This is a genomic window from Gordonia sp. DT30 (assembly GCF_049844915.1).
Taxonomy (GTDB): domain Bacteria; phylum Actinomycetota; class Actinomycetes; order Mycobacteriales; family Mycobacteriaceae; genus Gordonia.
Map to the genome: position 1 here is coordinate 1 of NZ_JBNCLY010000001.1, position 115,343 is coordinate 115,343.

Annotated in this window: 101 protein-coding genes, 1 tRNA gene, 1 rRNA gene, 1 pseudogene and 1 riboswitch; of the genes and pseudogenes, 61 read left to right on the forward strand and 43 right to left on the reverse strand. The window is 67.0% G+C overall.

Going from position 1 to position 115,343, the window contains the following annotated elements:
* Nucleotides 1-157: 157 nt before the first annotated feature.
* From rrf to ACLQ3C_RS00100, 20 genes are all read left to right on the forward strand, one after another.
* Nucleotides 158-274, forward strand: a 5S ribosomal RNA gene (rrf, locus tag ACLQ3C_RS00005).
* Nucleotides 275-408: 134 nt separating this feature from the next.
* Entirely contained in the window at nt 409-2,427 is a 2,019-nt protein-coding gene (locus tag ACLQ3C_RS00010) for an HAD-IIA family hydrolase (RefSeq protein ID WP_425702331.1), read from the forward strand.
* Nucleotides 2,428-2,440: 13 nt separating this feature from the next.
* Complete coding sequence (locus ACLQ3C_RS00015) at nt 2,441-2,734, forward strand: hypothetical protein (protein WP_425702332.1); 294 nt, start codon at nt 2,441-2,443, stop codon at nt 2,732-2,734.
* 69 nt (nt 2,735-2,803) lie between these two features.
* Entirely contained in the window at nt 2,804-3,736 is a 933-nt protein-coding gene (locus tag ACLQ3C_RS00020) for a TlyA family RNA methyltransferase (RefSeq protein ID WP_425702334.1), read from the forward strand.
* Between the two features lie 34 nt (nt 3,737-3,770).
* Complete coding sequence (locus tag ACLQ3C_RS00025; RefSeq protein WP_425702336.1) at nt 3,771-4,856, forward strand: NAD kinase; 1,086 nt, start codon at nt 3,771-3,773, stop codon at nt 4,854-4,856.
* A 2-nt stretch (nt 4,857-4,858) separates the two neighbouring features.
* Complete coding sequence (gene recN / locus ACLQ3C_RS00030; protein ID WP_425702337.1) at nt 4,859-6,607, forward strand: DNA repair protein RecN; 1,749 nt, start codon at nt 4,859-4,861, stop codon at nt 6,605-6,607.
* A 95-nt stretch (nt 6,608-6,702) separates the two neighbouring features.
* Complete coding sequence (gene steA / locus ACLQ3C_RS00035; protein WP_425702338.1) at nt 6,703-7,890, forward strand: putative cytokinetic ring protein SteA; 1,188 nt, start codon at nt 6,703-6,705, stop codon at nt 7,888-7,890.
* A 3-nt stretch (nt 7,891-7,893) separates the two neighbouring features.
* On the forward strand, nt 7,894-8,838 hold the full coding sequence (locus ACLQ3C_RS00040) for a copper transporter (protein WP_425702340.1): 945 nt from the start codon (nt 7,894-7,896) through the stop codon (nt 8,836-8,838).
* Nucleotides 8,839-8,982: 144 nt separating this feature from the next.
* Complete coding sequence (locus tag ACLQ3C_RS00045) at nt 8,983-10,785, forward strand: CTP synthase (RefSeq protein ID WP_425702342.1); 1,803 nt, start codon at nt 8,983-8,985, stop codon at nt 10,783-10,785.
* Nucleotides 10,782-11,435: an NUDIX domain-containing protein gene (locus tag ACLQ3C_RS00050; protein ID WP_425702344.1), complete on the forward strand. Its 654-nt coding sequence runs from the start codon at nt 10,782-10,784 to the stop codon at nt 11,433-11,435. The genes ACLQ3C_RS00045 and ACLQ3C_RS00050 overlap by 4 nt, the downstream gene beginning before the upstream one ends.
* A gap of 74 nt (nt 11,436-11,509) precedes the next feature.
* Nucleotides 11,510-12,469, forward strand: a complete 960-nt coding sequence (gene xerD, locus ACLQ3C_RS00055) for a site-specific tyrosine recombinase XerD (protein WP_425702345.1) — start codon at nt 11,510-11,512, stop codon at nt 12,467-12,469.
* A gap of 121 nt (nt 12,470-12,590) precedes the next feature.
* Entirely contained in the window at nt 12,591-13,565 is a 975-nt protein-coding gene (locus ACLQ3C_RS00060; protein WP_425702347.1) for a ParA family protein, read from the forward strand.
* Entirely contained in the window at nt 13,484-14,467 is a 984-nt protein-coding gene (locus ACLQ3C_RS00065; protein WP_425702349.1) for a segregation and condensation protein A, read from the forward strand. The genes ACLQ3C_RS00060 and ACLQ3C_RS00065 overlap by 82 nt, the downstream gene beginning before the upstream one ends.
* A complete protein-coding gene (scpB, locus tag ACLQ3C_RS00070) occupies nt 14,464-15,207 on the forward strand; it encodes an SMC-Scp complex subunit ScpB (RefSeq protein WP_425702350.1) in 744 nt (247 codons plus the stop codon). The genes ACLQ3C_RS00065 and scpB overlap by 4 nt, the downstream gene beginning before the upstream one ends.
* 3 nt (nt 15,208-15,210) lie before the next feature.
* Complete coding sequence (locus ACLQ3C_RS00075; protein ID WP_425702351.1) at nt 15,211-16,290, forward strand: pseudouridine synthase; 1,080 nt, start codon at nt 15,211-15,213, stop codon at nt 16,288-16,290.
* A complete protein-coding gene (gene cmk / locus ACLQ3C_RS00080) occupies nt 16,287-16,970 on the forward strand; it encodes a (d)CMP kinase (RefSeq protein WP_425702353.1) in 684 nt (227 codons plus the stop codon). Before ACLQ3C_RS00075 ends, cmk begins: the two co-directional genes overlap by 4 nt.
* A gap of 5 nt (nt 16,971-16,975) precedes the next feature.
* Complete coding sequence (gene der, locus ACLQ3C_RS00085; RefSeq protein ID WP_425702899.1) at nt 16,976-18,421, forward strand: ribosome biogenesis GTPase Der; 1,446 nt, start codon at nt 16,976-16,978, stop codon at nt 18,419-18,421.
* A gap of 46 nt (nt 18,422-18,467) precedes the next feature.
* The gene (locus ACLQ3C_RS00090; protein ID WP_425702354.1) at nt 18,468-18,734 is read left to right on the forward strand and encodes a GlsB/YeaQ/YmgE family stress response membrane protein; all 267 of its coding nucleotides are present in this window, start codon (nt 18,468-18,470) and stop codon (nt 18,732-18,734) included.
* Nucleotides 18,735-18,828: 94 nt separating this feature from the next.
* Nucleotides 18,829-18,902: transfer RNA gene (locus ACLQ3C_RS00095), tRNA-Pro, on the forward strand.
* A 791-nt stretch (nt 18,903-19,693) separates the two neighbouring features.
* On the forward strand, nt 19,694-19,897 hold the full coding sequence (locus tag ACLQ3C_RS00100; protein WP_425702356.1) for a hypothetical protein: 204 nt from the start codon (nt 19,694-19,696) through the stop codon (nt 19,895-19,897).
* 175 nt (nt 19,898-20,072) lie between these two features.
* On the opposite strand, the gene ACLQ3C_RS00105 is transcribed toward ACLQ3C_RS00100, so the two are convergent.
* Nucleotides 20,073-20,840 (reverse strand): DUF6319 family protein, encoded by a 768-nt coding sequence (locus tag ACLQ3C_RS00105; protein WP_425702358.1) that lies wholly within the window; start codon nt 20,838-20,840, stop codon nt 20,073-20,075.
* A 285-nt stretch (nt 20,841-21,125) separates the two neighbouring features.
* Between ACLQ3C_RS00105 and ACLQ3C_RS00110 the strand changes: the two genes are divergently transcribed.
* The 5 genes from ACLQ3C_RS00110 (at nt 21,126) to ACLQ3C_RS00130 (ending at nt 25,162) form a co-directional block, all read left to right on the forward strand.
* A complete protein-coding gene (locus tag ACLQ3C_RS00110) occupies nt 21,126-21,437 on the forward strand; it encodes an antibiotic biosynthesis monooxygenase family protein (RefSeq protein ID WP_425702360.1) in 312 nt (103 codons plus the stop codon).
* 41 nt (nt 21,438-21,478) lie between these two features.
* On the forward strand, nt 21,479-22,471 hold the full coding sequence (locus ACLQ3C_RS00115; protein WP_425702361.1) for an MsnO8 family LLM class oxidoreductase: 993 nt from the start codon (nt 21,479-21,481) through the stop codon (nt 22,469-22,471).
* Between the two features lie 440 nt (nt 22,472-22,911).
* Nucleotides 22,912-24,099: an MFS transporter gene (locus ACLQ3C_RS00120; RefSeq protein WP_425702362.1), complete on the forward strand. Its 1,188-nt coding sequence runs from the start codon at nt 22,912-22,914 to the stop codon at nt 24,097-24,099.
* On the forward strand, nt 24,096-24,707 hold the full coding sequence (locus ACLQ3C_RS00125; RefSeq protein WP_425702363.1) for a TetR/AcrR family transcriptional regulator: 612 nt from the start codon (nt 24,096-24,098) through the stop codon (nt 24,705-24,707). Before ACLQ3C_RS00120 ends, ACLQ3C_RS00125 begins: the two co-directional genes overlap by 4 nt.
* 5 nt (nt 24,708-24,712) lie before the next feature.
* On the forward strand, nt 24,713-25,162 hold the full coding sequence (locus ACLQ3C_RS00130; protein WP_425702365.1) for a hypothetical protein: 450 nt from the start codon (nt 24,713-24,715) through the stop codon (nt 25,160-25,162).
* A 217-nt stretch (nt 25,163-25,379) separates the two neighbouring features.
* Here ACLQ3C_RS00130 and ACLQ3C_RS00135 read toward each other — a convergent pair whose 3' ends face one another.
* The 7 genes from ACLQ3C_RS00135 to pdhA all read right to left on the reverse strand — a co-directional run bounded on the left by ACLQ3C_RS00135 (nt 25,380) and on the right by pdhA (nt 33,305).
* Nucleotides 25,380-26,180, reverse strand: a complete 801-nt coding sequence (locus tag ACLQ3C_RS00135; protein WP_425702367.1) for a DUF1684 domain-containing protein — start codon at nt 26,178-26,180, stop codon at nt 25,380-25,382.
* Between the two features lie 124 nt (nt 26,181-26,304).
* The gene (locus ACLQ3C_RS00140) at nt 26,305-27,192 is read right to left on the reverse strand and encodes an MBL fold metallo-hydrolase (protein ID WP_425702368.1); all 888 of its coding nucleotides are present in this window, start codon (nt 27,190-27,192) and stop codon (nt 26,305-26,307) included.
* Between the two features lie 84 nt (nt 27,193-27,276).
* Nucleotides 27,277-28,371: a Glu/Leu/Phe/Val family dehydrogenase gene (locus tag ACLQ3C_RS00145; RefSeq protein ID WP_425702369.1), complete on the reverse strand. Its 1,095-nt coding sequence runs from the start codon at nt 28,369-28,371 to the stop codon at nt 27,277-27,279.
* Between the two features lie 28 nt (nt 28,372-28,399).
* On the reverse strand, nt 28,400-29,782 hold the full coding sequence (lpdA, locus tag ACLQ3C_RS00150) for a dihydrolipoyl dehydrogenase (protein ID WP_425702370.1): 1,383 nt from the start codon (nt 29,780-29,782) through the stop codon (nt 28,400-28,402).
* Between the two features lie 90 nt (nt 29,783-29,872).
* Nucleotides 29,873-31,243, reverse strand: coding sequence for a dihydrolipoamide acetyltransferase family protein (locus ACLQ3C_RS00155; protein WP_425702372.1), 1,371 nt, complete (start codon nt 31,241-31,243; stop codon nt 29,873-29,875).
* Between the two features lie 17 nt (nt 31,244-31,260).
* A complete protein-coding gene (locus tag ACLQ3C_RS00160; protein WP_425702373.1) occupies nt 31,261-32,244 on the reverse strand; it encodes an alpha-ketoacid dehydrogenase subunit beta in 984 nt (327 codons plus the stop codon).
* Nucleotides 32,241-33,305 (reverse strand): pyruvate dehydrogenase (acetyl-transferring) E1 component subunit alpha, encoded by a 1,065-nt coding sequence (gene pdhA / locus ACLQ3C_RS00165; protein WP_425702901.1) that lies wholly within the window; start codon nt 33,303-33,305, stop codon nt 32,241-32,243. The genes ACLQ3C_RS00160 and pdhA overlap by 4 nt, the downstream gene beginning before the upstream one ends.
* Nucleotides 33,306-33,475: 170 nt before the next feature.
* Here pdhA and ACLQ3C_RS00170 point away from each other — a divergent pair, with 170 nt between their 5' ends.
* Nucleotides 33,476-33,940, forward strand: a complete 465-nt coding sequence (locus ACLQ3C_RS00170; RefSeq protein WP_425702374.1) for an Lrp/AsnC family transcriptional regulator — start codon at nt 33,476-33,478, stop codon at nt 33,938-33,940.
* A gap of 21 nt (nt 33,941-33,961) precedes the next feature.
* Here ACLQ3C_RS00170 and ACLQ3C_RS00175 read toward each other — a convergent pair whose 3' ends face one another.
* Nucleotides 33,962-34,726 (reverse strand): DeoR/GlpR family DNA-binding transcription regulator, encoded by a 765-nt coding sequence (locus ACLQ3C_RS00175; RefSeq protein WP_425702375.1) that lies wholly within the window; start codon nt 34,724-34,726, stop codon nt 33,962-33,964.
* A 210-nt stretch (nt 34,727-34,936) separates the two neighbouring features.
* Here ACLQ3C_RS00175 and gnd point away from each other — a divergent pair, with 210 nt between their 5' ends.
* The 4 genes from gnd to ACLQ3C_RS00195 are packed head-to-tail and all read left to right on the forward strand — an operon-like array spanning nt 34,937 to nt 41,986.
* Nucleotides 34,937-35,830 carry a phosphogluconate dehydrogenase (NAD(+)-dependent, decarboxylating) gene (gene gnd / locus ACLQ3C_RS00180; RefSeq protein ID WP_425702376.1) on the forward strand — a complete coding sequence of 298 codons (894 nt, stop codon included), beginning with the start codon at nt 34,937-34,939 and terminating at the stop codon, nt 35,828-35,830.
* The gene (fgd, locus tag ACLQ3C_RS00185) at nt 35,827-36,834 is read left to right on the forward strand and encodes a glucose-6-phosphate dehydrogenase (coenzyme-F420) (protein ID WP_425702378.1); all 1,008 of its coding nucleotides are present in this window, start codon (nt 35,827-35,829) and stop codon (nt 36,832-36,834) included. The genes gnd and fgd overlap by 4 nt, the downstream gene beginning before the upstream one ends.
* Nucleotides 36,831-38,528 (forward strand): glucose-6-phosphate isomerase, encoded by a 1,698-nt coding sequence (gene pgi / locus ACLQ3C_RS00190; RefSeq protein ID WP_425702379.1) that lies wholly within the window; start codon nt 36,831-36,833, stop codon nt 38,526-38,528. The genes fgd and pgi overlap by 4 nt, the downstream gene beginning before the upstream one ends.
* 59 nt (nt 38,529-38,587) lie before the next feature.
* Nucleotides 38,588-41,986, forward strand: a complete 3,399-nt coding sequence (locus ACLQ3C_RS00195) for a pyruvate carboxylase (RefSeq protein ID WP_425702903.1) — start codon at nt 38,588-38,590, stop codon at nt 41,984-41,986.
* 67 nt (nt 41,987-42,053) lie between these two features.
* Here the strand turns inward: ACLQ3C_RS00195 and ACLQ3C_RS00200 are convergent, their stop codons facing one another.
* From ACLQ3C_RS00200 to ACLQ3C_RS00230, 7 genes are all read right to left on the reverse strand, one after another.
* Nucleotides 42,054-42,470 (reverse strand): Rid family detoxifying hydrolase, encoded by a 417-nt coding sequence (locus ACLQ3C_RS00200; RefSeq protein WP_425702380.1) that lies wholly within the window; start codon nt 42,468-42,470, stop codon nt 42,054-42,056.
* 90 nt (nt 42,471-42,560) lie between these two features.
* On the reverse strand, nt 42,561-42,917 hold the full coding sequence (locus ACLQ3C_RS00205; protein WP_425702382.1) for a nuclear transport factor 2 family protein: 357 nt from the start codon (nt 42,915-42,917) through the stop codon (nt 42,561-42,563).
* Nucleotides 42,918-43,053: 136 nt separating this feature from the next.
* Complete coding sequence (locus ACLQ3C_RS00210; RefSeq protein WP_425702384.1) at nt 43,054-44,016, reverse strand: LLM class flavin-dependent oxidoreductase; 963 nt, start codon at nt 44,014-44,016, stop codon at nt 43,054-43,056.
* Nucleotides 44,016-45,263 (reverse strand): threonine synthase, encoded by a 1,248-nt coding sequence (locus ACLQ3C_RS00215; RefSeq protein ID WP_425702386.1) that lies wholly within the window; start codon nt 45,261-45,263, stop codon nt 44,016-44,018. The genes ACLQ3C_RS00210 and ACLQ3C_RS00215 overlap by 1 nt, the downstream gene beginning before the upstream one ends.
* Nucleotides 45,260-46,450 (reverse strand): M24 family metallopeptidase, encoded by a 1,191-nt coding sequence (locus ACLQ3C_RS00220; protein WP_425702388.1) that lies wholly within the window; start codon nt 46,448-46,450, stop codon nt 45,260-45,262. The genes ACLQ3C_RS00215 and ACLQ3C_RS00220 overlap by 4 nt, the downstream gene beginning before the upstream one ends.
* Nucleotides 46,447-47,481 (reverse strand): LLM class flavin-dependent oxidoreductase, encoded by a 1,035-nt coding sequence (locus ACLQ3C_RS00225; protein ID WP_425702390.1) that lies wholly within the window; start codon nt 47,479-47,481, stop codon nt 46,447-46,449. The genes ACLQ3C_RS00220 and ACLQ3C_RS00225 overlap by 4 nt, the downstream gene beginning before the upstream one ends.
* 31 nt (nt 47,482-47,512) lie before the next feature.
* Complete coding sequence (locus tag ACLQ3C_RS00230) at nt 47,513-48,850, reverse strand: purine-cytosine permease family protein (RefSeq protein WP_425702392.1); 1,338 nt, start codon at nt 48,848-48,850, stop codon at nt 47,513-47,515.
* 162 nt (nt 48,851-49,012) lie between these two features.
* Here ACLQ3C_RS00230 and ACLQ3C_RS00235 point away from each other — a divergent pair, with 162 nt between their 5' ends.
* Nucleotides 49,013-50,236 (forward strand): PucR family transcriptional regulator, encoded by a 1,224-nt coding sequence (locus ACLQ3C_RS00235; protein ID WP_425702394.1) that lies wholly within the window; start codon nt 49,013-49,015, stop codon nt 50,234-50,236.
* Nucleotides 50,237-50,244: 8 nt separating this feature from the next.
* Here ACLQ3C_RS00235 and ACLQ3C_RS00240 read toward each other — a convergent pair whose 3' ends face one another.
* A complete protein-coding gene (locus tag ACLQ3C_RS00240) occupies nt 50,245-51,123 on the reverse strand; it encodes an SDR family oxidoreductase (protein ID WP_425702396.1) in 879 nt (292 codons plus the stop codon).
* 79 nt (nt 51,124-51,202) lie between these two features.
* On the opposite strand from ACLQ3C_RS00240, the gene ACLQ3C_RS00245 reads away from it, so the two are divergent.
* Complete coding sequence (locus tag ACLQ3C_RS00245) at nt 51,203-51,775, forward strand: TetR/AcrR family transcriptional regulator (protein ID WP_425702398.1); 573 nt, start codon at nt 51,203-51,205, stop codon at nt 51,773-51,775.
* Between the two features lie 82 nt (nt 51,776-51,857).
* On the opposite strand, the gene ACLQ3C_RS00250 is transcribed toward ACLQ3C_RS00245, so the two are convergent.
* Nucleotides 51,858-52,823 (reverse strand): LLM class flavin-dependent oxidoreductase, encoded by a 966-nt coding sequence (locus tag ACLQ3C_RS00250; protein WP_425702400.1) that lies wholly within the window; start codon nt 52,821-52,823, stop codon nt 51,858-51,860.
* A gap of 34 nt (nt 52,824-52,857) precedes the next feature.
* Between ACLQ3C_RS00250 and ACLQ3C_RS00255 the strand changes: the two genes are divergently transcribed.
* On the forward strand, nt 52,858-53,508 hold the full coding sequence (locus tag ACLQ3C_RS00255; RefSeq protein ID WP_425702401.1) for a TetR/AcrR family transcriptional regulator: 651 nt from the start codon (nt 52,858-52,860) through the stop codon (nt 53,506-53,508).
* On the opposite strand, the gene ACLQ3C_RS00260 is transcribed toward ACLQ3C_RS00255, so the two are convergent.
* Nucleotides 53,459-53,746: a putative quinol monooxygenase gene (locus ACLQ3C_RS00260; RefSeq protein WP_425702403.1), complete on the reverse strand. Its 288-nt coding sequence runs from the start codon at nt 53,744-53,746 to the stop codon at nt 53,459-53,461. The two genes, ACLQ3C_RS00255 and ACLQ3C_RS00260, sit on opposite strands and share 50 nt — an antisense overlap.
* Before the next feature lie 104 nt (nt 53,747-53,850).
* Between ACLQ3C_RS00260 and ACLQ3C_RS00265 the strand changes: the two genes are divergently transcribed.
* Nucleotides 53,851-55,032, forward strand: a complete 1,182-nt coding sequence (locus ACLQ3C_RS00265; RefSeq protein WP_425702405.1) for a CobW family GTP-binding protein — start codon at nt 53,851-53,853, stop codon at nt 55,030-55,032.
* A gap of 18 nt (nt 55,033-55,050) precedes the next feature.
* Here ACLQ3C_RS00265 and ACLQ3C_RS00270 read toward each other — a convergent pair whose 3' ends face one another.
* The 4 genes and pseudogenes from ACLQ3C_RS00270 to ACLQ3C_RS00285 form a co-directional block, all read right to left on the reverse strand.
* Entirely contained in the window at nt 55,051-56,424 is a 1,374-nt protein-coding gene (locus tag ACLQ3C_RS00270; RefSeq protein WP_425702406.1) for an NADP-dependent succinic semialdehyde dehydrogenase, read from the reverse strand.
* A gap of 77 nt (nt 56,425-56,501) precedes the next feature.
* On the reverse strand, nt 56,502-57,311 hold the full coding sequence (locus tag ACLQ3C_RS00275; RefSeq protein ID WP_425702956.1) for a hypothetical protein: 810 nt from the start codon (nt 57,309-57,311) through the stop codon (nt 56,502-56,504).
* A gap of 88 nt (nt 57,312-57,399) precedes the next feature.
* Nucleotides 57,400-57,813 (reverse strand): annotated as a pseudogene (locus ACLQ3C_RS00280) (MFS transporter); the annotation flags it as partial.
* Nucleotides 57,814-57,951: 138 nt separating this feature from the next.
* Nucleotides 57,952-59,040 (reverse strand): threonine aldolase family protein, encoded by a 1,089-nt coding sequence (locus ACLQ3C_RS00285; RefSeq protein ID WP_425702905.1) that lies wholly within the window; start codon nt 59,038-59,040, stop codon nt 57,952-57,954.
* A gap of 74 nt (nt 59,041-59,114) precedes the next feature.
* Here ACLQ3C_RS00285 and ACLQ3C_RS00290 point away from each other — a divergent pair, with 74 nt between their 5' ends.
* The 5 genes from ACLQ3C_RS00290 to ACLQ3C_RS00310 all read left to right on the forward strand — a co-directional run bounded on the left by ACLQ3C_RS00290 (nt 59,115) and on the right by ACLQ3C_RS00310 (nt 66,111).
* Nucleotides 59,115-60,149, forward strand: coding sequence for an LLM class flavin-dependent oxidoreductase (locus ACLQ3C_RS00290; RefSeq protein ID WP_425702408.1), 1,035 nt, complete (start codon nt 59,115-59,117; stop codon nt 60,147-60,149).
* 75 nt (nt 60,150-60,224) lie between these two features.
* The gene (locus tag ACLQ3C_RS00295; protein WP_425702409.1) at nt 60,225-61,220 is read left to right on the forward strand and encodes a hypothetical protein; all 996 of its coding nucleotides are present in this window, start codon (nt 60,225-60,227) and stop codon (nt 61,218-61,220) included.
* 120 nt (nt 61,221-61,340) lie between these two features.
* The gene (locus ACLQ3C_RS00300; protein WP_425702906.1) at nt 61,341-63,734 is read left to right on the forward strand and encodes a Tex family protein; all 2,394 of its coding nucleotides are present in this window, start codon (nt 61,341-61,343) and stop codon (nt 63,732-63,734) included.
* Nucleotides 63,735-63,783: 49 nt separating this feature from the next.
* A complete protein-coding gene (locus ACLQ3C_RS00305) occupies nt 63,784-64,596 on the forward strand; it encodes a shikimate 5-dehydrogenase (protein ID WP_425702411.1) in 813 nt (270 codons plus the stop codon).
* A 153-nt stretch (nt 64,597-64,749) separates the two neighbouring features.
* Nucleotides 64,750-66,111, forward strand: coding sequence for a DUF4185 domain-containing protein (locus tag ACLQ3C_RS00310; protein ID WP_425702413.1), 1,362 nt, complete (start codon nt 64,750-64,752; stop codon nt 66,109-66,111).
* A gap of 49 nt (nt 66,112-66,160) precedes the next feature.
* Here the strand turns inward: ACLQ3C_RS00310 and poxB are convergent, their stop codons facing one another.
* From poxB to ACLQ3C_RS00325, 3 genes are read right to left on the reverse strand one after another with little or no spacing between them, the layout of a single operon-like run.
* Nucleotides 66,161-67,912 carry a ubiquinone-dependent pyruvate dehydrogenase gene (gene poxB, locus ACLQ3C_RS00315; RefSeq protein ID WP_425702415.1) on the reverse strand — a complete coding sequence of 584 codons (1,752 nt, stop codon included), beginning with the start codon at nt 67,910-67,912 and terminating at the stop codon, nt 66,161-66,163.
* A 44-nt stretch (nt 67,913-67,956) separates the two neighbouring features.
* On the reverse strand, nt 67,957-69,093 hold the full coding sequence (locus tag ACLQ3C_RS00320) for a hypothetical protein (RefSeq protein ID WP_425702417.1): 1,137 nt from the start codon (nt 69,091-69,093) through the stop codon (nt 67,957-67,959).
* A gap of 59 nt (nt 69,094-69,152) precedes the next feature.
* Complete coding sequence (locus ACLQ3C_RS00325) at nt 69,153-69,599, reverse strand: hypothetical protein (RefSeq protein ID WP_425702418.1); 447 nt, start codon at nt 69,597-69,599, stop codon at nt 69,153-69,155.
* Between the two features lie 71 nt (nt 69,600-69,670).
* Here ACLQ3C_RS00325 and ACLQ3C_RS00330 point away from each other — a divergent pair, with 71 nt between their 5' ends.
* Entirely contained in the window at nt 69,671-70,021 is a 351-nt protein-coding gene (locus tag ACLQ3C_RS00330) for a VOC family protein (protein WP_425702419.1), read from the forward strand.
* Between the two features lie 21 nt (nt 70,022-70,042).
* Nucleotides 70,043-70,618 (forward strand): mismatch-specific DNA-glycosylase, encoded by a 576-nt coding sequence (locus ACLQ3C_RS00335; protein ID WP_425702420.1) that lies wholly within the window; start codon nt 70,043-70,045, stop codon nt 70,616-70,618.
* Nucleotides 70,619-70,649: 31 nt separating this feature from the next.
* On the opposite strand, the gene ACLQ3C_RS00340 is transcribed toward ACLQ3C_RS00335, so the two are convergent.
* The 5 genes from ACLQ3C_RS00340 to ACLQ3C_RS00360 form a co-directional block, all read right to left on the reverse strand.
* On the reverse strand, nt 70,650-70,949 hold the full coding sequence (locus tag ACLQ3C_RS00340) for a DUF503 domain-containing protein (RefSeq protein WP_425702422.1): 300 nt from the start codon (nt 70,947-70,949) through the stop codon (nt 70,650-70,652).
* Between the two features lie 47 nt (nt 70,950-70,996).
* Nucleotides 70,997-71,827, reverse strand: coding sequence for a polyphosphate kinase 2 (ppk2, locus tag ACLQ3C_RS00345; RefSeq protein ID WP_425702423.1), 831 nt, complete (start codon nt 71,825-71,827; stop codon nt 70,997-70,999).
* 37 nt (nt 71,828-71,864) lie between these two features.
* The gene (locus tag ACLQ3C_RS00350) at nt 71,865-72,857 is read right to left on the reverse strand and encodes a malate dehydrogenase (RefSeq protein ID WP_425702424.1); all 993 of its coding nucleotides are present in this window, start codon (nt 72,855-72,857) and stop codon (nt 71,865-71,867) included.
* A 105-nt stretch (nt 72,858-72,962) separates the two neighbouring features.
* On the reverse strand, nt 72,963-73,382 hold the full coding sequence (locus ACLQ3C_RS00355; RefSeq protein WP_425702425.1) for an META domain-containing protein: 420 nt from the start codon (nt 73,380-73,382) through the stop codon (nt 72,963-72,965).
* Nucleotides 73,383-73,474: 92 nt separating this feature from the next.
* Nucleotides 73,475-74,245, reverse strand: a complete 771-nt coding sequence (locus ACLQ3C_RS00360) for a LamB/YcsF family protein (RefSeq protein ID WP_425702427.1) — start codon at nt 74,243-74,245, stop codon at nt 73,475-73,477.
* Nucleotides 74,246-74,384: 139 nt separating this feature from the next.
* On the opposite strand from ACLQ3C_RS00360, the gene secA2 reads away from it, so the two are divergent.
* The 8 genes from secA2 to gcvP all read left to right on the forward strand — a co-directional run bounded on the left by secA2 (nt 74,385) and on the right by gcvP (nt 84,397).
* Nucleotides 74,385-76,970 (forward strand): accessory Sec system translocase SecA2, encoded by a 2,586-nt coding sequence (gene secA2 / locus ACLQ3C_RS00365; RefSeq protein WP_425702429.1) that lies wholly within the window; start codon nt 74,385-74,387, stop codon nt 76,968-76,970.
* Nucleotides 76,967-77,605: a CDP-alcohol phosphatidyltransferase family protein gene (locus ACLQ3C_RS00370; RefSeq protein WP_425702431.1), complete on the forward strand. Its 639-nt coding sequence runs from the start codon at nt 76,967-76,969 to the stop codon at nt 77,603-77,605. Before secA2 ends, ACLQ3C_RS00370 begins: the two co-directional genes overlap by 4 nt.
* Before the next feature lie 27 nt (nt 77,606-77,632).
* Nucleotides 77,633-78,037 carry a glycine cleavage system protein GcvH gene (gene gcvH, locus ACLQ3C_RS00375; RefSeq protein ID WP_425702432.1) on the forward strand — a complete coding sequence of 135 codons (405 nt, stop codon included), beginning with the start codon at nt 77,633-77,635 and terminating at the stop codon, nt 78,035-78,037.
* A 307-nt stretch (nt 78,038-78,344) separates the two neighbouring features.
* Complete coding sequence (garA, locus tag ACLQ3C_RS00380) at nt 78,345-78,794, forward strand: glycogen accumulation regulator GarA (protein WP_425702908.1); 450 nt, start codon at nt 78,345-78,347, stop codon at nt 78,792-78,794.
* A gap of 43 nt (nt 78,795-78,837) precedes the next feature.
* Nucleotides 78,838-79,521, forward strand: coding sequence for a MerR family transcriptional regulator (locus ACLQ3C_RS00385; protein WP_425702433.1), 684 nt, complete (start codon nt 78,838-78,840; stop codon nt 79,519-79,521).
* A 153-nt stretch (nt 79,522-79,674) separates the two neighbouring features.
* The gene (locus ACLQ3C_RS00390) at nt 79,675-80,175 is read left to right on the forward strand and encodes a bifunctional nuclease family protein (protein WP_425702435.1); all 501 of its coding nucleotides are present in this window, start codon (nt 79,675-79,677) and stop codon (nt 80,173-80,175) included.
* Nucleotides 80,176-80,449: 274 nt separating this feature from the next.
* On the forward strand, nt 80,450-81,076 hold the full coding sequence (locus ACLQ3C_RS00395; protein ID WP_425702436.1) for a MerR family transcriptional regulator: 627 nt from the start codon (nt 80,450-80,452) through the stop codon (nt 81,074-81,076).
* A gap of 57 nt (nt 81,077-81,133) precedes the next feature.
* A riboswitch (glycine riboswitch) is annotated at nt 81,134-81,256 on the forward strand.
* Between the two features lie 267 nt (nt 81,257-81,523).
* Entirely contained in the window at nt 81,524-84,397 is a 2,874-nt protein-coding gene (gene gcvP, locus ACLQ3C_RS00400) for an aminomethyl-transferring glycine dehydrogenase (protein ID WP_425702909.1), read from the forward strand.
* Nucleotides 84,398-84,458: 61 nt separating this feature from the next.
* Here gcvP and ACLQ3C_RS00405 read toward each other — a convergent pair whose 3' ends face one another.
* From ACLQ3C_RS00405 to ACLQ3C_RS00445, 9 genes are all read right to left on the reverse strand, one after another.
* A complete protein-coding gene (locus ACLQ3C_RS00405) occupies nt 84,459-85,649 on the reverse strand; it encodes a hypothetical protein (protein ID WP_425702437.1) in 1,191 nt (396 codons plus the stop codon).
* A gap of 66 nt (nt 85,650-85,715) precedes the next feature.
* A complete protein-coding gene (locus ACLQ3C_RS00410; protein ID WP_425702438.1) occupies nt 85,716-87,902 on the reverse strand; it encodes a malate synthase G in 2,187 nt (728 codons plus the stop codon).
* 102 nt (nt 87,903-88,004) lie between these two features.
* The gene (locus ACLQ3C_RS00415) at nt 88,005-88,919 is read right to left on the reverse strand and encodes a 3-methyladenine DNA glycosylase (protein WP_425702439.1); all 915 of its coding nucleotides are present in this window, start codon (nt 88,917-88,919) and stop codon (nt 88,005-88,007) included.
* A gap of 1 nt (nt 88,920) precedes the next feature.
* Complete coding sequence (locus ACLQ3C_RS00420; RefSeq protein ID WP_425702441.1) at nt 88,921-89,997, reverse strand: hemolysin family protein; 1,077 nt, start codon at nt 89,995-89,997, stop codon at nt 88,921-88,923.
* Complete coding sequence (locus ACLQ3C_RS00425; RefSeq protein WP_425702443.1) at nt 89,994-91,448, reverse strand: hemolysin family protein; 1,455 nt, start codon at nt 91,446-91,448, stop codon at nt 89,994-89,996. Before ACLQ3C_RS00425 ends, ACLQ3C_RS00420 begins: the two co-directional genes overlap by 4 nt.
* 7 nt (nt 91,449-91,455) lie before the next feature.
* Nucleotides 91,456-92,889, reverse strand: coding sequence for a GuaB1 family IMP dehydrogenase-related protein (locus ACLQ3C_RS00430; protein WP_425702445.1), 1,434 nt, complete (start codon nt 92,887-92,889; stop codon nt 91,456-91,458).
* Between the two features lie 19 nt (nt 92,890-92,908).
* Nucleotides 92,909-94,363 carry an NADP-dependent phosphogluconate dehydrogenase gene (gndA, locus tag ACLQ3C_RS00435; RefSeq protein ID WP_425702446.1) on the reverse strand — a complete coding sequence of 485 codons (1,455 nt, stop codon included), beginning with the start codon at nt 94,361-94,363 and terminating at the stop codon, nt 92,909-92,911.
* 126 nt (nt 94,364-94,489) lie between these two features.
* Nucleotides 94,490-95,443 carry a M56 family metallopeptidase gene (locus ACLQ3C_RS00440; protein ID WP_425702448.1) on the reverse strand — a complete coding sequence of 318 codons (954 nt, stop codon included), beginning with the start codon at nt 95,441-95,443 and terminating at the stop codon, nt 94,490-94,492.
* Nucleotides 95,444-95,490: 47 nt separating this feature from the next.
* Nucleotides 95,491-95,889, reverse strand: a complete 399-nt coding sequence (locus ACLQ3C_RS00445; RefSeq protein WP_425702450.1) for a BlaI/MecI/CopY family transcriptional regulator — start codon at nt 95,887-95,889, stop codon at nt 95,491-95,493.
* A 342-nt stretch (nt 95,890-96,231) separates the two neighbouring features.
* Here ACLQ3C_RS00445 and ACLQ3C_RS00450 point away from each other — a divergent pair, with 342 nt between their 5' ends.
* The 8 genes from ACLQ3C_RS00450 to ACLQ3C_RS00485 all read left to right on the forward strand — a co-directional run bounded on the left by ACLQ3C_RS00450 (nt 96,232) and on the right by ACLQ3C_RS00485 (nt 102,665).
* The gene (locus ACLQ3C_RS00450) at nt 96,232-96,663 is read left to right on the forward strand and encodes a PaaI family thioesterase (protein WP_425702452.1); all 432 of its coding nucleotides are present in this window, start codon (nt 96,232-96,234) and stop codon (nt 96,661-96,663) included.
* Nucleotides 96,660-97,898: a DUF6986 family protein gene (locus ACLQ3C_RS00455; protein WP_425702453.1), complete on the forward strand. Its 1,239-nt coding sequence runs from the start codon at nt 96,660-96,662 to the stop codon at nt 97,896-97,898. Before ACLQ3C_RS00450 ends, ACLQ3C_RS00455 begins: the two co-directional genes overlap by 4 nt.
* Nucleotides 97,899-98,027: 129 nt before the next feature.
* Nucleotides 98,028-98,330: an urease subunit gamma gene (locus ACLQ3C_RS00460; protein ID WP_425702455.1), complete on the forward strand. Its 303-nt coding sequence runs from the start codon at nt 98,028-98,030 to the stop codon at nt 98,328-98,330.
* A gap of 40 nt (nt 98,331-98,370) precedes the next feature.
* On the forward strand, nt 98,371-98,700 hold the full coding sequence (locus ACLQ3C_RS00465) for an urease subunit beta (RefSeq protein WP_425702456.1): 330 nt from the start codon (nt 98,371-98,373) through the stop codon (nt 98,698-98,700).
* Nucleotides 98,701-100,419: an urease subunit alpha gene (locus ACLQ3C_RS00470; RefSeq protein ID WP_425702458.1), complete on the forward strand. Its 1,719-nt coding sequence runs from the start codon at nt 98,701-98,703 to the stop codon at nt 100,417-100,419.
* 82 nt (nt 100,420-100,501) lie between these two features.
* Nucleotides 100,502-101,122, forward strand: a complete 621-nt coding sequence (locus tag ACLQ3C_RS00475) for an urease accessory protein UreF (RefSeq protein WP_425702911.1) — start codon at nt 100,502-100,504, stop codon at nt 101,120-101,122.
* A 79-nt stretch (nt 101,123-101,201) separates the two neighbouring features.
* Nucleotides 101,202-101,891 carry an urease accessory protein UreG gene (ureG, locus tag ACLQ3C_RS00480; protein ID WP_425702460.1) on the forward strand — a complete coding sequence of 230 codons (690 nt, stop codon included), beginning with the start codon at nt 101,202-101,204 and terminating at the stop codon, nt 101,889-101,891.
* Nucleotides 101,892-102,665: an urease accessory protein UreD gene (locus ACLQ3C_RS00485; RefSeq protein WP_425702462.1), complete on the forward strand. Its 774-nt coding sequence runs from the start codon at nt 101,892-101,894 to the stop codon at nt 102,663-102,665.
* An 8-nt stretch (nt 102,666-102,673) separates the two neighbouring features.
* Here the strand turns inward: ACLQ3C_RS00485 and ACLQ3C_RS00490 are convergent, their stop codons facing one another.
* Both ACLQ3C_RS00490 and ACLQ3C_RS00495 read right to left on the reverse strand, forming a co-directional pair.
* Nucleotides 102,674-104,089, reverse strand: coding sequence for an NAD(P)/FAD-dependent oxidoreductase (locus ACLQ3C_RS00490; RefSeq protein WP_425702464.1), 1,416 nt, complete (start codon nt 104,087-104,089; stop codon nt 102,674-102,676).
* A gap of 202 nt (nt 104,090-104,291) precedes the next feature.
* Nucleotides 104,292-104,867 carry a GNAT family N-acetyltransferase gene (locus ACLQ3C_RS00495; RefSeq protein ID WP_425702466.1) on the reverse strand — a complete coding sequence of 192 codons (576 nt, stop codon included), beginning with the start codon at nt 104,865-104,867 and terminating at the stop codon, nt 104,292-104,294.
* 255 nt (nt 104,868-105,122) lie between these two features.
* On the opposite strand from ACLQ3C_RS00495, the gene ACLQ3C_RS00500 reads away from it, so the two are divergent.
* The 4 genes from ACLQ3C_RS00500 to recD are packed head-to-tail and all read left to right on the forward strand — an operon-like array spanning nt 105,123 to nt 114,403.
* Nucleotides 105,123-105,605, forward strand: a complete 483-nt coding sequence (locus tag ACLQ3C_RS00500) for an acyl-CoA thioesterase (protein WP_425702468.1) — start codon at nt 105,123-105,125, stop codon at nt 105,603-105,605.
* 16 nt (nt 105,606-105,621) lie between these two features.
* On the forward strand, nt 105,622-109,038 hold the full coding sequence (recC, locus tag ACLQ3C_RS00505; protein WP_425702469.1) for an exodeoxyribonuclease V subunit gamma: 3,417 nt from the start codon (nt 105,622-105,624) through the stop codon (nt 109,036-109,038).
* The gene (locus ACLQ3C_RS00510; RefSeq protein WP_425702471.1) at nt 109,035-112,469 is read left to right on the forward strand and encodes a UvrD-helicase domain-containing protein; all 3,435 of its coding nucleotides are present in this window, start codon (nt 109,035-109,037) and stop codon (nt 112,467-112,469) included. The genes recC and ACLQ3C_RS00510 overlap by 4 nt, the downstream gene beginning before the upstream one ends.
* Nucleotides 112,466-114,403 carry an exodeoxyribonuclease V subunit alpha gene (recD, locus tag ACLQ3C_RS00515; RefSeq protein ID WP_425702473.1) on the forward strand — a complete coding sequence of 646 codons (1,938 nt, stop codon included), beginning with the start codon at nt 112,466-112,468 and terminating at the stop codon, nt 114,401-114,403. The genes ACLQ3C_RS00510 and recD overlap by 4 nt, the downstream gene beginning before the upstream one ends.
* Before the next feature lie 37 nt (nt 114,404-114,440).
* Here the strand turns inward: recD and ACLQ3C_RS00520 are convergent, their stop codons facing one another.
* Complete coding sequence (locus ACLQ3C_RS00520) at nt 114,441-115,193, reverse strand: PIG-L family deacetylase (RefSeq protein ID WP_425702475.1); 753 nt, start codon at nt 115,191-115,193, stop codon at nt 114,441-114,443.
* Between the last annotated feature and the right edge of the window lie 150 nt (nt 115,194-115,343).

Below are 115,343 nucleotides of genomic sequence, written 5' to 3' on the forward strand. Positions count from 1 at the left end.
TAATCGGCCGAGGACTTACATACAACACTTTTACTTTGATAGAGGTGTGTCGCATCCACTATGTGCTTCTGAAATAACACATCCTGCGGGGGCTGCGCCCCCGTGAATCCCTGAAAAGCCGAGAGGTTTGGAGGGGGATGTGAAAATTTCAGAGAGTTTCGGCGGCTATAGCGGTGGGGAAACGCCCGGTCCCATTCCGAACCCGGAAGCTAAGCCCACCAGCGCCAATGGTACTGCACCTTAATCAGTGTGGGAGAGTAGGACACCGCCGAACAACACTTCACAGAAATGCCCCGCAACCAGCAGGTTGCGGGGCATTTCTGCGCTACGAGGATGGTTCCGAGCATGAGGGGTGCTTCCTTGGGGGTGAGTCGGCCGACAAGGCATCGAGGGCATAGATTGGCAACCATGAATGACCGTGACCGTAGCCGCGGCCGCGGCCCGCAGCGTCCGGGCCGGCAGGATCGTGCGGGCCGTCCGCAGCAGGCGTCGGGCCGTCCGAATGCCGACGGACCGCCGGATCCGGCGTTGCCCGACGATGTAGCTGCATCAGACCTCGATCCCGATACCCGTCGCGATCTGCTCTCACTTGAGAAGGCCACTGCCGAACGAGTGGCACGGCATCTGGTGATGGTCGCCGAGCTGCTCTATGAGGATGCAGAACTGGCTCTCGCGCATGCTCGCGCGGCGCGTCGCCGGGCCGCACGTGTGGGCGTGGTGCGCGAGACGGCCGGTGTCGCCGCCTACAACGCGGGGGAATGGCAAGAGGCGATTTCTGAGCTCAGGGCAGCGCGCCGGATCACCGGCAGCTCGGCACTGTTGCCACTCATCGCCGATGCCGAACGCGGACTCGGGCGCCCCGAGCGCGCGATCGAGATCGCGCGCAGCGAGGAAGGGCGCGCGTTGCGCGACGATGAGGCCACCGAGATGCGCATCGTCGAAGCCGGCGCGCGACTGGACCTCGGCGAGCCCCAGAAGGCCCTGGTGACACTGCAGTTCGAGGATCTGCGGCCCGGACGTACCGGTACCGCGGCGGCGAGGCTCTTCTACGCCTATGCGTCGGCACTAGAGGCGGCCGGGCAACTCGATGACGCGATGACTTGGTTCATGAACGCGTCTGCGGCCGACACCGAAGATGCCACCGACGCCGAGTTCCGTCTGATGGAGATCTCGGTGGGCGAGTCCGAGCCCGGTGACGTCACGGCGACCGTCGAAGACTCCGGCACCGAAGCGCCCGCGCCCGCGCACCAAGTCCACGATGTGCCGGCCCAGGACTCCACAAGTGTCGAGACTTCCGCACCGTCCGTGGCGGACGTATCGGAGCGCACGGGCGAACAGAAACAGGCGCCGGCTGCCCGGGTTTCGCCACCGGCTGTCGTTGCTGATGATGCGCCCAGTGGAGGTGCGGCGTCGTCGTCCCTCGCGGCTGCCTATGACGCCTTGCTTCTCGATCTCGACGGCACGGTGTTCGCCGGGCACAGCCCGGTCCCCGGCGCGCCGGAAACGCTCGAATCTCTCCAGGTGCCCACGATCTTCGTGACCAACAACGCCAGCCGCCGTCCCGAGGCGGTGGCCGAGCACCTGACGTCGATGGGGTTTTCCGTGTCGCCGGAGCAGGTGGTGACGAGCGCGCAGTCGGCTGCCCGGCTGCTGTCCGAGCATCTGGAGCCGGGTTCGCGCGCGTTGGTCCTCGGTACCGAGGGACTTGCGCAGGAAGTGCGAGAGGTGGGCATTGCGGTGACACGTAGCGCCGACGACCGGCCGCTCGCCGTGATCCAGGGCTTCTCCCCGGATACGTCCTGGGAGAGTTTGTCCGAGGCGGCGCTGGCGATTCGCGCGGGCGCACTCTGGGTGGCCACGAACGTCGACGCAACGCTGCCCTCGGAACGGGGACTGGTCGTCGGGAACGGCTCGCTGGTCGCCGCGGTGGCGCATGCGACCGGACAAGAGCCCTTGGTCGCGGGGAAGCCGGCGGCTCCGCTGATGGCCGATGCGATCAAGCGCAGCGGTGCCGACACGCCACTGGTCGTCGGAGACCGCCTCGACACCGATATCCAAGGCGCACATTCGGTGGGTCTGGACAGTCTGCTGGTCCTCAGTGGGGTGAGTACTGCGTCGGATCTCCTCGGTGCGCCGCCCGAGCAGCGCCCGACCTATGTGTCGGGGGACCTGTCGGGTGTTCTCGAACCGGCCGGGCTGCTCCGTGCGGTCCCCAGTGATGACTGGCACTTCGAGCAGGCGGGCAACGCGTTGACGATATCGCCGGTCGCCGATCCGCCGGCCACGCTCAGCCTGCTCCCGGCGCTTGCCGCGTGCGTGTGGGCGTTGGCCGATGCCGAGGAGATCGATCTCACCGAGATGGTCGTCGATTCCGACGATCCGCAAACGCGCGTGGCGCTCGAGAGCTTCGGTCTGATCGGACAATGAAGGAGAGGCACGGATGACACCACCGATGTCGACGTCACCGCACGGTCCCGATCCCGCGCGCCCCGCGGGGCCGACACCGCAGATGATGCCTGGTGCGCGCTCCGACACCGAGCACCTCGACACCACCGATCCAGGGCTGGCCGAGTCGGTCGGTAGCCGGGTGCGCCAGCTCCTTGGCCAAGTCGATGAGATACGCGAGCAGGCCGGTGAGACAACCGATTTGGTGGCACTCGCGCGACAGTCCGAACTTCTCGAGCAAGCTCACGAGGTGCTGACCTCGGCCTTGTCCGACGTCGACCGCCGGTGAGTGCCGAGCCTGATGAGATATGAGCACGATCCGATGCAACCGTGGTGCGCGATTGTGAGGTGTGACTGAGTGGCCGCCCGTGCACGTCTCGATGCCGAGCTCGTGCGTCGCGGGCTCGCGCGATCACGCGAGCAGGCGCGCGAACTCGTCGAGCGCGGTGCAGTCAAGATCAACGGCACCGTCGCGACCAAGCCGGCGACGAACGTCGGGCGCGACACCCCGCTTGTCGTCATCGACGAAGAGCGTGACGACTGGGCCTCGCGCGGGGCGCACAAGTTGCTGGGGGCCTTGGAGGCCTTTGAGCCGCAGGGTCTGACGGTCGTCGGTAGGCGGTGTCTCGACGCCGGAGCGTCGACGGGTGGATTCACCGATGTCTTACTTCGCCGTGAAGCGCGCGAGGTGGTCGCGGTCGATGTCGGTTACGGACAGCTGATCTGGCGTCTGCAGAACGACGATCGCGTCGATATCCACGACCGGACCAACGTGCGGCACCTGACCGCAGCATCGATCGGTGGACCGGTGGACCTGATCGTCGCGGACCTGTCGTTCATCTCGCTGCCGTTGGTACTGCCCGCGTTCGTGGCCTGTTCCCGACCCGGCGCCGACATGGTGCCGATGGTCAAGCCGCAATTCGAGGTCGGCAAGGACCGGGTGGGTGCCGGCGGTGTGGTTCGTGACCCAGAGCTGCGCGTGGAGGCGGTCGCCAAGGTGGCAGCCCAGGCCGCCCGCCTGGGTTTGTCCACCCGTGCCGTCACGGCGAGCCCACTGCCGGGTCCGTCGGGAAATGTGGAGTATTTCCTCTGGCTGCAGCGGCCATTCGGCGCTATGCCGTTGCCGGACGATAGGGTCGGTAACCGAGACGGCCCGCATGCAGAGGGCGCGGTGCGTGTCGTCGATGAGGATCCCGCGCACGATGCCCCCGAGGGGGATGCTCCGGGTCGCGATGTCGACCCGGACACCATTCGGATGATCAGGCAGGCCGTCGACGACGGCCCGCGCTGAGTGTCCTCGCGTGTGGAGAACGAAAGGAGACCAGGTGGGCAATGCATCGGTCACGGGCTCGGGCAATACCGGCGATGGGCCGGAACCGGCCGGTGGGTCCGGCCCGGCTGGGCCCGGCTCGCACCGCGAGTTCCTGGTGGTGGCCCATACCGGCCGCGAGACCGTCACCAACACCATCACCGCCATCGCCCGCCATTGCGCCGAGGGTGGCGTTGCGTTGCGGGTGGTCGACCACGACACGCGCGTCGACCCCGACCGGGCCAGCGAGGCGCGCGCCTATCCGCAATCGGTGGTCGAGACCGGGCCGATTCCCCGGCCGCCCGATCGTAATCCGCTCGACCCCGACCATCTGCGGGAGCTCGGGGCGCGGGTGCAGGTCACCGCGGGAGAACCGGATTCCGCGGAGGGCTGCGAGATCGTCATCGTTCTCGGCGGTGACGGAACCTTCCTGCGTGCGGCCGAACTCGCCTATCCCGCCGGTGTCCCGGTACTCGGGATCAACCTGGGTCACATCGGGTTCCTCGCCGAGGGAGAGGCCAATCGCGTCGACCAGGTGATGCGTCAACTCATCAGGCGCGACTATCGCGTCGAGCATCGGATGACGCTCGACGTGTCGGTCCTCGATCCGGCCGATCCCGATGGGGCGCAGACCAGTTGGGCGCTCAACGAGGTCGCCATCCTCAATCGGACCAGCACCGGGGTCCTCGAGCTCATCACCGAGGTCGATGGACGGCCGGTGTCGGCATTCGGGGCCGATGGTGTTCTGGTGTCCACCCCGACCGGCTCGACCGCGTACGCGTTCTCCGCCGGCGGCCCGGTGATGTGGCCGGACCTGGAAGCGATTCTGGTGGTGCCCAGCAACGCCCATGCCCTGTTCGCGCGTCCCATGGTCACCAGTCCGCGGTCGCGGGTCGCCGTCGAGGTCGACAAACTGGGGCGATCCGGATTCGCGCTATGTGACGGGCGCCGACGTCTGGAGGTCCCCGCCGGGGCCCGGGTGGAGGTGGTGCGCAGCGACCGGTCGGTGCAGTGGGTCCGGATCGATTCGGACCCGTTCGCCGACCGGCTGGTGCGTAAATTCGATCTGCCGGTCACAGGCTGGCGGGGGAGGCAGACCTAGCCGTGCTCCAAGAACTGTCCATTTCCGGCCTCGGCGTCATAGACGGTGCGTCGGCGAGGTTCCCGCCCGGATTCACCGCACTCACCGGTGAGACCGGTGCAGGCAAGACGATGATCGTCACCAGCCTGCGGCTATTGGCCGGCGGGCGTGCCGATGCCGGGCGAGTGCGTTCGGGGAGCAGCAAGGCGACCGTCGAGGGGCGCTTTCGGGTCGCTGACCCCGAGGGCGCAGCGGTCGGTGACGTCGCCGACATCCTGGAGTCCACCGGGGCCGAACTCGACGACGACGGCACCGTCATCGCGATCCGTACCGTCAATGCCGATGGACGTTCCCGTGCGCACCTGGGCGGGCGGTCGGTTCCCGTCGGCGCGCTGGGCAAGTTGGTGAGCTCGGTGCTCACGGTGCACGGTCAGAACGATCAATTGCGCCTGTTGCGGCCCGACCATCAGCGTGGAGCGCTCGACACCTTTGCCGGCGCGCGGGCGCAGAAAGCGCTGACCGCCTACCGTGCCGCCCGGAGCGAATGGGTCGCATCGCTCGACGAACTCGATGAACTCCGTGCGAACTCCCGAGGCCTCGCGCAGGAAGCCGATCGTCTGCGGTTCGGTATCGACGAGATCGTGGCGGTCGACCCACAGGCCGGCGAAGACGATCAACTCGCCGAGACGATTCGGCGGCTCACCGACCTCGAGTCCATCCGGTCGGCGGCCGCCGGGTCGCACGAGATCGTGGCGGGTGAGTCGGAGTCGGTGGTCGAGCGGCTCGGCCAGGTGCGAACGCTGCTCGAGACCGCAGCCGACGATGAGCTGAAGCGTCTGGCCGGGCGCGTCGGGGAGGCACTCACCGTCGTCACCGACATCGGCGACGAACTGACCTCCTACCTCTCGACGCTGCCGCCCGATGCCAACTCACTCGACCAACTGCTGACCCGCCAGGCCGAGTTGAAGACCTTGGTGCGCAAGTACGCACCAGACATCGACGGCGTGATCGAGTGGCGGGTCCGCGCCGAGGCGCGGCTGAGCCAGATCCACGACCCGCAGGGCAGCATCGACGAGCTGCAACGGCGGGCCACCGAAGCCGCCGGCGCCGTATCGGCAGCAGCGACGACACTCCACGGCATCCGGGTCAAGGCCGCCACGACGATGGGCACGAAGGTGTCCAGGGAACTCGCCGGACTGGCCATGGGGGACTCGACGCTCACCGTCGAGGTCGGTCTCGAAGCCGCCGATGGTGATGACCGCCTCGCCATCGAGATCGGCGGTCACCGCACCCACGCCGGCACCGACGGGGCCGACCGGGTCGAATTCGCCCTCGTACCGCACAAGGGGTCGCGCCCGCTGCCCATTGCCACGTCGGCGTCTGGTGGCGAACTGTCGCGCGTCATGCTCGCCCTGGAAGTGGTTCTGGCGGAACCGACCTCGGGCTCGGTCATGGTCTTCGACGAGGTCGACGCCGGTGTCGGTGGCCGCGCCGCGGTCGAGATCGGGCGTCGTCTGGCCCGGTTGGCGCGCGCCCATCAGGTCATCGTCGTCACGCACCTTCCGCAGGTCGCCGCATTCGCCGACAATCACCTCGTCATCGGAAAGAGCTCCGGCAAGGGCGCCGCGCAGACCAGCACGGTGCGCGCACTCGACCGGGCCGAGCGTGTCGCCGAACTCGCCCGCATGCTGGCGGGCCTCGGTGAATCCGACACCGGCAAGGCACACGCCGAAGAACTGCTGACTACTGCAGAGGCAGAAAGAGACTCCTGATACCGTCGATGCCCTTGATGCTTGTGTGACAAAAGTTGCCACTGTTGCGGCGCGCCTCCCGAAGTTCGGGCACGGTGCGGTCAATCATGGCGGTCATGAAGATGCCTGCACTGCTCGCGCGTACGACCGAAGAACTGCCTGGCGTCATTGGGATCGCCAGAATCGACAAGAACACCAAGCGGCTCCTCGAACGCGTGGGGCCCGGCGACATCGCAATCCTCGATGAGGTCGACCTGGATCGGGTGACGGCCGACGCGCTCGTGGAGGCGAACGTCGTCGCCGTGGTCAACGCCTCGCGCTCGATCAGTGGCCGCTACCCCAATCTGGGGCCCGAGGTGCTCGTCGCCTCGGGGATCGTCCTGCTCGACGAAGTGGGTTCCGAGGTCTTCAAGCGGGTCAAGGACGGCGCCAAACTTCGGGTGCACGACGACCGCCTGATGGTCGGTGAGCGGCGTCTGGCGCGAGGCACCGCGCTCGAGGAGCACGACATCGCCGGCATGATGATCGATGCGAAGACCGGACTCGTCGATCACCTGGAAGCATTCTCGGGCAACACGATCGAGTTCATTCGCAGTGAGTCGCCGTTGCTCATCGACGGTGTCGGTGTGCCAGATGTGGATGTGTCGCTGGCCGGCAAACATGTCGTGGTGGTCGCCGACGGTCCCGACCGCGGAACCGAACTGCGTGCGCTCAAGCCGTTCATCAAGGAATATTCACCCGTACTGGTCGGCGTGGGGGCCGGCGCCGACACGCTGGTCAAGGCCGGCTACAAGCCCGCGATCGTCGTCGGTGATCCCGACGAGATGAAGGCGGCCACACTCCGGTGTGGCGCGCAGATCGTGTTGCCCGCCGATACCGACGGCCACGCGTCCGGGCTCGAACGCATCCAGGATCTCGGTATCGGTGCGACCACTTTTCCCGCTGCTGGTACCGCGGCCGATCTGGCGTTGCTGCTCACCGACTTTCACGGTGCCGATCTCATCGTCACGGCAGGCTACGGCGGGTCGCTCGACGACTTCTTCGACCGGTCGCGTCGTGAATCCACCCCGTCGACATTTCTCACCCGCTTGAAGGTCGGGCCCAAGCTTGTCGACGCCAAGGCGGTGGCGACGCTCTACCGCAGCCGGGTGTCGGGCGCGGCCATCGCCTGCGTCGTCCTGGCTGCACTGGTCGCGGCCATTGCCGCGGTGATGTTGTCGAACGCCGGTCCCGAGGTCGCCGATTGGATTGTCGCCCAATGGAATCAGCTATTCCAATGGGTGCAGGGAGTTTGGAACAGGTAGAGCATGATTTCACTTCGCCAGCACGCCATCTCGCTGGTGGCGGTGTTCCTGGCCCTCGCGCTGGGCTTGTTCCTCGGCTCGGGTTTCGTCGGCGACCGCGTCAATTCCCTGACCGGAACAAGCCGTGATCGGGTGGGGGATCTGGAGCAGCAGCGAGATGAACTCAACGCCCAGGTCAATGCCGCCTCCGGTTTCGATGCGGCCATCGCGCCCCGGATCATGGCCGATCGGCTCAAGGGGCACTCCGTCCTGGTGGTGACGCTGCCCAACGCCGCCGACTCCGACGTCGACTCGGCGAAGGAGGCGCTCTCGACTGCCGGCGCGACCTTCGGCGGCCAGCTCGGCCTCACCGACAAGCTGGTGCGTGACGACAACGCCGAACAGGTGCGCACGATCGTGGACCAGACGATCCCACCGGGCGCCACCCTGCGCGCGGAGCTGACCGACTCCGGGTCGCGCGTCGGTGATCTGCTGGGAACCCTGCTGCTGCACCGGAGCAACCAGCCGGCCGCGGCGGCATCGGACAGCCAGACCGGCCTGCAGACGTTGCGAGACGGGGGCTTCCTCACGTACGCCGACAACGCCATCCGTCCGGCCGATCTGGTGTTGTTCGTCTCCGGCGACGCGCTCAGTGAGAATGCGGGCGCCCAAGGCCAACTGACCGCGCGACTGACGGCGGCGATGGCGGCCCGTGCACAGGGCGGGGCGCTCGTGGGTCGCAGCGGGTCGGCGACCGGGGGCTCACCGATCGCCGTGGTGCGTTCGGATCCCGCGCTGCGTAATGCGGTCTCGACGGTCGACAACGTCGACCAGCAGACCGGTCTCATCACCACGATCCTGGCGCTCGGCGAGGAGACACAGGGGCGTTCCGGCTCGTACGGTACCGGCGCCGGAGCCACGGCGATCACTGTCGGGGCGCAGCCCGCGCCCGCCCGGACCCCGTCCTGATCGCCGGAAAAGTGGCCGACGCGACACTGCCGCGACACCGGTCTGCGGTGTCGCGGCAGGCAGATCGCAGCTGTGGTGTTACCCTGGAGTCCCGTAGGTGAGCAGGCTTTTGAGGGCCTGATCCGGCCGACGGGAGAGACGCTTTTGCGACCATTGCGCGTTCATACGGGCACCAAACATATTTTCGTGACCGGCGGAGTCGCCTCGTCACTCGGAAAGGGCCTGACCGCCTCGAGCCTCGGTCAGCTGCTTACCGCCCGCGGTCTGCGGGTGACCATGCAGAAGCTCGATCCGTATCTCAACGTGGACCCCGGGACGATGAACCCGTTCCAACACGGCGAGGTGTTCGTCACCGAAGACGGTGCCGAGACAGATCTCGACGTCGGGCACTACGAGCGTTTCCTCGATCGGAATCTGTCGCAATCGGCGAATGTGACGACCGGACAGGTGTATTCGAGCGTCATCGCCAAGGAGCGCCGCGGCGAGTACCTCGGGGAGACAGTGCAGGTGATCCCGCACATCACCGACGAACTCAAGTCCCGGGTGCTCGCGATGCGCGAGCCCGGTGACGACGGCGAGGCACCCGATGTGGTGATCACCGAGATCGGTGGCACCGTCGGCGACATCGAATCGTTGCCGTTCATCGAGGCCGCCAGGCAGATCCGGCATGACGTCGGCCGCGACAACGTGTTTTTCCTGCACGTGTCGTTGGTGCCGTATCTGGCGCCGTCCGGTGAGCTCAAGACCAAGCCGACCCAGCATTCGGTGTCTGCGCTGCGCAGCGTCGGTATTCAGCCCGACGCGCTCATCCTTCGTTGCGACCGAGATGTCCCGGAGGGGCTCAAGAAGAAGATCGCACTGATGTGCGACGTCGACATCGAGGGCGTGATCTCGACGCCGGACGCCCCGTCGATCTACGACATCCCCAAGGTGCTGCACAGCGAGCAACTCGACGCGTACGTCGTGCGCAAGCTCGGCCTGCCGTTCCGGGACGTCGATTGGACCGAGTGGGGTGAGCTGCTCAACCGGGTCCACGAGCCGCGCGAGACCGTGCGAATCGCGTTGGTGGGTAAGTATGTGGATCTGCCCGATGCATACCTGTCGGTGACCGAGGCGATCCGGGCGGGCGGTTTCGCCTGGCGGGCTCGTACCGAGATCAAGTGGGTGCCATCGGATGAGTGTGCGACCCCCGCGGGTGCTCAGACAGTGCTCGGCGACGTCGACGGCGTGCTCATCCCCGGCGGATTCGGCATTCGCGGGATCGAGGGGAAGGTCGGCGCGATCGCGTATGCGCGGCGCCGCGGTATCCCATTGCTCGGTCTGTGTCTCGGCTTGCAGTGCATCGTCATCGAGGCCGCGCGTTCGGTCGGGCTGGCGGAGGCGAGCTCCGATGAATTCGATCCCGGCACACCGCATCCGGTGATCTCCACGATGGCCGACCAGTACGAGGCGGTCGCCGGGGAGGCCGATCTCGGCGGCACGATGCGTCTCGGTGCATATCCGGCGACACTCAGGGACGGGTCGGTGGTGGCGAAGGCCTACGGCACCACGCAGGTGTCCGAACGCCACCGTCACCGCTACGAGGTGAACAACTCCTACCGCGACAAGATCGCCGAGTCCGGGTTGGTCTTCTCCGGGACATCTCCCGACGGCCACCTGGTCGAGTTCGTGGAGTATCCGGCAGAGGTTCATCCGTTCCTGGTGGCCACTCAGGCACACCCCGAGCTGAAGAGCCGGCCGACCCGGCCACACCCGCTCTTCCGGGCCTTCATCGATGCGGCGCTGAAGTACAAGGCGGCCGAACGTCTTCCGGTCGATCTGGGCGAGTACGACGCCGCCACCGCCGACGAGGGCGGCGGCGATGGGGCCAGTGCCGAGAAGACCACGGCCGACGAAGCCACGATCGCCACGGCCGGGATCGCCGACGCAGCAGGTGGACGAGAGTGACCGGCACCTCTTCGCACGGCTCCGGAACCCACGATTTCGAGGTGCGTGGGTCGCACACCGTGTACGAGGGTGCGATCCTCGCATTGCGGGTGGACGAGGTCGCGATGCCCGGTGGACGCGTCGCCGAGCGCGAGGTCGTCGAACATTTCGGCGCGGTCGCCATGGTGGCGCGCGACGACGAGGGCCGGATCGCGATGGTGCGTCAGTACCGGCACCCGCTCGGTCGTCGGCTGCTCGAACTGCCCGCGGGATTGCTCGATCAGGGCGGAGAGTCGCCGGTCGATGCGGCGCGACGCGAGCTGGCCGAGGAGGCGGATCTGTCCGCCGACCGCTGGCGGCTACTGGTGGACCTCGCGTCGTCTCCGGGATTCACCGACGAGGCCTTACGCGTCTACCTCGCCGAGGGGCTGCACGCGGTGCATGCCGGCGAGCGCAGCGACGAAGAGGCCGACATGACGATCGAGTGGGTGCCGACGGCCGACGCACTGCGAAAAGTGTTCGCCGGCGACATCGTGAACGCGACCAGTGTCGCCGGGATCCTGGCGATCGTGGCGGCCGATCTGGGGGAGGTCGAGCTGCGGGCGGTCGACGTCGCGTGGCGCGACGAGCCTACGGCGCTGCGTCAACGTAAAGGCGCGCCGTCGACGTAAAGGCGCGGTGCGAACGTAACGACGCGGTGCGAACGTAACGACGCTTCGTGAATGCTGCAGGCGCTTCATGGACCATGCGGGATACGCGGGTGAGGAGGTCGGGAGTGGGCGAGCGATTGGGCATCGATGCTGCGATCACCCGATACCTCGATCACCTGACCGTCGAGCGCGGGGTGGCCGCCAACACACTCGCGTCCTACGGGCGTGACCTCCACCGTTACCAGCGGTACCTGCACGATCGCCGGATCGAGGAACTCGCGGAGGTATCCGAGGCCGACGTCCGCGAATTCCTGGTGACGTTGCGGCGTGGTGATGAACAGACGGGCGTGCGAGGGTTGGCCGATAGCTCGGTGGCCCGAACCTTGGTGGCCACCAGAGGGTTTCACAAGTTCGCCGCTGCCGAGGGCTTGGTCGCCGAAGACGTCGCACATACGGTGCGGCCACCGAGCCCGGCCCGACGCCTGCCGAAGGCGCTACCGGTGGCGGACGTGGTGCGCATCCTGGACGCGTCGGGCGCGCCGGATCATCCGCGTGCGCTCCGGGACCGGGCGCTGCTGGAGTTGCTCTACAGCTGTGGGGCTCGAATCTCGGAGGCGACGGGGCTCGACGTCGACGATGTCGACACCGAGATCCGCGCGGTTCGGTTGCGTGGCAAAGGCGGCAAGGAACGTATCGTCCCCGTTGGTGGGCCTGCGATAGACGCGCTCGAGGCATATCTGGTGCGCGGACGGCCGACCCTTGTGAGTCGCGCCACCGCAGCGCTGTTTCTCAATGCGCGCGGTGGGCGGCTGACCCGTCAGGGAGCGTGGCAGGTGCTGGCGTCGGCGGCGCAGCGTGCCGGTCTGGACACCGCGGTGTCGCCGCATACGCTGCGGCACAGCTTCGCCACGCATCTGCTCGAAGGCGGGGCCGACGTCCGCGTGGTGCAGGAGTTGCTGGGGCACGCGTCGGTGACGACGACGCAGGTGTACACCTTGGTGACGGTGAACACGATGCGCGAGGTGTATGCGACCGCGCACCCGCGGGCACACTGACGGCCGGATCCACGATCTGCGGCGGTGCTCCATGGGATCGTCGTGGTGACCTACTAGTCTTTGAGGGACGTCCGGGCAGAGTTCGGCCGGGCGGAGACGACAGAAAGGGGGCGGCGCAGCGGTGAGCATCTCGAGCACCCGGCGACCCGGCGCCCATTTCGACGACCAGCAGTACCGTCTCGAGGTCGCCGGCGCACCGGAAATCGACGAGACCGAATACCGTGCCGGGCCGGCGCCCACCCCGGCCGATGACGAGATCGGTCCCACCGGCCGTCCCTATCGGCCGGTGCCGGAGCCCACCGAGCTGGATCGACACGGACCGGCGACAGTCATTGCCGTCTGCAACCAGAAGGGCGGCGTCGGCAAGACCACATCGACGATCAATCTGGGTGCGGCGCTGGCGGAATATGGACGTCGGGTGTTGTTGGTCGACCTCGATCCGCAGGGTGCGTTGTCGGCCGGGCTGGGCGTCCCGCATCACGAACTCGAAGACACCGTGTACAACCTGCTCGTGCCGCCGCACGCACCGACCGATGAGGTGCTGATGCGTACGCGGGTCGACGGGCTGGACCTGTTGCCCAGCAACATCGACCTCTCGGCCGCGGAGATCCAGTTGGTGACCGAGGTGGGTCGCGAACACGCGCTCGGGCGGGCATTGCACCCCATCCTCGATCGCTACGACATCGTGCTCATCGACTGTCAACCGTCGTTGGGATTGCTGACCGTCAACGCCTTGGCGTGCGCCGACACGGTGCTGATCCCGATGGAATGTGAATACTTCAGTCTCCGTGGCCTCGCCCTGCTGAACGATACGATCGAGAAAGTGCACGATCGACTGAACGTCCGCCTGGATGTCGGCGGCATCCTGGTCACCATGTTCGACGCGCGGACCCTGCATTCGCGGGAGGTGATGGAGCGCGTCGTGGAAGTGTTCGGCGACAAAGTGTATGACACGGTGATCGCCCGCACCGTCCGGTTCCCCGAGACAACCGTCGCCGGGGAGCCGATCACCTCATGGGCGCCGAAGTCTGCTGGGGCGCAGGCTTATCGGGCACTAGCCCGCGAGGTAATCGCGCGCAACGTCAAGCAGGCATGAGCGAATCGACCGAGCTCGACGAGGCCGAAGCCACGCAGGCTGACGGCACAGCGCAGGTTGATGACATAGCGCGGGTTGACGACACAGCGCAGGTTGATGACACAGCGCGTGAGGCCGGTTTCCGGGTCCGCCTGACCAATTTCGAGGGCCCCTTCGATCTGTTGCTCAATCTGATCAATCAGCACCGCCTGGACGTGACCGAGGTGGCGCTGCACGAGGTCACCGACGACTTCATCGCCTACACCCGCGAGATGGGTCCGGAGCTGGGACTGGAACAGACCACCGAGTTCCTGGTGGTCGCCGCAACTCTGCTGGACCTGAAGGCCGCGCGACTGTTGCCGGCCGGCGAGGTGGACGACCCGGAGGATCTCGCACTCCTGGAAGCCCGCGATCTGCTGTTCGCGCGACTGTTGCAATACCGAGCCTACAAACAGGTGGCGGCTCTGTTCGGCGAATTGGAAGCTGCTGCGCTGCAGCGTTATCCGCGCGCAGTGGCGCTGGAGGACCGATACGCCGGTCTGCTCCCCGAAGTGACGTTGGGCGTCGACCCGGCCCGTTTCGCCGAGATCGCGGCAGCGGCTCTGCGCCCGCGCCCGGTGCCGACGATCGGGCTCGACCATCTGCACGACGTGCATGAGGTGTCGGTTCCCGCGCAGGCGCAGCGGATGGCCGGGTTGCTGGCTCTCAGCGTGCCCGACGAGGGCCTGACCTTCGGTCAGTTGGTCGCCGACTGCGCCAATCCGCTGGAGGTGGTCGGCAGCTTCCTCGCGCTGCTCGATCTGTTCCGGGAGCGCGCCATCGCCTTCTCGCAGCCCGAGGCACTGGGAGATCTGCGGGTGCTGTGGTCGGGCGAACGCGACGTGAACGAGCTGAGCTTCGACAAGGCGGAGGACTACAGATGACGGACACGACCATTCCCGAAGATCCCGACGAGGGCGCATCGGAGCCGGGTCGTGCGGAGGGTATCGAGGTTGCCGAGTACACCCTCGACGACGTCGAGCTCCGCTCTGCGCTCGAGGCTCTGCTGCTGGTCGTCGATGCGCCGGTGACCTCGGACGAGCTGGCCAACGCGGTCGGCACGGATGTGCCGCGGGTGCGGGTGGCACTTGAGGAGATGGCAGCAGAACTGACTGCGCGACGCAGCGGTATCGACCTGCGATTTGTCGGTGACGGCTGGCGCTACTACACGCGCGCGGACTACGCGCCGTACGTCGAACGTCTTTTGCTCGATGGCACGCGCTCGAAGCTCACCCGCGCGGCGTTGGAAACGCTGGCCGTGATCGCCTACCGGCAGCCGGTCTCGCGGGCCCGGATCAGTGCGATCCGCGGTGTCAACGTCGACGGGGTGATCCGCACGCTCGTCGCCCGCGGACTCCTCAACGAGGTGGGTACGGACCCGCAGACCACGGCCACCACATACGGCACCACCGAGTTGTTTCTCGAACGGCTCGGGCTCGCCTCGCTGGCGGAGCTGCCCGACCTCGCGCCCCTGCTGCCCGATGTCGACCTCATCGATGGTCTCGACGAGGAGTTGAACTCTGATCCCCGATTCGCCAAACTCGCGGGTAAACCGGCAAACTCAGAGGAGGCGTCCGACGGTCAATCGCCGTTCGGAGGCGACGACCTCGAGGATCAGGACTGAAATATGGCAACCGCTGGCCGGGATGGCACACCGGGACGACGCAAGACGGCCAAGAACCACACGGCCCGAAATCACACGGATAAGAGCGCTGCAGGCCGGAATTCCGCCGCGAAGAACGCCGCTGGGGGCGGCAAGCCGGTCGGCGGCAAAGGCGCTGGTAAGCCCACCGGGAAGAAGACCGGCACCGGCTCGGTGCCGCCGCACGCGCAACCGCACGCCAAGAAGAAGCATCGTAAGGGCAGTTCAAAGCCCGACGTGGACGCGGGGCGTATCCGTCTCAACAACGCGCGTCCGGCGCGGCATCAGGCACCGTCGTCGGATGACGGTGACCACGGCGCGACCTACGTTGCCGACGGTGTCCGACTGCAAAAGGTCCTCGCGCAAGCGGGTGTCGCATCGCGGCGCGGCGCCGAGGAACTCATCGCGGCCGCACGTGTGGAGGTCGACGGCGAGATCGTCACCGAACAGGGCATGCGTATCAATCCCGACTCGGCGGTCATCCGGGTCGACGGGGCCCGGGTCATCATCGACGAGACCCGGCAGTATCTGGCATTGAACAAGCCGAAGGGCTGGCAGTCGACGATGTCCGACGACCAGGGTCGTCCGTGCATCGGTGACATCGTCGCCGAACGGGTCATGTCGGGGCAGCGCCTGTTCCATGTCGGACGGCTCGACGCCGACACCGAAGGCTTGCTGCTGCTCACAAACGACGGAGAACTCGCACATCGCCTCATGCACCCGTCTTATGAGGTGCCAAAGACCTACTTGGCGTGGTTGCGGGGAGAAGTGCCCCGCTCATTGGTGCGGACACTGCGATCCGGCGTGGAGCTCGACGACGGGCCGGTCGCCGTCGACGGCTTCACCATCAATGGCGTCCACGAGGGGGAATCGCAGGTCCGGATCACCTTGCACGAAGGACGAAATCGGATTGTGCGACGGATGATGGAAGCCGTCGGCTTCCCGGTGCAGGCGCTGGTGCGCACCCACATCGGTACCGTGGCGCTCGGCGATCAGCGACCCGGCAGTCTCCGTGTTCTCGGCCGCGACGAGGTCGGGTCGCTCTACAAGGCGGTGGGACTGTGAGCAGCGGAGTGATCGCCATCGATGGTCCTGCGGGCACCGGAAAGTCGAGTGTCTCGAAGCTCTTGGCGCACAAGATCAGTGCGCACTACCTCGACACCGGGGCGATGTACCGGGCCGCGGCGCTCGCGGTGCTGCGCGCCGGTGTGGACCCGGCCGAGGCCGACGCGGTTGCCGCGGTGGTCGCGTCCGCGGATATCAGGTTGGTGCCCGGCGCGAACGGATCGTCGAGGGTCTACCTGGACGGCGAGGACGTGAGCGGCATGATTCGGACCGATGAGGTCACCGATGCGGTGTCTCCCGTGTCGGCGGTACCAGCGGTACGCGCAAAGCTTGTTGCACTCCAACGGCGCCAGGCGGAAGCCGAGTTGCTCGTCGTCGAGGGACGCGATATCGGGACCGTGGTGTTCCCGGATGCGTTGATCAAGATCTTCCTCACCGCGTCGCCCGAAGCCCGGGCCGAGCGGCGGCATCGACAAAACCTGGCGGCCGGGCGGCCCAGCGACAACGCCGAGGTGCTTGCCGCGGTGAATCGGCGCGACCATCTCGACTCGACCCGTGCGGTATCGCCGTTGCGGCCGGCCGACGACGCGATCACGGTGGACACCAGTGACATGACCTTGGATCAGGTTCTCGAACATCTGGCCGACCTGGTCCGTACCCGGATCGGAGTTGCCTCGTGAGTGATATGTCCGACGCCACCGACGGCACCGCCGACATCACCGCGTTGCCCGGCGACGGTTTGTGGAGTGATGAAGCCGAATGGAACCTCGATGAGTTCGGTGACGCATTGGAGCCCGGTGAGGTCGAGCGGGTGCCCGAGGTGGCCATCGTCGGCCGACCGAACGTCGGCAAGTCGACATTGGTGAACCGTGTCCTGGGCCGGCGTGAAGCCGTCGTCGAAGACATCCCCGGGGTGACCCGGGACCGTGTCTCGTACGCCGCTTCCTGGTCGGGCCGACGATTCAACGTCGTCGACACCGGCGGCTGGGAGCCCGACGCCAAGGGGCTGCAGCAGGCGGTCGCGGCTCAGGCCGAACAGGCGATGCGGACCGCCGACGTCATCGTTCTGGTCGTCGATGCCACCGTGGGCGCCACGACCACCGACGAAGCGGTGGCACGGACACTGCGGCGATCGAAGACACCGGTCATCCTGGTGGCCAACAAGATAGACAGCGAAAAGCAAGAGGCCGAGGCCGCGTCGCTGTGGTCGTTGGGACTCGGCGAGCCACAACCGGTGTCGGCGGCGCATGGACGCGGCGCCGGTGACCTGCTCGACGTCATCCTCGACCGGTTGCCGCAAACCCCGCGCGAAGACGCCCCGCGGATCGGCGGTCCACGCCGTGTCGCGCTCGTCGGCAAACCCAACGTCGGCAAGAGCTCCCTGCTCAACAAGCTGGCCGGTTCCCAACGTTCGGTGGTCGACAACGTCGCCGGCACCACCGTCGACCCGGTCGACGAACTCATCGAACTCGATGGCCGCACATGGCAATTCGTCGACACTGCCGGATTGCGTCGCAAAGTCCGCACGGCCAGTGGCCACGAGTACTACGCGTCGTTGCGCACCCGCTCGGCGCTCGACGCCGCCGAGGTGGCGATCCTGCTCATCGACGCTTCCGAGCCGGTCACCGAACAGGACCTGCGGGTGCTGTCGATGGTGATCGAATCGGGGCGGTCGCTGGTGATCGCGTTCAACAAGTGGGATCTGGTCGACGAGGATCGCCGCTACCAGCTCGACAAGGAGATCGACCGCGATCTCGCGCGCGTGCCGTGGGCGGGCCGCGTGAACGTCTCGGCGATGACAGGCCGGGCCGTCCAGAAGCTGGTGCCCGCGCTGGAGAGCGCCCTACAGTCCTGGGACAAGCGGATCTCCACCGGGCCACTGAACAACTGGCTCAAAGACGTCATCGCGGCCAACCCGCCGCCGCTGCGCGGGGGTCGGCAACCGCGCGTGATGTTCGCCACCCAGGCGGCTGTCCGGCCACCGACATTCGTGCTGTTCACCACCGGGTTCCTGGAAGCCGGGTACAGGCGCTTCCTGGAGCGCCGGCTGCGTGAGGAGTTCAATTTCGACGGCTCGCCCGTCCGGATCAACGTGCGGGTGCGTGATAAGCGGGAGCGTCGCAAACGCTGACGAGGCGCCGGGACCCGCGCGGTGGCCTCTGTGAGATACTCCTGTCGTGCTCATCTTGGCAATCATCGTTTTCGGCATGGTCATCGGCGCTCTCGCCCAGCTCATCATCGGCGGCAAGAACATGTGGAACATCGACTGGGGACTCGCGATCGTCGCCGGCCTGGTGGGGTCCTTCGTCGGCGGCCTGCTGATCAGCTTGCTCTCCGGCGACGGAATCTCGTTCCGCCCCAGCGGGATCATCGGGTCGCTGGTCGGCGCGCTGGTCGTCACCGGCGGCTGGGTCTGGTACAAGAAGCGCTCGACCGTGTCCTGATCGCAGGGCGCTGACCAGGCGATTGGCATGCGGAGCCAGTGGTCGGCTAATCTCATCTACGCCTTGATGACGCGAAGGTCGTCGATCAGGGCAACGGGCTGTGGCGCAGTTTGGTAGCGCACTTGACTGGGGGTCAAGTGGTCGCAGGTTCAAATCCTGTCAGCCCGACTCCGAGAACCACCTGGTAACGGGTGGTTTTCTCATTTCTGGGGTTTCGAATTCAGGCACTGTCGGACGGGTGACGACCATTCTGACAACCGTCGCACCGGCCCCGAGTGGTGTCCGAGGCGGCACAGATCCTCGGCGTGACGTCGCGGCAGGCGCAGCGCCTCGCAGCCGACGGTGAGCCGGGCACACCCGCCGGTCGGGCGCGATGTACCGCGCCCGCAACAACCGCACCACGAGCAAGGGCCGGCCGGCGCTTCCTGGCGCGGCTCGGACCGCGCTCGATCTCCTGTCCGGCGGGAAACGCACGAGCCGCTCGAGAGGCGGCTCGTCGACCGGCTGTCCATCACGACTCCGATGTCGCCGATCACCACCGACTGGGGATTCGCCTGCGGCCGGTCCGGGCCGCCGCCCGACCACCTCGCTCACGGGAATCCTGGTGGCAATCGAAGGCCTCGACGGCGCGGGTGCGAACACGGTGCCGAAGCAGTTCGAACACGCCGGGCCACGAATCGAGTCGATGGCGTTCCCGCGCATCGGCCTACAGCACGCGGACCTGGCTGCGATGTGCACTGCGGGCTCGGCGATCTGGTCTCAGCTGCCATATGTCTCACTAGTGCAAAGAAACCCACGGATCGGCGAATAGCCCTGGGGCTCTTTGCAAGAGCGGGCTCCTCGGACCGGCGCGCCGGTCAGTCAAGATGACAGGCAAGAGGTGAGTCGATGGCATTCGACTGGCTGGATTCAAGGGAAACTTCTGATCGTCGAAACCCTCCGCACGGTGGGGGAGTTTCGTGCCCGGTGCGAGTTACGCGAGTTCGGAGTCATCGAAGGCACGCTCGCTTCCCTCGCTCGTGCGCACCTATCGCCCAGCCGCCGTCATCGTCGGGGTCGGCGAAGAATCGGGGTCCACCCCGTCGAAGATCACGGTCGACCACGAGGTCGACCCGTCGTCGATCAGGGCCAAGTGCAGCGCCAGTGACTTGCTGTACCGCTGATGCTCGGTCTTGTCACGGAACGGTGGGAGCGAAATGTCCGCCGCCGTAGGACGGCCCCACGGAATGTCTTCCCTGTCCATGGCGAACGCCATCGGCGTCTCCCACACCGGAACTGTTGCAGGCTCGGGCCGAACGGCGCCGTCGCACCGTCCAGGGCCGGACCGGGCTTGTTCGGTCAGTGACTGTCGAGGGCGGCCAGTGCCTCGCGCGCTTGCTCGAGTTCGCGGCTGAGGTCGTCGACGCGGCGTTTGGCCTCCTCGCGAGCGGCGGTCATCACCGACGTCACCGCGTCTTGGACAATGCTGTCACCGAGTTCTCGCATGGCCGCGTCGACCGATTCCACTGTCACCGCCCGTGCCCGTTGCGGCTTGTGTGCGCCCCGGGTCATCGAGACGAACCATTGGTTGTCCGCGGAACCGTAGATGGTCACGCTGACGGTCTTCGCGGCCTTTTTCACCGGGGCGCGTTTGGATTTGGGTTCGGTGTCGGACGACCTCGCCGGTGCGTCGGTGCGTGACGAACCAGATTGTGCGGTAGAGGTTTCCGGCGTGCGCGTGCGTCGCTGTCGGGCAGCAGAATTCGGTGTAGTCGCCGTGGCGGTATGCGGATTGCCGGTCGAGGATTTCGCTGCCGACGACCTTGGCGCCGAGGACCTCGCCGGTGCCTCGTTCTTGGTCCTCCGCAGTTCGTTCGCCTCGTAGGGAAGTTCGTCGTCGACGCCTCTCGGCGAGACGGTCACGGTGCTGCCGGATACCGACAACACACGCGCTGATGTGCCGGGTTCGAGGTCGAGGCCCGGGATTCCTTCGCGTAGATACACCGTCGGACGGCGACCCTGTGCGACCTCGGCGGCCAGACTGGTCAGATCCTCGGGCGTGAGTGACGCGGATTGCGAACTGCGGCGTGGTGGCATGGTGGCGGCTCCTCTCGAACTGATCGTCACGAACATTTCCATACGCCCCCGACATCGCGCACGGGTGCCCATCGATTCACCTGGCCGGCGAACCCGGAATGGATCGGATCGGCTGGATGTGGGCCGACTGTGACTTGGGCAACACCGCCGAACACGCTGCGCGACAGGCAGTTTCCGCCTCCATCCGTAAAGCGGTGCGATAGCCGTTGACCCGGGTCTTTCGGCCCTCGAGAGCAGCCACGACTGCGGCATAGCATCGGCTTGTCCGGGTCGTGCGGACCGAGCACGTCCGGCATCGCCGAGGAGGTAGTCACGATGACATTCGTCAATATCACCGCTCTGACGTTTCCCGAGGGCACGCAAGCGGAGATCGAGCAGCGGTTCGCGACGCGGAAGAAGTCCGTCGACTCCGCGGCAGGATTCCGCGACTTCGAGTTGCTGTGCCCCGCCTTTGGCGAGGAGCGTTACTTCGTCCTCACCCGCTGGGACTCGCGCGAGGACTACGACCGGTGGTCGGCCGCGCGACCGGCCGGCGGTCACGACGCCGACAAGCGGCGGGGGATGAGCGCCGAGGTCCTCGGGTTCGACGTCGTCGTGACGGATGGGACAAGCCAACTAACTGCGTAGGGTCGGTGCCATCCACCGTCGAGGCCGGGGAGAGTTCGTCCGTGAAGTTGTCGATCGTCGACCTGGGGACCGTCGCACCGGGAACCACCGAGACCGACGCGCTGGCCGATGCGTTGGCGACCGCGAGTCACGCGGAGAACCTGGGGTTTCATCGGGTCTTGTTCGCCGAGCACCACCTGTCCCGGTCTGGCGCCTCGCATTACCCGGAGCTGTTGATCGCGGCCGCGGCGACGATCACCTCCTCGATCCGGCTCGGTTCGGGCGCGGTGTTGATGAACCACTACAGCCCGTTCAAGGCCGCCGAGATGTTCCAGCAACTCGAAGCGCTGGCCCCCGGGCGGGTCGACCTGGGAATGGGCCGGGCCACTGCCGGCCCGATACTCGACGCCGCGCTACAGCAGAACCGCCAACACCCGGCCCAGGTCGACCATCAGCAGCAGGTCCTGGAGACCCTGGCCTGGCTGTATGAGTCGTTCCCCGACGATCACCCGTTCCATGCCCATCCGTTGATGCCGAGTGTGCCCAGCCGGCCGCAGACCTGGCTCCTGGGATCGAGCCCGAACGGTTCGACTCTGGCCGCCGGACTCGGCATCGGCTACACCTTCGCCGGGTTCATCGACCCGACTGGCGCAGCCGCAGCCTTGCGCCACTATCGCGAGGTCTTCCAGTCGCAGGGGTTCGGACTCTGCTCGCCGCGCGCGATCCTGGCCGTCAACGTCGCGGTCGGCGATACCCCACGCCGTGGGCCTGCACCTGGCGGACTCGCCCAAGGGCTACTACGCGAGACTCGGCCGCGCCGGCCGGGCGGCCGGATCTGTCATGGTCCCCACGCCCGACGAAGCCGCGCGCGAGATGACCGAGGCTCAGAAAGCCGAGCCGACTTCGATCACCGGCGGCCGGTGGCCCCGCTTCGTGGCCGGCGGGCCCGACGAGGTGCGCGCGACCCTGGAACAGATGGCCGCCGAGTCCGGCGCCGACGAGATCATGGTCCAAGACCTGATCGCCGACCCGGACGTCCGCAGGCACTCTCATGAACTACTCGCCCAGGCGTTCGGCCTGGAACCAGGACCGGCCGTTCGGTCGCAGAGCTCACGCATCTAGACGCAGAGCTCACGCAGTGAGCCGACACTGAGGCAAGACGCGCGAACACCGACGGACACAGAAGTTGCAGGACGAAAACTGCCGGCCCGAGCGATCCGCGCGCCTCTCGACGCCGCCCTCGACAATGCCCTCGCCCCACTGCGCGGAACATCCGGCATTCACATCGACTGATCGGGAGGTGGCCGGTCTGATCTTCGTATGTGGATGAATCCGCCTGGGTGGCAAACCATCGCACGTGATGAGGCCGATCGGTCTCCCAGATGAGACAGATCGGTATCATCGAGGCTAGTGTGGGGGTGTGAACACGAGCGAATCACGTGAACTGACGTTGCCGTCTCCCGGGTCGTCGACGACTCATCGCGTGGAGACGACTGTGAAGAGGCCGGTTTGGCGTCTCGCGTTCCTGGCCTCGGTACCGGCGGCGTTCTTGGCGGCGTCCGCTGCCCCGACGCCGCTGTACCCGATCTATCAAACGGAGTGGTCGTTGTCGGTGGAGGCGACATCGCTGGTATTCGGGGTGTATGCGCTGGCGTTGTTGTGCGGGCTGGTCGTGTTTGCGCGTCTGTCCGATCACCTGGGGCGCCGACCGGTGATGTGGGCGGCACTGGCCATTCAGATCGTGGCGCTGGCGCTTTTCGTGGCGGCCGCTGATGTCGACTGGCTGCTCTGCGCCCGGGTGTTGCAGGGACTCTCGACCGGCGTGGGCCTCTCGGCTGTGGGCGCCGCGTTGCTCGACACCGATGTTCGTCGGGGGACGGTCGCCAATGCCGCCGCGCCCCCGTTCGGTTCGGCCGCGGGCGCGATGGGGGCGGCATTGCTTGCGCAGTTCGGGCCGGCCCCGACTCGGCTCGTCTATCTCGTGCTCATCGGAGTGCTGGTGGCGCAGGCGATCGGCCTGCTGTTCGTTCCGGATGGTTCTGCGCGCCGGCCTGGCGTGTGGGCGAGCCTGCGTCCGCGGGTCGGGGCGCCCAGAAATGTTCGGTTGTTGCTGGTGGCTGCGTGCCCGGTGCTGTTCTCGGTCTGGGCGGTATCCGGACTCTTCGGTGGCCTGGGGCCGAAACTCACGGCGGAGCTGTCGGGCTCGTCATCGCCGATTCTCGGCGCGCTGCCGATTGCCATCGTCGGGGCCGTTTCGCCGATCGTCGCGTTCGCGACTTCGAGGCTTCCTGGTCGCGTTTCGCTGGCCTGCGGCATTGCTGGTCTGGTGGTGGGCGGCCTCGTTGTGGTCGCCGCGGTGGTGAGCGGGATCGTCGGATTGCTGCTGGGAGCTGCGGCCATCGCGGGGGTGGCATTCGGGCTCGGATTCCGTGGAGGCATGCAACTGGTGCTTCCCGCGGTGGGGCAGAGCGAGCGCGCCGGGACCCTTTCGCTGCTCTACGTCGCCTCCTATCTGGGGTTCGGATTACCTGTCATCGTGGCCGGCGTCGTCACAGCCCGCACCGGCGACCTGCTCGGGACAACCCTCGGCTATGTTGCCGTTCTCCTGCTGCTCGCCGTCGCATCGGCTCTCGCGCTCGGCCTCTCCCGGCGGGCGGCGCTCGAGCCCGAGGAGTCAGAATGAGCCGTATGGGCGCAGACAACGACGAGCAGCGCGGCGCTGACACCTCGCGCCGGTCGGCGCGTGGGAAGCTGCTCGCCGCCGCGGACGAGCTCTTCTACCAGGAGGGTGTGAACACGGTCGGGATCGATCGTGTCATCGAGCAGGCCGGCGTCGCGAAAGCATCGCTGTACCGGCTGTTCGGAAGCAAGGAACACCTTGCCGCTGCGTACCTGCGCGCCCGACACGAGATCATCGCGGCCCAACTGGTCGAGGCGGTGCTGCAGGCTCCAGATGCGCGATCACGAATCCTCGCCGTCTTCGCGACCCAGGCACGCCGGCTGCGTAGTCCCGACTACCGCGGATGCGCGTTCGCCCGCGCGAGTGCGGAACCCGCGGCCGGGCCGGAAGTCATGAAGGCCGCCGAGGATTATCGCGACTTCACGCTGAAACTGCTCACCGATCTCGCTGTGCAGGGTGGTGCGCCGGACCCGAAGACAACCGGCATGCAACTCCAAGCGCTCTATCACGCCTCTGCACTGTTGGGGACCCGCCACCGTCGCCAACTCATCGCGTCGACGAGGGCTGCTGTCGAAACGCTGCTGGACAGCGCTTTCGGTTCACCGCACTAGAAGCCGTGCAACGCCGCAGGGGGCGAAGCGCGCCTCGGCTCACGGTCGCGATCGGCTCCGCCTCGGGGCAGTGGGCGCAGCCGCCCGGCGCGCTGGGGCTGCCATTCGCCTACGCGCATCACTTCGCGCACGACGGGACGGAGCAGATCCTTGGCCAATACCGAAGTGCCTTCACACCATCACGCTTCCTCGACGAACCCCACGTGATGATCACGGCGATGCTCGTGGCCGCCGACACGCCCGAACGGGTACGTGCCCAGACCATGACCACAGATATGACGCACCTCGCCCTCTTGCGGGGTGCTCGACCACAGCCGGTGGAAATAGAGCGGGCACTGGTGCGCGAGTTCACGATTCAGGAGCGGGCGGCTCCTGACCAACACCACGCGCGCCAGGTGATCGGCACGCCGGACGGTGTGGCAGAGCGGCTGCGCGAACTGGCGGCGTCGACGTAGTCCGACGAGATCATGTTTCAGCTTGTCGCGTCGACCGCAGCCTGCCGCGTCCGGTCGCTGGAGATCGTCAACGAGGTCATGTGCCGGGGAGTCACTGATGACGGGCGTGAAGAAGGCTCGGCCGGATAGAGCGCCGCCTGGCGAACCGCCGGCGCACATCCGGGGAACGAACACAAAAGGGAGGACGAACATTCGTCCCCACTCTTGGCGATCTCGGCTACTGCGAGCGTTCGTAGGGAATCTTCTCGCCGGCCGTGACCTCGAAGGGAAGATGGTTGCCCGCCGGTGGCAGCGGGCACGTCGCGAAGTCGATGAAGGCGCATGGCAAGTTGGTGGCGCGATTGAAGTCCACGGCGACGGGCCCACCCTCGTCGAGGACGGCCTGCGACGCGTTCACGGCGAGACTGCGATTCGCGGCGTAGGTGGTGACCCCGGAGGTGGCGTCGGTGAACAGGATGCTCAGACCGCCGGTCTTGCCGTTGAATGCGATGAGCCGGTGCTCGCCTCCGTCATGGCCGAGTACGACCTCACCCGGCGAAACGTAGACGTGCGCAAGGCCTTCGGCGACGGCACCGACAGTGACCGGGCGAGGCTCAGAATACGGCTCGAAGCGGCCGTGTAGAACCCATGTGGGGTCTGCGGAGTACGCGGGAACCCCGTGGAAATCGCGAACCGCGGGTGCGGAGCCGTCGTGGGTCCGGATGAGGTAGCCCTCGCCGCGTCGCACGATCTCGATGTGCACGCCGTCGATCTCGACCAACTCACCAGGCCCCGTCGGCGTGAGTTCGAAGTCGCGGTCGGCAAACGACTCCCCATCGGCGCTACGCACGTGGGCGGCCGATTCGTCGAACCACCAGGTACCGGGAATGCCGTCGTAGCGCGTCGGTTCGGTGTCGAGCCATTCCAGCCGGGTGATCGAGAGCCAGCCGAGCGGCGCGGCGAGGTCGTGTTCACGGGCGGTGTGCCAGCTCTGCCAGGTGTCGACGAATTCGGTATCGGTGGACAATGTGTCGGTCATGTGCGGCCTCCTCGTGGGCGTGATGGTGGTCGTCAGACGTCAACGCAGACCGGACACGATCCATTGCCTTGGCCGCATCGTGCGCCGAACCCTGTTGCGATCGGTGGTGGTGGCGTAGGACCGCTCATGCGATGGCACTGAATTGGCGCCGGCCTTCTGCGATAAGCACTCGGCCGAACCGCATTTCCGGAAAATGTGCGGCCACGACGAGATCGCCACGTGCGGCGGCCTCATCTGCCAAGGCATTTCGCATCTGGGAAGCGGCGACGGGGTCGACGTCCCACACGACGGTCCAATCGGGCTCGGAGAGCTGAACCACGGAGTGGACGACATCGCCGAGAAGAATTGCGCGCCGCTCTCCCGAGGACGCAACGAACACTGTGGAACCGGGCGTATGGCCCGGGGCCGCACGGGCGTCGAGACCAGGGGCGATCTGGTGATCACCGGTAAAGGGAATGAACCGCTCGCGGATCGGGAGAAGCTTGTCCCGCACAGGCGCGGCTGCGGTCGGTCCGTCGACGAAATATGTCCAATCGGCCTCGTGGCAGCGATAGGTGGCATTCGGAAAGACCGGGCTCCCGTCAACTGAGGTCCACCCGATGTGATCGAAATGCAGATGGGTGAAGACCACGTCGGTCACCTCGGGCGGCGTCACACCGTGCTCAGCGAGCGAGTCCAGCAGGGCGCCGCCGACATAGCCGTCCTCGTCCATCGGGCCCACCCCGGCGTCGACGAGGACCACCCGATCACCCGTCCGCACAAGGAAACCCCCGACCGGGAAGCTCCACCGGCCGTCATCGCCGAAGTGGTCGGGATGACATCTCCAGGCCTCCGGGTCAGAGAATCGCGAGATGATCTCGCCCGCCTGCTCTGTCCCGGACCCGTCGCGGAGGGGCTCGATGCTGATGCTGCCGATGCGCACCTGTCGAGGATAGGCCGGTCGCCCCGACCGGCGTTTCGTGGCCCGACGGTGGCCGCCCGGCGACGCTGACGGGCGGCCACCGATCCGCATGCCGTAGCGGCATGAGGGTCATAGTCGTGCGGACCGGTGGGCAGACCCCCACCAGCGGGGTCAGGACGCGGAAACGCCAGGGGATCAAGCGGTCCGGCCGGTGCGCAGGCGTTCCTGCACCAACTGGTCTGCCGCGCGGCCGGTTGCGACGGACTCGGACGCAGAACGCTCGAAGATGGAGGTGACCGTGTCGTAGATGGCCTCGACGCGGTGGCGCGTCACATCGGCATCGGCTCCGGCCCGCTCGCCGTCGACCTGGATGAGGCCGCCGCCGTTGGAGGCATAGTCGGGGACCCAGGCGATACCGAGCCGGTGGAGCAGATCGTCGATCCCCGGCTCGATCAGCTGGTTGTTTGCCGCGCCGCACACCACGGACGCGGTCAGCCGTTCGATGGAGCTCTCGGTGAGGGTGGCGCCGAGTGCGCAGGGGGCGTAGACGTCGAGCTTCTCACCGATGACGTCATCGGTGGTCGTGACATCCGGGAACCGCTCGACGATTCGCGCCAGGCCCGCGCGGTCGACATCGGTGGCCACGATCCGGGCACCTTCGGCCGCCAGGAGCGCGATGAGTTCGGAGCCGACCTTGCCGACACCCTCGACACCGATGACGCGATCGGTCAACGAGGGATCGCCCCAGGCTACAGCGGCGGCAGCGCGCATGGCCTGGTACACACCCAACGCGGTCAGCGGTCCGCTGTTGCCCGAGCCGCCGGACGTGGCCGTCCGTCCGAGCACATGAGGGGTCGACTCCCCGACGATGTCGAGATCCTCAGCGCCGGTACCGATGTCGCCCGCGGTGAGGTAGCGGCCACCGAGGGTGTCGACGAACCGTCCGTAGGCGCGAAGCAGCTCCGGCGTCTTCTGCGTGGTCGGGTCACCGATGATGACCGCCTTGCCGCCACCGAGTGCCACACCGGCGATCGCAGCCTTGAAGGTCATTCCCCGGGAGAGCCGGAGTACGTCGGTGAGGGCCGATCCCTGGTCGGGATAAGGGTAGAAACGCGTACCGCCCATGGCAGGTCCGAGCGTCGTGGAGTGGATGCCGATGATGGCCTTGAGCCCGCTCGCGGCGTCTTCGCAAAAGACGACCTGTTCGTGGGGCAGTCCGGGGATGGCGTCCGCGCGGTCGAAGACGGCGGAATCATCGATGATCGGGTGGGCGGGTGAGGTGACGGACACGTTCTTTGCCTTTCGAGGGATGAGGACGTCAGCTATGGGCGTGCAGGGGTTGTCCAGCGAGTGCGAGGTGGGCTTCGCCGAGAGCTTCCGACTGGGTGGGGTGCGCATGGACGAGGGCGGCGACGTCGTCGGGGTGAGCGTCCCAGTTGACGATCAACTGGGCCTCGCCGACCAGCTCGCTGATCCGGTCGCCGACCATGTGGATACCGACCACCGGGCCACCGGTCGCGGCGTCGCCGGCGCGGACCAGCTTGACTCCGCCTGTGGTGCGCAGGATCTGACTCTTGCCGTTGCCGCCGAGGTCGTACTCGACGGTGGTCACCGTGCGGTACTGCGCGCGTGCCTGGGCTTCGGTCAAGCCCACCGAGGCGATCTCGGGACTGGTGTAGGTGACTCGCGGAATGCCCATCTCGTCGATGGGGGCTGGGCTTCGGCCCGCGATCTGATCGGCGACGAACAACCCCTGCTGGAATCCGCGGTGCGCCAGTTGGAGTCCGGCGACGATGTCGCCGACGGCCCAGACGTCCGGGTGATTGGTCCGGAGGTGGGAATCGACGACGACGTGGCCGCGCTCCAGGGCGATGCCGGCCTCGGCGAATCCGCTGCCGGCGGTCCGCGGTTCCCGACCGATCGCGACGAGCAGCATGTCGGTCTCGATCGTGTCGCCGGAATCCAGTGTCACGGTGACCGTCTCGCCGGACTGGTCGGCGCCGATCAGTTTGGTGGATGTCCGGGCGGTGATGCCGCGTTTGCGGAATGCGCGCGCGAGTTGTTTCGACGTCCACTCGTCTTCAGCGGCCACCAGGCGATCCAAGGCCTCGATCACCGTGACGTCGGTGCCGAAGGATGCCAGCACGCCGGCGAACTCGACGCCGATCACGCCGCCGCCGAGAATGACAGCGCGCCTGGGTATCTCATCGAGCGTCAATGCCTCGTCGCTGGTGATGATGCGGCCGCCGACCGGAAGGTTCGGAATCTGTCGAGGTTGCGAACCGGTCGCCAGGACAACGGCGCGCCGGGCGGTGATGCGTTGCCCGTCCACTTCGACAGTCCGGTCGCCGAGATAGCGGCCGACGCCGGATACCACCTCGATGCCATGGTGAGCGACAAGGCCCTGTAATCCCTTGTACAGCTTGCCGACAACGCCGTCCTGGTACGAACGGATTCGATCGATGTCGAGACCGTCGAGCGCCGCGATCACTCCGAACGCGGCGCTGTCGCGGACGGTGTCGGCGACCTCGGCCGCGTGGACGAGGGCCTTGGTGGGAATGCATCCGCGATGCAGGCAGGTGCCGCCGAGTTTGTCGGCCTCGACGATCGTGACGCTCAAGCCGAGTTGGGCGGCGCGGATCGCGCAGGCGTAGCCACCGGATCCGCCGCCGAGGACCACGACATCAGGGGTATGGGACATCGCAGATCTCACTCCTGTCAAGAAGGTTCAGGCGCACGCAGCGCTCGAGTTCGGGTATTGGAGGCGAACCACGCCTCGGCGGGACGGAGGTCAGCCGAGAGCGATCAGCTCGAAGGGATCGGACAGAATTCGTCCGATGTCGGCGAGGAACCGTGACCCTTGTTCGCCGTCGACGAGCCGGTGGTCGAACGAGAGGCTGAGAGTGGTGACCGACCGGAGGGCGATCTCGCCCTCGTGCTCCCATGGCTGACGGCGGATCGCGCCGACGCAGAGGATGCCGGCTTCCCCGGGATTGAGAATCGGTGTGCCGGAATCGACACCGAACACACCGACATTGGTGATGGTGATCGTGCCGGCCGCCAGATCGCCCGGTGATGTCTTGCCCGCCTTCGCGGTTGTCGTCAGGTCGACCAGCGCGTTCGCCAACTCGTGCAGGGACATGCGATCGGCGTCCTTGATGTTGGGCACCATCAGTCCACGCGGCGTGGCGGCCGCGATACCGAGATTCACGTAGTGCTTGGTCACGATCTCCCCGGAGTCCTCGTCCCACGACGAGTTGAGAGACGGATTTGCCCGCACGGCGATCAGTAGCGCCTTGCTGATCAACGCCAGCGGCGTCAGCCGGGTGTCGCTGAATCGGCGGTGCGCTCGCAGCCGTTCGAGTAGGTCGAGCGTCTCGGTGATGTCCACGGTTACGAATTCGGTGACGTGGGGAGCGGTGAACGCGCTGGCCACCATCGCGGCCGCGGTGTGTTTGCGCACACCTTTGATCGGGGTCCTGGTCTCCGCGCCGTGGCTGCCGACAACAGGTACGGGCGGGGCATCGGCGTGGGAGCTTGTCTCTGTGTCCGCGTCGTCCGAAAGGCTCTGTGCGGCAATATATGCGGTGACGTCGGCGCGAGTGACCTCGCCGTGCGCGCCGGTGGCGGGGACATTGCCGAGTTCGATGCCGTTCTGCTTCGCGAGGAACCGGACCGGCGGTTTGGCGAGTGGCCGCGTCTCGGCGAAGCGGCCACCACCCTCGGCCTCGGCAGTGCCGGTGGAAGCGGTGGGGGTCTCGGTGGTTCGGGTGGCGCCGCGGGCACGACGCCGGCTCGACGCCTCGTCCGCCACGCCATATCCGACGAGGACGGGAACGCGCTCGGCTGTGCCCTCCGGTGTCGTCGCCGTGTCGGTTGCGTCTGTGGTCGAGGTGGTCGGCAGCGAGTCCGTTGCGGCACCCGTGGAGATGTCGATGAACGGCGTGCCGACGTCGACGGTGTCTCCTTCTCCGGCGTGCAGTGCGACCACCGTCCCGGAGTACGGCGAGGGCAGTTCGACGGAGGCCTTCGCGGTCTCGACCTCGGCGATGACCTGGTTGAGTTCGACGGCGTCGCCCACCCCGACAAACCAGCTGACCAACTCGGCCTCGGTCAGTCCCTCACCGAGATCGGGCAGCAGAAACGTCTGCGTTTCAGTCATGTTCGTTCCTTCTCGACTCACGCGGCCATCGACGTGTCGACGGCATGCAGGATCCGGTCGATGTCGGGCAGGAAGTGCTCTTCCAGTTTTGCCGGCGGATACGGGATGGCGAATCCGCCGACCCGCAGTACCGGCGCCTCGAGGTGGTAGAAGCATCGCTCGGAGACGCGTGCCGCAATCTCGGCTCCGATGCCGAGGAACACCGGGGCCTCGTGGGTGACGACCAGGCGTCCGGTCTTGCGCACCGAGGCCTCGATCGCATCCATGTCCAACGGGGAGAGCGTGCGAAGATCGATGACCTCGATGGACATTCCCTCTTCCGCAGCGGCCTTGGCCGCCGCAATCGCCGTGGTGACCAGCGGGCCATAGGCGAGCAATGTGACGTCGGTCCCCTCGACGACGGTGCGCGCCCGATGCAACGGGTACGAGTCGATAGCGGAATCGAGGTCGACCTCGCCCTTCTCCCAATAGCGGCGCTTCGGTTCGAAGAACAGAACCGGGTCGTCGGAGGTGATCGCCTGCCGGATCATCAGATGGGCGTCGGCGGCGTTGCTGCATGTCACCACCCGTAGCCCGGCGGTTTGGGCGAAGTAGCCCTCGGGGGATTCGGAATGATGCTCGATGGCGCCGATCCCGCCCCCATAGGGAACCCGGATCGTGATCGGCATGGTGACGTTGCCGCTCGTGCGGTAATGCAGCTTGGCGACCTGGGAGACGATCTGGTCGAATGCGGGATAGATGAACCCATCGAACTGGATCTCGCAGACCGGACGGAATCCGCGCATGGCGAGTCCTATTGCGGTGCCCAGGATTCCCGATTCCGCCAGTGGGGTGTCGATCACCCGGTGCTGGCCGAAGTCCTTCTGCAGCCCGTCGGTGATCCGGAAGACGCCGCCGAGTGCGCCGATGTCCTCACCCATCAGCAGGACCTTCGGATCGTCTTCCAGGGCGCGTCGCAGGCCGGCGTTGAGTGCCTTGCCAAGGGGAAGCGTGGTGGTCATCGTGTCGATCCTTCGAAACTGGCGAGATAGGTCGAGTACTGCTCGCGTTCTTCGTCCACCAACGGGTGCGGTTGTGAGTAGACGTGGTCGAACAGGGACATTGCTTCGGGCTCTACGGTTTCCAGACATCCCTTGCGCAGGGCGGCTGCGGTGACGTCGGCCTGATTCTGAACTCGGGCCAGGTACTCGTCGTCGATGAGGCCCGCGCGTTCGAGAAGCTTGCGCACACGGTCGAGGGGATCTTTGAGCTTCCACTCGTCATCAAGCGCTGACGGCCGGTACCGGCCCGGGTCGTCCGAGGTGGTGTGCGGGCCCATGCGGTACGTGACGGCCTCGATGAGGCTCGGGCCGTTGCCTTCTCGTGCATTGGCGAGCGCGGCGCGCGTCGCGGCGAGAACGGCCAGGACGTCATTGCCATCCACCCGGATGGACGGGATGCCGAATCCGCGGCCGCGCTCGGCGATGGTGACCTTTGCCTGTAGCGACACCGGCTCGGAGATCGCCCACTGGTTGTTCTGACAGAAGAACACGACCGGTGCCGCAAAGCTCGCCGCGAAACCGAACGCTTCGGAGATGTCGCCCTGGCTGGTCGCACCATCACCGAAGTAGGTGATCGTCGCCGCCGATGTGCCGTCGAGTGCATTGCCGAGTGCGTATCCGGTGGCGTGCAGAGCTTGACAGCCGACGATGATCGCCGGCGTGGTCATCCGATACTCCAACGGATTCCATCCGGAGTGGGTGGAACCACGCCAGAACCGCAGCATGTGGGTGGGGTCCACGTTGCGGCAGTACGCGACTCCGTGTTCACGGTAGCTCGCGAAGACGAAGTCCTCCTCCGCCAGCGCCCGGGCCGATCCGACTTGCGAGGCTTCTTGCCCGAGCAGTGGTGCCCACAGTCCGAGTTCGCCTTGCCGCTGCAAAGCCGTTGCCTCCGAATCGATCCGCCGAATGACGAACAGGTCCTCATAGAGGTCGGCGAGACGTCGGTCGTCGATGTCGGTGACCAACGGGGACAGATCGGGGTGGTCGACGCGTAGCCCGTCTTCGGTCACCAGTTGTATGGGGGTCGTTCCCGAATCGAAGACCACGATTCCTCCTGACGTCTATTCCCCGGCGCGTTGCCATTTGGATGATTCATACAAACAACGAATGCCATCGTGCGCAACCGTCGATGTTGAGATTGAGCAGTGTGCCCAATTCTATGCGCTCTCGATGTGGCATGCTGAGCTGTATGACTGATTTCGATCGCACCGACGCCCGCCTGCTGAGCGCGCTCTGTGAACGCCCGCGCGCCACCGGAGTCGAACTCGCCGGGCTCATCGAGGTATCGCGCAATACCGTGCAGTCGCGATTGGAACGGTGGCACCGCGATGGAACACTCGACGGCTTCGACCGGCGAATCCCGCCGCGTCACCTCGGGCTGCCCTTACTCGCCTTCGTGCTGACCACTGTTGATCAGCGTCGACTCGCCGAGGTCACCGACAGGCTCGAGACGATTCCCGAGGTGGTCGAGGTGATCGGACTGTCCGGACCCGTGGACCTTCTCATCCGTGTCGTCGCCGCCGACACCGACGACCTGTACCGGGTCGCCGGGCTGCTACTCGGCATCGACGGAGTGGAACGGACGAACGTGAGCCTGGCGATGCAAGAACTGGTGCCCTACCGGATTCGCCAGTTGCTCGATCACGCGGAATGACAGTGCATTCCGGTTCTCGGTTCAGGCGCTGACCGGTGCTCGCACCAGGTGTTCTCCGTAGCGCCGCGCCTGGTCGGACGGGAGTCCGTCATCGGAGAGGATGGTGCCGACCTCGTCGACGGAAGCCACCTTGCTGAGCGCGCGGTTGCCGAACTTGGAACTGTCGGCCACCACCACGGTGTGCCTCGCCGACGAGATCATCGCCCGTTTGAGCGGCACCTCAAGGGTGTTGGTATTGGTGATCCCGGTGTCCGGGTCGACGGCGTCGGCTCCGAGGAAGGCCCAATCGGCGGAGTAGTTCGCCAGAAAACCGACGGCGGCGTCGCCGACGAGGGTGAAGACCGAACCGAGCAGCTCACCGCCGGTCACCAGGAGTCGGGTACCCGGAAGGGTGGCGACATACTTCGCGATGCGCAGGTCGTTGGTGATGAACGTCAGGTCCGAGCGATGGCGAAGTGCGAGGGCGACTTGATAAGTCGTCGACCCGCTGTCGAGGATGACGGTTTGTCCATCCGAGACATACTCCGCGGCGGCCGCGGCGATCGCCGCTTTTTCCGGTTGTCGCGCAATCTTCTTCACGGCGTAAGGGATTTCGGACGAGCCATCGGCGGCGGGCCGCGCACCCCCATGCGTCCGTTCGGCTCTGCCCGACCGGGCGAGGGCGTCGAGATCGCGTCGAATCGTGGATGCGTCGACGCTCATCTCGCGTGCAAGGACCTTTGCCTCGACGTAACCGTCGATCTGGAGGCGCTGCAGGATCTGTCCCCGTCGTTCGGTTGCGGACAATGACCCCTCCTTGATCGACGGTTGATCGCCGGCGCGATGAACATCCGAATCCGGTTCACGGGAGTCTAACTGCGCTGCACGCATATTGACAGCAGAACCACTCAGCGGCATGATTGCGTGCACTCGGTGCGCGATTACGCGCACATTCCTGCGGTCATCGGACCGGCGTCTTCCCGGTCCGGCAAGCAAACAATCTCGAGGAGTGCTCCCATGCAGATGGGTCTGATAGGGCTGGGGCGGATGGGCGGAAACATGCGGGAGCGTGTTCGCGCCGACGGCCACGATGTCGTCGGATACGACGCCGACCCGTCGGTCCGTGACGTCGAGAGTCTGGCCGAACTGGTCGACGAGTTGGCGCAGCCCCGAGTGGTCTGGGTGATGGTTCCCGCCGGGGAGCCGACCCGAGCCGTCGTCGGCGAGCTCAGTGAACTCCTCGCGGCCGGAGATCTCGTCATCGACGGCGGGAACTCCCGCTTCACCGACGACGAGGAGCATGCGAAGACCTTGGGTGCGCGCGACATCGGCTACCTCGATTGTGGTGTGTCCGGCGGGGTCTGGGGCCGGACCGCCGGATACGGATTGATGGTGGGAGGCGACGAGGCCGACGTGGCGCGCGCCATGCCGATCTTCGATGCGCTCCGTCCGCACGGACCCCGGGCAGACGGCTTCGTCCACGCAGGCCCGGTCGGCGCCGGTCACTACGCGAAGATGGTGCACAACGGAATCGAGTACGGGTTGATGCAAGCCTACGGCGAAGGATACGAACTCCTTTGTGCCGAACCGAGAATCACCGCCCCTGACGCGGTGATGGCGGCGTGGCAACGCGGCACGGTCGTGCGGTCGTGGCTGTTGGAGCTTCTCGTGGGCGCGCTTGCGGATGACCCTGAGCTCGAGACGATCTCCGGGTACACCGAGGACTCCGGCGAAGGCCGGTGGACGGTCGAGGAGGCGATCGCGCACGCGGTTCCGCTACCGGTCATCTCCGCCGCGCTGTTCGCGCGGTTCGCATCTCGGCAGCCGGACTCGCCGACGATGAAGGCCGTGTCGGCGCTACGGCGTCAATTCGGTGGACACCAGGTGCGGACCGCGGAGGTGCCGCGATGAGCCTGAAGCTCGGATACAAGGCGTCGGCCGAACAGTTCGGTCCGCGTGAGCTGGTGGAACTCGGTGTCTCGGCCGAAGAGCACGGGATGGATTCCGCGACGGTATCGGATCACTTCCAGCCGTGGCGGCACCAGGGCGGGCACGCGGCGTTCTCGCTGTCATGGATGACCGCGGTGGGCGAGCGTACCTCCCGGATTCGGTTGGGGACGTCGGTACTGACACCCACCTTTCGATACAACCCCGCGGTGGTGGCACAGGCGTTCGCGACGATGGGGTGTCTGTATCCGGGTCGGATCATGCTCGGCGTGGGCACCGGGGAAGCACTCAACGAGATCGCGACCGGTCACGTGGGGGAGTGGCCGGCATTCACCGAACGCTTTGCGCGACTACGGGAGTCGGTGCGGTTGATGCGCGAGCTCTGGCTCGGCGACCGGGTCGACTTCGAGGGTGAGTACTACACCACACAGGGAGCCTCGATCTATGACGTGCCCGAGGACGGAATCCCGGTCTACATCGCCGCGGGCGGGCCGGTGGTGGCCCGCTATGCGGGCCGGTCGGGCGAAGGATTCATCTGCACCTCCGGCAAGGGGATGGAGCTCTACGAGCAGAAATTGTTGCCGGCCGTCGACGAGGGCGCCGCGAAGGCCGGACGGGACGCCGCCGACATCGACAAGATGATCGAGATCAAGATCTCCTACGACACCGACCCGCAGGCGGCGCTGGAGAACACGCGCTTCTGGGCTCCGCTTTCGCTGACGCCCGAGCAGAAGCACAGCATCGACAGCCCCGTCGAGATGGAACGGGCCGCAGACGCACTGCCGATCGAACAGGTCGCCAAGCGGTGGATCGTGGCGTCCGACCCGGATGAGGCGGTGGCGCAGATCCGTCCGTATGTCGACGCCGGTTTGAACCACCTCGTGTTTCATGCACCGGGACATGATCAGCAGCGGTTTCTCGAGCTGTTCAGCAGGGACCTCGAGCCACGTCTGCGGGCGCTGGCATGACCGACGTGAATGGTGCGAACTCCACCGGGCCGGCCGTGGACGCGGCGTGGGAGGTGCTGGTCGAGCACCAGAAAATGATTGCACCGCTGCATCTTCGGGACCTGTTCGCGGCCGATCCGGCGCGGGGCGAGGAACTGACGGTGACGGCGGCGGATCTGTACATCGACTACAGCAAGCATCGCGTCACCCGGGAAACCCTCGGGCTGCTGCTCGAACTGGCCCGCGCCTCGGGAGTGGAGGCGCGGCGAGATGCGATGTTCGCCGGCGCGCACATCAACACCTCCGAAGATCGTGCGGTGCTGCACACCGCGCTGCGCATGCCCCCTGACACCGAGCTGATGGTGGACGGGCGCAACGTCGTTGCCGACGTGCGCAGGGTGCTCGACCGGATGGGCGAGTTCACCGACGATCTGCGGTCGGGGCGTCGCTGCGGCGCGACCGGCCGGCAGTTCGAGACGGTGGTGAACATCGGTATCGGTGGCTCGGACCTCGGCCCGGCCATGGTGTCGCGGGCGCTGCGGCACTACGCAAACGGACCGGTGGCCAGATTCGTCTCCAACATCGACCCCACCGACCTGCTGTCGACGCTGTCGGGTCTCGATCCGGCAACCACCCTGTTCGTGGTGGTCTCCAAGACCTTCACCACGCTGGAGACGATGGCGAACGCGACCGCGGCGCGCCACTGGATCATCGACGCGCTCGGGAACGACGCCGTCACCGGCCATTTCGTGGCCGTCTCGACGAACCACGAACGCACCGCAGCATTCGGTATCGACCCGGACGCCGTGTTCGGGTTCTGGGATTGGGTCGGCGGACGCTACTCCGTCGGATCGGCCGTCGGGCTGTCGGTGATGGCGGCCATCGGCCGCGATCGCTTCGCCGAGTTCCTCGCCGGGATGTACGCCATGGACCAGCACTTCGCCACGGCGCCGCTCGACGCCAACGCGCCGGTCCTGTTGGGCCTCCTCGGCGTCTGGTACGCAAGCTTTTTCGGCGCCGACTCCCGGGCGGTGCTGCCCTACGCCCACGACCTGGCGAGATTCCCCGCTTACCTCCAGCAGCTGACCATGGAGTCGAACGGAAAGTCCGTCCGGGCCGACGGCACCCCGGTTGCGGCGGCGACCGGGGAGGTGTTCTGGGGCGAGCCGGGAACCAACGGCCAGCACGCCTTCCATCAGTTGCTCCACCAGGGCACCCGGCTGATCCCGGCCGATTTCGTGGGATTTGCACGGCCGCTGGCCGACCTGCCGGTCGAGGGCGACGCCGCCACGTCGATGCACACGCTGTTGTTGGCGAACATGTTGGCCCAGTCCAAGGTGCTCGCCTTCGGACGTACCGCCGGGGAGATCGTCGCCGAGGGGGTGGCGCCGGAGCTGGTACCGCACAAGGTGATGCCCGGGAACCGGCCGTCGACAACGATTCTCGGCACCCAACTGACCCCGTCGACCCTCGGCCAGCTGATCGCTCTCTACGAACATCAGGTGTTCGTCCAGGGAGTCGTGTGGGGCCTAAACTCCTTCGACCAGTGGGGCGTGGAACTCGGCAAGACCGCCGCGCTCGAGGTGGCGCCCGCCCTCGCCGACGACCTCGGCGCGACGAGTGTCGACGATCGTTCCACCGCCGGATTGGTGCGCGCATTCCGGCGTGCCCAGGAAGCCGGCATGCCTGCCGGACAGGACGACGGCCGGGCCTGACGATTGCGTCGTCGACGAGATCGCTGTGACAGCCGACAGATCACGAGGGGACTGAAATGGTGTTTGACAAGATCTTGGTGGCCAATCGTGGCGAGATCGCGATCCGTGCCTCCCGCGCGGCATACGAGCTCGGCGCCCGAACCGTGGCGATCTTCCCCTACGAGGACCGGAATTCGGCTCACCGGTCCACCGCCGACGAGTCGTATCAGATAGGGGAGCCCGGACATCCGGTGCGCGCATACCTCTCGGTCGACGAGGTGGTGGACGTCGCGGCGCGCTGCGGTGCGGACGCCGTCTACCCAGGCTATGGCTTCCTGTCGGAGAACCAGGATCTGGCACGGGCCTGCGTCGATGCCGGGATCACCTTTGTCGGTCCGTCGGCCGACGTTCTGGAGTTGACCGGCAACAAGGCGTCGGCAGTGGCGGCGGCTCGAGCTGCCGGACTACCGGTGCTCGACTCGTCGGAGCCGTCGGCCGACACCGACGAGTTGATGTCGGCGGCAGCGGATTTGCGGTTTCCGGTGTTCGTCAAGGCGGTGGCCGGCGGTGGTGGCCGTGGGATGCGCCGGGTGGAGGTCATCGACGAACTCCCGGCCGCGATCGCTGCCGCCTCGCGTGAGGCGGATGTCGCATTCGGTGATCCGACGGTGTTCCTGGAGCAGGCGGTCGTCGATCCGCGCCATATCGAGGTGCAGATCCTCGCCGATACCCACGGCAACGTCATCCATCTGTTCGAGCGCGACTGCAGTGTGCAGCGCCGGCATCAGAAGGTCGTCGAACTCGCGCCGGCACCGAACCTGGATCCGGCTCTGCGTGAGCGGATCTGCGCCGACGCGGTGGCCTTTGCGCGGCACATCGGCTACTCGTGCGCCGGCACCGTCGAGTTCTTGCTCGACGAGGCGGGCCGACACGTCTTCATCGAGATGAATCCACGAATCCAGGTGGAACACACGGTGACCGAGGAGATCACCGATGTGGACCTGGTGGCAGCGCAACTGCGGATCGCGGCCGGCGCATCGCTGGAGGATCTCGGCCTCGCGCAGGAGTGCCTGCGGATTCGTGGGGCGGCCATCCAGTGCCGGATCACCACCGAGGATCCCGCCGACGACTTTCGCCCCGACGTCGGCCGGATCACCGCCTACCGAAGTCCCGGAGGTGCGGGTGTCCGCCTCGACGGTGGGGCGGTGCTCGGTGCCGAGATGACCGGTCACTTCGATTCGATGCTGGTCAAACTGACCTGTCGCGGAGCCGACTTCGCGACCGCGGTGAATCGGGCGCGGCGTGCGGTGGCCGAATTCCGCATCCGCGGGGTGGCGACGAACATCGGGTTCCTGCAGGCAGTGCTCGACGATCCGGACTTTCGGGCCGGGCGGGTGACGACGTCGTTCATCGGCGATCGGCCGTGGCTGCTGACCTCCCATGGTTCGGCGGATCGTGGGACGCGGATTCTGTCGTATCTGGCCGAGGTGACGGTGAACAAGCCGCACGGCGAACGTCCGACGACCGTGTACCCACGCGACAAACTGCCCGCGGTGGACCGGCGGGTGTTGTCGTCACCGCCGGACGGTTCGCGGCAACGGCTCCGAGACCTCGGGCCGGTCGCATTTGCGGCCGAGCTGCGCGACTCGCCTCGTCCCGCGTTGACCGACACCACCTTTCGGGACGCACATCAATCGTTGCTGGCCACGCGGGTCCGGACCGACGGGTTGCTGGCGATCGCCCCGTATGTGGCGGCGATGACGCCTCAGTTGCTATCGGTCGAATGCTGGGGTGGCGCCACCTACGACGTCGCGTTGCGGTTCTTGAAAGAAGACCCGTGGGACCGGTTGGCGCAGTTGCGCACGGCGATCCCGAACATCTGTCTGCAGATGCTGCTGCGGGGTGCGAACACCGTCGGGTACACGCCCTACCCGACCAAGGTGACCACTGCATTCGTTGCCGAGGCTGCCGACACCGGCATCGATATCTTCCGGATCTTCGACGCCCTCAACAACATCGAGCAGATGCGACCGGCCATCGATGCCGTCCGCGAGACAGGCACCGCAGTCGCCGAGGTCGCCATGTCCTACACCGGTGACCTGGCCGACCCCGCCGAAGATCTCTATACGCTGGACTACTACCTGCGGCTGGCCGAGCAGATCGTCGAGGCAGGTGCACACGTGCTGGCGATCAAGGACATGGCCGGCCTACTGCGTGCACCGGCCGCTCGAAAGCTGGTGTCGGCGTTGCGGAGCCGTTTCGACCTGCCGGTGCATGTGCACACCCACGACACCCCCGGAGGTCAGCTGGCCACCTACCTCGCGGCCTGGGAGGCCGGCGCTTCGGCCGTCGACGGGGCGAGCGCGCCGCTGGCAGGCACCACGAGCCAGCCCGCGCTGTCGGCGATCGTGGCCGCCGCGGCGCATACCGACCGTGATACGGGACTGGATCTGGGAGCGGTGTGCGAACTGGAGCCGTACTGGGAGGCGCTACGGAAGGTGTACTCGCCGTTCGAAACCGGGCTTCCGGCACCGACAGGGCGGGTCTATACGCACGAGATCCCCGGTGGGCAGCTCTCGAATCTGCGACAGCAGGCCATCGCCCTGGGGCTGGGCAATCGCTTCGAGGCGGTCGAGCAGGCGTACGCCGCCGCCGACCGTGTCCTGGGGCGGCTGATCAAGGTGACCCCGTCGTCGAAGGTGGTCGGTGATCTCGCCCTCGCACTCGTCGGACACGGCATCACCGCCGAACAGTTCGCCGACGACCCAGCATCCCACGACATCCCGGATTCGGTGATCGGGTTCCTGCGTGGCGAACTCGGCGAGCCGGCCGGCGGTTGGCCCGAGCCGCTGCGTACCGCCGCGCTCGGCGGCCGCGTCGACGCGCCGGCGCCGGTCGAGCTCTCCGAGCCGGATTCCGCGGCACTGGACACGCCCGGAACAGAGCGGCGCCGCACCCTCGATCGGCTGCTGTTCCCGGGTCCGGCAAAGGAATTCGCGGAGCACCAGGACACCTACGGCGACACCTCGCGCCTGTCGGCCAACCAGTTCTTCTACGGCCTGCGTCACGGTGAGGAGCATCGAGTCGAACTCGAGCCCGGGGTGGAACTGCTCATCGGGCTCGAGGCGGTCAGCGACGTCGACGAGAAGGGCATGCGCACGGTGATGTGCATCCTCAACGGGCAGTTGCGCCCGGTGCAGGTGCGTGACCGTTCGGTCGACCCCGAGGTGGCCGATGCGGAGAAGGCCGACCGCGGCGACCCGAATCAGGTCGGCGCACCGTTCGCCGGGGTCGTCTCGCTCCATGTGGCCGTCGGCGACCGGATCGCCGCCGGGGCCGCCATCGGCACCATCGAGGCGATGAAGATGGAGGCCACCATGACCGCACCCGTCGGCGGCCGAGTCGAGCGCGTCGCCGTCGGGCAGGTCACCCAGGTTGCTCCCGGGGATCTGCTCGTGGTGGTGGACGCCGGTCGCTGAGTTGCTGCGCTACTGAGGCCGGGGTGCGGCACCGTTCGGCGTCACCGAACGGTGCCGGGCGGTGCCGTCAGTTCTGCGAGAGCACTGCGATGGCTTCGATCTCGACCGCCGCGTCCTTCGGCAGGCGCGCAACCTGATAGGTCGCCCGCGCGGGTAACACCGGGCCGTCGAAGAAGGTGCCGTACACCATGTTCACCACGTCGAACTGAGCAAGGTCGGCCATGAGGACCGTCGTCTTGACGACGTCGTGAAGTGTTCCGCCCGCCGCGGTGAGCACGGCGGCGATGTTGCGGATCGACTGCGCCGCCTGCGCCTCGATGTCTCCGGGAATCTGTCCCGTCGCCGGATCGATCGGCAGCTGACCGGACACGAACACCAGACGTCCGGCCGAAACGCCCTGTGAATACGGACCTATCGCGGCGGGCGCATCGGCGGTCGCCACCGAGGAAACCTCGTTGGCCGGGGCGGTGATGTCGCTGGTCATTGGTGTTCTCCTATGGATTCGAGTGCGTGACGGGGGCGTGATCGGATGTCGTACTCGTCAAGCGATTCGGCGGTGTGCGCGAGCAAGCGCTCAGACCTGTTGGTCGTCGAAGTATGTTCGGCGATGGCGAATCGTCAACGGATCCTCTCCGTCGAGATCGAAGAAGTCGCTGAACGGGAGCGTGACGTTCGTGCCATCCCGAAGTAGGCCGGAGAAGGTCCCCTCGACTCCTACTCGCATGCCGTCGACATAGAGCGCGCGGATGGTGTGCGCGCCGCTTTCGATCACGCGATCGGCCGAATAGAACCTGCGAAGTTCGTCTCGACCATGGAATTCGCGGTAGCCGGGTCGCTTGTAGGTGGCGTCGACGGAGAACAAGTCCAGCAGTTCGAGATCGCCCTTGTCCACCAACTCGTAGTAACGCCTGACGATGGCGTCTGCACTCACGCTGTAGCTCCAATCAAATTGTGGGACAAATCGTGTCGCGTGCCACGGACACGACGAACTCACCTCACCGGCGAGTGGCGCGTGTGAGGTGATGGGTGGACCGGGAAAGGCCCGTTCGGCTCCAGCGGAAAGGGCATCAGCCCAGGGGAATACCGGCCTTGTCGGCGATGGCGGCCACGTCACTGACGATGGTCGTCGGTTCCTGGGTGCCTGCGTCGACGATCACCAGCGAGTCGACTCCGGCATCGGAGAACCGGCGGAGGATGTCGGCGCACTGCTCGTCATTGCCGGCGATTGCGAACGTGCGAGACATCTCGTCGGTCACGAGATCTGATGCGTCCGTTCCCGCGAGCATGTTCTCCCGGAAGGCCGTCGCGGTCTCGGCGGACAATCCCGGCAGGGCCGTGATCGGGCTCGGGCCGTGCATACCCAGGTACTGCGCGATCCGGCCCGCGACCCGGGCCCGGGCGGCACCCGGATCGCTGTCCCGGGAGAAGAGCACGTACGCGGTCACCGAGCGGGGTGAGAAGTTCTCCCGCACCCACGACACGTACTCGGGCGAGGACAGTACGGAGAGGATGAGCCCGTCGGATGACGCCGAACGGCTCAGTGCGCGTTCGCCTTTGACGCCGAGGAGGATCGGGATGCGGGTGCCGGGAGTGAAGGCCAGTGCCGCATCCACCTCCAGACCGTTGACCGGCCGGGAGTGCCGGTCTCCATCGAGGAGGGTGCGCAGCGCATCGACGTACTCGACGAGTACCGAGACCGGTCGCCGGAACGGGATGCCGAGCTGCTCCTCGATCCAGATCCGATTGCTCGCACCGACCCCGAGACGCAGACGTCCACCCGAGAGTTCCTCCAGCGCCGCACATTCCATGGCCGACAACGCGACGTGGCGAGTCCACGGGTTGATGACGCCCAGCCCGATCGTGACGCGTTCGGTCGACGCCGCAACAGCGCCGGCCACGGCGAACGCGCCACGTTCCAGATAGTCCTCGGACACCCAGATCTCGGCGAATCCGGCATCCTCGGCCTGTTTGGCGAGCTCGACCGTCGTCTGCGCGTTCCGCCGTCCGGACGGGGCGAATCCCAACCTCACTAGACACGCACCTCGCGGTCGTCGAGTGCTCGGTCGAACGCGTCGAGCGTGGGCTCGATGGTCGGCACCGCGGGCAGCCGGGCGGCGGTGGTGGGAACGTCTTTGAGACCCGTCGAGGTCCCGAGCAGCACGACGCGTTCGCCGGGGTCCACCAGCTCGGCCGCGCGTGCCTTCTCCAGCACGGCCAGCGTGATGGCCGACGACGCCTCGGCGAAGATTCCGCTGCGGGTGCCCAGCACGGCCTGCGCCTGCATCGTCTCCTCGTCGGTGGCGGACAATCCGGAACCCGACGTCACCTTGATCGCGTTCAGCGCCTGCCACGTGGGGGTGACCGCGGCGATGTTGAACGCCACAGTGGGTTCCGGCGGACGTTCGGTCCCGGTCCCACCCCGCAGCGCAACGCCCAACGGCCCGTACGGTTCCGCGGCGATCAGCCGCGGAATCCGGTCGGCCAGACCGAGTTCGATGAGATCGGCGAAGCCACGAACGATGCCCGCGATGCCGTCCCCGTATGCGACCGGGGCGACGATGACGTCCGGCAGGTCGCCGGCGGTCTGTTCCCAGAGTTCGTAGGCGATCGTCTTGTAGCCGTCGATGCCGAAGGGATTCGACCCGGACGGTGGCGAGGGATAGCCGGACATCGGTACCCAACCGCGCTGCTCGACGCCCTGCCACATCAGGAGCCCGCGATCTTGTGGCTGCTTCATGGCGAAGACCTGAGCGCCGAAGCTCTGCATCAGGGTCTTCATGGCCTGCGGGACGGACTCGAGGGTCAAGACGATGCAGCGGATTCCGGCACGTGCGGCGAATGCGGCGATGGCGGCACCGTGGTTGCCGGTACTCGACACGACGACCGTCTCGGCGCCGACCTGGACGGCTTTGGTGATGGCCACGGCGGCCAGCCGGTCCTTGTACGACCACGTGGGATTGCGCGACTCATCCTTGTAGTACAGCGACTCGATGCCGGCCTGGGTGCCGACCTCGGGAATCGGCAGGAGCGGGGTGTTGCCTTCACCCAGGCTGACGAACGCGCCGTCGTCGACGGGCAGGAGCTCGGAGAACCGGAAGATCCCGGGGTGCGCGGGATCGATCGGCAGCGACGTCCGACCGGACAGGTCGTACACCGGCTTCGGAAAGATACTGACGTCGTCGTCGCGGCACGTGGGACAGATCGTGAACGCCGACTCCTCGGAGTAGTCGCGTTGACAGCGCGGACACCTAAGGGCGCCAACATAAGTCGTGGTCATGCGGGGATCTCCATCATCTCGCGCGCACGGCCGGTGAGCATGCGACATCCGTCGTCGGTGATCACCAGTGCATCCTCCACCATCATTCCGCCCCAGCCCAGCTCGTAGTAGGGCGTCTCGAAGCAGAACACCATGCCCGGCTGCAACGGATCGTCGTCGGCGGGCCGGATGATGGGCGGTTCGTAGGTGGTGAGACCGATTCCGTGACCGCAGTGGTGGCGCCGGTACGGTGACGGGCCACCGTTTGCCTCGACGACCTCGATGGCTCGGCGGAAGATGTCGTTGGCGGCGACCCCGGGGCGGGCCAGGTCGAGTTCATCCTGTTCGCCCTGCAGGATGGCGTCGTAGAAGCGGCGCTGCCGGTCCGACGGGGGCCCGACCACCGCGGTGCGGCCGATGTCCGACCAGTATCCGTGCAGGGTGCCGCCGACGTCGAAACGCACGAGGTCGCCGCGCTGGATCTCGCGATCGGTGGGGAACGCGTCGCCGAGCGCGGAGCGCTCGCCGGCGGTGACGACGACGAAGCGTGGTTCCAGCCCGCCCTGGGCCATGGTGGTGGCGACGATGGCTGCCAGCTCTTGTTCGGTCGTACCCACGTGTGCCGACTCGACGGCCTTGATGATCCCGTCCTCGGCCACCCGGGCGGACTCTTCCAACAGGGCCACCTCGCCGGGCAGTTTGATCCCGCGCAGGGTCGACATCCAGGCCGACGCGTCGCTGACCCGCACGTTCGGCAGGTGATCGGCGAGGGCTGCCCGCACCGGGGCGCTGTCGGTGTCGATACCCACCGACGCCCGCTCGAGCCCGAGGCGTCCCAGGGTCGTCAGTACGGCGGTCGCGAGGTCGGCGTGCTCGTCGACCAGACGTGTCGCGGTGGCATGTCCCCCTTCGGATTCGAAGTAGAACCGGCCGTACGCGGCGAACTTGTCTTCGGCGGAGCCGGCGTCGAATGCCGGTGCGGCGTCGGCGATCGGCCCGGCGAGGTGCAGATCGTCGGGGGTGACGACGACCGCGATGCTCGCGATCCCGTGCACCGCGGCGCCGAGACTGCGGTAGCCGCTGGCGTAGTGGACGTTGGCGGGCTGGATCAGGATCAGTGCGTCGAACTGTGCGTTGCCCAGTGCGCCCTGCAGCCTCTGCAGCCGCTGTGTCTCGAGTGTGCGAGTGCTCTGATCGACCTGGGTCATGCGGGTACCTCCACTTGCTGCTTTTCCTTTCGATATGGCGCTATGACATTCTCTGCGAAATCGTGCATCGCATCGAGTGTCTCTTCTACGGTGTTGCAAGCAAACAACAAACCTGAAAATGTCGACACGCCGGCGTCCGCATAGGAACGCACCATGTCGAGGACTTCCTCCGGTGTCCCGATGAGACTCCGCGCGGCCCACTCACTCTGCTGGTTCTTGAGTGTCGATTTACTCAGCGAACCGACGTGGGTGAACAGCTGTGATCGTTGAAATTTTTCCAACGCCTCGGCATGGGTCGGCGCAATGGATACCGTCAGCTGCGGTGCCACGTCGAAGTCGTCGGGAAGTGTGCGCCCGGCGCCATCGGCGATCTGCCGGATTTCGGCGAGTCCATCGATGATCTCCTGCGGGGTCAGCATGCCGGGAATCCATCCGGTGGCATACTTTCCGGCACGTTCTCGTGCGCCCGGAGAGTTCCCGCCGGAGAGGATGGGAAAAGGTTTCCGGACCGGGTGTGGGAAGCTCTCGACATCGTCGAACGAGATGTACTTTCCCTCGAACGACGCCCGTCGCTCCGTGGTGAGCAGCTGGATCGACTGCATGAATTCGTCGGCGTGGTCGCCGCGGTGGATGACGCGCCCGGGCCACATCGATTCCGTTTCCTGGCGATAGGCGCCGAGCCCGAGGCCCAACCGGAATCGGCCTCCGCTGTACTGGTCGAGTGTTGCCGCCTGCTTGGCCACGACCACCGGGTGGCGGAACGACATCACGCTGACAGCGGTGGCGACCTCGAGCGTGGTGGTCTGCGCCGCGACGAAGGACAGATACACATACGGATCGTAGAAGCGCGGCGGATCCGGGAACTCCGAGCGCACGTAATGCGGGGTGTTCACATGATCGTTCGCCCAGACCGAGTCGAATCCGAGCCGTTCGGCCGACACGGCGAGCCGTACCGCCTGGTCGGGATCTGCGTACGGAACCGGGTACATCAGTCCCTCGGTTCCGGTGGGAACTCCGAGCCCGAACTTCATGATGCGTCCTTTCGTTTGATGTCGAGATCGATCAGACCGCCGACGGTGTCGGGGTGCGCCACGCGGCCCACACCTGGGGCGCGGAGAACACGAGGTACACGATTGCACCGAGCACCGGCAGGACCCGCCAGAACTCGTCGTCGAGGACCAATCCCGCAAAAACGTTCAGACCGACGGTGACGATCAAGGCGGCGATTGCCCGCCAATTGACCATCGGCAGCGATTCGATGGGTGCCGAGTAGTGCATCTTGTGAAGAATGAAATAGTCGGCGAGGATGATCGCCGGAATGGCCGGCAGTGCGTAGCCGATATATCCGATGAAGGTGAGGAAGCTGTTGATGACTCCCTGGGTGAGGCCCCAATATGCGATGACGATGCCGAGGATACCCACCACCAGATTGGTGATCTTTCGGGGAAGTCCGACGACATTGGCGCTGGAAAGGGAGGCTGCGTAGAGCATGTTGGTCGACACCGTTGTTCCCTGGAAGAGGAAGGCGACGGTGGCCAGCCAGGTCAGTCCGATGAGTCCGAACGCGGCACCGAGATCCGACGACTTCAGCCCGAGGCCGAGAATCAGCCCGAGGAGGTTGAAGGCAAAATTCCCGAGAACGAATTCGGCGCCGGTCGAGATCCAGACGGATTTCATTCCCTTGCCGAATCGGGTGATGTCCGGTGAGACCAGTGCGCCGCCCGTCCATTTGGAGATACCGAGACCCATGATGGCCAGAACAGCCATTTGACCAGATTTCGCCGGATGAGCCGACAAGATCTCGGAGAAGCCGCCGGCGTCGACGATGGTGACGACGTCGGCGACGATCACCAGGAGGATCATCAGCGGAACGCCGATCCTGCCCATCCATTTCAGTCCGCGATCGAAACCGAGTCCGGAGATCAGGACGAAGAGTCCGCCGAGCAGAACACAGTAGACGACTCTGGCCACCGTGGAGGAGGCCGCCGGAAAGACGCTGATCGTGATGGCGAGGATGTAGCCGTAGAACAACCCGATGACGATTGCCGTCACGAGTGAGGGCAATCGGCTGCCCTGTCGGCCGAAGGCGAAACGGGTGGCCAGGGCCAGCGTAAGACGTTCACGCACCCCGATCGCGCCCATGCCCACCGAGATCGCGAGCACGATCAGCGAGATCACCAGGGAGATGGTGACTGCTTGCCAGAAGCCGAAGTAGAGGCCGAGGGTATAGCCGAAGACGAGGTCGGAGGCCGAGACCGTCAAGCCCATCCGAACAAGGGAGATGTCGAGTGTGGACTGTCGCTCGGCAGGTGGTACGCGAACGGCCGCGTAATCTTCGGCGCTCTGTGCGATCGGGCCGCCGATGGCCGCGGACGTTCGTTCGCTGTCCTTGGTGGTCATGGATTCTCCTTGCGAAAGGCTCGTCGGAGGCTTTACCTGATGCAACGTTGCGGTGGGCTGCCGAGCGGCCGGGAATTGTCCTGCCTGTGAGGTGCCCTTAGACTACGGGCAATGTTGCGGCCAGAACTATGTGTATGACGTGCGGAAATGGGTGGACCGATTGTGAGTTTGTCACAGTTGCTGCGGGATCTCCTGGCGTCGGTCACGGATGTGGAAGCCGAGATCATGGCCCGCGTGTGGGGCGATGGCTACGACAATCAGCAGGTCGACCGGACCGATCTGTCCAGTGCCATCTCCTTCAACATCCCGTGGTTGCTCAAGTCGCTGAGCGCGGGCGCACCGGTAGACGACGCCGAGGCCATCGCACTGGCAAAGGACACCGGCCGTCGCCGCGCCATACAGGGCGTCCCACTGGATGCGCTGATCCGGTCATACCGCACCGGTCAGCAGGTCATCGAGGACAGGCTGATAGCCAATGCGGACAAGGGCGATGCGGCCGAACTGCTGGGTGTCATCCGGGAGCTCGGACGCCTCCTCGGAGAGCTCACCGACCACGCCGTGGAGATGTATCGGACCGTGGAGCAGGAGGTCACCGGGCACTACGACCGATTGACGACCGATCTCGTGGCGCAGATCGCGTCCGGCAGCTACCTCAGTTCCGAGGAGGTGACCCGCCGCGCCCGAATCGTCTCTGCGGATCCGAGTGCAACATACGCGGCGGTCGTGATCGGCATCCCCGAACGAGAGGACCCGGCGACCCATCTATTGATACAGCGACACCTGCTCAGCCGCCTGGGGTTGCCGATCAGATCTCGTATCCTGGTGGGCACCTTGCAGAACCGGCCGCTCATTCTGGTGCCGACCGGTGCCGGCGGGGTGGAAACTCTGAGCGACCAACTGGCCCGGGTATTGGCATCGGACAGCCTGCCCAGCGGACTCGTCCTCGGTCTCGGTGCGGCCAGCTCACCGCTGGGGGAAATGTATGCAGCCGCTCAGCAGGCGCGGCTGGCGGTGGAAGTCGCCCAACGCGGTCGGCGGAAGATCGGCGTGGTTCGCTACGAGGACGTAGCCGTGGACACCTTGCTGGTTCGGGAGCCCCAGACCGCCGAGCTGCTCGCGAGCCTGCTGGCACCTCTCGAGGCGCGCCCAGAACTGCTCGAGACGTTGGGTGCGCATTTCGCCAACGGCTTTTCCGCCCGCGCGACGGCGCGAGAACTCTATGTCCATCCGAATACGGTGTCGCACCGGCTTCGCACCATCGAACGTGAGCTGGGCCGGCCGGTGAACGATGCGCTGGGATGCGTCGACCTCATCCTGGCGCTGCGCTGGCGAAGCCTCGGGGGCAGAGCGGAGTTCGTCCGCCCGGACGGCACCCCGGGCGAATGACGAACCGCTCAGGCCCGGTAGTTGCCGGCGTCGATGTCGGCAAGCAGCCCGGGCTGCCCGGGTGACCAGCCGAGCAGATCGCGGGTGAGCGCCGCGCCGGCGGGTTGATCGACGGAGGCGAGCATTCCGAGGAATCCGAGGGTTTCCGGGTCGACCACCCCCGCCGGGACGCCGTTGGACCGTCCCAATGCTTCGGCGATCTCTCGGAAGGCAATTGCCTCGTCGCCGACCGCGTGCAGGACCGAACCGGCGGGCGCGTTCTCCAATGCGAGTCGGTACAGGTGTGCGGCGTCGGCGACATGAACGGCCGGCCAACGTTGTTCGCCGTCACCGACGTACCCGGACATCCCGGCCTCGACGGCGAGCCGCGCCAGCTGGGAGACGAAACCGTGGTCACCCGTGCCGTGTACCGAGCGGGGCAGACGCACCACGGACACCCGGACGTCCCGGTCGGCATAGGACAACGCCAGGTCGGACACCTGCTCACGCCCGGTGGCGGGAGTGCCCGCGGCGGCCTTGTCCTGCTCGGTCGACAGGCGGCCCGGAGTTGCCGGCGTGCCGCTGGTGATCACCAGCGCCTTACCGCTGCCGGCCAAGGCTTCTCCCAGGGTGCGCACCACCTGGGCATCGAGTTCGACCGCCGAGGCGAAGTTGGCGAAATCGTGGCGGAACGCCAGGTGCACCACGCCATCGGCTTGCGCGGCCTGCTCGGCGATGACGTCGCGCGACTCGAGGTCGCCGGCGACGGCTGCGGCGCCGAGCGCCTCCAGTGCTTCGGCTGATGCCTCCGATCGTGCGAGCCCGGTGACCTGATGCCCCGCGGCGACGAGCTCCGGGACGAGTGTCTTGCCCACCCAGCCGGATCCTCCGGTGACGAAAACCTTCATCGCTGGTCCTTTCGATAGCAGTTACTGCTATCGACCGTAGCACCGGATGGCAGTCACTGCCATCACCTACACTGCTCGCATGGGACGATGGAAACCCGATGCGCGCGGCCGCCTCGCCGCGGCCGCCTTCGCGCTGTACCGGGAACAGGGGTACGAGCAGACCTCGGGTGCCCAGATCGCTGCCCGCGCGGGCATGCATGAGCGGTCCCTGTTCCGGCTGTTCGGAGACAAGCGGGAAGTCTTCTTTCACGGAATGGCGGATGTGGCAGCCCATCTGAGCGAGCTCATTCGCGACGCGCCGGGCGAGGCCTCGGCGATCGACATGGTCGAGCAGGCGATGGCGGCCCAGTGTGGCCAGATCCAGCAGAACCCCGCGCACGCAAGGCTCCGAGCCGCCGTCGTCGCGAGCAACGCCGACCTACGGGAACGTGATCTGGCCAAGCACGAGGAGCTCGGCGACGCGGTGGGCGACGCGCTGCGGCTCCGCGGTGTCGACGACGTTTCCGCCCGACTCGCAGTGGGGGCCGGAATGGTCGCCTTTCGTGTCGCGCTTGCCGATTGGTTCTCGGCGGACCAGCGCACCGATCTCGTCGACCTCTTTCACGACACGATGAGCCGGCTTGCCGACGAGGTGGCCGACCGGTCGACGTAGGGCGCCGCGAATGTTGGTCGCGTGCTCGGAGCTCGTTGACCACTCGGCGAATCGGCGTGTCCGGGAGTCGCCGAACCATGCGTCAGGCGCGCTGGGGCTTGGTCAGTTCGGGCCCGAGTGCCTCGAGTTCGGTGATCCCGGTGGCAAAGTCGCCACCGACCGACGCCAGCCGCACGTGATCTGCGCCCGCGGCGAGGTGTGTCTCGATGGCGTACAGGATCTCGTCCGGTCCGCCGTGCGGTACGACCTCGGCCAGGACACGTTCGTCGAGGTCGCCGTTCGCGTCGAGCAGTGCGACACCTTCGCGTGTCAGAGCTCGCGCATACGGGCTATCGCCTTGTCCGAGAACTTGTTCGGCGAATGAACTCGCCTTCTCGCGTGCGACGCGCGGGTCGTCGGCGACGGAGATACTGAGGCCGACGACGAGCAGCTTCTCCGGCCCGAGGATTTCTCGCGCACGCCGCGTGAACGCCGGTGGCAACAGCGTCGGCAGCGCACCGTCGGCGAGCGCTCCGGCGATCTCGAGCATCGCCGGGCCATTGGCGGCCAGCAGGCGCGGATACCGGACCTCTGTTGCCGGGCTGATGGGGACCGGCTCGGTCATGCGGTCGAGGTAGTCGGTGGCCACTGTGCGGGGCTTGCCGAATTCCCGACCCACCGCGGCGGCCTGGAAGGGGTATCCGACTCCGAGTCCCAAGACGAATCGGTTGCCGAATGCCTCGACGAGCTGCGTGGCCCCGCCGTGCGCGGTCTGCGGCGATCGGGCCCACATCGAGGCGACGGCGGTCCCCAGAACCGCGCGGTCGGTCGCCGACATCAGCAGCGCAGCCTGGACCAGGATGTCCTTTCCGCCGACGCCCTCGTTGATCCACAGGGTCGAGTAGCCGGCCGCTTCGATTCGGCGCGCGGCGTCTCGCTGTTGTTCGGCTGGAACGGGCGCAGCGAACGGGATGTTGGGCAGAAATGCGCCGACGCGGCCCATCGCCGCACGGACTCCATCCCAGGTCGGTCCGACCGGGCCCGCTGCCGCTATTTCGAAATCGTCCATTTTCGAAATGTAGCACTGTCGATATGATGTGGCCATGAAGCCACTCATCGTCGAGCAGAAGCCGAACCGCCGCGGCCGCCCGCGAGATCCGGTCACCGAGCGCGCGATCTTGGATGCTGCGTTCGAATTGGTTGTGCAGCAGGGCTTCTCGTCGGTGACGATGGCCGCGATCATCGATCGTGCGGGCACCTCGTCGGCAACGGTATACCGACGCTGGCCGACGAAACTCGATCTCGTCGCCGCTGCGATAGCCTCGCGCCGTTCGGTGGTCGACGACGTGGACACCGGTGGCCTCGAGTCCGATATCGAGTCGTTCCTACATCGACTGGCCGAGCGGATGTGTCTTCGTCCCGAGGATCTCGGTGACGCGCTAATCAACGACCTGCGCGGAGAGCCCGGGCTCACCGCGGCGATCGCCGAGACGATGGTGGCCCCTCGGCTGCAGGTGATCGAAGCGATTCTCATGCGTGCCCGTCGGCGGGGCGAGCTGGCGGTCGCGCCACCAAGCGCTGCGGCATACAGCCTGGTCGTCGGACCGTTGGTACACCTGGTTCAGGTTGCCGGTGATCGTCCGAGCGCCGAGTTCGTCACCGCCACGGTGGCCGGCGCGCTGGCCGCACTGCGCGGCTATCCGGTCAGCGCGGCGTCGGGCGGACCGAGTACCGGCGTTCGATCGCCGCGGTGACCCGGCCCCACTCGCTGGCCATCACGCGTGCCTGATGGGCATCGAAGGCCTCATCGTCGACGAACAGTTCGTCGACCTGCCAGACGTACGGGTCGCCGGTCGGTCGAACCTCGAAGGAGAGACAGCCCGGTTCGGCACGGGACAGGGCCCGGTGGTGCGGCAGATGCCGCCGGACGGCCGCCAGCTCCTCGTCGTCGCGACAGATCAACTGTCCGCTCAGTGCGACTCCTGGCTTCATTCCCCGATGATCGCATCGGCCCGGCGGCCGGCGATCGACGGGAATGCGTTGCGTCGGCCGTCGAGGGGGTCCGCGTTCGTGGTGGGGTACGCCGACCCCCGCTAATGACGGTGGTTATCATTAGGCGCGTGTCCACATCTTCCCCCATCCGACTGCCCGTCACCGTGCTGTCCGGCTTCCTCGGTTCCGGCAAGACCACACTGCTCAACAATCTCCTGGCGAACAGGGAGGGCCGTCGCATCGCGGTCATCGTCAACGACATGAGCGAGATCAACATCGATGCGGCGCTGCTCGATCTGGGCGGTTTCGACCGCACCGAGGAACGCATGGTCGAACTGACCAATGGGTCTATCTGCTGCACCTTGCGTGAGGATCTCATCGGCGCCGTCGGTGAGCTGGCGCGCGCCGGCCGCTTCGACCACCTCGTCATCGAGTCCACGGGCATCTCCGAGCCCATGCCGGTCGCGGCGACCTTCGATCGGGTCTTCGACGACGGGTCGTCGTTGTCCGACCTCGCCGTGCTCGACACCATGGTGACCGTCGTCGACTGCACCACGTTCCTGGGCGAACTCGCCCGGGGCGAGCGGCTCGCCGACCGGGAACTGGAGGCCGGCGCGGGTGACGAACGCACGATTGCCGACCTGCTCGTCGATCAGGTGGAGTTCGCCGACGTGGTGATCCTGAACAAGACCGACCTCGTCGACGACGATCATCGTGGGCGCGTGGAGGCGATGGTGCGCAGACTCAATCCGCGCGCCCAGATCATCGTCACCGCGCACTCTGATGTGCCGCTGGATCGGGTGGTCGGCACGGGACTGTTCGACCACGACGCGGCGTCCGCGGTCGCCGGGTGGGACGACGAACTCCTCGGTGGGCATGTGCCCGAGACCGAGGAGTACAGCATCGGATCGGTGGCCTTCCGATCCGATCGCCCGTTCCATCCGCTGCGGCTCGCGCAGGCGCTCGACACGCTGCGAGGAATCCTGCGCAGCAAGGGATTCTGCTGGATCGCGAGCCGTCCCGACATCGTGGCGGTCTGGTCGCAGGCCGGACCGAATGGAACGATCGAACCGGTGCAGTACTGGACGCCGCCCGCCGACAACCCGCTCGCCGGGCCCGGCCAGGAACTGGTGTTCATCGGGGTTCACCTCGACGAGCACGAACCGTTGCGCGTGCTCGAGCCGGCGTTGCTCAGCGACACCGAACTTCGGTTGGGGCCGGCCGCATGGGTGGACTATCCGGATCCGTTGCCGCGCTGGAACCTCGACGCGGCGCACCGGCACTGACCGAGATCCCGTGGAACGTCAGGCGATCCACACCGACTTCAGGTTGCAGAATTCGCGAATGCCGTGGACGGTCAGTTCGCGCCCGTACCCGGACCGCTTGACGCCGCCGAAGCCGAGTTCGGGATATGACGTGGTCATCCCGTTGATGAAGACCTGGCCCGACTCGATCTCGTCGATGAACCGGTCCTGCTCGGCGGGGTCGTTCGTCCACGCGTTGCCACCGAGCCCGAACGTGGTGTCGTTTGCGATGGCGATCGCCTCGTCGATATCCGCGGCGCGGTACAACGCGGCGACGGGCCCGAACGCCTCGGCCGAATACAGCTCCATGTCGGGGCTGATGTTGCTGATCGCCGTCGGCGGGTAGAACCAGCCCGGACCATCGACACGTTTACCGCCGGTCAATACCGTGGCCCCGGCAGCCACCGCGCCATCGACGAGCTTCTCCAGATCGTCGCGCCCCTGCTCGGTGGCCAACGGGCCGACATCGGTGGCGTCATCGGTGGGGTCGCCGACGACGAGCTCCTCCAGCCCGGCGACGAACGCCGCGGCGAACTCGTCGTAGACATCCGCGTGGACGATGAAACGTTTTGCCGCGATGCAGGATTGGCCATTGTTCTGGACCCGCGCGGTCACCGCGGTCCGCGCAGCCGCGGCGATGTCGGCACTGGGCATGACGATGAAGGGATCACTGCCACCGAGTTCGAGGACGGTGCGTTTGACCTCGTCACCCGCGGCGGCGGCGACCGCGCGGCCCGCCGGTTCACTGCCGGTCAGCGTCGCGGCAACCACCCGCGGGTCCCGCACGACCGCCTCGACCATGCCCGACGGGATCAGCAAGGTCTGGAAACAGCCCTCCGGAAAACCCGCCCGCCGCAACACATCAGAGATGTAGAGCGCGCACTGTGGAACGTTGGACGCGTGCTTGAGCACGCCGACGTTCCCGGCCATCAGCGCCGGTGCGATGAACCGGACGGCCTGCCAGAGGGGAAAATTCCACGGCATCACCGCAAGGACGACACCGAGCGGTTGATAGCGCATGTAGGCCTTGCTCGCCCCAACGGCCCCGGCGTCGGCGATCTCGTCGGCGAGCATCGCCGCGCCGTGCTCGGCGTAGAAGCGGAATGCGCGGGCGCACTTGAGCGTCTCGGCTTTCGCGGACGAGAGGGTCTTGCCCATCTCCGTGGTCATCATCGCGGCGACCGTCTCGGCCTCCGCCTCGAGGAGATCCGCGGTCGCACGCAGCCAGGTGGCCCGCTGCGCGAAGGTCGTCTTTCGGTGGTCGGCGAATGCGCGGACAGCACGGTCGAGTGCGGCATCGACCTCGGCATCGGTCATGGCGTCGAATTCCCGGATCGTCTCGCCGGTGGTCGGATCGATGGTGGCGATGGCCATGGTCGGTGCCCTTCCGTCGTGGGTGAAGCTGCACCTTCATGCCTACCACCCCGTGCCCGTCGCCGACCCGGTACAGCTCAGCGGGGCAACGACCGCACGGTGACCTCGGAGAGCCGATCGCCGGCGTCGGTGCGTGCGCGGGTCCGCCGATGCTCGCGGACGACCATGAGCGCACCCAGCGCCCAGAACGGGATCTGCCAGCACATCGCGATCCGGAACGACGAGAGGTCATATGCCCCACCCGGACCGGACGTCAGGTTGAGGGTGAGGCCGATCAGCAGGATGACCATGACGCTGGCGGTGAACCCGCCGGCGTTGACGATCCCGGTCGCCGTACTCAACCGGTATGCCGGATTGTGTTCGCGCACGAAGTCGAAGGCCACGATGGAGGCCGGACCTCCGATGCCGATCGCGATCGCGACGGCAAAGAGCATCCAGGTGGGCGCATCACCGACGGCCAGCACCACGGCCCAGGCGACGAACTGACATGCGACCAGCCCCAGCACCAGATGCATCCGGTGGGCGGCGAACCGCACCGATGCCACGCCCATGACGGGTCCGGCGACCACGCCGACCACCACCGTCGTCACCAGTACCGCCTGCGCGCCGGATGCCTGGAGACCCTCGCCGGCCACCAGGAACGGAAAGCCCCAGAGCACCCCAAAGGTGTTGGACGAGAAGGGCGTCACGAAATGTGTCCAGAACGCCAGGCGGGTCCCTGGTTCGGCCAGCGACTCCCGCAGCCGGCGCAGCAATGTCGGACTCGCGTCGCCGGTGGCGGGCGATGACATCGCCGGGGTGCCGTCGCTGACGACCACCACCGAGAGCACGGCCACCAACGCGCCGGTCGCCGCGAGCAGCAGAAATCCCGGCCGCCATCCGATCACATGGACGAGATGGGCGAACGCCGATGATGCTGACGATCTGGCCGAGTTGTCCGATCACCGCAGTGATCTGCACCATCATCGGTGCCATGCGGCGAGGGAAGCGGATCCCGATGATGCGCAGCACACAGGGAAAGACGGCGGCGTCGCCGGCACCGAGCAGGATGCGTGCGGCGATCGCGATCCAGACACTCGGCGCCAGCGCCAGGACCACCTGGGACACCGCCATCATCGCCGCGCCGACGGTCAGGACGACCCGCGAACCGTACCGGTCCAGGGCCATCCCGACGGGAAGTTGCCCGGCGCCGTAGACGCCGAGTTGGATGACCGCGAACAGCGACAGTGTCGCCGGGTCGATGGAGAAATGCGCGGCGGTGTCGATTCCCAACGCCGACATCGAGGTCCGGTTGGTGATCGCGACCAGATAGGCGAAGGCCCCCACTGCCCACGTCGCGACGACGGCGGGCCCCAACCGGGCGGTCGGGACCCGATGCGGACGGGACATGAGGCCTTTCGCCGGGCACGAGACGGGGATGGATGCAGCGGGTGATACTACGCCCGCGCCCGGGTCGGCGCTGTTCTCGCGCCCTGGCCGACGGACACTGTGGTGTGCCCCGGCGCAGGTCGGACGAGCCCCGCGAGGTCAGCGTGTGACGAAAGCCTCGACGATCACGTCCACGAACCGGTCGATGTCGCCCGCCTCGGTGTCCCACGACGTCATCCACCGCACCACCCCGTGCGCCGCACCGCCTGGGCGATCCCAGTCGTAGAAGTGTGCGCGCGTGCGTATCCGGTCGGCGACGTCGACCGGTAGGCGCGCGAAGATCGAGTTCGTCGGACTGGGGTGGACGAATTCCAGCCCCGGCAGCGAGCCGTCGGAGATTCTCGGCTCCAGGGCGGCGCGCAGCCGGGCGGTCATCGCATTGGCGTGCGAGGCGTTCCGCAGACCCAGATCGCCGTCGAACAGCGCCAGCAGCTGTGCGGAGATGAAGCGCATCTTGCTCGGCAGCTGCGTCGTCGACTTCCGGACGTATCCGGTGCCGGCGAGTCGGTCCGGATTCAGCACCACGACGGCTTCGGCGCCGAGCGCCCCGATCTTGGTGCCACCCAGGCTCACGACATCCACGCCGACGTCGGTGGTGAATGCGCGGAAGGGGAGATCGAGCGCGGCCGCGGCATTCCAGAGGCGCGATCCGTCGATGTGTACGGCCATGCCCAGATCGTGGGCGGTGTCGCACAACGCCGCGATGTGGGTGGGGGAGTAGACGGTACCGAGCTCGGTGCACTGCGTCAGGCTCACCGTCGCCGGCTGTGCGCGCTGCTCGTCACCCAGCACCCGGCCCGCGTTGATGATCTGCTCGGGCACCAGCATGCCGTCGGCGGTCGGCGCAGCGAGGATCTTGAGACCCGAAACCTGTTCGGGTGCAGCCCCTTCGGAAGTATTGATATGCGACGAGGCGACACTGAGCACCGCACCGGACCGGGGTGTGGCGGCCGTGAGCGCGACGACGTTTGCCCCGGTGCCGTTGAAGACGGGGAAGACCTCGGCCCGCTCGCCGAAGTGCGCCCGGATCACCTCCCGTAATCGCTCGGTGTAGACGTCGTGGCCGTAGGCGGATTGGTGGCCGTCGTTGGCGGCGACGACCGCGCTCAACACCTCCGGATGGGCACCCGCGTAATTGTCGCTGGCGAAGGCGTGCCACGACGGGTCGTGTAATGGGGACAACGTCACAACCATCAGATTCTCATAGGACCCGAGTCCGCGAGATGTCGCGGGCCGGTCGGGGTCTGCGGCAGACTATGGCCATGCCGACCGACAGTGCGCCGCCCGCCGATCGTCCCCTGCGTTCGCTGGGTTTCCTCACCATCGGGTCCTTCGACGAGTCGGATCCGGCCGCCGGGCACCGCGCGACACTCGACATCATCGAACGGGCCGAGGATCTGGGCTTCGACAGTGTGTGGTTGCGCAACCGGCACCTGCAGTACGGAATCTCCTCGCCGGTGGCGGTGATGGCCGCGGCGGCGATGCGGACCAGCCGGATCGCGCTGGGCACCGCCGTCATCCCGCTCGGCTGGGAGAACCCACTCCGGCTGGCCGAGGACCTCGCCACCGTGGACATCCTGTCCGGCGGGCGTGTCAATCCCGGTGTCTCCGTGGGTACTCCGATGCACTACGAGAACGTCAAGTCGGCTCTGTATCCGGAAACCCACGACATCGAGAACTTCTCCAAGGACCGGGTCGCGCGGCTGCTGTCATGCCTGCGCGGCGAGGTCGTCAGTGACTTCGAAGGCGTGGAGGGCATCGAATCGTTCTCCCGGCGCGTCCAACCACATTCGCCCGGACTGGCCGGTCGGCTCTGGTACGGCGGCGGACTGGACTCGGCGATCTGGGCCGGCCGCCAGGGGCTGAACTACCTGACCTCCTCGGTGGTGACGACCGAGGGGGCACAATCGCGCGACTTCGCGGGCATCCAGGCCGAACACATCGACGCCTACCGTGCGCACCACCCCGACCCGGCGTCGGCGCGGGTGTCGCAAGGGCTCGTGGTCATCCCCACCGACTCGGCGACACCCGACCAGCGCGACCGCTACCGGGCCTACGCGGAGTCCCGGCGCGCGCGGACACGGAGCCCGCAGGGCCCGCGGGGCCTGCTCTTCTCGCCGGACTTCGTCGGTACATCCGATGAGCTGGCCGAAATACTGCATCAGCACAAGGGATTTCAACGAGCCGACGAGGTCGCGTTCGCGTTGCCGTTCACCTTCGCCGACGAGGACTACCGGCAGATCATCACCGACCTGGCGCAACGGCTCGGCCCGGCCCTCGGATGGTCGCCTGCGTAGCGGTGGCCGACGCGAGCGCGTGACAACCGCTGAGCGAGCCGATTTCCCCGGCTCCGGATGTGACACCCTGGGACGATGAGCGACGATCTCGCCGAGCGGCTGCTCGCAGCCCAGATTTCTTTCACCATGCACGAACTGCTCGACCCGCAGTCTTACGGGAAATTCGTCGTCGACGAGGTCGACGCATTTCTCGACGATGCGGCTCGGCTGGGCCTCGACGACGTCGTCACCCGCGATCTCATCAAGGTGACGGCGCACAAGTACACGGTCGGGCTGCCGGTCGAAGGGTCGATTCCCGAGTTGGTCGGGGAGATCGCCGCACGCCTGCATCAGCACCGCCTCAACGACGAGCTGGCGATGTCGGAGGTGCTCGACTCCCGCCACGTCGACGCGTTGTTCACCGCCGTCTCCGAAACGGGTATCGCGCGCCGGATCGTCGCCGAGATCGCCACCAGTCCCGCCGTCGTCGACGCGTGTGTCGACGCCGTCTCCCATGCCTTCGATGCTGCTGTCGCCGAAGGCCGCGCCCCGGCCGATGACCGGGGACTGCGCACGTCTGCGCTGCGGGGCATCACGCGTTTGTCCATGCCGGTGGTGCCGGCCGTCTCGGCGGCTCTGGCGCTGGTGACGCGCAAGGGTGCAGGTTATGTGCTCGCCGCTGCCAAGGAGGACGGCGACGCCGTGCTGCTCGATGCCGCTCGCGACCTGTGGCGGCTGCGCTCGGCCGACTCGGTGGGCTGGTTTCGCGAACTGGTCACCGGCGAGGATATCGAGGACCTCGTCGTGGTGATCTTCGAATTCTGGAAGTCCTTCCGCGACACCGACTATTTCCGCGCGCTGCTCGACGAGGGAATCGACCACGTCTTCGACAAATACGGCGGTGTGAGTCTCGTCGAGTTGTTGGCCGACCTCGGTATCGGCCGCGCCGACCTGATCGAGGAGGGACTGCGGTTCGGTCCGGCGGTCATGACCCGCCTCGACGAACGCGGCATGCTCGAGCCGATCATCCGGCGGTGGCTGGAGCCCTTCTATCGGTCCGAGGAATTCCGCGAGGCCCTCGATATCGCATGAGAACGGACTTGTTGCCGTCCGCGACCAGCCGGTCCGACAAGCGCGTGGCCACGGCCATCGGTGTCCGAGCCCTTCGGTAGGGTGCACCGGGTGAGTTCGAGCGCACCGGCGGTACCGGGAATCAAGTCAGTCAACGCGCGCCTGGCCGAGGAGTTGGCCGTCGGCGAGAACCAGGTCGCCGCAGCCGTCGCGCTGCTCGACGGGGGATCGACGGTCCCCTTTGTCGCGCGCTATCGCAAGGAGGCGACCGGCAGCCTCGACGACGCGCAACTGCGGCTGCTCGACGAGCGGCTGCGGTATCTGCGGGAGCTCGACGAGCGGCGCGCGGCCGTGCTGGCGTCGATCGACGAGCAGGGCAAGCTCACCGACGAACTCCGGGCTGCACTGATCGCCGCGGACACCAAGGCGCGGGTGGAGGACATCTACCTGCCGTACAAGCCAAAGCGGCGGACCAAGGCACAGATCGCCCGTGAAGCGGGTCTGGAACCGTTGGCGCAGCGACTGCTCGAGGACCCCGCGCTGATCCCCGAAGAGCTCGCCGCAGAATTCGTCACCGAGGATGTCGCCGATGCCGGTGCGGCACTCGAGGGCGCCCGCCACATCCTTGTCGAACGTGCTGCCGAAGACGCCGAACTCGTCGGTGCCGTGCGCGAAAAGCTGTGGACGCAGGGTGCTCTGCGGACGACGCCGCGCTCGGCGGAGACCGCGAAAACTCCTGCCGGGCAAAAGTTCCGGGACTACTTCGACTACTCCGAACCGTTGGCGAAGATGCCATCGCATCGGGTGCTCGCTGCCTTACGTGGTGAGAAAGAAGACGTGCTGTCCCTCGACTTCGACGCCGGCGACGACGCGGAGTATCAGGCGATGATCGCGGCCACGCTCGCCGTCGACCTCTCGCATCCCGGTGCGGGTACGGCGTGGCTGGCACAGACGGTGCGCTGGGCGTGGCGAACCAAGCTGATGGTGTCGGCGGCCGTCGACGCGCGGGTCCGACTGCGCCAGCACGCCGAGGCCGATGCCGTCGGCGTGTTCGCGACCAACCTCAAGGATCTGCTCCTGGCGGCACCGGCCGGGCCACGCAGCACGCTCGGACTCGATCCGGGATTCCGGACGGGGGTCAAGGTCGCCGTCGTCGACCCCACCGGCAAGGTGCTCGACACGTGCGCGATCTACCCGCACCAGCCGCAGAAGCAATGGGACCGGGCCAAGGCGACCCTCGGTGCGCTGATCGCTCGTCATCAAGTCGACCTCATCGCGATCGGCAACGGCACCGCCTCTCGCGAAACCGACGCGCTGGCAACCGAACTCATTGCCGACCTCAAGAAGTCGGGGGCGTCGGCCCCGACCAAGGCGATGGTCAGCGAGGCCGGTGCGTCGGTGTACTCGGCCTCGGCGTACGCCTCACAGGAGTTTCCCGATCTCGATGTGTCTCTGCGCGGTGCGGTGTCGATCGCGCGCCGATTGCAGGACCCGCTCGCCGAACTGGTGAAGATCGAACCGAAATCGATCGGCGTCGGTCAGTATCAGCACGACGTCACCGCGGGCACCCTGGCGCGAAGTCTCGACGCGGTCGTCGAAGACGCGGTGAATGCGGTCGGCGTCGATCTCAACACCGCGTCGGTGCCCTTGCTCGCCCGGGTCTCCGGCATCACCGCGACACTCGCCGAGGCCATCGTCACCCATCGCGACACCGTCGGTGCGTTTCGTAATCGTAAAGCGCTCTTGGATGTTCCGCGGCTCGGGCCGAAGGCATTCGAGCAGTGCGCGGGCTTCCTGCGCATCCGCGAGGGTGACGACCCACTGGACGGATCGGGGGTTCACCCCGAGTCCTACCCGGTGGTGCGCCGGATTCTGGACCGCTCCGGGGTGCGGCTCGCGGAATTGATCGGCAACGAACGGACCCTGCGCACGTTGCGGCCGGCCGACTTCGCCGACGAGCGATTCGGCGTGCCCACTGTCACCGACATCCTCGCCGAGTTGGAGAAGCCGGGGCGCGATCCCCGGCCGGCCTTCACCACCGCCACCTTCGCCGATGGGGTGGAAAAGGTGGCCGACCTGAAGCCCGGGATGGTCCTCGAGGGCGTCGTCACCAACGTCGCGGCATTCGGCGCCTTCGTCGATATCGGGGTGCATCAGGATGGGCTGGTGCACGTCTCGGCGATGGCCGATCGCTTCATCTCCGATCCGCACGAAGTCGTCCGGTCGGGACAGGTCGTGCGGGTGAAGGTCGTCGAGGTGGATGTGGAACGGCAGCGGATCGGACTGACGCTGCGCCTGAACGACGAGGCCGGCGGCCGTGGCGATCGCGATCAGCGTGAGGCAAAACCGGAGCGCGACAAGGCCAAGCCGAATGACCGTCGAGACGATCGCAGGACCGGCCGTCCACGCGGTGATGGACCACGCGGCGATGGACGTCGGGGTGATGGACGTCAGGGTGGCAAGGGCAGGCGGGCCGAACCCGCTGCCACCGGGTCGATGGCCCAGGCATTGCGGGACGCCGGATTCGGACGCTGACGGCCCCGTCGAGGAAATCGAACGGCATTGATGAAGCTAGGCTGGCAGGGTGCCAATCCTCAACAAGGACATGTCGCTGTGTATCTCGTTGGCCGGCCGACCGTCGAACATCGGGACCCGCTTCCACAACTTCTTGTACGACGAGCTCGGGCTGAACTTCATCTACAAGGCGTTCAGCACCGACGACATCACGGGCGCGATCGGCGGGGTGCGGGCGCTGGGCATCCGGGGTTGCTCGGTGTCCATGCCGTTCAAGGAGGCGGTGATCCCGCTCGTCGACGACATCGAGGAGTCGGCGGCGGTCATCGGCTCGGTGAACACGATCGTCAACGATGGCGGCCGACTGACCGCATCGAATACTGACGTCGAGGCGGTCGCGACGCTCATCGATGCCCACAATCTCGATCGGGACGCGTCAGTACAGGTCCAGGGTTCGGGTGGGATGGCGCGCGCCGTCGTCGGAGCGTTTCGAAACGGCGGGTTCACCGATGTCACAGTGGCGGCCCGCAACGAGCAAGCCGGATCGGCGCTGGCCGGCGAATACGGATATCGCCACATCGGGGCGCCCACGGCCGGCGCCGACATTCTGGTCAACGTGACGCCGTTGGGGATGACCGGTGCCGACGCGGACACACAGGCCTTCGATGACGCAGCCATCGCAGCCGCCGATGTGGTCTTCGACGTGGTCGCGTTCCCGGTGCAGACGCCGTTGATCACCGCCGCCCGGGCTGCCGGGAAGCGAGTGATCACCGGCGCCGAGGTGATCGCCCTGCAGGCAGCCGGTCAGTTCGAGAAGTACACGGGACGAGTACTGACCGCCGATCAGGTCGCACGCGCATCGGAGTTCTCCCGCGCGCAGTGACACGCGACGGCTGGTCTCGTTGCGGACGTCAACTCGAGACGGATTCGTGATCGGGTTATGGGTTCCGTTGCCGACCCGGCGATGAGATTGTCTCTGTAGTAACACCAGAAACTTCTGTCACAAATGTGGGCCGGTTCGGCCATGTGGCCGAGCATGGGAGATGCGACAGCGATGAAACCTGGCTCGCTCGGACGTGCCCGAACGCTGCTTGTCGCGCTCGCTGTGTCGACAGCGGCGATCGGGGGCACGCTCGTCGCGACCGGTGACGCGTCCGCAGCGCCCTGCGGGAACAGTGGCACCGGGTCGACGGGATCGCTCGGCTCGACCGGATCGCTGGGCTCCAGTGGCGCGACCGGCAGCGTGTCGGGCAGTTCACGCCGTCCCGGCACCGGACCTCAAGGGGAGCTGCCGGGCTACCAGGGGCCGAGCACGCGGACGGTCGCATGGGTCACCGGGCCCAAGAGTCCCAACCGGACCTTGTCCCGTTTTGGGGTCTCCGGCACCGACCTCGGCATCAGCTGGGACAACGGCTCCGGTCAGACCTTGATGGCGTTCGGCGACACCTTCGGAAACTGCGCGGTCTCCGGTCAGCAGTGGCGGCACAACGTGCTGCTTCGGTCGAACGACACCGACCTCGCCGACGGCATCTCCGTATCGAATGCGATTCCCGGGGACCGAAACTCGGGAAGTGTCGTGAGCGCCGACGCGCCCCGCCTCGCCCGGCAACTGATCCCGGCGATCGGGGTGAGTCAGGTCGAGGTCACCACCATTCCCACCGCTGCGATCTCGCTGCCGAACCCCGGCGGCGGTCACACCCAGTACATGAACTACATGTCGGTTCGGTCGTGGGGCGATCCCGGGCACTGGGTCACCAACTTCTCGGCGGTCGCCTACTCCCACGACAACGGGCAGACGTGGACGACCGACCCCGACACGATCCTCGTCAATGCGCCGGTGACCGTGGCGCTGCCCGGCGCGCTCCGCGCCGTCACCTACAACAATGGCAAGTTCCAACAGAACGCCTACTTCCGCGGACATGGCGCCGAGGGTGGCTACGTCTACCAACTCGGAACACCCAACGGGCGCTTCGGCGCAGCGTTCCTCGCCAGATTCAGACCCGCGGACATCCGGAATCTCGGCGCCTACGAATACTGGACGGGTGCCTCGCACGGCTGGCAGCGGGACATCGGCGCCATCCCGGACGGTCCAACGGCACAAATCGTTGCCGCGCCGGTCACCGAGGCATCGGTGGCCTGGAGTCCCTATCTGAACAAATACCTGATGCTCGACGGGGACAACGGAATTCGTGCCCGTACCGCGGATCGGCCGGAGGGGCCGTGGAGCGCTCCGACGTATCTGGTGCCGCCGGTGGCGCTGGTGCTGTACGGCCCGATGATCGAGCCGCACTCGCCGGCCATTTTGGGCACCGGAAAAGACTTGTATTTCAACGCTTCCCGATGGAGTGACTACAACGTCATGCTGCTTCGGTCCGACCTGTCGAAGGTGCCGCACTGAGAGTGCCGCACACTCCGATGGGGCGGGCGGCGGGAAGCCGAGCGGACGTTCAGTCGTCGCCGGTCGTCGAGTCGAACAGGCGCCGGAACACGTTAGTCTCGGCCAGATCGAGCAGTTCGTCACCGCGGCCGGACAACACGGTGCGGATCGCATACAGCGTGAATCCCTTGGCCTGCGCGGCACTGACGGTCGGCGGGATCGACAATTCCTGGCGAGCGGTGATCACGTCGAGAATCGCCGGACCGTCATGAGCGAGGAATTCGCGGACCGCCTGATCCAGCTCACCGGGCCGCTCGACACGACGGCCGTGGATTCCCAATGCATTTGCCACCGCAGCGAAGTCGGGATTCTTCAGATCGGTCCCGAAAGTGACGAAGCCGGCCGCTTTCATCTCCAACTCGACGAAATTGAGCGAGGAGTTGTTGAAGACGACGATCTTGACCGGAAGGCGGTTCTGCGTCAGCGTCATCAGTTCACCGAAGAGCATCGCGAGTCCGCCGTCGCCGGCGAGGGCGATCACCTGGCGGTCGGGGAACGCTGCCTGCGCACCGACCCCGTGCGACAGTGCGTTGGCCATCGAACCGTGTGAGAAGGAGCCGATCAGTCGCCGTGCGCCGTTCATCTCCAGATAACGAGCCGCCCACACCACCGGTGACCCGACGTCGGGGATGAATACCGCGTCGGCGGATGCATACTGACTCAGCAGCTTGGTCAGGTACTGCGGATGGATCGGGGTCTTGCCGTCGTCGACCGCGAGATCGTCCAGCGATGAACGTGCCTTCGCGTAGTGATCGAGTGTGGCGCGAAGGTGGTCGGAGCGCCGAGGGCCGCGGATGGCCGGGGTGAGAAGTGGCAACGTATCGGTCACGCTGCCGATCACGCCGATGTCGACCCGGGTACGGCGACCGATCTGCTCGCCCCGGATATCGAGCTGGATGATCGTCGCCTCGGAGGGAAAGAACTGCTGATACGGAAAATCGGTCCCGAGCATCACCAGGGTGTCGCACTTCTCGATCGCCCGGTAGCCCGACGAGAATCCCAGCAGCCCGGTCATCCCGACATCGAACGGATTGTCGTATTCGAGGAATTCCTTGCCGCGCAACGCATGCACCACCGGGGCTTGCAGCGCCCGGGCGAAGTCGACGACCTCGTCATGGGCGCCGTCGCAGCCCGCGCCGGCGAGTATGGTCACCCGCTCGGAACGGTTTAGTTGCTCTGCCACCCGGTGCAATTCGTCGTCGGTGGGCCGGACCACCTTCGGGATGGCCCGGATCGGCGTGCGAACCTTCCGTCGCGCGGTCTTGGCGAGGAAGATCTCACCGGGAATGATGAGCACCGACACCCCGCGCTGCTCTACCGCGGTGCGCATGGCGATATCGAGCAGGCGAGGGAGTTGCTCGGGGGTGGAGACCATTTCGCAGAATGAACTGCATTCGTTGAACAGGCGATCCGGGTGGGTTTCCTGAAAGTAACCGCTGCCGATCTCGGCTGCGGGGATGTGCGCTGCGATCGCGAGGACCGGCACCCGTGACCGGTGGGCGTCGTAGAGTCCGTTGATCAGATGCAGGTTGCCGGGCCCGCAACTGCCCGCGCACACCGCCAACTCGCCGGTGAGTGCGGCGTCGGCGGCCGCGGCGAACGCCGCCCCCTCCTCATGCCGCACGTGCACCCACCGCAGCGATCCGTCGCGCCGCAACGCGTCGGTGAAGCCGTTCAGTGAGTCACCAGGAATCCCGTAGACGCGCTTGGTGCCCGCGCCCTTGATCGTTTCGACGAGTTCTTCGGCGACGGTAGGGGCCACGGAGTCTCCTCAATTCGGACGAGCGTGTCGATTCGGGGGTCAACTCACCGGGAAGCCGGGGTGAGTGGGAATCGCAGTCCGGCCACGGCGGTCCCATTCCACAATGGATTGGAGATCTCCGCGTCGCGAACCGGGATCACATCGCCGCCACGGTCGAGGACGGTCACCACTATCGACGACAGCAGATCGTGCCCGGCGTCGTCGAAGGTGATGGCACCGGTCTGCGGATCGATGGTGCCCAGCACATCCACGGTGAAGTCGTAGAGCAACGTCGCCACCGCGCCGGCGGAGGCCGCGCGGCTGATGTCGCCCAGATCGGTCGCGACCAACCCCGACGAGACCCCGTCGGCGATACGGGTCAGGGTTGCATTGTTCCGCTCGGCGTTGAGGGCAGGCATCTCGGCGCGAATCGCGGCATCGATCTGGTCGGCGCGTAGTTCGTCGGGCGCGCCCGGTACGGTAACGACCCGCCGGCCGGTCTCGGCGTTGCGGTACAGGTCGAGTAGGGGATCGGTGGCGAACAGGAACAATGGCCGCTGTCCGTTCGGGTCTCGTGGTGTCAGTTCGGCTTTCACCGCTTCGGCGACACGTTTGGCGTAGCGCTCCAGGAGGACCTTTTTGCCCTCGTCACCGACCAGCCTGCGTACGTGGCCCCGGTCCCGGACGGTGGCGCGATTGGTCGCGTCGGCGACGTCGGTGGCGTGGTCACCGGACAGCTCCAACTCGGTCGCCACCGTGGTGGCCGTGGCCTCCCACAGGTTCCAGCCGTTGGCCGACAGGGTGAGCGCGAACGCGGACTGGGTGGCGGTCACCGCGCGCACGATCTGCCCGAGATCGAAGTACGACCCGACCTGCAGCTGATTCTCCAAGCGGTTGGGCAGGACGTAGATGTTGACCTGGTCGGGCGTCAGAAAGATCGCCAGCGACCGCGACAGCCGCACCCACGCCTCATCGAGACGGACCTTCTCCCACTGGGCACGCAACGATTCTTCGACAGCATGGCGGATCCCTGCATCCCGCAGGGTGCGGATCGCGTTGTCGAAGGCGCTCTTGGCGTTCAGATAGCTGCTCTCGCGTGCATCGGGCGCAGGCGAGGTCTCGGCGTAGATCGTGATCGCGTTTTCGCGCGGCGTTCCGAGCTCTTCGAGGGTGTCGATGGTCGGGAGTGTGAAGGTGGCCATGGTCGTCCTTTCCCGGTCGTCCGTGGGGCTCTCTTCTTCACTCTAACCATGCCGGAGGTTCAATTGGCCGTAATCGTCGGTGGCAACGCGCTCGGGCCCAGAGTATCGGCACCCAAATCTTTGACCCGCCTACGTAATTCGCGGTCAGCAGTCACCACGACCACGTGACGGAAGCGGTATCGGGTGACCACGTCGACGATGGTGTCGTCGCCGGAACCGGGTGCGTCGACGATGCTGACCGGCACGATCGACGTGACCCCGCGTGCTCTGCCCTCGCAGACCAGCACGACCCGAAGCGGTGCCGACAGACCCGGTAGCCCCGTGGTTGCCAGCGGTGCGAGGCGGTCGCGCAGCCGTTCGGTTGCGCCCCGGCGGTCTCGCCACCAGCCGTCCGGTACCGAGCCGACGACGTTCGCCGCGTCGACGACGAGAACGGTGTCGGCGGCGTCGCGATCGGGGGAGTCGGGGTCGGGCGAGTCTCGATCAGGGGAGTCCACGTACGACATCCACTCATGATGGGTCGGCCAGGTCAACCGGACCGATGCGCCTGCGCGCAAATGTCGGTTACGGTCGTCTGATGAGCCTCGCCATCGGGATGATCACCTTTGATTCGGACGATCCGGTTCGCCTCGGCAGGTGGTGGGCCGAGCAGATGAACGGAACCGTCGTGGCGGAGAACGACGGATACTTCGTGATGGTGTCCCTCGGTGACGGACGTCCCGCGCTGGGATTCCAGAAGGTGAACGATCCGACGCGCGGGAAGAATCGGGTCCACCTGGACCTCACGAGCGACGACCGTGGCGCCGCAGCGCGGCGTCTGGTGGATGCGGGTGCGACCCGTGTGGGTGAGTACGAGATGGGCGGATTCGCCTGGGTCACGTTGGCCGACCCGGATGGCAACCAGTTCTGCGTCGCCGCCGGCCAGTGAGCGACGGACCGAGCTGGGCCCGTGGGTTTCACCCGTGACGAGTTGTTGTCCTATCGCAATGCCGAGGTCCGTGATCTGATCGGCCCGGGGTGCCGGCTTATGTTCGTCGGGATCAACCCCGGACTGTGGAGCGCGGCCACGGGCGCGCATTTCGCACGGCGGGGCAACCGCTTTTATCCGGCGCTGTACCGGGCAGGTATCACCCACCACCTCATCGACGCATCGGCCGGGATGCGGCAGGCCGATCGTGACGCACTCATCGATTCCGGAATCGGCATCACCAATGTGGTGTCGCGGGCGAGCGCCACGGCCGCCGAACTGACGCCGGCCGAATTGCGTTCGGGTGGGCAGCGCCTACGCGAGACCGTACGGCGAGTGGCGCCACGCGTGGTCGCGATTCTCGGAATCACTGCCTACCGCACCGCTTTCGGCCAACGCAGAGCCGAGACGGGAAAGCAGGCGGACCCGGTGGACTGGTCGGGCGCGCAGCTGTGGGTGGTGCCCAATCCGAGTGGACTCAACGCCCACGAGACCGTCGACACGCTCGCCGTCGCCTACCGTGAGGCGGCGATCGCCGCCGGCGTCATCGAAGCCTGATCGGCCCGGACTGCCTGCGCCGAAGGGTTGGTCATTGCACGTCGTCGGATCGCAGTACCCGCGTCCGAACGGACAGCAAATCCACCTCGGGCCGCGAGGCCGCGTAACGTTCGACGGCCTCGAGGACCTCGACGGCATGTGCGCGGTCCGCCGAGACCACCGAAACGCCGATTGCGGTGCGCCGATGCACCTCACGGTGGTCGACCTCGGCGACCGCAACCGCGAAGCGTGTCTTCATCTCGGCGATGATCGGCCGGATCACCGACCGCTTCTGTTTGAGGGAATGAACGTCACCGAGCAGATAGTCGAACTCTGCGAAACCGATCCACATCGGGTGCGATCCTACGTGAGATTTCGGCGGTTCCGTCAGGGCCGGTATCAATCCGACGTGGCGAGCAGAGTTCCCACGTGATCGGGTACATATTTCGACAGCGATCTCGGGGGTCGGTGGTAGTTGCCGGTGTCGATCGGATGTTTGGGTAGATCGACCTTGGGACGCGGGACCTCACGGTAGTCGATGGTCGAGAGCAGATGCGAGATCATGTTGAGCCGGGCATGTTTTTTGATGTCGGACTCGACGACGTTCCACGGGCACACCGAGGTGTCGGTGTGCACCATCATCTCGTCCTTGGCGCGCGAGTAGTCCTCCCACCGGTACACCGATTCGAGGTCCATCGGGCTCAGCTTCCATTGCCGTACCGGGTCGTTCATGCGCCCCCGGAATCGCCGGAGCTGTTCATCGTCGGACACCGAGAACCAGTACTTGCGCAACAGGATTCCGTCGTCGACCAACATCTGTTCGAAAATCGGTGTCTGGCGCAGGAATCGGGTGTGCTCCTCAGGTGTGCAGAATCCCATCACCTTCTCGACTCCGGCACGGTTGTACCAGGACCGGTCGAAGAGCACGATCTCGCCTGGCGCCGGAAGATGCGCGACGTAACGCTGGTAATACCACTGTCCCCGTTCCCGATCGGTCGGGGCGGGCAGGGCCGCGACGCGGGCAACACGCGGGCTCAGGTACTCGGTGATCCGCTTGATGGTGCCGCCCTTGCCGGCGGCGTCCCGGCCCTCGAAGATGACGACGACCCGGGCACCGGACTCACGTACCCACTCCTGAAGTTTCACGAGCTCGGTCTGCAGCCGGAACAGCTCGGCCTCGTAGACCTTGTTCGTGATCTTGACCTTGCCCGCCTTGCCCTTCTTTGCCATGCGGGCAAGCTTAAGCCCAGCAACGCGCGGGTGGTGTTCAGGCCGGCGAGAGTTTGGCGACCGCGTCGAGTTCGGATTCGAGTTCGGCGACGGAATTCTCGATACGTGCCCGGGAGAATGCGTTGATCTCGAGTCCCTCGACGACCTGCCATCGGCCGTCCACCGAGCGTGCCGGTACCGAACTCACGAGGCCCGGACGAATTCCGTAGGCGCCGGTGGACGGCAGCGCCACCGAGGTCCAATCGTCGGCAGGAGTACCCAGCACCCAATCCCGGACGTGGTCGATGGTGGCGTTGGCCGCCGACGCGGCCGACGAGGCGCCACGGGCCTCGATGATCGCGGTCCCGCGCCGCGCGACAGTGGGGATGAAGTCGTCGGTCAGCCACTGTTGGTCGGCGGCGATCTCGGCGCCGGGGGTCTCACCGACCCGGGCGTGGAAGATGTCGGGGTACTGGGTGGCAGAGTGGTTGCCCCACACCGATACCCGACTGATCTGGCTGACCGCGGCGCCGGTGCGGCGAGCGAGCTGGGCGATGGCGCGATTGTGGTCCAACCGGGTCAGTGCGGTGAATCGGTCGCCCGGCACATCGGGCGCGTTGGCGGCGGCGACCGCCGCGTTGGTGTTGGCCGGGTTTCCGACCACGATGACGCGAATATCCTGCGCCGCGACACCATTGATGATCCGTCCCTGATCGGCGAAAATGACCGAGTTGGCGGCGAGCAGATCGGCTCGCTCCATTCCCTTGGTACGTGGCCGGGACCCGATGAGCAGGCCGAACTGCGCGCCGTCGAAAGCAGTGCGCGCATCGTCGAAGATGTCGATCGACCGCAGGAGCCCGAACGCGCCGTCCTCGAGTTCCATCGCCGTTCCTTCGGCGGCGTGCACGGCTCCGGGGAGTTCGAGCAGTCGCAGACGCACCGGGCGGTCGGAGCCGAGCATCGCGCCGGCGGCGATCCGGAACAGGCTGGCGTAACCGATGCTGCCGGCGGCGCCGGTCACGGTGACGATGGCGGGGGTGACATCAGGCATGGTCGGTCCTGTCTCGACTGGTACTCGGTTACCGGCGGTCCTCGGTGAGGACGACCGTCGTCTCGGGGTTGGACAGGGTCACCGACGAGCCCTCGCGGTGCCACGTCAGCGGGCGTTCGGTGAGCCGGCGCAGCCCCAGGCATCGGCGCCGTCGTGCGGTGGCAGACAGGCCATCATCGTCGATGCAAGTGTGCCGATGACCAGGATGTTGCCGGTGGCGCTGCTCTGCAGGACGGCGGAACCCATGTGCCGATTGCATCCGGCGGTCGCGGAGATGCGCCCGGGCTCCGGAAAGGCGATCGTCAACGGACCTGAGCCGGGAATCGGCACACCGGTGACCGACGTCGACGTGAACGACGTGCCGACGGGGATCGCCTGGGCCGGCGCGGACGGTGAGGTGGTGGACGGGTCGGCATCGGGGTCGCCGAGAACCGCCACGGTCACCGCGACGACCGACGCGGCCAGCACGACCGCCATGGCGAGCGTGCCGGTGAGGGTACTGCGGTGCCGTCGCTGGAAGACCACGGCACCAACCGTAGCCGAGGGAGCCTCGACGTGCCGCTGTGGTTGGGGCCCATGGATCGGTGGACATCGCTCCCGGAATTCGAGAGCGACGTCTACCGACCCGGGGAGATCGCAATCCCCGCCCGGCCCAAGGCTTCTCGCACTTGTCGGGCGTGACGAACCGCGCCGGGGGTGTCGCCGTGCAGGCAGATCGATTCGGCGTCGACGAAGACCACGGTGCCGTCGATGGCCACCACGGTGCCGTCGGAGACCATTCGCTCCACACGATCGGCGATCTCACGGCTGTCGCCGAGTACGGCACCCGCCTGCGACCGCGAGACCAGGGTGCCCGTCGGCGTGTAGGCCCGGTCGGCGAAGGCCTCGGCGATCACCGGCAGTCCGGCCGCCGATGCGCGCTGTAGTACCGGCGATCCGGCCAGGCCCATGAGTGGCAGGTCGCCGCCGAGCTCGCGCAGCGCGGCGATCACCGCGTCGGCCTGCGCCTCGTGGTGGACGATCGAGTTATATAGCGCGCCATGGGGTTTGACGTAGTCGACCGTCGCACCGACGGATCGGGCGATCGCCGTCAGACCGCCGATCTGATAGAGGACGTCTGCGGTGAGGTCGGCGGGGGCGATGTCCATGAATCGGCGTCCGAAGCCCGCGCGATCCGGGTAGGAGACCTGGGCGCCGATCCGCACCCCCGACGCCGCCGCGGCCCGGCACGTCGCGAGGAGCTCGACGGGCGTACCCGCATGGAACCCGCATGCGACGTTCGCACTCGTGACTATCTCGAGCATCGCCTCGTCGTCGCCGACCCCCTCACCGAGGTCGGCGTTGAGATCGATGATCTGACGCGGCTGCGGCCGCGTGTTCGACGTCACAGCCGCATCATAATGGTGCCGACACGACGACATGATGGTGCCGACACGACGACATAATGGTGCCGACACGGCCATGGCACCGGCCGCGTACCGTGGACGGCGATTCGATCCCGGGAAACAACTGGTAGGAGAACGCTCGGTGGGAAAGCTGACGAACAGCATGTGGCGTTTGTTGGGGGCGCAGAGTTCACGGAACCAGTCGAAGTCTCTGAGCCTGCTCAAAGATGCCGACACGCACACCGAGTGGGCCGCCGACCTCGACGACGCCGACTTCCGGGCCGAAGCCGAGAAGTTCGACATCGGCGGGGATGCCGGGGACCGCGCGAAGTTCCTCGCCCTCGCCCGCGAGGTCGCCGACCGTTCGCTGGGCCTGCGACCCTTCGACGTCCAGCTCCAGGGAGCGCTTCGGCTGCTCGATGGCGACGTGATCGAGATGGGTACCGGTGAGGGCAAGACGCTCGCCGGGGCGATCGCGGCGATCGGCTATGTACTCGAAGGTCATCGTGTTCACGTCATCTCGGTGAACGACTATCTCGCGACCCGCGATGCGGAATGGATGGCACCGCTGTTCACCGCGTTCGGCATCGCAGTCAACGTGGTCTCGGAGAACTCCAGTCGCGAGGAGCGCAAGCGCGCCTACGACGGTGATGTCACGTACGGGTCGGTCAACGAAATCGGGTTCGACGTGCTGCGCGATCAATTGGCGCGCCATGCCGAGGACCTCGTCTCGCCGACACCGGATGTCGCGATCATCGATGAGGCGGACTCGGTGCTCGTAGACGAGGCGCTGATCCCGTTGGTGCTGGCGGGCACGGCCGACGTCGAGGTTCCCGACCAGGCCATCCACGACGTCGTCGCACGGATGAAGAACAAACACTACGAAGTCGACGTCGAGGGCCGCAATGTTTCGCTCACCGACGAGGGCGCCGTTTTCGTCGAAGAGGAGCTCGGCGGGATCAATCTATACGACGAGGAGCACGTCGGCACCACGTTGGTGCACGTCAACGTCGCGATGCACGCCCATCATCTCCTCGAGCGGGACGTGCACTACATCGTGCGCGATGGCGGGGTGCATCTGATCAACGCCTCCCGGGGCCGGGTGGCGCAACTGCAGCGCTGGCCCGACGGCATGCAGGCCGCCGTGGAGATCAAGGAAGGTCTCGCACAGACCGACTCCGGCGAGGTCATCGACACGATCACGGTGCAGGCGCTCATCGGCCGGTATCCGAAGGTCTGCGGCATGACCGGTACGGCGCTGGCCGCCGGCGAGCAGCTTCGTCAGTTCTATGACCTGCGTGTATCGCAGATCCCGCCGAATACCCCCAACATCCGCACGGACCTGCCCGACCGTGTCTATGACACCAAGGCCAACAAGGTCGAGGCGGTCGTCGCCTACGTCAAAGACGTACACGAGACCGGCCAGCCGGTGTTGATCGGCACTCACGATGTCGCGGAGTCGGAGGAGCTTGCGTACTTCCTCGAGAAGGCCGACGTGCCCTGTGTCGTTCTCAATGCGAAGAACGATGCGCAGGAAGCCAAGATCATCGCCGAGGCGGGCGCCAAGGGTGCAGTCACCGTGTCGACGCAGATGGCCGGGCGCGGAACCGATATCCGGCTCGGCGGGTCGGGCGACGACGACTCCGCCCGCGAGGACATCATCGAACTCGGTGGTCTGTGCGTCGTCGGGACCGGCCGGCACGACACCGAACGCCTCGACAACCAGTTGCGTGGCCGCGCAGGCCGTCAGGGTGATCCCGGGATCTCGGTGTTCTTCAGCAGCCTCGAGGATCCGGTGGTCACCAAGAACATCTCCTTCAAGCGCGACCCGGTCTCGCAGTCCGAGGACGGTTCGATGGGATCGAAGGGAATCGACCTCATCGAACAGGCACAGCGCGTGGCCGAAGGCGTGATGCTCGAACTGCATGCCAACACGTGGCGGTACAACAATCTGGTCAATCAGCAGCGTGAGATCGTCGTCAAACGACGCATGGAGGTACTCACCACCGACACCACCCGCAACGAGCTGCGCGATCTCGAACCGGAGCGTTATGCCGAACTGACCGGCACTGCCAAGGCGGGCAAGAACACCGAGGACGACGGTCCCGTCGCCACCGACAAGAAGGAAGCCGACGGTGGGACGAACGGCGGTGGGACGAACGACGGTGGGACGAACGGCGGTGGGACGAACGACGGTGGGACGAACGACGGTGTCGAGCCGGCGGACAACGACAAGGGGACGGACGTCGAATCCTCCGATGCCGAGACGTCCGGCGAATCATCTGACGCCGAATCATCTGACGCCGAATCCTCGGATACCGAATCGCCCGACGACGCCCGGTGGATTCCGGCCGAGCCGCTCGACGAGGCGGTTCTCGAACAGGCCGCGCGCGAGATCATGCTCTATCACCTCGACCGCGAGTGGGCAGATCATCTGGCCTTCGTCTCCGATGTTCGCGCCAGCATCCATCTGCGTGCGATCGGCCGCGAGAGCCCGCTCGACGAATTCCACCGCCTCATCCTGGCGGAGTTCGCCGAGTTGCCGCAGCGAGCGGTCGAGAAGTCCCGCAAGACCTTCCGGCAGGTGGTCATCACGCCGGACGGAGTGGACCTCGACGCGGCGGACCTGCATCGGTCGACGATGACGTGGACCTACATGGTGCACGACAATCTGTTCGCCTCCGGTGGCGCCAAGACCCTGCAGGGAATCATCGGCGTCTTCCGGTGACCGAACCGCCGGGATCCGACGCCGGCGAGCCGACGACGACCGGTACCGACCGCATCGTGACGCTGCCCAACGCGCTCAGCGTGTTGCGGCTCGCGCTGATACCGGTCTTCGTGTGGCTGGTGCTGTTCGACAAGTCCTACGGTTGGGCCTTCGTCGTGCTGTTCGTGTCCGGCGTCACCGATTGGCTCGACGGAAAGTTGGCGCGGCTGCTCGATCAGTCGTCTCGGCTCGGTGAATTGCTGGATCCGGCCGCCGACCGCCTCTACATCGTGGTCATCCCCATCTGCTTCGGACTGCGCGACTTCGTACCGTGGTGGTTGATCGGGCTCATCATCGCCCGTGACGTGTTGCTGTTCGCGTCGGCGCCGTTGCTGCGTTCGCGCGGTCTGGTGGCATTGCCGGTCCTCTACGTGGGCAAGGCCGCCACGTTCGCGTTGATGAGTGCGTTCCCGTGGTTGCTTGCCGGACAACTGGATTCGGTGATCGGCACCATCTGCTACCCACTGGGCTGGGCATTTTTGATCTGGGGCGTCGGAATGTATCTGTGGTCGTTCGTGCTCTATTGGGCGCAGACGATCATGGTGATGCGACGCATGCCCGCGGTCGGCGCGGTGTCATCGACCGCGGCGGGTTAGAGTCTCGAACGACAGAAAGGGGCCACAGTGACCGAAACCAACGTGCCGGCCGAATTGACCTACACGTCCGAGCACGAGTGGATCCGGCGGGTATCACCCACCACCGTGCGGATCGGGATCACCGACTTCGCGCAGGATCAACTCGGTGATGTCGTGTTCGTGCAATTGCCGGAGGTCGGCTCAGACGTGGAGGCCGGGGAGTCGTTCGCCGAGGTCGAGTCGACCAAGAGCGTGTCCGACATCTTCGGTCCGTTGAACGGGACGATCGCATCGGTGAACGAGGAGCTCGAGTCCACGCCGGATCTGGTGAATTCCGAGCCCTATGAAGCTGGATGGCTCGTCGAGATCGACGTCGAGGACTCCGCAGATCTCGACGCGCAACTCGGCGACCTGCTCGACGCCGACGGATACCTGCAGGCCATCGACAGCTGATCGGCGAGGGCCCGTACCCGGCGAAACCGCCGGATACGCGGTGGCGGAACGGGAAACGCGCCCCAACATGCGGATGCGTATCGCCCCGGCCGCTATGATCAAGCGGTGTCTGTCGGGTTCGACGGGTCGGGTCCCGCGCGAAAAGGTAGGTTGGATTCGGGTGCCGGCGCTTGCGCCCGAGTGGAGGCCAAGAGCGCCGCACACCCGGTTCCCTGACACGCTTCGGCGCGGCCGAGCGCCTCGACGGCGCCGCGACCGATGACAGTGCACTGCGGACGACGGCAGCGCAGCGGACGACGAAGGAGAGATAGTGAGCGACAACGACAAGGACTTCGAGGCGCCCGTGGAGACCACATCGGTCTTCCGCGAGGAGTTCATCAACGAACTCGATTCGCCGAGTACCTCGAGTGAGCCCGCCGACACCGGGGTGGAGCGGCTCTCGCCTGGCACGGCGCTGCTTGTCGTCAAGCGCGGCCCCAATGCCGGATCGCGGTTCCTGCTCGATCAGGCGACCACGTCCGCGGGGCGTCACCCCGACAGCGACATCTTCCTCGATGATGTGACGGTCAGCCGTCGGCACGCTGAGTTTCGACTGTCGGAGCGCGAGTTCCAGGTGGTCGACGTGGGCAGCCTCAATGGCACATACGTGAACCGTGAGCCGGTCGACTCGGCGACACTGGGCAACGGCGACGAGGTTCAGATCGGCAAGTTCCGGCTCGTGTTCCTGAGCGGCCCGCGCGACGGATCCGCTTCGTAGGCACGTGCCGGCCTACCCAGCAGCACAGCGCGGCGACGGACCGATGTCGATTGGATCGGTCCTGACGCTCTTGCGTGAGGACTTTCCCGACGTCACCATCTCCAAGATCCGATTCCTCGAATCCGAAGGGCTGATCAGTCCGGAGCGGGCCCCGTCGGGATATCGGCGCTTCAGTCAATCCGACTGTGAGCGCTTGCGGTTTGTTCTGACCGCGCAACGTGATCGGTACCTGCCGCTGAAGGTGATCAAGGAACAACTCGAGGCCATCGACCACGGCAACGATGGGCCGGCCGCCGGTACGCGGCTGTTGTCGTCGGCGCGTTCAGTGGTGGCCCCGGCCACCGATTTCGGTTCCCGCGGTGATCGGGTGTCGCGTGAATCGCTGATAGACCGTACCGCGGTCGATTCCGCATTTGTCACCGAACTGCAGCGCAGCGGGCTGTTGACACCCGGGCCTGCCGGCTTCTTCGACGAGGATGCGGTGCGCTTGGTCGAAGCGGCAGCAGCGCTGGCCAGTTACGGTGTCGAGACCCGGCATCTGCGCGCGTTCAAGGTCTCCGCCGATCGGGAGGCCGGTCTGGTCGCCCAGATCGCCAGCCCGATCGCGAAGGGAAAGGGAACCGGTGCGCGAGACCGCGCAGAGGAGTTGGTGCGCGAGATCGCCGCGCTCTCGGTAACCCTGCATACCCAGCTGGTCAAGGCTGCCGTCCGCGACGTGTTGGACTGAGCCGGACCCGGTTCGGCGCCTGTGTTCGTCCATCGTCTCGAGACGACTTTCGGCCCCGGGCGGTCACCGAGTCGGCGGCCATGTGACGGCGGTGCGGTGTAGCGTCGACAACAACCAAATCGGGTCCGTCGTCATCGGGTGGAGGTGCATGAGATGACCGAAATGCGCGTGGTGGGTATCCGCGTCGAGCCGCCACAGAGTCAACCCGTGCTGTTGCTGCGCGAGGTCGACGGCGCGCGGTATCTGCCGATCTGGATCGGGCAGAGCGAAGCTGCGTCAATTGCGTTGCGGCAGAAGGGTATAGAACCTCCTCGGCCGTTGACTCATGATCTGATCGTGAACCTGATCGAAGAGTTCGGGCAGACACTGGTCGAGGTACGCATCGTCGACATGCAGGAGGGCACGTTCTACGCCGAGATGGTGTTCGCCAACGACCTCCGGATCTCGGCGCGTCCCTCCGACGCGATCGCCGTCGCGATGCGCGCGGAGGTGCCGATCATCGCCGATGAGGAGGTCCTCGCCGAGGCGGGCCTACTCATCCCGGATGACGACACCGACGAGGCGCCCGACGAGAAGGAAGACGAGGTCGAGAAGTTCAAGGAGTTCCTCGACAACGTCTCTCCCGACGACTTCAAGGCCAGCGGCGGCGCGTGAGGGCGTAACCGCGCTCGGATGCTGGTAGCGACACGTCACGGATCGGCTACCGTCTGGTCTCCGTCTGCCTCCATCTCAAGTAGAGCTTGAGCCTTATGGCGCGTCGCGTTGATTCGGGATCATCGGCAGGCATAGCGTCTGTGGCAGATCGCCGCAGGACATCCGTGGCGAGCAGAGATCAACCGGTTGACGAGCGCGTAGAGTAGGCCACCGAAGGTGGGCCGACGATTTGCCCGCCCGTCCGACCGGTTCAGACGGTGGCGAGGAGTCTGCAGTGGGCGATCAGCCGATGGACAGCGACGCGACGACCGGGGATCCGGTCGCGTCGCGAACGGCACCGGCGACGCAGGGAAGTCTCGAGGACATCGCTCCGGGACTCTTCCCGGGCGATGCCGTTCCCGACGAACTGATCGGCTACCGCGGGCCGAGTGCCTGTCAGATCGCCGGCATCACCTACCGTCAGCTCGACTACTGGGCGCGGACCTCGCTCGTGGTGCCCTCGATTCGCAGTGCGGCCGGCTCGGGGAGTCAGCGTCTCTACTCGTTCAAGGACGTTCTCGTCCTCAAGATCGTCAAGCGGCTGCTCGACACCGGGATCTCACTGCAGAACATCCGCGTGGCCGTCGACCATCTGCGTCAGCGTGGCGTCGAGGATCTCGCTCGCATCACGCTGTTCTCCGATGGCACCACCGTCTACGAGTGCACCTCCGCCGAAGAGGTCGTCGACCTACTCCAGGGCGGTCAGGGCGTATTCGGCATCGCGGTGAGCGGGGCGATGCGCGAGCTGACGGGCACGATCGCGGAGTTCCCGGGTGAGCGGGCCGACGGCGGCGTCACCGAGACCGCCCCGGAGGACGAACTGGCCGCGCGGCGCAAGAGCCGAACCCGGCAGACCGGTTAGCCGGCCCCCGGGTGTGGTCGTGCGCTCCGTTTACCTGACGGTAGACTGACGTCGCGTCGCTGCATCACGGGAGAGCGCCTCCACCCCCGAGACCCGGTCAGGGCTTTCGACGAGGTGATGGCCGCCGAAGGAGCAATACCTCTCCGTCAAACTCTCAGGCACCCGGACCGTGATGTCGACGGCGTCTCTGGAAAGTGACGAATATTTCGTCCGCCCACGGTGAAAGGCGAACGCGTCGGTGACGCCGCGTCGGCCGAATCTCTCAGGCGCCTGCTCGGACCACGGTCCGACGGCATGACAGAGGGGGAGGACCCGACGATCCGAAAGCCGGATCCCGCGAGAGGTCCAGACTTGTCCCGTCCGAGCCAGCCCCCAGTCATCCAACCCACGGCGACCCAGACCCCGGCGACCCAGACCCCGGCGACCCAGACCCCGGCGACCCAACCCATGGCCGAGTTCGTCGACCGGCACGTGGGTCCCGATGCCGAGGAGACCGCGCGGATTCTCGCCACGATCGGGGTGGACTCACTCGACGAACTCGCCGCACGCGTGGTGCCTGCGGTGATCGCCGACGATCCCCGCGACAACGGACTCGACGCGCTTCCGGCCGCGGTGAGCGAACACGAGGCACTCGCAACGCTCGCCGGACTCGCCGCTCGCAACACGGTGATGCGGTCGATGATCGGGCTCGGTTACTACGACACCCACACGCCGCCGGTGATCCTGCGTAACGTGCTCGAGAATCCCGCCTGGTACACCGCCTACACGCCATACCAGCCGGAGATCAGTCAGGGTCGCCTCGAGGCGCTGCTCAACTTCCAGACGATGGTCGCCGACCTCACCGGACTGCCCGTGGCCAACTCGTCAATGCTGGATGAGGCGACCGCGGCCGCCGAGGCGATGACCCTGATGCGTCGGGCCGGCAAGTCGAAGTCGGCGCGGCTTGTGGTCGATGCCGACCTGTTCCCACAGACGCGTGCGGTCATCGAGACCCGGGCCGAGCCGCTGGGGATCGAGATCGTGGAGGCCGCACTGAATCCGGGGCTGCCCGGGTGCGGTCTACCCGACGGTGAGTACTTCGGTGTCGTCATGCAGATCCCGGGCGCGTCGGGCCGCATCGTCGATGCCGCACCGATCATCGACGCCGCCCACAGTGGCGGTGCGCTGGTTGCGGTCGGGGCGGACCTGCTCGCGCTGACGTTGATCACGCCGCCGGGTGAGCAGGGCACCGACGTCGGGTTCGGCACCACCCAGCGATTCGGTGTGCCGATGGGCTTCGGCGGACCGCACGCCGGCTACCTCGCGGTGCGCACGGCCCATACCCGCCAGATGCCCGGCCGGCTGGTCGGCGTCTCCCGGGACGCCGACGGAAACCTCGCGTACCGGCTCTCCCTGCAAACGCGCGAACAGCACATCCGCCGCGAGAAGGCGACCAGCAACATCTGCACCGCCCAGGTGCTACTGGCGGTGGTCGCCGCGATGTACGCGGCCTACCACGGTCCGGCGGGACTGCGCGCCATCGCAACCCGGGTGCACGAGCGTGCGGCACTGATCGCCGACAGCCTTGCCGCGGCCGGGTTCTCCGTCGAGCATGCGAGCTTCTTCGACACGGTGTCGGTGCGCGTGCCCGATGCCGCCGACGGAGTGCTGTCGGCCGCGCGACATGCCGGTATCAACCTGTGGAGTGCCGGCGACGACCTCGTCCGTATCGCCTGCGACGAGACGACGACTCTCGACGATGTGGAGGCCGTCCTGCGCGCCTTCGACGCCGCCGGGGTGGTGCCACGCGGGTTCGCGGCGCCCGTCGAGACGCGCAGCAGCGACTACCTGACCCATCCGGCGTTCAACCGCCACCGCACCGAAACGTCGATGCTGCGATACCTACGGGCATTGTCCGACAAGGACATTGCGCTCGACCGCAGTATGATCCCGCTCGGCTCCTGCACCATGAAGCTCAACGCGACCGCGGAGATGGAGCCCATCACGTGGCCGGGATTTGCCGGACTTCATCCGTTCGCACCGGAATCGGACGGCGCCGGGATTCGTGAGTTGATCGCGACCCTGGAGTCGTGGCTGGTGGCGATCACCGGCTACGACCGGGTCAGTCTGCAACCGAATGCCGGATCACAGGGCGAATACGCGGGTCTGCTCGCGATCCGCCGCTATCACCACAGCCGTGGCGACACCGATCGTGACGTCTGCCTGATCCCGTCGAGTGCGCACGGCACCAACGCGGCTTCGGCGGTGATGGCAGGCATGCGCGTGGTCGTGGTCGCCTGCCGGGCCAACGGTGACGTCGATGTGGACGACCTGCGGGCGAAGGTCACCGCGCACGGCCCACGGCTGGCCGCGATCATGATCACCTATCCGTCCACCCACGGGGTCTTCGAGCACGACATCGCCGAGATCTGCGGCGCCGTCCACGACGCGGGCGGACAGGTGTACGTCGACGGCGCCAACCTGAACGCGCTCGTCGGCGTCGCCCGCCCAGGCCGCTTCGGCGGCGACGTGAGCCACCTGAACCTGCACAAGACCTTCTGCATCCCGCACGGCGGGGGTGGACCCGGTGTCGGTCCGATCGCGGTCGGAAAGCATCTCGCGGCCTTCCTGCCCGGACATCCGCTCGCTCCCGAACTTCCCGGGGACGTCACGATCGCGGCAGCCCCGTACGGGTCGGCGTCCATTTTGCCGATCACCTACGCCTACATCGCGATGATGGGTGCGCAGGGCCTGCGCCGGGCGACGTTGACGGCAATCGCGTCGGCGAACTACATCGCGCGACGCCTGGCCGATCACTACCCGGTGCTCTACACGGGCGAGGAGGCCGCCGGTGCGGACACCGGGGCGGTGGGTGGCTGGGTCGCCCACGAGGCGATCCTTGATCTGCGGCCGTTGACCAAGGCGACCGGAGTCACCGTCGACGATGTGGCAAAGCGACTGGCCGACTATGGTTTCCATGCCCCGACCATGAGCTTTCCGGTGGCCGGAACGCTGATGGTGGAACCGACCGAGAGTGAGAACCTCGCCGAGCTCGACGCCTTCTGTGACGCGATGATCGCGATTCGCGCGGAGATCGACGAGGTCGGTGCGGGGACCTGGCCGGCTGACGACAACCCGTTGCGCGGCGCGCCGCACACCGCCGAGTCTCTCGTAGGCGAGTGGGATCATCCGTATTCGCGGGAGACCGCGGTGTATCCGCAGGGTCTGCCCTCGGCGGGTGCGCGGGCCAAGGTGTGGCCCGCGGTGCGGCGCATCGACGGTGCGTTCGGCGACCGCAACCTGGTGTGCAGCTGCCCGCCGGTGTCGGCATTCGCCGAGTGACATCGGTTCGCCTGCCGTGACGGGCGTCGGCCGCCCGAAGACCGGGTGGGCCGACGGCCGATCAGCCGGCCGAGGGGCCGTAGATCAGCTTGTTGATCGTCACGATGGCCTGGTTTTCCGGATTCGGCATCGGGTCGTCGGTCACCGGAAAGGTCACTGTCGCGGTCTTCGCCGGTAGCGGGGCGTCGCCGCGGAAACCCAGGACGGTGAGTGCCCGCAAATGTTCGGGTTTGCCTGCGAAGGTGAGGAATTCGGCTACCGCGGCACCGGCGAATTCGGGCACCTGATCGCCCTTCAGATGCACCACCGGGAAGTCGGCGATGGGCGTCGGGCCCGACGGCATCACCTCGGCAAGGCGGGCGCGGGCGTCGTTTTTCGTCAGCTGATACAACCGCTGCTCGGTGATCGGCACGGCATGGATCGCGGCCGTGGCAGGATCGCTCGCGTCGGCGATCGCGCCGGCCGCTCCGGCCGGGGATCCGTCGGGGGAGCGCGGCGCCGATTCGGTGAGGGCATCGATGCTCGACGCGACGCGTGGAGAGGCGGCGTCGTCGGCGGTCAATGTGCCCATGCTCCGGGTCACCCGCATCGCCACCGCCTGCGCGGCCAGTGCGGTCGGGTCGGACTGGCCCTCCCTGGGCATTGCCATGCGCAGCGAGCCCCAGCCCTGGAGGCCGAAATCACCGAGACTGTCGTCACGTCGCTGCAAGGTGGGCAACTGGCCCCAATCGAGTCGGCCGGAGAGCTTCGTGCCGAGTTCGGGCGCGGTGGCGAGCACGACCGGGGAGGTCACCAGCGAGTCCGGATCACCGTCGACGAGATCCGGTTTGGCCGTCGTGAGCTCGGCCGCCCACACCGAGGACTGCGGAACCCAGGCGGCCGGGTAGGCCCCCATCGACGCCGTGTCCCAGTTGCCTGTCAGTCCGTCGAGGGTGACCTTGGCGTCTCGGGCCGCCACCGCGATGCGCACACAGTGGTCCCGGACGACCGGATGGGTATCGCTGTAGGCCGCAGCGACGGCCGTGAGTCCGGGGGTGATGTCCGGGTCGGCGAGGATCGTCACCGTGGCCGGCCCCTTGACGCACGTGGCGGCGGCTTGATCGGCCTCACGGTTCACGTGATCACCGACCCGGAACCACACCACCACGCACGCGGCCACCAGCACCACCGCCAGCAGCGCCAGGACGAGGCCGCGGCTCACTCCACGATGCCGCAGCTTGTTCTTGTCATCATTGACGCGATGGTGTGCCACCCCGGGTCCTCCCATTATCCGACCGGCCCGGGCGCACCTCGTGGTGTGCCCGGGCCGGTCGTTACCTCACGCCTGTGCGGCGGCTTTGTACTCGCGGCGCCGACGATGCAGGATCGGCTCGGTGTAACCGCTCGGTTGTGTGGTGCCCTCGAGAATGAGTTCCTTTGCTGCCTGCCACGCGATGTTGGTGTCGAAGTCCGGCGCCATCGGTGAATAGGTCGGATCCCCCTCGTTCTGGCGGTCGACGACCGGGGCCATCCGCTTCAGCGACTCGACCACTTCGTCGGCCGTCACGATTTCGTGCCGGATCCAGTTTGCGAGCAACTGACTCGAGATCCGCAGTGTCGCGCGGTCCTCCATCAGCGCTATGTCGTGGATGTCGGGGACCTTCGAGCAACCGACGCCGTGATCGATCCAGCGCACCACATATCCGAGGATGGACTGGCAGTTGTTGTCGAGCTCCTCACGCTTTTCCTCGTCGGACCAGTCGGTCTTGGGGGCCAGCGGGATGGTGAGGATGTCGTCGACCGACGCCGGATCACGCTTGGCGATCTCGTTTTGACGTTCGAAGACGTCGACGAGGTGATAGTGCATTGCGTGCAGGGTCGCAGCCGTCGGTGAGGGCACCCAGGCGGTGGTCGCCCCGGCCTTGGGCTGGCCGATCTTCTGCTCGACCATGTCGGCCATGAGATCGGTCATCGCCCACATGCCCTTACCGATCTGGGCCTTGTGCTGCAGACCGGCGGCCAGGCCGGTGTCCACGTTGAAGTCCTCGTACGCAAGAATCCACTTCTGCTTCTTCATCTCGCCCTTGCGGATCATCGCGCCGGCTTCCATCGAGGTGTGGATCTCGTCGCCGGTGCGGTCGAGAAAGCCGGTGTTGATGAAGACCACGCGATTCTCCGCGGCCTTGATGGCCGCCTTGAGGTTCACCGTGGTGCGGCGCTCCTCGTCCATGATCCCCACCTTGAGGGTGTTCTCGGGCAGGCCGAGGACCTTCTCCACCCGGCCGAACAATTCGGCGGTGAAGGCGACCTCGTCGGGGCCGTGCATCTTCGGCTTGACGATGTAGATCGATCCGGTGCGGGAGTTCTGCAGGCCCGTGCCGGAGAGTCCGGGGATACCGGCCAGCGCGGTGAAGAGTGCGTCGAGAATGCCCTCGGGCACCTCGTTGCCGTCGGCGTCGAGGATCGCCGGATTGGTCATCAGGTGACCGACGTTGCGCACGAACAGCAGCGAGCGACCGTGCAGGTCGAAGCCGGAGCCGTCGGGTGCGTTGTATTCGCGGTTGCCGTTGAGAGTGCGGGTGAAGGTCTTGCCGCCCTTGGCGACCTCCTCGGCCAGATCACCCTTGTTGAGGCCGAGCCAGTTCCGGTAACCGAGGACCTTGTCGTCGGCGTCGACGGCCGCGATCGAGTCCTCGAAGTCCATGATCGTGGTGATGGCCGACTCCATCACGACGTCCTTGACGCCCGCCGGATCGGTCTGGCCGATCGGCGAGGTCGGATCGATCTCGATGTCGAGGTAGAGACCGTTGTGGCGCAACAGGATCGACGCCGGCGCCGAGGCGTCGCCGCGGTAGCCGGCGAACGCCGACGAATCGGCGAGGGCCGAGGTGGAGCCGTCGGCCAGGGTGACGGTCAGCGCGCCACCGGCGATGGTGAATGCGGTGACGTCGGTGTAGCTGCCCCGCTCGAGCGGAACCGCCTTGTCCAGGAACGCCTTTGCGTAGGCGATCACCTTGTCGCCGCGAACCTTGTTGTAGGAACTGCCCTTTTCGGCGCCGCCGGTCTCGGGAATGACATCGGTCCCATACAGGGCGTCGTACAACGACCCCCATCGGGCGTTGGACGCATTGAGGGCGAACCGGGCGTTGAGGATCGGCACGACCAACTGCGGGCCGGCGGTCTCGCTGATCTCCCGATCGACCCCGGCGGTGCCGATCTCGAAGTCGTCGGGAACCGGGACGAGGTAGCCGATCTCGGTGAGGAACTGTTTGTACTCGGCGAAGGTGGCCGGATCGGTGAAGTCGGCGCCCCGGTGATCACGGTGCCAGGCGTCGATCTTGGTCTGTAGCTCGTCGCGGACCGCGAGTAGCTTTTTGTTGCGCGGCGCGAGATCGTTGATGACCTCGGCGGCCCCCGACCAGAACGTGTCGGCGTCTACTCCGGTGCCCGGCAGCGCCTCGTCGTTGACGAAGTCGTAGAGAACTCGAGAGACCTGCAAGCCGTTGACGGTGATCCGGTCCGACATGTGCGCCTTCCTTCGATACGGTGCCCACGGGTTCCGGCCATGCCCGGCGATGGGCGTCGCGGTGTCGCCGACCCGTGGTTCTGCGGTGTGCGGTCCTCTATGCTACTCGGCGGAAACCTCGACCTCGGTGGCGGTGGGTTCATCGCGTTCGACGCCGGGCAGGGCGCCGAGCGCGGCAACGATCTGTGCGCGCACCGCACCGGCCCGCTGCGTGATGGCGGTCTGCTCCCGGACGTACTCGGCGCGCCCGGTGGCGGACTCGACCGGGATCGGCTGGTAGCCGAGTTCGCGCAGATCGTAGGGGCTGGCCCGCATGTCGATCTCGCGGGCGTCGCGGGCGAGTTCGAAGGCAGCGAGGGTGAGACCGGACTCGAGCAGCGGGGAGAGGGTGAAGCATGTGCGGTAGAGGTCCATGGCGACGTGTAGACAGCCGGGTTGATCGGTGCTGTGACGATCGGCAGGGGACAGGGGGCGCTCGTTGCGGGGGCGCGCCGGATCGGTGAAGAACCGGAACGCATCGAAATGTGTACAGCGCAATGGCATCGACTCGACGACGGCGTCGGTGCCGGTGGCGCCGAGTCGTAGCGGGTGCGGGTGGCGGGTGTCGCGACAGCGGTAGACCATCGCCCACTCATGCAGTCCGAAGCAGCCCAACCGCGCCGTCCGCGCACCGGTCGCGGTGAGCAACGCGCGGGCGGCGCGCACCGCATCGAGACGACGGGACAGAAACTCGGGATCGACCCGTACTCCGTCGGCCGTGCGGTGATAGCCGCGCAGCGTGAGGAGGTCACGGGCCTGCGCGTCGTCGTCCGTCTCCAGGACGACGCCGAAGCCGGGATGCCAGCGGCGGATGTGTGCGGGCCGCGAGGAGTAATAGGTGAACAGGAAGTCCAGCACCGGATGGCTGCGGCCCGTTCGACGCAGGCGCAGGTACGGGCCGATGGCCTCCTCCACCCGTCGCTCGTGCGCGGCCCGCTGCGCGAGCCACTGCGCCGGGGTCAACGTGTGCGTCGGCACGTCAGATCCGGTGGGTTTCGTCGTTGACGGTGCCGACGAACTCCTCGACGAGGTCGGCGAGGGCCACGATCCCGACGGTGCGGCCGGACTCGTCGACGACGGCACCGAGGTGCGAGCTGGTACGGCGCAGCACTCCGGTCGCCTCGTCGAGTGGGGTGTCGGCGGCGATCACCGGCAGCGCCCGGACCTTGTCGATCCCGATGACGGTGTCGGGACCGATCCGTTCGTCGAGAATGTCGTCGAGGATGTCCTTGAGATGCAGGTAGCCGGTGTAGGTGCCATCGGGATCACGTACCGGGAATCGAGAGAATCCGGTGGCACTGACCGCGCGTTCGACCGCACCCAGTGTCGGCCCGGTGCCGCCGGTCGCCGGATCACGCTCGACATCGACACTGCGCATCCGGTCGAGCGGGATCATCACCTCGGCAACCATGCGACTCACCGATCGCAGTGCCCGGTTCAGACGCGCGTGCTCCTCGGCGTCGATGAGACCTTCCTCGCGGGATTCGCCGAGCATCTGGGCCAGTTGGACCGGCGACACCGTCGAATCGAGTTCATCCTTGGGTTCCACCCGCATCGCCCGCAGCGTGATGGTGGCCAGCCAGTTGTAGATGCTGATGAACGGCCGTGCGATCTTGATGAATACCAGGTGCACCGGCACCAGTAGCATTGCCGACGCCTCCGGTCCCGCGAGTGCGATGTTCTTGGGGACCATCTCGCCGAGCAGGATGTGTAGCACCACCACCAACGCCAAGGCGACGACAAACGCGATCGGGTGCAGCAGTTGATCGGGGACACGCGCCAGATCCAATGGCGCCTCGAGTAGATGTGCGATCGCTGGCTCGGCGACCCGGCCCAGCAGAATCGAGCACACCGTGATGCCCAGTTGCGCACCGGCCAGGATCAACGACAGTTGCTCGCCGGCACGGATCACCATGCGTGCACGTGACTTTCCGCTCTCGGCAAGAGCCTCGAGGCGGTCGCGGCGCGCGGAGATGATCGAGAATTCCGCGCCGACGAAGAATGCGTTGCCCGCCAATAACGCCACCGCCAGCACGATGGCCCCGATGTCGTTCACCGGTCGCGTCCCGTCGGCGCGTCGCGCTCGGTCGGTCGGTCGGGTGTGGGCGGGGCGTCGGATGCATCGTCGGTGATGGGCTGCACGGACACGACGTCGACGCGGCGGCCGTCCATCTCGGTCACTCTCGCCCGCCAGCGCTGGGCCGGGAACTCGTCGTCGAAATCATCGCTCTCGTCATCATCGGAATCGGATTCGACCACCGGCGTGCGGGCGGGCAGTTCGAGGGTGTCGCCCGCTTGCGGAACACGTCCGAGGACAAACATCACGAGGCCGCCGAGGGTGTCGTAGGAACCGTCGGGCGCGCGGTAACCGGTGGCGTCATACAACTCGTCGACACGCAGCAGCCCCGAGCACAGGAATCCGCCGTCCCCATCGGCCTGCACATCGGGGTGCTCGTTGTCGTGTTCGTCGGTGACGTCGCCGAGGATCTCCTCGATGAGGTCCTCGGTGGTCACGATCCCGGCAGTGCCGCCGTACTCGTCGATGACGACGCACAGTTCCATACCGTCTGCCCGGATGCGTTCCATCAAGGCGTCGCCGTCGAGAGTGACCGGTACCCGCCCGACCGCCCGGGCGAGGGCCGCGACAGTGGTCGTGGACTGTTGTTCGGGTGCGACGGTGAAGGCCTGCTTGATGTGCACGACGCCGATCAGTTCGTCGAGATCACCGTCGTCGACGACCGGGAACCGGGAGTGACCGGTGGCCGAGCACGCGATCACCAGATCGCGGACACTGGCATCCCGGTCGAGACATTCGACGGTGACGCGCGGAGTCATCAGATCCTCGGCGGTCAGTTCACCGAATCGCAGCGAACGATTGACCAGCGTTGCGGTGTCCTCGTCGATGGAGCCCTGCCGGGCCGAGTTGCGGACCAGCGACGCCAGCTCCTGCGGTGAACGTCCCGATCGGAGTTCCTCCGCCGGTTCGATGCCGAACCGGCGCACCACCCAGTTCGCCGAGCTGTTGAGACCGTTGATCACGTACCGGAAGGTCGCCGAGAAGATCGTCATCAGCCCCGCGGTCGCCCGCGCCACCGCGAGCGGATTGGCGATCGCGAGGTTCTTCGGGACGAGCTCGCCGAACACCATCGACAGCGAAGTGGCGATGATCAGCGACAACGCCAGCGCGACGCCCGACGCTGCCCCGGCACCGAGCCCCGCGGCCTTCAGGCCCGGCGTGATGAGCTGGGCGAGAACGGGTTCGGCGATGTAGCCGGTGACCAGTGTGGTGATCGTGATGCCGAGCTGCGCCCCGGACAACTGGAACGAGAGGGTGCGGTGGGCGCGCTGCACCATCCGCGACCGACGGTCACCGCGGGTGGCGACATCGGAATCGACCGCCGAACGTTCCAGCGCGGTGAGCGAGAACTCGGCGGCCACGAACAACGCGGTGCCGAGGGTCAGTGCGACGAAGCCGACGAGCCCGGCGACGTAGAGGACTGTCTGCACCCGGCGCTCACCACCCGCCCGGCAAGGGGCGGCCCTCCGCGAATCCGGCGGCCGACTGCACCCCGAGGACGACCCGGTCGTGCAGTTCGGTCAGGGTGCGCGCCCCGGTGTAGGTGGCCGTACTGCGTACGCCCGAGCAGATGTGGTCGATCAGGTCCTCGACGCTGGGCCGATCGGGGTCGATCGGGATCCGCGATGACGAGATGCCTTCTTCGAACAGGCTCTTGCGGGCCCGGTCGTACGAGTTGTCATCGGCCGAGCGGGCGACGACCGCGCGTTTGGATGCCATGCCGAAACTGACCTTGTATGCGCCGTGCGCGTCCTGCTGCAGATCACCGGGCGACTCATAGGTGCCGGCGAACCATGACCCGATCATCACGTTGGACGCACCAGCGGCCACCGCGAGGGCCACGTCACGCGGATGCCGGACGCCACCGTCGGCCCAGACGTGCGCACCGTGCTCGCGGGCGGCGGCGGCGCAGTCGGCCACCGCCGAGAACTGCGGACGACCGACACCGGTCATCATCCGCGTCGTGCACATCGCGCCGGGCCCGACCCCGACCTTGACGATGTCGGCGCCGGCGCGGATGAGGTCGATGGTGCCCTCGGCGGAGACCACGTTGCCTGCGACGATCGGCACGCCGAGGTCGACGGCGGCGACCGATTCGATGGCGGCGAGCATACGCTCCTGGTGTCCGTGAGCAGTATCGATGACCAACAGATCTGCCCCGGCCTTCACCAGGTCGGTCGCCTTGGCGGCCGCATCGCTGTTGATGCCGACCGCTGCGGCGATCCGTAGGTGACCGTCGGCGTCGACGTTGGGTCGGTAGACGCCGTGACGCAGAGCCGCGACCCGTGTCAGTACGCCGGCGAGTGTGCCGTCGGCGTGGGTCAGAACCGCCAGCTCCTGACGCAGTTCGGTCAACGCATCGAATACCTCGCGGGGCGGGGTGTGCACCGGCAACGTGACCACCACCGGGGCCAGGATGTCGGCGACGCGGGCGAAGCGATCCACGTCGGCGCACGCGGCTTCGGTGACCAGACCCACCGGGACGTCATCGTCGACGACGACCGCCGCGCCGTGCGCACGCTTGGTCAGCAGCGCGAGGGCATCGGAGACCGAGTCCTCACGCGTCAACACGACCGGCGTGTCGGCCACCAGGTCGCGCGACTTGACGAAGGCGATCGAACGGGTGGCCGCCGCCAACGGGAGATCCTGCGGCAGCACCGCGAGTCCGCCTCGGCGCGCGAGGGTTTCGGCCATCCGTTTTCCCGACACCGCGGTCATGTTCGCCGACACGATCGGAACGGTGGTGCCCGACCCGTCGTGTGTGCTCAGGTCGACGTCGAAGCGCGACGTCACGTCGGAACGGTTCGGGACGACGAACACATCGTCATAGGTGAGATCGTGGGTCAGGTGATGACCGGAGAGGAATTGCATCGGAGTGCTCGAGCCCTTTCTACTGCTCCACCTCGCTGCGGTCGCCGCCCCACAGCGTGTGAAAGGTGCCCGGCTTGTCGATGCGCTGATAGGTGTGTGCGCCGAAGTAGTCGCGCAGGCCCTGGGTGAGGGCGGCAGGCAGCCGTTCGCTGCGCAGGGCGTCGTAGTACGACAGCGACGACGAGAACGCCGGTGCCGGTACGCCGACGGTGGCCGCGATCGCCACTACCCGCCGCCAGGCGTCGATCCCGGATTCGACGGCTTCCCGGAAGTAGGGAGCCAACAGCAGACTCGGCAGGTCCGGGTTGTCGGCGTAGGCCTCGCGGATGCGGTTGAGGAACTGCGCGCGGATGATGCACCCGCCACGCCAGATGGTGGCCAGCGATCCGGGATCGACGTCCCATCCGTACTCTTTGCTGCCCGCCGCGATCTGATCGAATCCCTGGGCGTAGGCGACGACCTTGGATGCGTAGAGCGCTGCGCGGATGTCGTCGATGAAGGCGGCCTTGTCGCTCGGAGCCGCACCCGGCGAACCGCCGGCCAGTCCCCGGGCCTCGGCACGCTGGTCGGTGGCGCTGGACAGGGCGCGGGCGAACACGGCCTCGGCGATACCGGTCGTCGGGATACCCAGATCGAGTGCCGACTTGACCGTCCACCGGCCGGTGCCCTTCTGGCCCGCTGCGTCGACGATGACGTCGACGAGCGGCTTGCCGGTGTCGGCGTCCACCTGCGCGAGAACCTGCGCGGTGATCTCGACCAGGTAGCTCTCGAGGTCTCCGGTGTTCCAGCCGGAGAAGACATTGCCGATCTCGGCGACCGGCAGGTCGAGCACCCGGCGCATCAGGTCATAGGCTTCGCCGATGAGTTGCATGTCGGCGTATTCGATGCCGTTGTGGACCATTTTCACGAAGTGCCCACTGCCATCCGGGCCGATATGGGTGCAGCACGGTTCGCCATCGACGTGGGCCGAGATCGACTCCAGCAACGGGCCGAGTGACTTGTAGGACTCGGCCGGCCCGCCGGGCATGATCGACGGGCCGTTGAGGGCGCCCTCCTCGCCGCCGGAGATCCCGGCGCCGACGAAGTGGAGCCCGCGTTCGGCCATTGCCTTCTCGCGGCGGATCGTGTCGGTGTACAGCGAGTTACCGCCGTCGATGATGATGTCGCCGGTCTCCATGGCGTCGGCCAGTTCGTTGATGACCGCATCGGTGGCGTCGCCGGCCTTCACCATGATCAGCACCCGGCGTGGTTTCTCGAGTGCGTCGATGAACTCGGCGATGGTCTCGGTTCGGATGAACGAACCCTCGCTGCCGTGGTTCTCGATCAGGGCGTCGGTCTTGGCGATGCTGCGGTTGTGCAGCGCGACGGTGTATCCGTGGTGCGCGAAGTTGCGGGCGATGTTGGAACCCATGACGGCGAGACCGGTGACACCGATCTGAGCCTTGGCAGCTGGGGAGGTGGCGGGGTTGGTCATTGCTCCAGCCTATGGGTTCATGGCTGCGACGGTGTGTCGCCGGGTGCCCATGTCATCGTCGACACGAGTCGAGCGCCGATCTGCCGACGACGCGGGGCCGCGACGGGCGATGATCAGGCGCAAATTTCAGCGGTGTGCAGTGAGGAGGCGGCTGATCTCGGTGAGCCACGGGATCGCGACCGCCAGTGTGGGCACCGCGAGAATGGCGATCGCCGCGGCATAAGCGGCCATCGCCAGAAACGGGGTCGGCCGGTCGTGGCATAGGCGGTTCACGCGGGTCAGGGTGGTCGGGCCACCCACCGCCATCGCCCCACGCGGCGCGACCGCATCGGCGCACGCGACGAGCGCGCGGCCCAGCGTGGTCGGCGCGGTCGCGCGGACGGCCTGATCGTCGGCGAGCGCCTCCACGAGCAGTTTGACCGCGTCGAGCGCCGAACTGCTGCGGACGAACCGTGGGAACGCCTCGTGCAACGCGATGAAGGCCTCGAGAACGAGGTCGTGTCGGGCACGTAGGTGCGCTCGTTCGTGGGCGATGACGGCGATCAGCTCGTCGCGGGTCAGGCGGGAGACGACGCCCTCGGAGAGCACCACGCGTTGACGTAGCCCGGGCAGGCAATAGGCGAGGGGCTCACTCACGTCGAGCATGCGGATGTCGCGGGCGAAGAGCGGATGTGTGTGATCGGATCGATCGCAGGCGTCGAGGATATCGATCAACTGACGGTGGTTGGCGCGCCGTGCACGGGTACGTACCCCGACCCGCACCACGGTGAACAGCAGCCGCGCCCCGATCAGCAGCGTCAGCGCGAACACCGCCACATAGACCGACCACAGCGGCGCACCGAGTCGCTCGATTTCATGGAGCGGATGGGTGGTCGGGGCTCCATCGGCCCCGGGCGCGAGGAGGTTGGCGGCGATGGCGAGCCCGCAACTGAATGCCGACAGCACGGCGGCCAGAGCTATGGCCTGCCACAGGGTCATGGCCGCGCGGGGGGCGCGGATCGGCCAGGAGGCACGAGAGAGGATATCCGGCACCGGGCCGACCAACAGCAACGTCAGGATGCCGAAAAGAAGGGCGGTCATCGTTGGCTGTCCTCGCGGTTGGGCCGATCAGGCTGTTTCAGGTGAATCTAACCGGTTTCGTGGGGCGCTCGTGCGGCTTCGAGCTCATCGAGCGCCAGACGCAGTGCTGCGGCCTCGTCCGCACCGACGCGCCCGACAAACGACACCAGCGCCGCGTGTCGCGATCCGGAGGCGTCGGCTTCGCTGAGCGCATCGACCATCAGGGAGGCGACGAGATCTTCACGCGGGTGCGTGGGCACGTACTTGTGGGCCCGATCCTCGCGGATCTGGGTGACCAGGTTCTTTTTCGCCAGACGTTGCAAGACGGTCATCACCGTCGTGTAGGCCAGGGACCGGTTCTCCGACAACGACTCGTGGACCTGGCGCACCGTCTGTGGGGTAGGAGTGCTCCACAGGGTGTCCATGACCGCCCGTTCGAGGTCTCCCAATCCGTTCATCTTTCGCATTTTACTGTCACTTCTCCTCGATGCCGCATCCGACTTGTCGGTGCTTCTGCTGTGTCGCCTCGACGTCGGCTGTTGTGTGGTGTGACGTGCAGCTTCCCCGCGGTATTCCCCAACGCTTGACACTGGCGGTAAGGCTAGCCTACATTAACTCCCGTTGGGCCGCGTGAGAGTCCTGAGGGCTGCAGAGACCCCCGGCCCACACCGCGGTAGGCCCCACACGTCAACGAGGTGTGGGGCCTACCGGTTCCTGTAAGGCATTTTTGCCCCTTCCGATCCGATGTCGTTCCCATGCGGACACCGTCCGTGCCGCCTCGGCGAACCGGGCATGACACGCTTGTCACCATGACGAGCAATGACGAATTCGTGAAGGCGACAGGCAAGATCGGCCTCGACGGCGCGCTGGGCACCGTGATCGAGACCGTGACGATCGACGGATTGGTCGCCACGCTGGAGATCGGGCCGAAACACCATCAGCCCTTCGGCATCGTCCACGGAGGCGTGTACTGCGCCGTCGCCGAGAGCGCGGCCAGCATGAGCGGCTACCACTGGCTGCAGGAAACCGGCATCGGCGGCACCGCGGTCGGGGTCAACAACAACACCGACTTCCTCCGCTCGATCAGCGCCGGCACCATCACCGCCCGCACCAGTCCCATTCATCGCGGCCGGCGTCAGCAGCTGTGGGCGGTCGAGATGTTCGACGACGCCGACCGCCTGGTCGCACGCAGCCAGGTGCGGCTGCAGAACATCGAACTGCCCGACGGCGAGCGGCAGTGACCGGCGGCATCGCCGACGAGGTTCGCGCCCGCATCGACGATGTGCTCGAGCCGGTCGACACCGACCTCGATCGCTGGTTTCCCGGTGACCGTGACGAGTCGCAGCCCGTTCACACCGTCTATGTCAGTGCCGCCGACGTCGATGTCGATACCCCTCGGAAGTGGTCGGCGGTTGCGCTGGAACTCGAGGCCACGGCCCCGGCAGTCGCCGATCTCGCCGACGCGAACGTGCGCGAGATCACCCGGCACCGGCTCGCCACCACTCCGATCGAGGATCTGCGCATAGATCTCGAAGACGGATACGGATGGCGTGGCGACGTTCGGGAGGACGCCGACGCCCGGCGGGCCGGCACGATCCTCGCCCGGTGGGCGGCCGAGCGGACCTGGGCCCCGCGATTCGCCGGGGTCCGGGCGAAAGGGCTCGGGGCACGTGAGCGGGGACGCGGGATCCGCACCTTGGAACTCGTCCTCGACGCGGCCGGCGGCGTCCCGCCGGGGTTCGTCATCACTGTGCCCAAGTTGCGTGACGTCCGCCAGGTCGACGCCATCAATGTGCTGTGTGCGGAATTCGAGCGGATCCACGGGCTCGCCGAGGGCGCGCTGCGCGTCGAGCTGCAGATCGAGATCCCCCAGGCAATTCTCGGTCCGGACGGCCGCGCGACGCTCGCGCAGGCCATCCACCGCGGCGCGCCGCGCATCGTCGGGCTGCACTACGGCACCTATGACTACAGCGCGGCCTGTGGCATCGTGTCCGCGCAGCAATCGCTCGAACACCCCGTCGCCGACCATGCGAAGGCCGTGATGCAGGTCGCCGCTGCGCAAACCGGCGTGTGGATCAGCGACGGGTCGACCCAGGTGATGCCCACCGGCAGTCCCCACCAGATCGACGCCGCCCTGCGTCGGCACCATCGGCTGGTCACGCGATCGCTCGAACGCGGCTTCTATCAGGGTTGGGATATGCATCCGGGGCATCTGGTCACCCGCTGGCTGGCCGTCACCGGTTTCTATCGGACGGCGATGCCGGCCGCCGCCGCGCGCCTGCAGGCCTATTTCGAGCGGCGCAGCGGTGACGTCGTCGACGAGCCGGCGACCGCGATGTCCTTGGCTCTGGTCATCCGACGCGGCCTGGCCGCGGGCGCGTTCACCGCCGACGAGGTGACCGATCTCGCACCCCTGTGCACGGTGCAGCGGCTCGCCGAACTGGCCGCAGGCGGCGGTGCGCTGACGCCCGACTGAGCGCCGCACTCGCTCGCCGCGCCGAGTGCCCCGAGTCGTGGCAGGATGACGGAGCCGACGCGCACCAGGGTTGCGCCGAGGTGAATTCGAATCGAACAGTGAAGCCCACACGGGGAAGTGAGGGGACCGGTGCGACTGTCGCCGCATGAGCAGGAACGGCTGCTGATCTCGTACGCCGCCGAGCTGGCCCGCCGCCGCAAAGGGCGCGGCCTGCGGCTCAATCATCCCGAGTCGGTCGCGATCATCACCGATCACGTCCTCGAGGGCGCGCGGGACGGCCGGTCGGTCGCCGAACTGATGGCGAGCGGACGCGAGGTCCTGAGCCGAGACGACGTCATGGATGGCGTGCCGGAGATGTTGCATGACGTGCAGATCGAGGCGACCTTCCCGGACGGCACCAAGCTGGTCACCGTGCACAACCCGATCGGCTGATCTCGCCGGTCGGGTACTCATCAGACAGGGACGCACATAAATGTCGGAGAAGATCTCGGCGCTGGTGCCGGGCGAGGTGATCGTCGCGGACGGCACCATAGAACTCAACGCGGGTGCCGATACCGTCACTCTCGGCGTCGTCAATCGCGGCGACCGGCCGGTCCAGGTAGGTAGTCACGTCCACTTCCTGCAGGCCAACCCGGCATTGGACTTCGACCGTGCCCGCGCGCGCGGACGACGTCTCGACATCCCGGCCGGAACAGCGGTGCGCTTCGAGCCGGGCATCGAGATGACGGTTTCGCTCGTCCCGCTCGGCGGCACTCGCGAGGTACACGGGATCTCGCTCGACGCACCCGGGAGGATCGACTAGATGGCCACGCTGGGGCGCGATCGCTACGCACAACTCTTCGGACCCACCACCGGTGACCTGATCCGGCTGGCCGACACCGACCTTCTCATCGAGGTCACCGAGGACCGCAGCGGCGGACCGGGTTCGGCCGGTGACGAGGCGGTCTTCGGTGGCGGGAAGGTCATCCGCGAATCGATGGGGCAGAGCCGCGCGACCCGGGCCGACGGCGCGCCGGACACCGTCATCACCGGTGTGGTGATCCTCGATCATTGGGGAATCATCAAGGCCGACATCGGTATTCGAGACGGCCGGATCGTGGCGATGGGCAAGGCCGGCAATCCTGACACGATGGACGGGGTGCATCCCGACCTGGTGATCGGGGCGTCGACGGAGATCATCGCGGGAAACGGCAAGATCCTCACCGCCGGCGGCATCGACTGTCACGTCCACTTCATCTGTCCGCAGATCATGGACGAGGCGCTGGGCAACGGGATCACCACTCTGGTCGGTGGTGGCACCGGGCCGGCCGAGGGCTCCAAGGCCACGACGGTCACCCCGGGCGCCTGGCATCTCGCGTCGATGCTCGCCGCCACCGATCACTGGCCCATGAACATCGCCCTGCTGGGCAAGGGCAACACCGTCAGTGCCGAGGCGATGCGCGAGCAGGTCCGTGCCGGCGCATCGGGTTTCAAGCTGCACGAGGACTGGGGGAGTACCCCGGCGGCGATCGACGCCTGTCTGCGCGTCGCCGACGAGACCGGGGTGCAGGTCGCCCTGCATTCCGACACGCTCAACGAGGCCGGCTTCGTCGAGTCGACGCTGGGCGCCATCGCGGGACGCAGCATCCACGCCTATCACACCGAAGGCGCGGGCGGCGGGCACGCGCCGGACATCATCACGGTGGCCGCCGCGGCCAACGTGCTGCCCAGTTCGACCAACCCGACGCGCCCGCACACCGTCAACACCCTCGACGAACATCTCGACATGTTGATGGTGTGCCATCACCTCAATCCGACGGTGCCCGAGGATCTCGCCTTCGCCGAGAGCCGCATCCGGCCGTCGACGATCGCCGCCGAAGACCTCCTCCACGACCTCGGCGCGATCTCGATGATCGGCTCGGACGCCCAGGCGATGGGCCGCATCGGCGAGGTGGTGCTGCGGACCTGGCAGACCGCGCACGTGATGAAGCGCAAACGCGGGTCGCTCGCCGGCGATGGCCGGGCCGACAACAACCGGGCGCAGCGCTACATCGCCAAATACACGATCTGCCCGGCCGTCGCGCACGGCTTCGACGACGAGATCGGTTCGGTCGAGGTCGGCAAGCTCGCCGACCTCGTGCTCTGGAACCCCGCGTTCTTCGGCGTGAAGCCCGATCTGGTCATCAAGGGCGGTGCAATCGCCTGGGCACAGATGGGCGACGCGAATGCGTCCATCCCGACGCCACAGCCGGTCCTGCCGCGGCCGATGTTCGGTGCGGCCGCGCCGACGGCTGCGGACACCTCGATCACCTTCGTCGCGCCGGGCTGCGACGAGAATCTCGCCGAACGCATCGGCATCCGGCGGCGCCTGGCTCCGGTCAAGAACACCCGTTCGGTGGGCAAGGCGGACATGCCGCGCAATGACGCCACGCCGAGCATCGAAGTGGACCCCGACACGTTCACCGTTCGGGTCGACGGCGAGGTGTGGGACGCCGAGCCGGTTGCGGAATTGCCGATGGCGCAACGCTATTTCCTTTTCTGAGGTGCCGGTGATCATCGACTCCTGGTCTTCCGATTCCGGCCCGCTCGGCGCGGGCTCCGGCCGGCCGTCGTCGCCACTGGCGATGATGCTGGCATTGGCCGACTCACGCTTGCCGGTGGGCGGTCACGTCCATTCCGGGGGCGTCGAGCAGGCCATCGCCGACGGCTTCGTCCGAAGTGTCGGCGATCTCGCCGCATTTCTGCACCGTCGGTTGACCACCACCGGACTCGTGTCGGCGTCGATCGCGGCGGCGGTCGCCGACGGCGCGCTCGACGTGCCGACCGCCCAGATCGAGACCGATGCACGTACCCCGTCGTCGGCGGCCCGCAAGGCGTCCCTCGCACAGGGGCGCGGCATGGTCCGCCTGGCCCGGCGGATGTGGCCCGGCGCCGACTGGTCCGGCCACCGGCCGGCCACCCATCTACCGGTGATCAGCGGGTCGGTCGGCCGCGCGTCGGCACTGTCGGGGTTTCATACCGCACTCGTCCTCGTCTACACGACCGTCAGCGGCTCGGCCACCGCCGGGCAGCGCCTGCTGGCGCTCGATCCGGCCGACGTCGCGCTGATGATCGTCGACCTCGGGGCCGAATGCGAGGCCGTCGCCGCGCAGGCCGCCACCGGGCTCGCCGACCTGTCCGACCCGATTCTCGATGTCTTCGCCGAACGGCACGAGACCCGCCCGATGCCCCTGTTCATGAGTTGAATGTTCACGCGCTGAACCGGATTCGCTCGGCCGCCGGCCGAACGATCGCCCGTCACATCGCCACCAGAGAGGATCGCCCATGCCCCCGCATCTGATCGACGGAGAACCACACGACCACGGCCTCGAGCGCCCGCGTCGGCACCGGGAACCAGGTGAGCCACTGCGTATCGGCATCGGCGGTCCGGTCGGTTCCGGTAAGACCGCGCTCGTCGCCGCCCTGTGCAGGCAACTGCGCGAGGAGTTGTCGGTGGCGGTGTTGACCAACGACATCTACACCACCGAGGACGCCGACTTCCTGCGCCGGCACGCCGTGCTGCCCGACGAACGCATCACCGCGGTGCAGACCGGCGGTTGCCCGCACACCGCGATCCGCGACGACATCACCGCCAATCTCGATGCCATCGACGACCTGATCGCGGCCAATCCGCCGCTGGATCTGATCCTCGTCGAATCCGGTGGCGACAACCTGACCGCCACCTTCTCCACCGGACTGATCGACGTCCAGATCTTCGTCATCGATGTCGCCGGCGGTGACAAGGTGCCCCGCAAGGGCGGTCCGGGGGTGACCTTCTCGGATCTGCTCGTCATCAACAAGACCGACCTCGCGCCGCGGGTCGGTGCCGATCTCGGTGTGATGCGAAGCGACGCGGAGAAGGTACGCGAGGGCCGTCCGACCGCGATGATCTCGCTGACCGACGACCCGGCTGCCACCGACGTACTCGCCTGGGTGCGTGGACATCTCGCGCAGGCCGCCACGGTCGGCGGATAGGTGCACACCGAGGTCGAGATCGTCGCCGAGGCGCGGCGCTCGCCACGGATTCGATGTACCGGCGGACTGGCGGTGCGTCAGACGGGTGCGGCTTCGGCGCATCTCGTCGGTACCGCCGCCACGCCCCTCGGTGGTGACCACATCGAGGTGCTGGTGCGGCTCGGCCCGGGTGCCGCCCTCGACCTGGGTTCGGTGGCCGCCACCATCGCACTGCCCGCGGCCGATCGGGTCGACTCGACGTCGCACTGGCGGATCGAGGTCGGCGCCGGCGCACGGCTGCGCCTCGATCCCCAGCCGACGGTGATCGCCGGCGGCGCGGATCACCAGTCCGTCATCGAGGTGTACGCCGATGCCGACGCGATGATCGATCTGCACGAGCACATCCAGATCGGGCGCTCCGCGTCGCACCACCCCGACGACGCGACCGGGCGGTGGCACGGCCGATTGCACGTCGACGTCGGCGACCGTCCGATCCTGCGGCACGGTCTGGCGCTGGGCAGCGGATCCGCCTCGGCTGCAGTCGGATTGACGACGATCACCAGTGTTTTCCGCTATCCGGACACCCGCCCGGCCGTGGTCGACGCCACCCATTTCGCTGCTCGACTGGCGTTGGCCGGTGACGCAACGCTGACCACGTCACTCAGCGAAGGTCTCGCGCAGGGACGGGCCCGTTGCGATGCCCTCGAGGTGGCCACGCTCATCGACCACCAGCGATCTCGACAGACGACAGCACCCGCCGACTCGCGCAGCGATACCGGCGGGTGCTGGAGGTAGCGGCGCGATCAGCTCGCGGCGGTGTCGTCGGCCCCGGCGGAGGCCGCCTCGACTTCCTCGACCGGCTTCTTCTCCAGGGCCGATAGTGCACCGATCGCGGTACGGGCATATACCTGCTGCTCGGTCACCGCGAGCTGCGAGCGACCGCGCGTGGTGAACGCGAAGAACCAGTTGATCAAGGTGTTCAGCCGGTTGCGGAACCCGACGAGGTACACCAGGTGCAGTGCAAGCCAGCCCAGCCACGCGAAGTAGCCCTCGGTTTCGAACTTCTTCTTGGTTCCCGGGATCGGCACCTGCATCACGGCACTGAAGCGGGAGATGGTGGCCATCGACCCCTTGTCGAAGTAGCTGAACGGCTTGCGCTGATCCGGCGTCTGGCCCTTGAGCTCGGCCTTGATCGCATCGGCAGCGTACCGGCCGCCCTGGATCGCACCCTGTGCGACGCCTGGCACCCCGTCGACCGCCATCATGTCGCCGACGACGAAGACATCCGGGTTACCCGGAATGGTGAGGTCGGCTCGCACCTTGACCCGGCCCGCGCGGTCGAGTTCGACGCCGGATTGTTCGGCGAGCTGTTTGCCCAATGGGCTGGCCTGCACCCCTGCCGACCACACCTTGCACTGGGATTCGATCCGGCGGGTGGTGCCGTCCTTCTCCTTCACGACGAGTCCGTCGTAGTCGACGTCGACGACCATCGCGTTGAGCTGGATCTCGACGCCCATCTTCTCCAGCCGCGCCGCGGCCTTGCGGCCGAGGTTCTCTCCGAACGGGGGCAGCACCGCCGGTGCCGCATCGAGGAGGATCACCCGTGCCTCGGTGGGATCGATGTTGCGGAAGGCGCCCTTGAGGGTCTTGTCGCTCATCTCCGTGATCTGGCCGGCCAACTCCACGCCGGTCGGTCCGGCGCCCACGACCACGAAGGTCAGGAGCTTGGCGCGTTCGGCGGGATCGTCGGACAACTCGGCCTGCTCGAACGCCCCCAGGATGCGCCCGCGCAACTCCAGCGCGTGGTCGATGGTCTTCATGCCCGGCGCATATTCGGCGAAGTGGTCGTTGCCGAAGTAGGACTGGTCGGCGCCGGCGGCGATGATGAGCTTGTCGTAAGGGGTGACGGTGACGCGCTCCAACAGTCGCGATGTCACGGTCTTGGCCGTCAGGTCGATCTCGAAGACATCACCCATGAGCACCTTGGTGTTGTGCTGCTTGCGGAGCACCACGCGGGTCGCCGGGGCGATCTCGCCTTCGGCGACGATTCCGGTGGCGACCTGATAGAGCATCGGCTGGAACAAGTGATGAGTCGTCTTGGCGAGGAGCGTGACGTCGACGTCCGCCTTCGCGAGCCGCTGGGCTGCGAAGAGACCACCGAAGCCGGAGCCGATGATGACGACGTGAGGACGTGCCGAAGTCGGGGTGGGACTGCTCATCCGAGAACGTCTCCTACTCGATTGTGGTGATGCCCGATGGTGGACATGAGCGCTCGGTTGTTGCCGGGCGCTACTTGCCATCGTGTACGAACGCGGTCACGTGCGCACGGTTTCCCACGGTAGTCCTCGTCGATGGATCGGTCGCGGTGAGGCGTCACTCACCGACGCGGGTCGCGGCGCGATCCGCGCGGCGGCCGAGGTGTCAGGCGGTGAGATCGGTCGACGACGGCCAGACGGCGTTGCGCCGCTGCCAGTCCTCGAGCAACAAGTCGTATTCGACCTCGCCGAATCCGTGCGGGTCGTACTCGTCGCCCACGTGTATGCCACAGACGCGCATGCCGAGCTTCTCCATGACGCGCCGAGACGCGGTGTGGGTGGATGTGGCGCTGGCGAACAGGCGCTGCGCCGCGAGATCGGTGAACGCACGGTCGGTGACGATGCGGGCCGCCTCGGTGGCAAGACCCCGGCCCCAATATTCGCGACGCAATCGGTAGCTGAGTTCGAGTTCGGGCCGGCTGGAATGCCGCGGTGCCCGCAGGGACACCCAGCCGAGGAAGGCTCCGTAGCGGCGGTCGATCACCGTCCACATCCCGCCCCGCCCGGTGCGCAACTCGGTCTGGGCCCGCGGTACCACCCAGTCCTCGATGGTGCTGCGCGGAGTTGCATCACCGCTGCTGACGAAGCGCATCACGAGTGGATCGCTGTCGAGGCGCACCAGGTCGTCGATGTCATCGCGCTCGACCGGACGCAACAGCATCCGCGACGTCTCAATGATCACCCGGTCCCCAATGCCCTCATGCGTGCTTCCCCGATGTGTGCTTCCCCGATGTGTGCTGGTGGACTCCCGCGACCGGTGCACAATCGGCACGCACGGCAGGGTCCGCTCGGGACACGAGTGTACTGACTCGGTTGGTCCTCCGTCGTCATTTGCGGGTGTGTCGCGGCGGACCCGCCGGCGTGTTCGGCGCAGTGTGCGATGTCGGCGAAACCGGCCCGGCCGTTTCCGTCGGTGGGCCCCGCTAGGCTGCCTCTTGTGGCCATCGATACACCGCCGGGCGACTCCCGGCCCGCCGAGCCGGCAGCAGGGCCGGGCGCGCCCCTTGAGATCGAGCTCCAATTGCGTTGGGGTGACATGGATCTCAACGCTCATGTGAACAACGTCCAGGTCTCCAGGCTGTTCGAGGAGGGGCGTGTGCGGGCGTTCGGTCAATGGTTCACCGGGGGGATCGATCGGCTCCCCGTGGTGGTGGTACGGCAAGACGTCGAGTTCCGCGCACCTCTGTACTACAGCCTCGAGCCGGTGGTGGTCCGGCAGGCGATCACCCGGGTCGGCACCAGTTCGTACACCATCGGTGCCACCATCACCGCTGCCGACGGCACACTGTGCGCCCTGGCCCGCACCACGCTGGTGGCGGTCGACCCGACGACCAACCGGCCCACCGCCATCCCACAGTCCGCGCGCGACATCCTCGAAACCAACCGGGCCGATATCCCGGAACTACGCCCGCAGAACTGACGGGGTCACACTCGCTATGCTTGCGCTCCACCGTGCCGAACGCACCGACGTCCTTTCCGACGCACTCGCCGAGGTGTTGACCACCCCGCTGTCGGATCCCATGGCCACCGAACTCGTGGCAGTACCCGCCCGCGGCGTCGAGCGCTGGTTATCGCAGCGGTTGGCGAGTCGGTTGGGGACCTCGGCGGCCCGCGGTGACGGCATCGCCGCCAACATCGGGTTCTGTTCACCGAACGCACTGACCGACATGGTCGTCGATGCGATCGGCGGTGTGGAAACCGCGACCACCCCTGCCGAGCACTGGCGCTCCGACGGATTGGGCTGGCCGGTGCTGGCGGTGCTCGACGATCTCGTCACCGACCCGCAGATGCGAATGCTCGCGCGGCATATCGGTGCACTGGACGAATCCGACGACGGACGGGCCGGACGCCGCTATGCCACCGCTCGCCACATCGCCGATCTCTTCGAGCGCTACGCACGCCGGCGTCCGGGCATGCTCGCCGACTGGGCCGCGGGAGGGTCGGAGGACGGGGCAGGCGGGTCGTTGCCTGTCGACATGTCGTGGCAACCGAGATTCTGGCGCGAGGTGCGTCACCGGATCGGCAGTCCGCATCCGGTGGAACGGATGGGTGCCGTGTGTGATGCGATACGCGCCGATCCGCAGGCGGTCGACCTGCCGGACCGGGTGTCGATCTTCGGGCCGACCCGCGTCAACGAGACCTTCCGTCAGGTGGCTGCGGCGCTGGCGGTCCACCGTGACGTCCACCTCTTCGTTCCCCATCCCGGGCCGGCACTGTGGCGGGCGGTCGCCGGCGCCGGTGCCCCCGACGATGGCCGGCGGAGTTCGTGGCGTGCGCCATCGTTGCGAAATCCCTTGTTGGCCGGCCTTTCCCACGATGTCCAAGAATTGCAACTGACCGTCGCGCCGCTGGTGGATCGAGACATCCACCATGCGGCGTCCGACGGCCCCGCGACGACCGTGCTGGCGGCGGTACAGGCCGGAATCCGCGACGACGTCGATCCGCGTGCGCACCGCGGCACCTGTACCGCCGACGATTCGATCGAGATCCACGCGTGTCATGGCCCCGAACGCCAGGTAGAGGCATTGCGCGATCGGGTCCTGCACCTGTTCAGCGCCGACCCGACACTGCAGCCACGCGACGTGATCGTCATGTGCCCCGACGTGGAGACCTTCGCCCCGTTGATCCGCGGCGCCTTCGGGCAGAGCGGACTCGACCATCCCGCGGCCGCTCTGCGCGTGCGGCTCGCCGACCGCGGCCTGCGCCACCTCAACCCGGTGCTCGACGTGGTGGCCACCGTGGTCGAACTCGGCGCCGCGCGGGTCACCGCCGGTGAGGTCGTCGACCTCCTCGCCCTCGAGCCGGTCCGCCGGCGCTTCGCGATGTCCGACGACGACCTGGAATGGGTGCGGGAGTGGTTGTCGCGCAGTGGAATTCGGTGGGGGATCGACGACACGCAGCGAGCGCGATTCCAACTGTCCGGGTTTCCGCAGGGGACATTCGATGCCGGCCTGGACCGGATCGCGCTCGGTGTGGTCGCCGAGGAGGACGACGGCGAATGGCTCGGCACCGCGCTGCCGCTGGAGGGTGTGGAGAGCACTCAGATCGACCTCGCCGGCCGGCTGATCGAATTCGTCGATCGGCTCTCCTCGCTGCTGACCCGACTCACCGCCACCGCGCCTGCGGCCGAGTGGACCGACACGCTCATCGCCGTCGTCGAGGATCTCACCGACATCGCTCCCGGGGAGGAATGGCAGGTGGCGCAGGCTCGCCGAGCGATCACCGAGGCACTGTCGCCCACCACTGGGGACGCCGAGCGCGGGCAGAGCGATCCGGCCGCCACACTGCGGCTTTCGGACGTCCGTGACCTCGTCGCCATGATGATCGCCGGCCGGCCGACCCGAGCCAACTTTCGCACCGGTGAACTGACGGTGTGCACCCTGGTGCCGATGCGGTCGGTGCCACACCGGGTGATCGTGCTGCTCGGTATCGACGCCGACGCGTTCCCCCGCGCCCTGCGCGTGGACGGCGACGATATCCTCGGCCGCGTCCCCATGCTCGGCGAACGCAATCCCCGTGCCGAGGACCGGCAACTGTTCCTCGACGCGCTGACGGCGGCGCAGGAGAATCTGCTCGTGTTCTACACCGGTGCCGATCCGGTGTCGGGCAGTCGGGTACCACCTGCGGTGGTGATCAGCGAACTCGCCGAGACGGTCGCCACCCTGTGCGCGATGCCATCCGACGACGTGATCTGCCGCCACACGCTGCACGGGTTCGACGCCCGCAACTTCGAACCGGGCGCGTTCCGCGGCATCGCCGAACCGTTCAGTTTCGATCAGGGGTTGCTCGCCGGCGCACGTGCCCTGCGCGGGACGACGCGACCGGCCGCCCGGATCGCCGACAGCCACCTCGAAGGTCGTCGCGGCACCCATTTCGAGGAGTCCACCGACGACGTCGAATTATCTTCGCTCGTCGCTTTTTTCGCGAATCCGATCGAAGGATTCGTCCGGCAGCGACTCGGCGCCCGGATGCCTGAGGACGAGCGTGGCGACGACGACCGCCTCGATGTCGCACTCGCCGGTCTCGACGAGTGGGCGATCGGCGACCGACTGTTGACCCGGACACTGGCGGGTGCCGATCTGCGTGACTGCCAGATGGCCGAGTTGCGGCGCGGCACATTGCCGCCTGCCGAGTTCGGGCGGCGGGAGCTGACCCGGATCTCGCGGCAGGTGGCCGCGGTCCACGAGGTCGCGGCCGGGTTGCGTCAGGGCGATCCGGCGACCCGCGACTTCGTCCTCGATCTGCCCGGCGGGACACGTCTGCACGGCAGCGTCGGCGGCGTGTTCGGCAACGGCATCGTCGAGGCCACCTACTCCAAAGTGCGGGCCAAACAACGTCTGGCCGCATGGATCCGGCTCGTCGCGGTCGCCGCCGCGCACCGGTGTGGTGCCGTCGGCGGGGCGGCCGTCGACTCCATCACGATCGTCGGCCGCGCCGACCGGAAGGCACCCGGCATCACCGCGGTTCGGCTCGCGGCGCCCGACGACCCGCTGGCCACGCTCGCCGACCTCGTCGCCATCCGTCGGCTCGGCCTGCAGACCGTCCTGCCGCTGCCGCTCGATCCGGGGGCCGCCTACGGAATCAAACGCGCCGGGGGCAGTTCGGACTCAATCGCCCTGGTCGCAGCCGAAACCCGGTTTGCGTCGATGTTCGGCGCACAGAACGATCCCTATCTGCGCCTGGTCTACGGCGGCGACGTGACGACAACGGTCGCCTTCGACGAACTGACCCGGTTACGGGTGCCCGACGACCCGGTGTGGGGGCAGGTCGGTATGTCCGCGGGGGAGCCGGTGTTCACCACCCTCGCCGGGCGGATCTGGGAGCCGATCGTCGCCCATGAGGAGATCCGATGACCTTCCCGGCAACCGGCGTCGCCCGCGGCCGGCTCGATGCACCACGTCCCTTCGACCTCACCGAACCGCTCGACGAGCACACCACCGTCCTGGAGGCGAGTGCGGGCACCGGCAAGACCTACGCCATCGTCGGTATCGCCGCGCGGCACATCGCCGAGGGCCTGCCGATCGACAAACTGCTCCTGGTCACCTTCAGCCGCTCGGCGACCGCCGAACTCCGCGAACGGATGCGCGAGCGACTCACCGGACTGCTCACCGCCATCGACACCTCGACGCGCGGGGAGGTGCCTTCCGACGCCGACGAACTCGTCACACTCCTCCTGACCGGTGCCGCCGAGGAGATCGCGCTTCGCCGGGACCGGCTGGCACGCGCCCTGTCGGACTTCGATGCCTCGACCATCGCGACCACGCACACCTTCTGCAACCGGATGCTCGAAGCCCTCGGGTTCCTCGGCGAGCGGGAGTTGATCTACGAGATCGTCGAGGACGTCGACGATCTCGTCGAACAAACCGCTCTCGATCTCTATCTGCGGGGCTTCGCCCGCGACCCGGAGGACCCGGTGTTCACCTTCGACGACGCGGTGATCATCGCGAAGGAAGCCGTTCGAAACCCGGCTGTCGACCTGGTTCCGGCCGATACCGGGGCCGGTGCGGCCGCGCACCCGGCCGATCTGGTCGCCACCCGACGGGTCAACTTCTGCGGACTCGTCCGCAAGCTCGTGGAGGAGCGAAAGCGTGAGTCGCGGCTGCGTACCTATGACGATCTGCAGATGATCCTGTACGCCATCGTCACCGACGGGCAGATCGGCGCCGACGCGTGTGCACGCATCCGCGACACCTTCGAATTGATCCTCGTCGACGAATTCCAGGACACCGACCCCTTCCAGTGGGAGATCCTGCGGCGCTGCTTCCACGGTCACCGGCGGCTGGTCCTGGTCGGCGATCCCAAACAGTCGATCTATGCCTTCCGGGGTGCGGAGATCCTCAGCTACCTCGACGCGGTTCGCGTCGCGCAGCAGCGTCTGGCCCTCGACACGAACCGGCGTTCGGACGCCGACCTCGTCGACGCACTCTTCCGGGTGTACGGCGGGGCCAATCTGGGCAACGATCAGATCACCGTGCACGAGGTCACGGCGCAGCGGGCCCAGAGCCGCCTCGCAGCCGCGGACGGCACGGCGGTTCCCTCGTTGCGGCTGCGGTGGTTCACCCACGGTGACTTCCCGGTCACCATGCGCAACAGCGCATTCGCGTCGGTCAACGATGTGCGGGAATCGGTCATCGCCGACGTCGCCGCCGACATCGCCGCACTGCTCTCCTCGCGCACGCAGATCACGACCGATGCGGGTGCCCGGGCCGTCCATCCCGGTGACATCGCGATCCTGGTGTCGGCGAATCGCACCATCGAGCCGCTGCAGAATGCGCTGGCCACCCACGGCATCGGTTCGGTGGTGGGTACCGGAACCAGCGTCTTCGCCACGATGAGTGCCCAGCACTGGTTGTGGCTGATCCGGGCGATCGAGTCGCCGTCGCGGACCGACCGCGTGGCGCTGGCGGCGATGACGCCGCTCGTCGGCTGGACCGCCGCCGGACTGGCCGCCGCCGCCGAGTCCGAACTCACCGAGCTCGCCGCTCGATTCGGCGATCTGGCAAGGGTTTTCGACGAGGGCGGATTTGCCGCGATGGCGCAGCGCCTACTTACCGACAACGGCGTCGCCGGGCGGGTGCTGGCGCAGGAGGACGGCGAACGCAGGCTCACCGATCTGCTGCAGGTGTCGACGGTGTGCAATCGCCATGTCGTCGAGAACGATTGCGGGCTCACCACGCTGGGGGAGTGGCTGGCCGACCGGATCGGCGACGAATCGTTGTGGCGCCGTTCCGAAGAACAGACGCGCAGGCTCGACCGCGACACCCAGGTCGTACAGATCATGACCGTGCACGCGAGTAAGGGTCTGCAGTTCCCGATCGTCTACGTGCCCTTCGGCTGGGACGGTGCGCGTAACTCCAGGCCGAAGACCTTCCGGTACCACGACGAGGACGGGCGCCGTCATGTCGACGTCGGTGGGGTGGATACGACCGGACGCCCGGAACGCCTGCGCCGCAGCGTCGCCGAGGATGCCGGCGAGGATCTGCGCAAGTTCTACGTGGCCTTGACGCGCGCGGGCTCACAGGTGGTCATGTGGTGGGCGCCGTCGCGCGGCACCAGCGAATCGGCTCTGCACCGCCTGCTGTTCGGGCATCCGGCCGGGTACATGGCCCCGGGTACCGACGTCGGCGAATCGGTACGGGTACCCGATCCGGACGAATGCGCGAGCCGGCTACAGCAACTCGGCGCGGGTTCCGACACGATCAGTGTGGAGTCGGCGGGCGGCCTCGTTCCGGGCCGCTGGGAATCCGGGGACGCCGGGCCGGTGCAGGCAGAGTTGGCAGCGGCGGTGTTCACCGGGCGGATCGACCGCGGTTGGCGCCGCACGTCCTACTCGGCGATCGTGGCCGGTGCCGGCCACGCCATGGCGGGCCCGCTCACCTCGGGCAGCGAACCCGAGCCCGAGGCGCAAGCCGTCGACGACGAGCCCGCAGACAGCGGTGACCCGGCACCGGTCGGTCCGGCCGCGGGGGCGGCATCTGCGGAGGACGGCACGCCGTCGCCGATGAACGGCATGCCGTTCGGTGCGGCTTTCGGCACGCTCGTACACGAGACGCTGGAGTATGTCGACACCTCCGCGCCCGACCGGGCCGCGCATGTCCGCGAACTCTGTGAACGGTCGGCGGCCCGGTATGCGCTCCCGGTGGATGTGGATGCACTGACCGGGGCGCTCGAGAAAGTGTTGACCACTCCGCTCGGATTCGGTGACCTGTGGGGAATCGGCCCGCGAGATCGGTTGGCCGAACTCGACTTCGAGATGCCGCTGGGCTCCGGTGGCGCGCCCCTCGAGCCCCACCGGGACGGTGCCACGCTGTCGGCGATCGGCGACCTGATGCGTGAACTGCTGCCGCTCGGCGATCCGCTGCGCCCGTACGCGCAGGTACTGACGTTGTTGCCGCCGCAGCGATTGCGCGGATTCCTCACCGGCAGCATCGATTCGGTGCTGCGGACCCCCGACGGCCGATACGTCGTCGTCGACTACAAGACCAACCGGCTGCGCCCGGGGGAGCTCGTGGTCGAGGACTTCTCGAACGAGGCCATGGCCGCGGAGATGATCCGCTCGCACTATCCGCTCCAGGCACTGCTGTATTCGGTTGCGTTGCATCGGTATCTGCGCTGGCGGCTGACCGGATACAACCCATCCCGGCATCTGGGGCCGGTGCAATATCACTTCGTCCGGGGCATGGCCGGGCCGGCGACGCCACCGGGTTGCGGCGTCTTCGAATGGTCGGTGCCGCCGGAACTGGTCATCGCCCTATCGGATCTGCTGGCGGAAGGACAACGATGACCACCACGCCACCCTCGGCGATCGCTGCCGAGCCGCACGGGATCGCGGCGGCCGGACTGCTGCACCAGGCCATGGCGGCCGGGATACTCGACGCCGCCGACATCCACGTGGCCACCCGGCTGGTCGGCATGTGCGGGGAACCGGTGTCCGACACCGCTCAGCTGGTGACGGCGCTTGCCGTGCGCGCAGTGCGCCTCGGATCGACCTGCCTGGCGCCGCGTGACGTCGCAGAACCAATCGGCGACACCACCGATCCGGCGATGCCCGCGATCGCGCTGCCCTCGCCGGAGGCCATGATCACCGCGCTCCGGTCGAGCCCCCTGGTTCGGGGCGGCGCGGGCGGACCGCTGCGGCCGCTGGTCGTCGCCGACTCCGCGGATGGACCACTCGTGTACCTACGCAAGTACTTCCAGCAGGAACAGGTCATCCGCACCGTTCTCGCCGAGCGCTCCGAATCGGCGCCGGGCGCATCGGTCGAGGAGATCCTGCGCGCCGTCGACGACGTGTTCGCCGGCACCGCCGACGTCGCGCCGCGGCAGCGGCTGGCGACCGCGGTCGCCGCGACGCGCTGGACCTCGGTGCTGACCGGCGGCCCGGGAACGGGCAAGACCTACACGGTCGCCCGCATCCTCGCGGTGCTCGAACGGCTCGGCTCGGCGCGTCTGCATGTCGCCGTGTGTGCGCCGACCGGGCGGGCCGTTGCGCAACTGCAGGCCTCGCTCGACGGTATGCGGCGGGCACTCGGGACCGGCACGGGCACCGGCGCGCACGGTGACGTCGCCGCCCCATCGGTCCATGCGGTGACCGTCCACGGACTGCTGGGATGGCGTCCGGGTTCGCGGCCCCGCTACGGCCGCACCAATCGGTTGCCGCACGACGTGGTCGTGGTCGACGAGACGTCGATGCTCTCGGTGACCGCGATGAGTCACCTACTCGAGGCGGTACGTCCGGACGCGCGACTGATCCTCGTTGGCGACCCGCATCAACTCGCCTCCGTGGAGGCCGGTGCGGTCCTCGCCGACCTCGTCGAACGCGAACCGAGTGGCACCGCACTCGACGCGGTGACCGCCGGCCTCGCCGACGAGTCTGGCATCACCGTCGCCGAGCGGCCACGCCTGGCCGACGGCATCGTCGAGCTGACCCGCAACTTCCGCAATCGGGATGGCATCGCCGCCGTGGCCACCGCGGTCAACGCCGGCGACGCCGACGGAGTCCTCGAACTCATCGGGTCGGGCGACTTCGACGACGTCACGCTGGTCGACGCCGACGAGCCCGCGATCCGAGACGACATCGTCGCCTGGGGCACGGCCTTGTGGTCGGCGGCGCGCACCGCCGATGCGCAGGGCGCGTTGCGAATTCTCGACTCCCATCGGGTGCTGTGTGCGCACCGGGAGGGGCAGTGGGGTGTGCAGGGCTGGTCGCGCCAGATCACTGAGTGGCTCAACGATGTGCCTGGGCATCCGGTCGTGAATGTCGAGGCGGCGATCCCGGCGCCCGGCGTACCGATTCTGGTGACCGCGAACGATCGGCAGAACAAGGTGTTCAACGGTGACTGCGGGGTGGCGGTCGCTCTGCTGTCGGAACAGTCCGCCCCGTCCGCCGGCGAAGGGGAACCGGCGTTGACCGTCGCCTTCCGGCGCAGTGAGTTCAGCGATCCGGTGTTCATCCCGCCGGCTCGACTCGCGGACACGATGTGGGCGTATGCGATGACCATCCATCGTAGTCAGGGCAGTCAGTTCGACGCGGTGACCGTTGTCCTGCCACCGGCCGATTCGCCGCTGCTGACGCGAGAGTTGCTCTACACCGCCATCACCCGCGCGAAGACGCGGGTACGGATTGTCGGCAGCCCGGAGACGTTGCGTGCCGCGGTCGGACGCCGCGTGCACCGGGCGAGTGGGTTGCGCTCGGCACTCGCCAACCCGCCGACATGGTAGGACCATACGCGTGGAAGTGATTGTTACACAACGAGTGTCAAAGCTCGCAGCCACCATGGACGAGGTCACGTCGGATGTAGCATTCGGTGCCGAACAGTCGGTCGAGGCGTTGAGTGGGCAGTGCCATCAGCTTGGCGATCATCTGGCTGCGCTCGACTTCCGAGCGATGTGCGGCCACGGCGGCGGCCTTGCGCTTCACCCACGCCGACACGTCGAGCTCCAGATCGATGTCCGACGGCGGTGTTCCGGGCAGTGCGTAGCGGGAGATGGTCGGAAAGAAGTCATCGGCGACGTCCTCGACCATCCAGTCGGCGATGGTCGACATATACACCGAGCGCACCCGCCACGCCGGGCCGGTGCTGCGGTGCAGCATCGCGGCCCCGGCGGCGTCGGCAGCAGCGAGCGCCAGCCGATGTGCGTGCACATGATCACGGTGGCCATAGATCCCGACCGGATCGTAGGTGATCAAGACCTCCGGGCGTAGCCGGCGGATGTGGCCCACGAGCATCCGTACCTCGCTATCGAAGCTGACGTCGCAGAACTTACCGATTCCCGGCGCCGACACCGGCACACCGTCGTCGGCGTACCCGAGCATGATCGGGTCTCTGGAGACCCCGAGCTCTTTGAGTGCATTGCACAGTTCGCGGTGCCGGGAGGTGCCCGTGGCCCACGTCGCGGTGACCACCGATACGTCTCCGCCGCGTTCGACGTGACGTGCGATCGTTCCGCCGGTCCACAGTGATTCGTCATCAGGATGGGCGTGCACGCACATCAGTCGAGGTACCGTCATCAGCGGTGACACCCTCCCTCGTCATTGGCAACAGCCCCGGTCCAGCGACGCTGTGAAGCCAGACGTGCACGGATGATTGCACCCTGTTCACCGTACTGTGTCGCCGTCTCGCTAAACTGCGACGTTGTTCCCTGACCCGAGTCCGTCGGC

Bases quoted from the DNA above. Each gene is read 5' to 3' on its own strand.
- ACLQ3C_RS00010 (WP_425702331.1), top strand. From the start codon at position 409: ATGAATGACCGTGACCGTAGCCGCGGCCGCGGCCCGCAGCGTCCGGGC.
- ACLQ3C_RS00015 (WP_425702332.1), top strand. From the start codon at position 2,441: ATGACACCACCGATGTCGACGTCACCGCACGGTCCCGATCCCGCGCGC.
- steA (WP_425702338.1), top strand. From the start codon at position 6,703: ATGAAGATGCCTGCACTGCTCGCGCGTACGACCGAAGAACTGCCTGGC.
- ACLQ3C_RS00040 (WP_425702340.1), top strand. From the start codon at position 7,894: ATGATTTCACTTCGCCAGCACGCCATCTCGCTGGTGGCGGTGTTCCTG.
- xerD (WP_425702345.1), top strand. From the start codon at position 11,510: ATGCGGGATACGCGGGTGAGGAGGTCGGGAGTGGGCGAGCGATTGGGC.
- ACLQ3C_RS00065 (WP_425702349.1), top strand. From the start codon at position 13,484: ATGGGCGCCGAAGTCTGCTGGGGCGCAGGCTTATCGGGCACTAGCCCG.
- scpB (WP_425702350.1), top strand. From the start codon at position 14,464: ATGACGGACACGACCATTCCCGAAGATCCCGACGAGGGCGCATCGGAG.
- ACLQ3C_RS00075 (WP_425702351.1), top strand. From the start codon at position 15,211: ATGGCAACCGCTGGCCGGGATGGCACACCGGGACGACGCAAGACGGCC.
- der (WP_425702899.1), top strand. From the start codon at position 16,976: ATGTCCGACGCCACCGACGGCACCGCCGACATCACCGCGTTGCCCGGC.
- ACLQ3C_RS00110 (WP_425702360.1), top strand. From the start codon at position 21,126: ATGACATTCGTCAATATCACCGCTCTGACGTTTCCCGAGGGCACGCAA.
- ACLQ3C_RS00125 (WP_425702363.1), top strand. From the start codon at position 24,096: ATGAGCCGTATGGGCGCAGACAACGACGAGCAGCGCGGCGCTGACACC.
- ACLQ3C_RS00135 (WP_425702367.1), bottom strand. From the start codon at position 26,180: ATGACCGACACATTGTCCACCGATACCGAATTCGTCGACACCTGGCAG.
- ACLQ3C_RS00140 (WP_425702368.1), bottom strand. From the start codon at position 27,192: ATGCGGATCGGTGGCCGCCCGTCAGCGTCGCCGGGCGGCCACCGTCGG.
- lpdA (WP_425702370.1), bottom strand. From the start codon at position 29,782: ATGTCCCATACCCCTGATGTCGTGGTCCTCGGCGGCGGATCCGGTGGC.
- ACLQ3C_RS00155 (WP_425702372.1), bottom strand. From the start codon at position 31,243: ATGACTGAAACGCAGACGTTTCTGCTGCCCGATCTCGGTGAGGGACTG.
- ACLQ3C_RS00160 (WP_425702373.1), bottom strand. From the start codon at position 32,244: ATGACCACCACGCTTCCCCTTGGCAAGGCACTCAACGCCGGCCTGCGA.
- ACLQ3C_RS00170 (WP_425702374.1), top strand. From the start codon at position 33,476: ATGACTGATTTCGATCGCACCGACGCCCGCCTGCTGAGCGCGCTCTGT.
- gnd (WP_425702376.1), top strand. From the start codon at position 34,937: ATGCAGATGGGTCTGATAGGGCTGGGGCGGATGGGCGGAAACATGCGG.
- fgd (WP_425702378.1), top strand. From the start codon at position 35,827: ATGAGCCTGAAGCTCGGATACAAGGCGTCGGCCGAACAGTTCGGTCCG.
- pgi (WP_425702379.1), top strand. From the start codon at position 36,831: ATGACCGACGTGAATGGTGCGAACTCCACCGGGCCGGCCGTGGACGCG.
- ACLQ3C_RS00200 (WP_425702380.1), bottom strand. From the start codon at position 42,470: ATGACCAGCGACATCACCGCCCCGGCCAACGAGGTTTCCTCGGTGGCG.
- ACLQ3C_RS00215 (WP_425702386.1), bottom strand. From the start codon at position 45,263: ATGACCACGACTTATGTTGGCGCCCTTAGGTGTCCGCGCTGTCAACGC.
- ACLQ3C_RS00220 (WP_425702388.1), bottom strand. From the start codon at position 46,450: ATGACCCAGGTCGATCAGAGCACTCGCACACTCGAGACACAGCGGCTG.
- ACLQ3C_RS00225 (WP_425702390.1), bottom strand. From the start codon at position 47,481: ATGAAGTTCGGGCTCGGAGTTCCCACCGGAACCGAGGGACTGATGTAC.
- ACLQ3C_RS00230 (WP_425702392.1), bottom strand. From the start codon at position 48,850: ATGACCACCAAGGACAGCGAACGAACGTCCGCGGCCATCGGCGGCCCG.
- ACLQ3C_RS00240 (WP_425702396.1), bottom strand. From the start codon at position 51,123: ATGAAGGTTTTCGTCACCGGAGGATCCGGCTGGGTGGGCAAGACACTC.
- ACLQ3C_RS00245 (WP_425702398.1), top strand. From the start codon at position 51,203: ATGGGACGATGGAAACCCGATGCGCGCGGCCGCCTCGCCGCGGCCGCC.
- ACLQ3C_RS00250 (WP_425702400.1), bottom strand. From the start codon at position 52,823: ATGGACGATTTCGAAATAGCGGCAGCGGGCCCGGTCGGACCGACCTGG.
- ACLQ3C_RS00255 (WP_425702401.1), top strand. From the start codon at position 52,858: ATGAAGCCACTCATCGTCGAGCAGAAGCCGAACCGCCGCGGCCGCCCG.
- ACLQ3C_RS00260 (WP_425702403.1), bottom strand. From the start codon at position 53,746: ATGAAGCCAGGAGTCGCACTGAGCGGACAGTTGATCTGTCGCGACGAC.
- ACLQ3C_RS00265 (WP_425702405.1), top strand. From the start codon at position 53,851: ATGACGGTGGTTATCATTAGGCGCGTGTCCACATCTTCCCCCATCCGA.
- ACLQ3C_RS00270 (WP_425702406.1), bottom strand. From the start codon at position 56,424: ATGGCCATCGCCACCATCGATCCGACCACCGGCGAGACGATCCGGGAA.
- ACLQ3C_RS00290 (WP_425702408.1), top strand. From the start codon at position 59,115: ATGCCGACCGACAGTGCGCCGCCCGCCGATCGTCCCCTGCGTTCGCTG.
- ACLQ3C_RS00295 (WP_425702409.1), top strand. From the start codon at position 60,225: ATGAGCGACGATCTCGCCGAGCGGCTGCTCGCAGCCCAGATTTCTTTC.
- ACLQ3C_RS00310 (WP_425702413.1), top strand. From the start codon at position 64,750: ATGGGAGATGCGACAGCGATGAAACCTGGCTCGCTCGGACGTGCCCGA.
- ACLQ3C_RS00320 (WP_425702417.1), bottom strand. From the start codon at position 69,093: ATGGCCACCTTCACACTCCCGACCATCGACACCCTCGAAGAGCTCGGA.
- ACLQ3C_RS00325 (WP_425702418.1), bottom strand. From the start codon at position 69,599: ATGTCGTACGTGGACTCCCCTGATCGAGACTCGCCCGACCCCGACTCC.
- ACLQ3C_RS00330 (WP_425702419.1), top strand. From the start codon at position 69,671: ATGAGCCTCGCCATCGGGATGATCACCTTTGATTCGGACGATCCGGTT.
- ACLQ3C_RS00340 (WP_425702422.1), bottom strand. From the start codon at position 70,949: ATGTGGATCGGTTTCGCAGAGTTCGACTATCTGCTCGGTGACGTTCAT.
- ppk2 (WP_425702423.1), bottom strand. From the start codon at position 71,827: ATGGCAAAGAAGGGCAAGGCGGGCAAGGTCAAGATCACGAACAAGGTC.
- ACLQ3C_RS00350 (WP_425702424.1), bottom strand. From the start codon at position 72,857: ATGCCTGATGTCACCCCCGCCATCGTCACCGTGACCGGCGCCGCCGGC.
- ACLQ3C_RS00385 (WP_425702433.1), top strand. From the start codon at position 78,838: ATGTCGATTGGATCGGTCCTGACGCTCTTGCGTGAGGACTTTCCCGAC.
- ACLQ3C_RS00390 (WP_425702435.1), top strand. From the start codon at position 79,675: ATGACCGAAATGCGCGTGGTGGGTATCCGCGTCGAGCCGCCACAGAGT.
- gcvP (WP_425702909.1), top strand. From the start codon at position 81,524: ATGGCCGAGTTCGTCGACCGGCACGTGGGTCCCGATGCCGAGGAGACC.
- ACLQ3C_RS00410 (WP_425702438.1), bottom strand. From the start codon at position 87,902: ATGTCGGACCGGATCACCGTCAACGGCTTGCAGGTCTCTCGAGTTCTC.
- ACLQ3C_RS00430 (WP_425702445.1), bottom strand. From the start codon at position 92,889: ATGCAATTCCTCTCCGGTCATCACCTGACCCACGATCTCACCTATGAC.
- gndA (WP_425702446.1), bottom strand. From the start codon at position 94,363: ATGACCAACCCCGCCACCTCCCCAGCTGCCAAGGCTCAGATCGGTGTC.
- ACLQ3C_RS00440 (WP_425702448.1), bottom strand. From the start codon at position 95,443: ATGACCGCCCTTCTTTTCGGCATCCTGACGTTGCTGTTGGTCGGCCCG.
- ACLQ3C_RS00445 (WP_425702450.1), bottom strand. From the start codon at position 95,889: ATGCGAAAGATGAACGGATTGGGAGACCTCGAACGGGCGGTCATGGAC.
- ACLQ3C_RS00450 (WP_425702452.1), top strand. From the start codon at position 96,232: ATGACGAGCAATGACGAATTCGTGAAGGCGACAGGCAAGATCGGCCTC.
- ACLQ3C_RS00465 (WP_425702456.1), top strand. From the start codon at position 98,371: ATGTCGGAGAAGATCTCGGCGCTGGTGCCGGGCGAGGTGATCGTCGCG.
- ACLQ3C_RS00470 (WP_425702458.1), top strand. From the start codon at position 98,701: ATGGCCACGCTGGGGCGCGATCGCTACGCACAACTCTTCGGACCCACC.
- ACLQ3C_RS00475 (WP_425702911.1), top strand. From the start codon at position 100,502: ATGATGCTGGCATTGGCCGACTCACGCTTGCCGGTGGGCGGTCACGTC.
- ureG (WP_425702460.1), top strand. From the start codon at position 101,202: ATGCCCCCGCATCTGATCGACGGAGAACCACACGACCACGGCCTCGAG.
- ACLQ3C_RS00490 (WP_425702464.1), bottom strand. From the start codon at position 104,089: ATGAGCAGTCCCACCCCGACTTCGGCACGTCCTCACGTCGTCATCATC.
- recC (WP_425702469.1), top strand. From the start codon at position 105,622: ATGCTTGCGCTCCACCGTGCCGAACGCACCGACGTCCTTTCCGACGCA.
- ACLQ3C_RS00510 (WP_425702471.1), top strand. From the start codon at position 109,035: ATGACCTTCCCGGCAACCGGCGTCGCCCGCGGCCGGCTCGATGCACCA.
- recD (WP_425702473.1), top strand. From the start codon at position 112,466: ATGACCACCACGCCACCCTCGGCGATCGCTGCCGAGCCGCACGGGATC.
- ACLQ3C_RS00520 (WP_425702475.1), bottom strand. From the start codon at position 115,193: ATGACGGTACCTCGACTGATGTGCGTGCACGCCCATCCTGATGACGAA.